The organism is Ottowia thiooxydans (genome assembly GCF_040548795.1).
GTDB lineage: Bacteria > Pseudomonadota > Gammaproteobacteria > Burkholderiales > Burkholderiaceae_C > Ottowia > Ottowia thiooxydans_A.
Window position 1 is genome coordinate 286209 of sequence record NZ_JBEPSH010000002.1, and the last position, 114272, is coordinate 400480.

Below are 114272 nucleotides of genomic sequence, written 5' to 3' on the forward strand. Positions count from 1 at the left end.
CTTCCCGTGCAGCATGTCAGGTACTTCTACGTCGCTCGCATAGGTCGCTGCGCCGGTCACCTTTTGCAGATAGTCGGCGCGCGGCTCCTCATGGAGCGGCAGATGCGTGGGAGTGTGCATGGGTGAAAGGTTCAGTGGGTCACTCTGAGAGCGTAATGTTGGCGCGTGCGATCACGTCCCTCCACATGGCGGTTTCTGCAGACTGGCGCTTGTTGACCTCCTCAGGACTGCTGGAGATGGGCTCTACACCTACGGCGTTCAGACGCTCTTTCACTTCGGCCGAGGCCATGGTCTTGGCGATCTGCGGCACCATCTTGGCCACCACGGCCTTGGGCGTTCCTGCAGGTGCATACAAAGCGAACCATGTGACTGCTTCGAAACCCGGCAATGCTGTTTCAGACAGCGTGGGCACATCAGGCAAAGCTTGCGAACGTTTGGCCGTGGTCACAGCCAGCGCTTTGAGCTTGCCCGCCTTGATCTGACCCAGTACGGCTGGGCCTTGCTCGATGGCCATCACAGTACGGCCCGCAATCAGATCTACCACCATGGGACCACTGCCCTTGTACTGCACGGCGAACACATCGACGTTCGCACGCTGTTTGAAGAGCTCCATGAACACATGTTGCGATGTGCCTATGCCGGCAGACGCATAGCCGAACTTGCCTGGATTAGCCTTGAGATAGGCAATCAATTCCCCAATGGTGTTGACTGGCAGGGTGATGGGCACGACCACATACGACGGGTTCAAGCCCAGCAGTGAAATGGGCTCCACACGTTGTGCCACGGCTTTCATCCTGTCGTTCAACTGAGGCAGGATGGAAAACATGGACGACGCGCCGATCAGCAGGTTGTAGCCATCTGCAGCTTGGCGAGAAACGAACTCCGCACCGATGATTCCGGAGGCGCCTGCCTTGTTATCCACCACCGTCGGTTGGCCCCATTCGGCCAGACCGTTGGCAACGGAGCGCGCATAGAGATCTGTGGCACCACCGGGTGGATACGGCGCCACCACGGTGATTGCTTTGCTGGGGTAGGCCTGCGCCTGCACCCCCGCTGAAGCTACGGCCAGGCTGGCACCACAGACCACCATTAAGAATTTCTTCCATTTCGACATTGCAGCAACTCCAAAAGAGGTTGAGACGTGAAAACCGGGGACATTTCGTCAGAGGGAATAGCGTTCCGTCTACGAGAATTACATTCTGTACAACGGCACGATACAATGTCAAGCAGTTTTTTCGCAATTTATTCATGCCCCAGGAACCAGAGAACGATCAGAAGCCAGGAGGAGGAGTCGCCGCTGTAGAGCGTGCGTTCGCCATACTCAATGCGTTTCGGCCGGGAGATGCTTCACTGCCTCTCAACGAGATCGCAAGACGCACGGGCATGTACAAGAGCACCATCCTTAGGCTCATCACCACATTGGTGCAGGAACACTGCATCGTGCGGCTGGGCGATGGCAGCTATCAGTTGGGGTCCATGCTGTTGCATTGGGGTGGCCTCTACCAGGCGGCCTTGCGCCTGGACGACCACGTTCCGCCCATCCTGCGCCGCTTGGTCCAGGAAACGGGCGAGGGAGCGTCCTTCTTCACCCGTGAAGGAACGCTGCGCGTGTGCCTGTTTCGCGTGGATTCCTCGCGCTCAATTCGGGATCACGTTCATACCGGCGACCTGCTTCCGTTGGACAAGGGCGCAGCTGGCCGGGTCCTCGCCAACTTCGATCGCACGCTGACAGACCCTGCCAACTTCCCTACTCAGCCGCTCATCGCGACGGTAGGTGAGCGTGAACCCGACATAGCTGCCATCGCAGCTCCGGTTTTCGGGCCGCAAGGCAGCCTGCGCGGCGCGCTGGCGATTTCCGGGCCAGCGGTGCGCTTCTCACTCGATCTGGTCCCGACCATGTCGCAAGCACTGCTGAAGGCTGCTGCAGAGTTGACGCGGCGCCTGGGCGGTGATTCGTCCATACTGGACCGCGCAGACTCACTCACAGCGCTGTCGCCACCTTAGAAGGCGAGCATTCGGCTCCGGCTGTCAGGCCTTCGGGGCCTTCCAGAGCTTGGTCCCGGAGGCTTACGTCAGGGTGAGACTTCCACACGCATCTCGGGGTGAACCACATCACCTTCACGCAGAATCTGCACGTCATCGAGCCAAAGATTGCAGCGGCGCATGGGCAGATCGAGATGGCAGGCCGTGTCGTTCGTGCCACCGAGTTCAAGATTGGGGCCCAGTGAGAACAGCACATTCCCGTAGAAAGATAGAGCGTTCATCACGTGCTCTTGCGCCAACTGGCGAGTCACGGAAAACTGGAACCAGCGTGCCTTCTCATTCAACCCCCAGCCAATGTGAGAAATAGCGTAAGCCCGCGGATCATTGAAGCTGTCGATATAGCTTTTGATCAGCTCCGCGTCTGTGCCCTCGCCCGTAATTTCCACCACCATGCCTTGACGAATCTCTAGCGTGATGGGTGACTGAACATACTGCTTGAACGCACAAAGAATATCGCCCGGCTGTAGCACCACCCGGCCTTCGACGCCGCCATCGTCTCCCTGAGTGAACGCAAAGCCCGAAGGAAAATGATCCCACCTGCCCGCCTCGTGCGTATAGCCGTACTCTGAGATCACGGGATACTGGCCCAGCTTGTAGGTCACGTCCGTGCCCGCGTCTGATGTGATCCGCATGCGGCCCGCTTTCTCCAGCAAGCCTTTGGCGTACTCGACGCGGCGAGCCAGATCTTCGGTAGGGAACATCTGCTTGAGGACGTGAAAAGGCTCCATCACGCGCAAGACACGCGCACCCGCGGCCTGGATCTCTGCTTGCTCGCGAGAAAACAGCAGGCCCACCATATCGATCACCATGCTGGCCGATTTGAGCGTATTCAATGCCAGCGTGTTGCCCACCAGGGGGTGTCGGCCCTGCACGCCAACCGCATTGGCTTGCGCGCGGCGCACATTCAAATTGAAGGTGCTGGCACCCAGTCTCTCGGCTGCCGCCATGAAGGCTTGCGCATGATCCTGCCACTCATCATCGGCCGTCAATACGACAACCGTTTCACCTGACTTCACGCGACACAACGTCAACTCTCGCGTAAAGACTTCCAGCATTTCAGCATCGATTTTCAATGGGCTCTCCTTCTTGGAACGTGTCCATGTGACACGCTCAGGCGTGGTGCTTGAGGGTTGTCTCCAGCACGCTGCTGAAGATGTCAAAATTTTCAGCTTGCATCTGGTGTCCAGCACCCGCCAGCCGGACGGCGTGAAGATCAGGCCTGAGACGCCGCATCTCTTCGACGTCCGCGTCCGAGACCACGCCACCCTCTCCCGCGCAGATCAGGGACACAGGCATCGTGGTGCGCGCCAGATCGGCGAACATATCCTGCTCATGGAAATCAGAACTCGCTGCGTAGGCCGCACGCTCGTCGCAGGTAGCGAGCCACTCGGCCCGCAAGCGCTGCAACGCTTCTGGCCAAGGCGCGGCCGTGCTCGCGCTGAGCGCCTGCGCAGCTTCGCCCTGGTGTGCCGCGCGCAGAAGCGAAAGTGTCCGTGCAAGGGGAATCGGATACGGACGTCGTCCGGGTCCGCTGGTAGGAGGGTCCAGCAAGATCAGCGCGTGAACCAGCTCAGGTGCAAGCGCAGCGGCACGCAAGGAAATGCGCGCGCCCATGGAATGCCCCATGAGCAGAGGAGCGGTCAATCCGAGCACCTGAAGAAAGGCCGCCACATCTTGCGCGCAAGCCGCCACGCCGTAATCCAGATGCGGCCCGGATTCTGAAAGCCCGCGTCCACGCACGTCCAGCACATAGCAGTCATAACGTGGCGCTAGCGACTCACCCACATGTGTCCAAAGAATAGCTGGGCTCACGATCCCTGGCACGATCACCAGCGGCCTGCCTTGGCCAGGAAAATGCAGGTAATGCTGACGGATGCCATTGGCGCGGACATGCCCGCCTCTTGCAACGCTCATGGTTCTTCCGATTCAAAAAATAGAAAGCACGACAAGAAAATCGGGCGCGCAATGCGCCGACGCGCTTCTCTAAAAGAATGGAAGATATTTTGTCTGAAAGAATGATGTTCTGTCAAACAGAATATTCATCAGCCCACCAGCAGCACCTGAGCGCAACCCGATCTCATTAGTCCGCTGTCGTGATGGCCGCCAACATTGCGTCATCACAGGATGAGGTTATTGGCAACAGCAATGCCCTGCTCCCCAATCTCGCCATGGCCACCATCCTGACAGCTTAAGCCGCCCTCTCCACATGCCCTTGCCGGGTGTAGAGAAAATCAATGACCGCCTTGCGCGCTTGCAAGTAGCGCGGGTCTTCCGCAAGCTCTACGCGCTTGCGAGGGCGCTTGATGTCGACATGCAGCACCTCGCCTATGGTAGCGGCGGGGCCATTGGTCATCATCACAATCTTGTCTGACAAGAGCACGGCTTCGTCCACGTCGTGGGTGACCATGACCACGGTGCTACGGGTGCGAGCGACGATTTCCAGCAGCTCGTCCTGCAGCTTGGCGCGTGTCAGTGCATCGAGTGCTCCGAAGGGCTCGTCCATCAACAGCACTTGGGGCTCCATGGACAAAGCACGCGCAATGCCTACGCGCTGCTTCATGCCTCCGGAAATCTCGCCAGGCCGCTTGTGCGCCGCGTGACTGAGGCCCACCATGTCCAGCGCGGCAGCTGTCCGCTCCTTCAATTTCGCCTTGGTTTCCTTGGACCCGAACACCCGCTCCACTGCAAGATAGACGTTGCCTTCGCATGTCAGCCATGGCAGCAGTGAATGGTTTTGAAACACCACTGCGCGATCAGGACCAGGGCCCCTGATTTCCTTGTTGGCGCACAGCAGGACGCCCGAGGTAGGTGTTGTCAGGCCTGCGATCAAATTCAGCAAGGTGCTCTTGCCGCAACCTGAGTGGCCGATGAGCGCCACGAACTCCCCTTTTGCAATGCAGAGGTCAATGTTGCGCAGCGCAGGGAACAAGCCCTTGGCCGTTTTGAAGGTTTGCTCCACGCCTTGGACTTCAATGAATTTGGCATCACTCATGACTTCACCTCTTCAAACGTAAATGCAGTAGCGATCTTGACCAGCGCCATTTCAAGCACTAACCCCACGATGCCAATCACGAAGATGGCGACGATGATGTTCTTCACATTCAAATTGTTCCACTCGTCCCACACCCAGAAGCCAATGCCTACACCACCGGTCAGCATCTCGGCGGCGACGATGACCAACCATGCTGTGCCTACAGCCAACCGCACGCCAGTCAACATATAGGGCAGAACTGCAGGGAACAGGACCGTGGTGGCGATCTTCCATTCGCTCAGGTTGAGCACACGGGCCACGTTCATGTAATCCTGCGGCACGCGCTGCACACCGACTGCCGTGTTGATGATCATGGGCCAGATGGAGCAGATGAAGATGGTCCAGATGGCTGCCGGGTTCGCACCTTTGAACACCAGCAAACCAATGGGCAACCAAGCAAGCGGCGACACCGGCCTGAGCAGGCTGATCAGTGGGTTGAACATTCGCGAAAGGAAGTCAAACCTGCCAATGACGAAACCGGCAGGAATGCCCACCAAGGCGGCCAATCCAAAACCTATCGCCACCCTCTGCAGTGAGGCCAGCACGTTCCAGCCCACGCCTTGGTCGTTTGGCCCATTGTGATAGAACGGATCGCGGAACACCTCCACGGCCTGCTGCCCGGTCTCCAGGGGTCCGGGTATGGTATTTCCAGTGACCGACGATACGACGGCCCACACCAGTATCAGCAATGCGAGTCCGCAAGCAGGCGCAATGATGGCCATGAGCCATCGTCCCATCATGGCACTCAAGCGCCCTCCCCCCTGCATGGATGCGCTACCGACGGCAACGACAGGCTTGGCAAGGTCTGCCGCTGCGGCACTATCGCGACTGGCGACATTGGTGGAGACTTCAGCGGCCGGGCCGGGCCTGCTCTGCGCAGGCTCATGTTTGGCTTGTTCGACAGAGCGTTTGGGTTCGTGCGATAAGGCAGGTGAGTTAGCGCCAGGAAAAGCTGAGGTGAGTTCGCTGGTGGTCATGGTCAGGCCTTTATCTTGAAACCGTCGGCGTACTTGGCAGGGTCTTTTCCGTCCCACACCACACCGTCGATAAGTTTGCTGGTGCGCATCACGTCTTTGGGGACGCTGATCTTCATGGCGCTGGCTACGGATCGGTACAGGTCCACCTGGTTCACCTGCTTGGCCACGGCCAGATAGTCAGGGTGCTGCTTGATCAAACCCCAACGCTTGTGCTGGGTAAGGAACCACATACCGTCGGACAGGAATGGGAAGTTCACCAGGCCGTCGTTGAAGAACTTCATGTGATTGGCATCGTCCCAGCTTTTGCCACGTCCGTTCTGGTAACGACCCAGGATCCGCTGGTTGATGGCGTCCACACTGGTGTTGACGTACGCCTTTCCCGCAATGGTCTCGGCCATCTTCATCTTGTTCGAAAGATTGGCATCTATCCACTGCCCGGCTTCGATCACAGCCATCATGACCGCGCGCGTAGTGTTGGGATACTTCTTCATGAAATCGGCCGTAGTGCCCAACACTTTCTCAGGGTGGTCTTTCCAGATCTCCTGCGTAGTATTGGCCGTCACACCAATGCCATCCATGATGGCGCGCTGGTTCCACGGCTCTCCCACGCAGAAACCGTCCATGTTGCCTACGCGCATGTTGGCCACCATTTGAGGCGGCGGCACGGTGATGAGCTTGGCACCTGACAAGGGGTTGATACCTGCAGCCGCCAGCCAGTAGTGCATCCACATGGCGTGGGTGCCGGTAGGGAAGGTGCCTGCGAAGGTGTATTCGCGCTTTTCCTTGGCCATGAGCGCGGCCAGCGAAGGGCCGTCTACCGCACCCTTGTCAGCCAAGGCCTTCGACAGTGTGATGGCCTGTCCGTTGTGATTGAGGCCCATGAGCACTGCCATGTCCTTCTTGGGCCCGCTCACGCCCAGGTGCACACCGTAGATCAAGCCGTAGAGCACATGCGCCATATCCAGCTCACCGTTGACCAGTTTGTCGCGCACACCGGCCCAGCTGGCTTCCTTGCTGAGAACAATCTTCACGCCGTACTTCTTGTCCAGGCCCAATACAGAGGCCATGACCACGCTCGCGCAATCGGTGAGCGGGATAAAGCCGATCTTCACCTCTTCTTTTTCGGGCTTGTCCGATCCTGCAGCCCAGGCTCCGCCACTCACGCTGAGTGCTGCGCCCGCAGCGAGGCCAATGAAATCGCGACGTTGAATCTGAGAGGGCGACATGTGAACTCCTTGGAACGTAAAAACAAAAACGGCGTCCGGCCTCTATCCGCGCGTGCAAGTAGAGGAGGACACCGTTGTCTGCTAACGCCCCTCCGCCATTGGAAGGACTTTGCTGCCAGAGGTGAGTGCATGAAGCGTGCCAGCCCGCTTTGCACACGGAACATTCGGTGCAAAAACGCCGTGTCAGAAAGCTTTTTGTCTGAGAGCCCATCACGGCTGCACAGAGTGTTGTTGCGAGATTTTTGAAAGCCCATGAGGGCTTGCGTCAGCCGGCTTTTCAGCCAAGTTTTGGTGTCACCGGAACCGCACCCCACACGCCCATCAAGACCATGGATGGGTCATGCCGCACCAGCCTGGTGCTGCAGTGCAGCAAAAAAGACTCAATGCGGTGCAGGCGGGAGCAAATCAGCCATGGCCAGCACCGCCTCCGCGACCTCTGACAACTTGCGCCCTTGGTTCATGGCCGTTTGTCGAAGCAGCTTGTGCGCGTCGCTCTCTGTAAGTTGCCGCCTGGCCATCAGCAGACCCTTGGCGCGTTCCACCAGCTTGCGTTCGTGCAGTGCCGCTCGCGTGGTTTCAAGCTCGGCCTGCATGGCTTGCAGGCGCTGCGACTGGTCCTGCACGAGTTCAAGTACCGATCGGTTCAACTGCGGCCCCAAACTTGCAGCGGGCGCGGGAGAGCTGTCGAAAAAATCGGCGTCGACATCTGCATCGGGTAGAGGCTGGCGCGCTTGCGCAATCCGGGACTCACATTGAGAGAGAACTTCCGCCGCTAGCTGGGTTTCTATGGTGTGCAATGCATCCATGCGACTTGTTGCCACATCAAACCAGGTCTGGCGCAGATCGGCGCCGGACTCGATGTTCACAGCAAGCGTACAGCCGACGCGGCGCAGGCGTTCCAAGGTAGCGTCCTCTCCCCGCCACTGGAGCAGCAAGGTGGGTGGCGCGAACTCTGAAAAAACCTGGAAGCACCTTTCTTGCGCCTCGATGAGATGTAACCAGTGCTGCTGACGTTGCTCGCCGCCCGCACCAAAGGCAGCCACTCCGGCTGCGCGCTCCTGACCGGCGAGTTCCTTGCCTTGCATGAAGTGAAACAGCGCCACCAGCAGGCGCGAAATATCAGGGTCAGCAGCACCGTCTGCGGCTTCAAACACCACGGCAAGCAAACCTGTGACCAGCTTGGTGAAAGCACCAACAGCTGCCTCAGGGGTTTTCTGCCGGGATTGAATGCGGTCTCGAAGGTCCGGCAAAGCGTCCAGTCCCTGAAGCACGTAAGCGATACGGCTGAGTAAGCGGGCCCCTTGCGTGGGAATATGCAAGTCATCAAAACCTGCTCGCGCCTTGTTGGCCAGTGGCTCGCACTCCTTGATCTGGGTTAGTAAGGCTTCGGGGTCTGCGCGGCCAGTCAAATAGACCATGCTCAACCCGCGTTCCTTTTGCAGCGCGTGGATCAACCGGCCAAGGATGTCGACAAGCGCGCTCGTGCGCTGGAGAAATTCCAGCTCGGTAATTTCGCACTGGCGAGCAAGTTGCAGGAAATGCAAAGCGGAGGTCATGCTCATTCTGTGCAATTCCCATGCCGAGGCGACTTTGCCAGGCGGCCTACAGAATGCACCAACTCTGTGCATATCGTTTGGCACGGTGATTGCTTGATACGTGGCACGGGTGTGGCGCAATGGCGCGCTGCACCAGACAAAGGCGTCTTTCATGAGCGGTGGCATCTCCACGCTCCATGAAGACGCCTTTTTGCTTTGAATCACAAGGAGTCCACGATGAAAAAACCCAGACTCGTCATGGTAGGCAACGGGATGGCTGGCGTACGCACGCTGGAAGAGTTGCTCAAGATCGCTCCCGATCTGTACGACATCACCGTATTTGGCGCAGAGCCTCACCCCAACTACAACCGGATTTTGCTGTCCCCTGTCTTGGCGGGCGAGCAGACCCTGGACGAAATTGTGCTCAACGACTGGGCATGGTATGAACAAAACGGCATCAAGCTGCACACCGGCAGCGTGGTGAGCGACGTGGATCGCAGGCAGCGCGTGGTGCACGCCGACAATGGCGTGAGCGCCGAATACGACCGATTGATCCTTGCCACCGGCTCCAACCCGTTCATGCTGCCGATTCCTGGCAAAGACCTGGAAGGCGTACTGGCTTATCGCGATATCGCAGACACGCAGGCCATGATCGATGCGGCCACAAAATACGAGAGCGCCGTAGTCATTGGCGGCGGCTTGCTCGGACTGGAGGCCGCCAACGGCTTGATGAAGCGCGGCATGAAAGTCACCGTAGTGCACGCAGGCGAGTGGCTGATGGAGCGCCAGCTGGACGATGTCGCCGGCAGAATGCTGCAAAGCTCGCTGGTAGAGCGCGGTATGCAGTTTCTGATGAGCGCGCAGACTCAGGAACTGCTTGGCGACAACGAAGGTGGCCAAGGTGGCCGTGTTCGCGCAGTCAAGTTCAAGGATGGCAGTGAGGTGGCTGCCCAGTTGGTGGTGATGGCTGTGGGCATACGCCCCAATACCGCGCTGGCCGAGAAAATGAATCTGCACGTCCATCGCGGCATCGTCGTGAGCGACACACTGCAAACAACCACCGACGCGCGCATTTACGCCGTAGGGGAATGCGCTGCGCACCGTGGCATTGCCTATGGTCTGGTCGCACCCTTGTTCGAACAGGGCAAGGTGCTGGCCAACCACCTGGCTGAGTTCGGCATCGGCCGTTATCAGGGCTCTTTGACCTCCACCAAGCTCAAGGTCACAGGCATTGATCTGTTCAGCGCAGGCAACTTTCAAGGCGGTGCCGACACAGAAGAGATCGTGCTCAGCGACCCCTTCGCAGGCGTGTACAAGAAGCTGGTGCTCAAGGACGACAAACTCGTAGGCGCCTGCCTTTACGGCGACACCGTAGACGGCGGCTGGTACTTCAAGCTCCTGCGCGAAGGCCGCGCCGTCAAGGACATTCGCGACAAGCTCATGTTTGGAGAATCCAACATCGGCGATGCCGGGCACGAAGGCCACAGTAAAGCCGCTGCCATGCAAGACAGCGATGAGGTTTGCGGCTGCAACGGCGTCACCAAGGGCGCCATCTGCAAGGCCATTCAGGAAAAAGGCCTGTTCACACTCGATGAGGTGCGCAAGCACACCAAGGCCAGCGCCAGTTGCGGTTCATGCACCGGCTTGGTCGAGCAGATCATCATGTTCACAGCGGGCGGAGACTTCTCGGCTACCCCCAAGACCAAACCTCTGTGCGGCTGCACTGACCACGGACACCAGGCCGTACGCGATGCGATCAGCAAGAACCACTTGCTCAGCATCGGGCAGGTCCAGCACTTCATGGAATGGCGCACGCCCAATGGATGTGCCACCTGCCGCCCTGCCCTTAACTATTACCTGCTGAGCACCTGGCCCAAGGAAGCTCAGGATGACCCGCAAAGCCGCCTGATCAACGAACGCAGCCACGCCAACATTCAGAAAGACGGCACGTACAGCGTGGTACCTCGCATGTGGGGCGGTGAAACCACGGCGTCGGAACTTCGGCGTATTGCCGATGCAGTGGACAAATACAAGATTCCCACAGTGAAAGTCACCGGAGGCCAGCGCATCGACCTGCTAGGTGTGAAGAAAGAAGATCTGCAGGCGGTATGGCGCGACATTGGCATGCCCAGCGGGCACGCCTACGCCAAAGCCCTGCGCACCGTGAAAACCTGCGTGGGCAGCGAGTGGTGCCGCATGGGAACGCAAGACAGCACCCAACTGGGCAAGGATCTTGAGCACGCGTTCGTCGGCATGCATGCACCCCACAAGGTGAAGTTCGCCGTCAGCGGCTGTCCGCGCAACTGCGCTGAAAGCGGCATCAAGGACGTCGGCGTGATTGGTGTCGACAGCGGCTGGGAAATGCACATTGCTGGCAACGGAGGTATCAAAACCGAGGTGGCTCAGTTTTTCGTGAAGTTAAAGACCGCTGAGGAAGTGATCGAATACACCGGTGCATTCATGCAGCTCTACCGCTTGGAGGCTTGGTACCTGGAACGCACAGTGCACTACGTGAACCGCGTCGGCCTGGCCTACGTCAAGCAGCGAATCCTCGATGACGCTGAAGGCCGCAAGGCATTGTGGGCACAACTGCAGTACGCACTGGATGGAGAGCCCGATCCCTGGTTCGAATTTGACAAGGCGGGCGTGGACCAGCGCCAGTTCGTCCCCCTCTCCGTGCCCACCGCCGCATCCATCCCAACCTCCACCGTTGCACAAGAGGCCTAGATCATGACTCAATGGATACCCATTTGCCGCTCCGATGAGATCCCTGAGTTGGGCGCACGCCGCGTCGCGCGCGAGCATGGGCTTGATGTGGCCTTGTTCCGCACCAGCGCAGGCAGCATCCACGCATTGCTTGATCGCTGCCCGCACAAAGGAGGCCCCTTGTCGCAAGGGCTTGTGTTCGGTAACAGCGTAGCGTGCCCATTGCATAACTGGACGATTCAGTTAACTGACGGACACGCCACCGCTCCTGACGAAGGCGCGACGCCGTGCTTTTCGGTAAAGGTGGAAAGCGGTGAAGTTTTCCTGGATGCCCATGAGCTCGAGAATCACGCCACCGACCTCTCCCGCCCGACGGCAGGCCCCTGCCATCACCCCTGCGACTCCTGAGCCAAGCCATGGCAGAAACGCGATCCACCTGTCCTTACTGCGGCGTCGGCTGCGGCGTGCTCATCCAGACAGAAGGCGCGCAGATCACCGGCGTTCGTGGAGACCCCGACCATCCTGCAAACTTCGGAAAGCTGTGCTCCAAGGGAAGCACGCTGCACCTGACAGCCACACAGTCAGTTGCCGAACAAACCAGACTGATGCACCCGCTGCAACGCCAGCGGCGGGACGCTGCACCCGAAGGCCTGAGCTGGGACAGCGCGCTCGGCACGGCCGCCGAGCGTTTCGCCAGCATCATCGGTCAGCACGGGCCAGACGCGGTGGGCTTTTACGTGAGTGGCCAATTGCTCACTGAGGACTACTACGTCTTCAACAAACTCGCCAAGGGCTTGATAGGCACCAATAACATCGACACCAACTCGCGCCTTTGCATGAGCAGCGCAGTAGCAGGCTACAAGCTCACACTCGGTGCCGATGCGCCCCCCGCTTGCTACGACGATGTCAACCACGCCAACTGCCTGTTCTTCGTGGGCAGCAATGCCGCATGGGCCCACCCGGTCCTGTTTCGCCGCATAGAAGAGGCTCGTGCAGCCAACCCCGCCATGAAGGTGATCGTGGCAGATCCCCGTCGCACGGACACCGCAGAAATGGCGGACTTGTTCCTCCCCCTTCAGCCCGGCACGGACACGATGCTTTTCCACGGCATGCTGCACACCATGCTGTGGGAAGGGTGGATAGACGCCGACTATATCGAGCGGCACACCACAGGGTTTGCAGAACTCAAGACTCTGGTGCGCGAGGCCACGCCCGAGCACACCGCCCAAATCTGCGGCCTGCGCAAGGAGGACATCCGCCAGGCCGCGCAATGGTTTGCACAGTCAGGCCCCACCCTCAGCCTGTATTGCCAAGGACTGAATCAGAGCGTCAACGGGACGGCCAAGAACGCCGCGCTGATTAATCTACACCTCGCCACAGGCCAGATAGGCAAGCCGGGAGCGGGCCCCTTTTCACTCACAGGCCAGCCCAATGCGATGGGTGGGCGGGAGGTCGGAGGTCTGGCCAATCTGCTCTCGGCGCACCGCGATCTGAGCAACCCAGCGCATCGAGCAGAGGTTGCCGCGTTGTGGGGCGTGGAATCCGTGCCGGCTCAGCCCGGCAAGACCGCCATAGAAATGTTCCAGGCAGCAGCGGATGGTGAAATCAAAGCCCTGTGGATTGCATGCACCAACCCAGCTCAAAGCCTGCCCAACCAGTCCACCGTGCGGCGCGCGCTGGAGCGAGCCGAGTACGTTGTGGTGCAGGAAGCTTTTGCCACCACAGCCACCTGCGCGTTCGCAGACCTGCTGCTTCCGGCCACAACCTGGGGAGAAAAGGAGGGCACCGTGACCAACAGCGAACGCCGTATCTCGCGTGTACGCCCGGCGGTCCCGCCCCCTGGCAACACCCGCCATGACTGGCAGATCGCCACGCAGTTCGCACAGTGCCTGGAGCCACTGCTGCGCCCTGGCCAGCCCACCTTGTTCCCCTACGCCAAGGCGCAAGATATCTGGAATGAGCACCGCGAAAGCACACGCGGGCGCGATCTGGACATCACCGGTCTCTCTTGGACCATGCTGGAGGACAACGGTCCTCAGCAATGGCCACTCAAAGAGGGTGCGCAGCAAGGCAAGGCGCGGCTGTACGAAGATGGCCAGTTCCCCACGCCCGATGGCCGTGCGCGCTTCAGTGCCTTGACCTGGCAACCGGTTGCGGAGCCCCGCACCGCCCGTTTCCCTTTCAGCTTGAACACGGGCCGGCTGCGTGATCAGTGGCACGGTATGAGCCGCACAGGGCAATTGGGTCGCCTGTTTGGCCATGTGCCGGAGCCTTGCCTGCAAATGCATCCGCAGGACATGGCGCGCCGCGCACTTGGCGAGGGCGATCTTGTTCACATCACCAGTCCGCGCGGAACCATCATCGCCCCTGTGCAAGCCGATGACAGCCTGGCTCTCTCGCAGCTGTTCATGGCCCTGCACTGGGGCGGCGAATACCTTTCTGGCAAGTCTTCCACCGGCGAGCGCCTGGCCGGTGTCAACACGCTCACCAATCCCGCCTTCTGCCCGCTGTCCAAGCAGCCTGAGTTCAAACACACGGCCGTCAAAGTGCTGAAGGCTGAGCTCCCCTGGACTCTGCTGGGCGTGGCATGGTTGCCGGACGCACAGGCCACGCGCGAGGCCCTGGCGGCATTGATGTCTGAGTTCGACTTCGCCTCCTGCGTACCGTTTTCCAGCCAAATGCCATTGGCTGGCGCCGCTCATGCACGCCATGGCGTGTTGCTCCGTGCCGCCTCTTATGAAGCTCCCGATGAGAGCCTGGTAAAGCGCATCGAAGCATTGCTTGGCCTCACGGGTCCGGATGTGCTTCGCTACGCCGACAAGCGCCGACAACAGAGCCGCGCCCTGCGTCTTGCGCGGCAGGCACAAGGCACTACGGTAGAGGCCCTTCTGCTGGCAGGCGACGCGCGCGCCGGCTCGTGGCTCACGACACTGCTCAAGGAAAGCCTGCCTGCACAAACGCATGGACGCTACCTGCTGATGCCCGGCAACCAGCCCCCTGCTGACGTTCCTGCGCGTGGCAAGCAAGTCTGCACGTGTTTCAACGTCGACGAACCAGCTATAGAAGCTGCACTCGTGCACATCGAAGGCGATGACAGCGCCCGTCTCCAGCAACTGCAGGCCCAACTGCGTTGCGGGACCAACTGCGGATCGTGCCTTCCTGCCGTAAAGCAACTTATAACTAAAAGCTCTAAAGAACGCGCAACAATATAGCCATTGAGCGTATCAAACCTTCCACGATTAAAGACCTCTGCCCGACACACATCATGACCAACGCATCAGGAACCTGCACTTTGGTGGGCGCCGGCCCCGGCGATCCAGAACTTCTGACGCTGAAGGCGCTCAAGGCCATTCAATCAGCCACCGTGCTCTTCGTCGACGATCTGGTGAGCGATGCCATCGTGGCTTATGCGGCACCGACTACTCGAGTGGTCTATGTGGGCAAGCGTGGCGGATGCAAGAGCACACCCCAGGCTTTCATTGAAAAACTGATGTTGCAGGCGGTTCAGGAAGGCGAACACGTGGTGCGCCTCAAAGGCGGAGATCCGTTCATATTCGGCCGCGGTGGTGAAGAGGTGGAGCACCTGCGAGCGGCAGGAGTCAAGGTTCAGGTGATCAACGGCATTACCGCAGGGCTGGCGGGCATTACTGCATTGGATGCACCACTCACCCACCGTGACCACGCGCACGGAGTGATATTCCTGACAGGCCATTCAAAGCCCGGAAGAGACAGCACCGATTGGCATCAGATCGCTCAGACCGCGCGGGATGCCAAGCTCACGTTGGTCATCTACATGGGCGTGAGCGGTGCAGAGCGCATTCAGGCCGACTTAATGCACGGCCTGCCGGCCTCTACGCCAGCGGTCATCATCCAGAATGCCAGCTTGCCACAGCAACGCCATGCCGTCACAACGCTCGGTGATCTGCACGCCACCATCGCGCGTGAGGGGCTTGCCAGCCCCTCCGTGATGGTGATTGGTGATGTGGTGCGCGGCGTGGCCGCGATGGGCCAGGAGCCTCTGCGCCTGCAAGCCTGATCGATTCAGTAGGGCCAGCCCCCTGGGAATGCCGAGCAGGCGCTCGGCGGTCCCAGCGAACTGCCTTCGCTTTCAGTAACAGGTCCGTCAATAGGTGGCCAGTGAAGGGACCTCAGACAGGGGTGAACATAGGTACCGCGGGCCCACCATCGCTGGGCTTGAACACCACCCGCACCTTGTCGCCGATGCTGATCGAATCAAGATCGCAATCCACGATGTTGCTCATCATGGTGACGCCCTCATCCAAGGTGACGTAAGCAATCGCATAGGCAATGGGTCCTGCTTTGCGCGTCACGCTCAGTGAGTAAATCGTGCCAGTTCCGGCGGAATCGCGAAACTCGGTTTTGTCGCTGCCGCAGAAGGGGCACAGAGGTCTGGGGTACCAATGGGGCTGGTTGCAGGCGGTGCAGTGCTTGACCAGGAAGCGCCCCTCATCCGCAGCGTCCCAAAACGGCTTGTTGTCCGGATACACAACTGGGGCCGCAATTTTTCGGTCTTGATAGGGGGTAGCCATGTCACTGCCTTTCGAGAATGAGTGTGGCGCTTGCGTGCCGGGAACCCAGGGAACCGCCAGTGCCTTGCGCGAGCGCCAGGGCGCAGTTCTTGACTTGCACTGCCGGGTGAGCTTCGCCGCGGAGTTGGCGAACAGCCTCAATGATCTTGGTGATGCCACCGCGGTTGGCGGGGTGGTTGTTGCACAGCCCACCACCATCTGTGTTGAAGGGGAGCTTGCCCACGCCCGAAATCAAATTGCCGTCAGCCACAAACTTCCCGCCCTCGCCCTTCTTGCAAAAACCCAGATCCTCGAGTTGCATGATCACTGTGATGGTGAAGCTGTCGTAGATGGAAGCGTATTGAATGTCGGACGGCTTCACGCCAGCCTCCGCAAAGCAGGTAGCGCCAGAGCGCGCAGCCGCAGAAAATGAAAGATCGTGCCTGCCGCCGTTCGTATTTTTAAGTGCTTCCCCGGCCCCCAATACGTTCACGATGGGGCGATTGAGTGAGCGTGCAATCTCTGGCCGAACCACCACGATGGCACCGCCACCATCAGACACCACGCAGCAATCCAGCCGGTGAAGCGGGTCAGACACCATGGGCGAATTGACCACGTCTTCCACCGTCACGACATCGCGCAACATGGCGTTAGGGTTGTGCTGCGCATGATGCGATGCCGCGACCTTGACCCACGCCAACTGCTCTGCCGTGGTGCCAAACTCATACATGTGGCGCGCGGCGACCAAGGCGTAGTTGTTCACCGTCACACTGGCATAGGGTGCCTCAAACGGCACATCGGGCAGGTTGGCGCCGTAGCTGCGCGGCTGCAGTCCGCTTGAAGCCTCAGAACGCGGACGGCCCGCCAGCGTGATGAGGGCAATATCGCATTTCCCAGCCATGATGGCCTGGGTGGCATGGGACACATGAGCCAGGTAGGAAGAGCCACCAACGTCCGTAGCATCGAAATGGCGGGGCTTCAAGCCCATATATTCAGCCATGTTCATGGGACCCAGGCCTGGTGCGTCCCCCGCGCAGAAGTAGCCGTCTACGTCCGATAGTTTCAGGCCGGCATCGGCCAATGCACCGACCGCGCTCTCAAAATGAAGTTGTGCAACGGTCTTGTCCGGCGCCTTGCGGGTGGGGTGCTCGAAAGCGCCCGCTATGCAGGCTCTACGCTTTATAGTCATCTCTACACATCCCTCGTTAAAAATGAAAGCATGCCACGGTTCGGGCCAGCAGGCTGACAACTTTGTGACCGTGAGCTGGCTGTACGGGGAGCTTTCGAAGCGATAGACCGCAACGATCTTAAGTGCCCACCTTCCACCATCCTGGAAGCAAGGCCCTCACCTCTCGCCGCCGGTAGCGATCATCAATCAAGAACACCACCCCTCGGTCTTCTTCGCTGCGAATCACCCGCCCGGCCGCCTGCACTACCTTGCGCAGGCCCGGATAAAGGTAGGTGTAGTCGTAGCCCTTACCTTGTCCAAAGTAGCGCTCCATCACGCCCTTCATCTGCTCGTTGACAGGATTGATCTGCGGCAAGCCCAGGGTAGCTACGAAGGCACCAATCAAACGCTCGCCAGGAAGATCGACCCCCTCTGAGAAGGCACCGCCCAAGACGGCAAAACCTACGCCACGTCCCTGTTCCGTGAACTTCGAAAGGAAAGCGACGCGACTGGCCTCGTCCATGGAAGGCGTCTGAAGCCAGATAGGCAATTCAGGATGCGCCAACCTCACACTTTCTGCCACCTTCTGCAGGTAGTCAAAGCTACTGAAGAAGCACAGGTAATTGCCAGGCTGGCGCACGTACTGCTCGGCCACCAGATCCGCGATAGGTTGCAGAGAGCGTTCCCTGTCGCGGTAGCGCGTGGAAATGTGGGTGGTCGCACGAACGCTCAGTTGTTCGGCTTTGAATGGGGACTCGACCTCGATCCAAGGAGTCTCTTCCGGCAAGCCCAAAGTGTCCCTGTAAAAGTCTGACGGACTGAGCGTGCCCGAGAACAGGACGCTCGCCTGAGCGGCCGCATGGCGTGTCTCAAGATACGGCGCCGGGATGACGTTGCGAATGCACAAGGTTGAAAAAGGCGTGCGGGCACGATCTGACGCGGCGGTATGTCCCGAGTGACTCAGATCGAACAACGCATGCTTGCCCATTTCCTCTGCCAGCGTCAAAAAATGCTGGGCTTCCCAGTAAAAGCCCAGAACCAGATCGCCAGGCATCATCGGCGCGTCCGACTGCGCGTCAGTTATGGCGCTTACTGTGCGCTGCAGGGCGCCCAGCAGGGCAGACGGTACGGTGTCATAGGCCTTGAACTCCTCTTCCTGGGAATTGTTCATGGCATGCCATACGCGATGCAAACGATCTAACGCGTCGCGCACCGGCTTGGACGATGGCTCGACCCCCACCGCCTTGCGCGCGTCGGCCAATGCGAACTGCGACAGCTCAGCCGTGTACATGCGTCGCGCCCGCTCCAGCAAGTTGTGAGCCTCATCCACCAGCACCCCAACTTTCCACTGCTCCGCTTGCGTCAGCGCATAAAGCATGGCTGATGTGTCATAGAAATAGTGGTAATCGGCCACCACCACATCGCTCCAGCGCACCAGCTCCTGGGCCAGGTAGTAGGGGCAGATCTGCTGCTCCAATGCCACCACGCGCACGCTCTGCGCGTCCCACGGCTGCGTTTGTGCAAGAGCCGCTGTCCGCGCTGCCGGAAGCCGGTCATAAAACCCCTTGGCCAGCGGGCAGGAATCTCCGTGGCACGCGCTCTCCGGATACTCACACACCTTATCGCGCGCCTGCACATCAAGTACCCGTAAGCGGCAAGGTGAGGCTTGCCCCTCGAGCTGGGCATTCACAGTCTTCAAAGCATCCAACGCCAGTGCATGGCCAGTTCCCTTGGCTGTGAGGAAAAACAGTTTGTCCAGCCCCTTCACTTCATTTTTTGCGGGTGCCGCCTTAAGCATGGGAAAGATGGTGCCCAGCGTCTTGCCGATGCCCGTGGACGCCTGAGCCATCAGGCATTGACCCGAAGTGTCAGCGCGCGCCGAACGGTACACCGCAACAGCCAGTTCCCTCTGACCGGTTCTAAAGCGCTCCATGGGAAAACGCAGCGCCGTCAGAGCGGTGTCACGTTGCTCACGGTGGGCAGCCTCACTATGAGCCCATGACAGAAAGCGCGCGCACTGATCATCAAAGAAGGTCTGCAAGTCCGAAGACTCCAGCATCTCACTGAATACAGTTTCTTCTCCTGTACCCACGTTCAGGTAAACAAGCGCCACACGCAGCTGAGTCAATCCCCGTTCCACGCACAACAAATGCCCGTAGACCTTGGCCTGCGCAAGATGAAGAGCGCGATGGTGCTCACGAATACCCTCGATCTTGCCGCGATAGGTCTTGATCTCCTCCAGTTGCACAAGCTGAGGATCAAATCCATCGGCGCGCCCCCGCACCTGCAGATCTTGGTATTGGCCAGACAACCTGACCTCGGTCTCGTACTCCTTGTGGCGGCGAGACTGAACGAGGACGTGACCGGCGATGCCTTCCATCGCACTGGGCGCAGGCGTGTAGCGCAAGTCCAGATCGCCCGCCTTGGCAGTGAATTCGCACAGCGCCCGAACCGCCACGGTGTAGCTCACGCCAGGTCCTCAACGGGCATACGCCAGAGAACATGGCAGACCCGCACCGGCAAGCCATGCCCGGCGCAGTAGTGCAACCAGCGAATCTGGTTGTCCTGCAGCCTGTCCCCTGGCGCTTTGACTTCAACCAGTTCATAGCGGCGCTCCGCCGGCCAAAAGCGTACCAAGTCTGGAAAACCAGAACGGTTGCTCGCCACATTCAGCAACAAGCGCTGAAAGAACAATTTCAAGTGCTCGGCCGGAATGCAATCCATCGCTAGCGTTAACAGGGACTCACTCAAGGCACCCCAAAAGACAAATGGAGATTGAAGGCCGCGCTTGTCTTCATAACGCTCTTGAATCACCTCCCGATAAGTGCCGTCGTCGAGTTGGGTCAGGCAGGCATTGAACAGGCTTTCACGGCGCTGAACGAAATCCGGAGAGTCGATATCTGCCGGGCCGCTTTGGAACGGATGGAAAAACGCGCCCGGCAAAGGCGCAAATATGGCAGGCCAGCAAAGCAGGCCAAAAAGCGAGTTGATCAGCGCGTTCTCTACATAAAAAACAGGGGCATCTTCACAATGCCAGTGGCCACGCAATACATATTCGACAGAGGTCGGTTCAGCCGGACAATCAAGCTCAATATCCATGCGCAAATGTGCAATGGCAGATCGCAGACTGCTGGCCCTGCCATCAGGCCCCCGGCCCAGAGCGCGCTGCAGACGAGGCAGCATGCGCGCTACCCGCTGGCTCTCTTCGTCGCTTTCGGGTGCAGCTTGAGACGCCAGGGCACAGGCCATAGCATCTTCATACCGGCCCATGCGTTCATACATTCGCATGCGTCTGTGGCGGGCACCAGGGTAGTCGCACAAGGCGTAGGCCTGTTCGGCGCGTGTCCAATCCTGCGCCCGCTCGCACGATTGACCAATGCGAAGCAAAAGCTTGGCGCGACGCTTCTCTATCCAGGGGTTCTCGCTGGGACGGGCCGCTACGGCCGCAAGCAACTCGTCCAATTCTTCAGCGTCCACAAGAGCCTCTCGACAGGCATGCAGGAAGAGGTAGTGATCTACATCGCTTCTGCATTGGAACGCCCTGGAGGATTTATCGAAAACCACCGTTTCGTAGCGAAACACCCCCAGATCTGCCAGCACAAACTCGGACCAGTCCTGATAAAGATTGCCAAAAAACATCAGCCGAAATCGCTCGCATAGCTCCCCCACTGTGACGCGCCATGCGGCATCGTCGGCGTGAGGGTTCCACTCGGTGTAGGTCCGGGGCGTCCCATGTACGGCTTGCAGTGCTTTGAGGATGTCAGACTTGCGCACGTCCGCACGCACCCCGAGGTCGCCAAAGATCCGCCTCAGTTCGGGCTTGGTATGCAACGAAAACAGCTCATCCAAGCCCATGGCGCTGCGTGCATCCAACCAGCCCATCGCCAGCAACGGTTGCGCAGCCAGGTGGACGTCCGGTATTTCCTCATAGGCAAGCTTGGACGCCAGGAACCACGGGCCCCGGCGCATTAACAAACGCACGATAAGGGCTTGAGAGGGCTGGTCCAGTTCTGCAAACCGGGCAAGGAACAGTTGTTCCTGCTCGTCAAGAACGTCTTCATAGCGCTCACCTATCCAGCTCAAAGCTTGCTGGAAATTGCGCAGGTAATAGAAGCGGTGCGGAGGGAGCGTTGGCCCGGACAAGGAAACACCCGAGAACTGATGTTTTATACAGCCATCATAACAAACTGTCTCCACCACCCGCCGCAGGCCCCATGCGAGCAGTTGAGGTATAAGCTCTATCATCAGTCTCCATTAGCAGACTCGCAAGATTGACGCGCTTCAATTGCCGACAAATCCGCTGACCGAAGTGAATTCCGACGCCATCCGTTATCGCATCGTTCCGCTGATCGTGGCCTGTCCCTTGTTCCTCCAGAACCTGGACACCTCAGTGATGGCCACCGCGCTCCCTTCCATCGCGGAATCGATGCAGGTACCAGTGCTGGACCTCAATCTGGCTATCGCGTCCTATGTCATCAGTCTCGCCATTTTTCTGCCCGCGAGCGCCTGGCTTTCGAATCGCTTCGGCGCGCGCCGAGTATTTTGCGCGGCAGTCATTGTCTTTTCTATTGGTTCGGCACTTTGCGGTATGGCTCAAACGCTTGCGCAGCTCATAGTGTTTCGCTTGCTGCAGGGAGCCGGAGGATCCATGATGGTGCCGGTGGGCCGGAGCATCCTTTTGCGTTGCATCCCCCCGGACCGAATGGTGAGCGCGATGGTCTGGTTCACCATACCAGGAGCTATCGGGCGCATGATGGGACCGTTCTTTGGAGGTGCCATCGTCACCGTTGCGTCCTGGCACTGGATTTTTCTCGTGAACATCCCATTCGGGATTCTGGGCGTTGTTCTTGCGATGATGTTCATTGACGCGGACGAAAAGCTTGCGCCTGAATCTGCGGGCAGCATGGATTTCCTGGGCCTCGCCATGCTCGGCACCGCGCTTCTAGGCCTGCTGGGTGGCCTGGAGCTTTCTGGCAAGCACCTGCTGCCGCCCGCACTGGTGGCCGCAATGATCGTAGTGGGCACCGTTGCCTTGTGCCTCTATGTCATTCATTGCCGTCGCCACTCCAATCCAATTCTGGACTTCTCGGTATTACGGTTTCCAATTTTTCGAGTGTCTGTTCTGGGAGGCTTGCCGGTCCGAATAGCAGTCATTGGCGCCGTGCCATTCCTGCTGCCGTTGCTGTTTCAGATTGGCCTGGGCATGTCCCCCTTGAAATCAGGCCTCATCACCATGTGCATCGCCTTAGGTAGCCTCACTACCCGGGCTGTGCTGACGTACGTGATTGGGCGCTTTGGGTTTCGAACACTTCTTATCGCAGCCTCGCTGATCATGGCATGCCTGATCGCGAGCTATGGGCTGTTCGCCGCCAGTACACCGGTATGGTTGATCTGCGGTTTGCTATTTCTGGGTGGATTGGCGACCTCCATGGTCATGGTGACGCTCAATACCGTGGCCTATTCCGATGTACCTCGTGCGCGCGCATCGCATGCGACGGCCATGGCATCCATGACCCAGCAACTTGCCATTGCGCTAGGCGTGGTGATAGGGGCATGGGCTGTAACTTTCTCCGGCCACATACGCCACCCCGCGACAGAGGGCTTGCAGGCCAGCGACTTTGCCATTGTGTTCGTTGGCGTTGCGCTGTTGAGTGCATGGTCCGCCCTGTCGTTCAGAACACTGAAAAGCGACGACGGAAGCGAACTCAGGCAGCAGCGAACGGGCACTTAGAACCCCTCATTCACTCGTCGCCATCGGAGTAGCCCAGCTTTTCAGAAAGCTGGCGGCTCACTCTGCGAACGGCTTTGGCCATCTTGCCTTTCGGTGAAGCGTCAAATCCTTGAAGTAGGCCGAGCACGGTCATAACACCGGCAAGGTGGCCGTCGCGATCAAAAACAGGCGCAGCCACGGCGCTTACCTCTGCCAGCATGCTGCCACGGGTGGTTCCGCACGCCATGCGACGAGCTTCCTCAGTCCGCACCTTGCACGCAGCCCTCTCAGCCGCCCGCTCGCTGGGCGGAAGTTGGAGCAATGCCCTTTCCACCGCCTCAGCAACAGCGACCCCCGGGCCCCAGGCGCAATAGACCTGGCCGGTAGCGGACCGCAGAAGGGGCATGACTGTTCCAAGGCGAGCGAAGACCGTAAGAGGCCGCAAGCCTTGCTCCCAACGCACAATGACGGGCCCAGCCGGCGACCAGATGCTGAAGAACGAAGCCTCGCCCGTCTCAGTACTGAGTTCATGAAGAAAAGGCGCGCTGAAGTGCTGGATCTCAAGCCGATCTACAGCCGTCAGACCCAGGCGAATAGCAAACGGTCCCAAGCCGTAACGAACTGGGTCTTCCTCCTTGTGCACGAGTCCCGTCTTCAAGAGGCTCACCAGATAGTGATGCACGCGCGCCGGTGCGAACCCACTCGCTTTCGCTATAGACGTCACGCCAAGGGGCACCTGAGCCTTGTGCAACACGTCAAGAATGGCGGCCGCGCTCTCCACCGCGGCTACGCCTCTTTGCTGAGGCTCGGCAGCAGCCAAGCTTTGCTCTCCTGAACGGCGGATCTTGGACATTTTCCAGTAATGATGCCAGACGTGCTTCCCGCTCAGAGATCAATAACCAACCTATCTGACTTCGAGCCCGAGCAACAGATCAGCATGGTCTTGTTGTCTGCCCTCTCTGCCTCACTCAGCACCAGATCTCTGTGATCCGGAATGCCGCCGAGAACATTCACCTGGCATGTCCCGCAAATACCTTCCTGGCATGAATATGGCGCGTTAACGCCAGCGTCCAGTAGAGCATCGAGAATCGTCTTACCCGTAGCAACAGAGACGATCATGCCTGATCGAGCCAGCTCCACTGTGAATCCTCCGGCCATGTCAGGTTTCTCACGAGCAGCGAAGAATTCGGTGTGGACTCTTGCGGGAGGCCTTCCTGCCGCAGCTTTTTCGAAAGCTTCAATCATTGGCACCGGGCCGCAGCAATAGAGGTGCGCTGCAGACGGTGCGACGGCGACGATTTTTACCAAGTCAAGCATGGCCCCGCCCGGTTCTTCACTAAAGCTCAAGTGAACCTTTGCTGGGTGGACATCCGAGAGCAGCCGAAGCTCCTGAAGAAAGGCTGCATTTCGCCGGGATCGGGCGGCGTAGTACAACTCCCACGACCGCCCCAGCGTCTCCAGCCGTTGAATCATGCTCCACAGCGGGGTTATTCCTATTCCCCCTGCCACCAGTACAGAATGATCGGCGTCCTCCTCAAGGGGGAAATTGTTTCTGGGGTGGCTGATGGTGATGACATCGCCGGGTCGCATCCTCTCGTGTACGTAGAGAGAGCCGCCGCGGCTATGAGGGTCCTTATTCACGCCAATCACGTAATGATGAACGCCGCCCGGCATGCTGATCAGCGAATAACTTCGGATAAGTCCGTTTGGCAGTTGAAGGTCGATATGAGCGCCAGCGCTGAACACGGGAAGTTGCATCAATGGTGGGACAGGACGAAACTCAAATAGAAGAATCCCGTCCGCTTCATGGCTGACCGACTTAACCTGAACTTGCAGTGTCTCAGCCATGGTCATGATGACGCTGCCTTGAGTGAAGCCTCGGGTTCAGTCGACATGATGAAACTAGGGAGCCAATTTCCACTTCCCGCCCTCGATCCGGACGATGTAGCGTGACCGCTTGTCAAGACCAACGTGATCAGTGGCCGTCATGTTGTAGTACCCCTGGGTTCCAGCGAACTCCTTGGTGCTTTCCAATGCGTCTCGAAGAGCAGAACGGAACTCCGGCGTGCCTGCTTTGGCTTTCTTGGCTGCGACTCGAACCGCCGAATCCAGCAAGAGATAAGGGTCGTACGCGTTCGAAATGAAGGTCGTACGGCTGCCTTCACCGTGCTTCTGTTCGTAGCGCTTGATCACGTCTCTGCCAATCTTTCCGACCTCGCTATCGGCAGGCAACTGATCGGCGACCAGAAGTGGCCCAACCGGAAGATAGGTACCTTCCGCGCTGGCTCCGGCAACACGAAGGAAGTCATTGTTGGCAACACCGTGAGTTTGATACACCACGCCTTTATAGCCGCGCTCTTTCAGACTGACCTGCGGAAGAGCAGCGGGCGAACCCGATGCAGCAATCAAGACGGCATCTGGATTGGCGCTGACGATCTTCAGAGTCTGCGCCGTCACACTGTTGTCGCCTCGGCCATAACGTTCATTCGCCACAATCTTCAATCCGTTGGCTTCGGCCTGAGATTTCAGCCGGATCCAGTAGCCTTCCCCAGTGGCATCGGCAAATCCAATGTAGCCAACGGTCTTGACGCCTTTTTTGACCATGTGCTCCACAATGGCGTCAACCATCATTCCATCGTTGTGTACAGCCTTGAAGGCCCAACGCCTGCGCACATCCATGGGTTCCACTATCGCTGCACCTGCGCCCATCGCGATCATCGGCGTACCGAATTCCGCAGCCACGTCGAGCATAGCCAGGCTGTTCGGAGTGGTTGTCGAGCCGATCAGGGCATCCACCTTATTTTCGCTGGTCAGCCTTCGGGCATTGCGCACGGCAGCTGTAGTGTCTGAGGCATCATCGAGAATGATGTACTCGACCTTCTGTCCTCCCAGCGTATCGGGTAGAAGTTGGAGAGTTCGCTTCTCCACGATTCCCAGAGAAGCTGCGGGGCCGGTCTCAGATACTGTGATGCCAATTTTTACCTGTGAAAAAACCAAAGTGGCGGTGGCCGAGAGGGTCAAGCCCAGGATAAGCTGAACCCCATACTTGAGGCATGTTTGTTTCATCGCGGTCTCCTTTTTGTCGTGGAAGGAAGGTCGAAAATCAATTGGCGCAGTCCCGGGCCTTGAGGCGCTCAAACACACGTTGATACCGAACCGGGCCGGCATCAATTTCGAGCAACATCGGCTTGACTGCCTCTTCTCCGCCAGCACGTTGAATCTCCCTCTGCTGCGCCAGCATCATGGGTTCGTCCTGCTGCTCGAATGCATAGCGGCGAAGTTCCGCAAGAGTCTGTTGAATCTGTGCCTCTTGCCCTGATGGAAAGGGCAGCGGATTTTGCCGAGCCGCAGCAAAGTGGTAGTACGTGCTGGTCCTGGTTTCCGGCGTCAGAAAGTGAGTGCCGAAAATCCCGGTGCCACTTTCCCGAGGAGCGTTAGGAGAACGTACAGAAACGTCGTTAAGAAAGTTGCCTGGCGCGTCACAGCGGATCTCATTCCACAAGTCCACGGAGGCACCGTTGCGCTGAAAAAGCATATCGAACAGCGTGGGAGGAGGAACGTTCTTGTTTTCCCGACGCACATAAATGGTGTCGCCTCGCTCTTCCACACCGATCTCGGCCGCCGCAGTATGTTCGTTACCAAGAATCCCTTTATGCAGGAACGCGGCGTGGCTCAAATCCAGGAGGTTGTTGATGATCAGGCCGAACCCCACTTCCATCTTGATGCAGTCTCGCTTGCTCACCGGCAGGGGGCTGCCTGCATCGAGCACATGGAAGTCGGGAATCAAGGACTTATCCGCTGGCTTGTCTCCCATCCATATCCAGATCAGGGAGTGCTTTTCAACCAAGGGGTAGCTCTTGACCTTCGCTTGCGAGGGAATACGACCGCTGCGATGCGGGTTATGGACGCATTGCCCCGTTTGATCGAACTGCAGTCCATGGTAGCCGCATTCGATTCGTCCACCCGCACACAGTTTTCCCATGTGCAAGGGCACGAGGCGATGAGGACAGCGGTCGAAAAGTGCTACGGGCTGGCCTTCTTCATTGCGGAAAAAAACCACCGGCTCTTCAAGGAGAACGCGGTGTTCCATGCTTTCTTGGCGGAGGTTCTCTGACCACATCGCCACATACCAAACGTTCCTTAGAAATGTCATTGTTTGTCTCCTTTGGCTCAGACACTCTCTTTGCACCAAGCCATCCATGAAGTTCTATCTCTAGTCAAGCAAGCCCGGCTCAGTTCAAGAACGGGCCGTTGCCTCAGTCATCGCATCCTTTTGCAATGCCTGACTCATCAACCAGCGAAATTGACTCAAGGCTGCGTCGGCAACTATGGCCGCCATGGTCCATTTCCCGGCCCGTTCGAGATTCCGGGCCTGGGCTTCGATCATCACCTTGTCCTCTTCAAAGGCATCCACAACGTCCTGAAAAAGCCTGTCAGTGATGGATTGGTCAGCTATCGCAAAATTTCGAGGCACTGCGAAGAAGTAGTGAGAGCTGCTCTCAGATTCAGGCGTCACTGCCTGGCAGCTTCTAAATTCCAAAGCATTCTTGATATTTCCCTCAGGTGCGCCGGTGCCGGTCGCCTGGACACCCGAATGCATCACGAGAAGACCTGGAACATGAAAATCGTAGAAGTGCCACCGGTCCACCAGGCCTGAAAAACTGGCCACTTTTGTATGAAAAGGCGCAGGAACCTCGTTCGTCAGCCATCGTTCCACACGAACTACAGCATCACCACGGGTGACCGTTGGCCGCCTTTGTGCAATGTTCTCAGTTCCTCCCAGCGTGGTGGGGTGCACATAGCCGAGGTGCGAGAAGTCCAGGAGGTTGTCGCATATGAGCATGTGGGGCGCTGCATAGCGGTAGTAACCAGGTTTATAGGGCCACTCGGGGCTCCCCAGGGACCAAGTGGGGGGAATCTGCGCGGCATCTGCTTTTGCCGGGACGCCCATCCATATCCAAATCCAGCTGTCGCGCTCAATGACCGGGTAGCTCTGAACACAGGCTTGCGGGGGTATGCGATCCTGACCCGGTATTTCCTGGCACTGGCCATTGCTGGCGAACTTCATGCCGTGGTACATACATCTGACCGAATCGCCCTCGATCCGTCCCTTGGATAAGGGAGCGCCCCGGTGAGCGCACCGATCTGCAAGCGCGACCACCTTACCAACTGAATCGCGGAAGAAACAAATCGGTTCGCCAAGCAAGGTTCTGCTAAAGAGCTGCCCAGCGACTTCGTGACTCCACGCTGCAACGTACCAGCAATTGCGCACGAACATATTTACCAATGCCATCCTTGTCACCTCTTCGGTATCCAGGAGCTAACTTTAAAAATGACAATGGAATCGCGCTAGAAGCTTTTACGCATCGTAAATAAAATAAGGGTTCTATCGGAATTCTTGAGCGGTCCTTTCGACATCGACGTCAACAGCGTCTGATACGAGCACATGCCGGCTAAACGAAATGCGACATGCAGTGCGATATCCGACTAAGCGAGCCGATCACTTGTCCGCTTCATGTACGGCACGGGCACATGCCTTCATCAGATAATCCAAGGCGCTTATCGAGTTCCGTTTCAACAACACTCTTCATGGGTATCAGAATTGAAATTGCTGATGAAGCTTTCCCATGCCCGATTCATCAAATGATTTAAATCGTTTCTGCGCCATTTATACAGCTCCAGCACGCGTTACCTCGTCTCACACAATACCTGACCATAGGGTAGTTATTTTGAGCCAGAGGCGTAGCATGTAATTTCGTGTCCGAAGCGCCCTAGCACCACGCTTTTGAATTTCCGTCATTTCTGAGCAAATGCGAGGAGAACGAAAGCAAGTATGGATATAAAGATCCTGGAGGTTATTGCCTCCGCGCCAGACACCCTAACCTTTCACGGTGATGAGCACGTTACCTTGTTCTCATCCCTGATAAGACAGGGGCTGGTCATAGGGACCGTACACGCCTCTACGGATTCAAATCCGTATGCGGTGATATGCGGTCTCACGCCGGATGGAAAAGCTCTGCTTTCCATCAACCGCTACCGAAGCGCCAGAACAGCAGCACCCACCGCGTCGCAGTTTGGTTCACCTTGACGTAGTCAGGTGACCTGCATTGTCGAAGTCAATCGGCGTTCATCTCTGGATGTGCGCGATGGTTCCCGATCAAGCGCCTAGGCGCTTCGCTACTCCCCTCCAAGTGTTCTAAGCCGCCCCTGGGGCTCAATAGTGTCAATAGCGACACCCTTTAGCCGCGCTCGCCCCGGGGACGCTGGCTTTGCTCCTGAGAGCGTGGCAACACTTGGCGTGTGTGCGAGTCTGTCTCCCTGCCGGCGGGGACGTGCGCATGCGCGCTAATTCCTGAAGAGTTGCCCTGGCCCTTCTAAGGTCTTAGAGGGCGTTCAATTGTTGCCTACACATTTGTAGGATTCCCGCCTACTTCAACCCTCGTTGAAGAAGCTCAAAGTACAAGCGCGCTACGTGTGCAACTCAGCCGGTTAGCGCTTTGATCTACCAGCGCAGTCGTATCCCTGCCCGACTGCGCTGGCGATCTGTCGCCAAATGGGAGATATGTAACAAAAATTGGAGTCAACCATGGGTCAACCAGGCTACGACGAAGTGCAATTGAAGGACTTACTGCTTCAAATGATGGAAACTGAACTGGGGGGCGAACAGGTGTACTTGACAGCCATTTCATGCGCGGTCAACAAGGACTTGAAGGAGGAATGGCGAGGCTACCTGAAGGAAACGAAAGCCCATCAAAACGTCGTTAGAACCATGTGCGAGCAGCTCGGTATCAACGCCAACGAAACCTCTCCTTCAAGATTGGTGGTCAGACACATCGGTGCATCTTTGGTCAAGGCGATGGAATTGGCCAAGTCGGTAGGCGACGCGGCTTCAGCTCAGCTCGTAGCATGCGAGTGCGTTGTGCATGCGGAGACCAAGGACCACTCCAATTGGGAGCTACTTGGAAAGGTGGCTGATGCAGCCACTGGAGACATGGAGAAATTTCTCAAGGAAGCCTACAACCGCGTAGAAAAAGATGAGGACCACCATCTTTATCACACCCAAGGTTGGTGTCGTGAGTTGGCGATTAAAGCCTTGGGAATGCCTGCAGTGATACCTCCTCCAGAAGAGGTCAAACAGGTCGAGACAGCGATCGGTGCATCACGAGCCGAACAGCAACGCGATTCCATGCTTTGATCGATGCCCCGTCCCGTTTGGTTAAAACCTACACCGGTTCCGGTGTGTTCTGAAGTATTGCTGCTCGTGGACGTCATCAATCCTCTGCAGTTTCCTAATGCAAGGCATCTGGTCAAAAGCGCAGCAAAAGCCGCGCCGCGCATAGCCACGTTGAAGTCTGCCTTGCATGCTAGAGGTGTCCCTGCCATCTATGCCAATGACAATTACGGCACCTGGCACAGTGAATTCAGCGATATCCTTGCGGCGTGCAAGGGGTTGGATGGTAATCGCGGCGAAATAGCACGACTGCTGGCGCCGGAGGCAGAAGACCTCGTGATTCTGAAGCCGCAGCATTCGGCTTTTCATTCCACGCCTTTGCTTCACTTGCTGGTGAGAATGAAAGCCAAGCGCATAGTTATTGTCGGCTTCGCAACCGATATGTGCGTCATGCTCACTGCCACTGACGCCCGCATGTCAGGCTACGAAGTCTGGACTCCAAGAGACTGCACGGCAGCTGAATCACCGCACCGCAAGCAGCAAGCCCTGCGCCATCTTGAGCGCGCGTTCAAATGTTCTGTGCGCGCAGCCAGGCCTAGAGGTACACCAAGCGAGTTTCTCAACCGTGATGGATCTTGATCTACCGATCGTCGAACTGATGGTTCGAGCAGCGGCAGTCTATCTGGTGCTGCTGTTCATGATGCGGTTAAGTGGGAAGCGTACCGTCGGTCAGTTCACGCCTTTTGATCTGCTGGTTGTCATGTTGGTCAGCGAAGCCGCAGGCCCTTCCATGACGGGGAAAGACCAATCTCTATGGGGCGGACTTGTCGTGTGCGCGGTACTTATCGCTGTCAATACCTTGATTGGCATACTCACTGCGCGCTATCGAGTGGCAGAAAAGCTGCTCGAAGGCGAAGCTATTCTCTTGGGGCGTGACGGTGAGATATTCGAATCCGTTCGCAAGAAGCATCGCATATCGCAAAACGATATTGAGAAGGCTCTGCGGGGTGCAGATTGCGAGCGCGATGAAGTGCGCTTCGTATTCCTTGAAGCGGACGGCAGCATTTGCATTCAAAAGAAAATCTCCAACGCAGTTCGTTAAGAGACAGGTGTTCACTTGTGATGGGCTAGAACGGAGTGGACGTCTACACGACACCTGCCTGAACGATGCCTTCGCGTTCTGATGCCTGTGGGCACTAGGAGCTTGTCGGACTTGGAAATCGCCGGCTGCCAATGGGCCGCGGCTGTCCATTTTCGCTTTCGGCGCTCCAAGTCCGACAGGCTCCTAGGCTCAGGTACATCCTTGCAGCCAATTTTTCTGCAAACCTATCCCACTCATGCCGTCTCTGAGCTTTCAAGCATGAGTCAGCCGCGAAAGGCACGGCAGCCTTATCTGACATGAGCAGGTTATGAACACTGACACGTCATGTCTTAAAGCATCCTGAAGATGAATTGTGGATCGATGAGCAAGTGCAGGCACGTGTCTTGCCCTTGCCACCCCGTGATACCCATTGAATTGATCGAACAGTGGTGGCTACCGGAGCCTCCAAAGACTCGTTGAACGCTAGTTCAAGCAAGGCAAATAGGTTCAATTAAATCGATCAGAACAAGACGCACCCCACTTTTCAAAGGATGACCCCATGGCTACAGCAAAAAAACCGACGTCCCGCAGCTCTGCCCCAAAAGATAGCGCGAAGGCACGTAGACGCCCCACCAGCACCGATAGTGGTCCTGCAAAGGGATTGCCGGAAAACGATGTATTCGCCATCCAAGCCGAACAGGTCAATCAGATGGCCGCTGCCGTGCCATTCAATCCGACCAAGGCCAGTGAACACGGCTTCGACAACGGCCTGCTGGTACCGCCAGGATCTACTGTGTCACCCCCTTCGCGGTTGTCTACAGGCAGTACCTTGTCTGAAGAGAACAAAAATGAAAAAGTAGGGAGTGTGGCCGTCGAGGGCGTGAACAGCACCATTGGATCACTGGACCGTGTGCGTGTCGATTCTTCCGGTCAGATGCTCACGACCAATCAGGGTGTCCCTATAGCGGATAACCAGAACTCCTTGAAGTACGGCCTAAGAGGTCCTGCGCTGTTGGAAGATTTTGTGTTGCGCGAGAAGATCACGCATTTTGATCATGAACGCATTCCAGAGCGCATCGTTCATGCTCGTGGGTCTGGTGCGCATGGCTACTTTGAATGCTATGAGCCACTGACGGACATCACCAGGGCCGCACCATTTACGGAAGCAGGAAAGATTACCCCGGTGTTCGTGCGATTTTCCACCGTCCAGGGAGAGCGCGGGTCCAAGGACACCGCTCGCGATGTGCGAGGTTTCGCGGTGAAGTTCTATACGGATGAAGGCAACTGGGACCTCGTGGGTAACAACATGCCTGTCTTCTTCATTCAGGACGCCATGAAGTTTCCCGACCTGGTGCACGCAGTGAAACCAGAACCGCACCACCAAATGCCCCAAGCGGCCAGCGCACACGACACTTTCTGGGACTTCGTTTCACTCATGCCGGAATCCACTCACATGCTGATGTGGTTGATGTCGGACCGAGCCATTCCACGCAGCTATGCCACCATGCAAGGGTTTGGCGTGCATACGTTCCGTATGGTGAATGAAGCTGGCGAATCCGTCTTCATCAAGTTCCATTGGAACCCCATTTACGGCACGCATTCATTGGCATGGGATGAAGCCGTCAAAATTTCGGGTGCGGATCCAGACTACCACCGCAGAGATCTATGGGAGCGCATAGAAGGCGGTGTGTTTCCTGAATGGGAACTGGCTCTTCAGGTCTTCACCGAAGAAGAAGCTGACGCCTTCAGCTTCGATGTACTGGACGCCACCAAGCTCGTGCCAGAGGAACTCGTGCCGCTTAGAAAAGTGGGACGAATGGTGCTCAACCGCAATCCCGACAATTTCTTTGCGGAAACAGAACAGGTTGCCTTCTGTGCGGCGCACGTCATTCCAGGTTTGGACTTCTCCAACGACCCCTTATTGGCCGGGCGTATTCACTCGTATGCGGACACGCAAATCAGTCGCCTGGGAGGACCCAACTTCCATGAATTGCCTATCAACGCTCCGCTCGCCCCCGTACACAACAACCAACGAGATGGAATGCATAGGCAAGCCATACCCCGTGGTCGCGTCAACTATGAACCCAATTCTCTGGCAGGGGGTTGCCCGTTCCAGGCCGGCGCCGCGCAGGGCTTTGTCTCAGTTCCCGCGCGTATTCAGGCCAAGGAAGAACAAGGAAAAGTGCGGGCCAAACCTGAAAAATTTGCTGACCACTATACCCAGGCAGCCCTGTTCTATGAAAGCCAGACAAAAGTAGAGCAAAACCATATTGCTGCCGCATTCCGCTTTGAACTGTCCAAGGTCACGGTGCCTGCCATCCGGGAAAGAATGGTGGCATCTCTGCGCAATGCGTCAGAAGCCCTTGCAGCGCAGGTCGCTGAGGGATTGGGTATGAAGAAGATCCCTCCCCCCTTGCCCCGGGCGCTTAAGACTGAAACCAAGCCGGAGGTACGCTACTCAGCGGCACTTTCACTGATGACCCGGCCAGGAGCCGTCTCCGTCAAAGGCCGAAAAATTGCCTTGCTGGTGGCTGATGGGATCATGGGGCAAACGGCGCTTGATCTGCACGCCGCGCTGGGCATGCAAGGCGCCACCGCCCGGTTCGTGGCGCCTCGGATTGGCCTCGTCGAGACAGCCGATGGTGTCCGCCTGGATGCCGACGCATCCATGGAAAATGAGCCAGGCTTTCTGTTCGACGCACTCGCACTGCCCGAAGGCCCTGACGGCATCAAGGTTCTCTCACTCGACGGGCACACTGCAGAGTTCATCAAGGACCAATACCGACACTGCAAGGCCATCTTGGTTCCAGACGATGCCAAAGCGCTGGTTGAAGCCGAAGGCGTCCGCGCAGTCTTGCCCAATGGTGAACCTGATCCCGGCATCATTACCGGCCAAGACATAGACGCATTCATCGAGGCCATTGGCCGGCATCGCCATCCGGAACGGGAAACGGACCCTCCAAGTGTTTGAACATCTATCCGGCGAGTTGCCCCTTGCTCCCGCCTGGATCTTGCCCAGGTCCTGCCCGCGTTCTGTTTTCTGCTGAGCTAGTCCAAGAATCCCATCAACATGGTGCGCAGCAGACCAACCGAATGGCCAAAGCTCCTCAACACCATGAAATGGTCGTCTTGCGCAGAGACCGCGTCACGGCAATCCCCAGCCGCGCGCCATGCATCGGCCATGGCCTGATTCTGTTGTTTGAAGGCCGTCGTTTCACCACCACCAACCACGAACACTGCGGCAGGCACATGATCAGGCACGCGGCGCAATGGCGACGCCGCACGTGCCGTTTCTTCGTCCAGCCTCAGATTTCTGTTAAGTGAAGTACCTATCAGGCCCGTCAAATCGTAGATGCCGCTGATCGCAAGCACTCCATCCACGGAGCCAGCCATGTCGGGACGACATGCAATCTCGACGGCGAGATGCCCGCCTGCCGAGTGACCGGCAACGATCAAAGGCTTCTGGCGAGCGCTTTTCGTTAGAGACCGGACCGCCGGTGGGAGATGGCAGACAGAAAGAATGATGTCTTGAACAGACACTTCAGGGCAAAGTGGATAGTTGGCCAGCGCGACGTTGAACCCAGCCTCATTGAGTGCTGGCACCAGGAAGCGGAACTGCGACTTGTCCCTGGATTGCCAGTAACCCGCGTGCAGGTAGATCAGAGTTCCACGTGAACTGCCCTGTGCCGCGCGGAAGTCGAAAGTCTCGCGCGGGTGCTCGCCATATTTGACGTCCCATACCCAACCGTCCAGAACCTGCGCTGCGGCACTGGCAGCGCGAAACTCTTCCAGCAGCGCGGGGAAGCTGGCTCTCATCTGTCCGGTGACATATTCGTACTCAGCGTCACCCTCAAGAGGTGCAATCGCTTGTGGCGCGTACTTCTGACCAGCCAGATTGTTCATGGAGTCAAACGACCGCCGTTAAGGTGCAACACTTGTCCTGTCATATATTTCGAACCTGCTCCCGCCAGAAAGAAGATAGGGCCTGTCACGTCAGAGGGCTCCGCCACACGGGCCAATGGAATCGTCGATACGTATTTTGCAGCCATGTCGTCAAACCAGCTTCGATCCGCCGAGGAATCCCGCCCGCGCCCGCCTCCCAGGAACTCGGTGTCCACCGCACCAGGAGCCACAACATTGGCACGCACGTGCGGAGCGCATTCCATGGCCAAGGCCTTGGTCAGGCTGACCAAGGCTCCTTTGGATGCGGCATACGCGCCCATACCCGGCATGACCTGGTACGCCAGACTGGATGCCACGGTAACAATAGCGGCCTGATCACTCTTACGGAGTAATGGCAACAGTCCCCCCGCCAGCAGATAGGCAGAGGTCAGGTTGACCTCCATCAGTTCATTCCATGCCGAGAGTGCCACCTCTGCGAGAGGCCGACGCGGCAAGATGGGGTAGCCGCAGAGAAACACGAAACTGTCCACGCAATCGGTTTTGGCGCCGATAGCCGCTACCGCTTCCGAAATGGAAGCTGCATTCCGAGCATCAAAGTCAATGTAGTCCACCCCTTGCATGTCGGGCTGAGCCGCCCTGGACTGCGCAAGGTCCAGCACCGTCACGCGCAGACCCTTGTCCACCGCCTCGCGCACGAGTTCCGCACCAATGCCACCACACCCTCCAGCAACCACCATGTGGGAGCCTGGCTTGGGGCCTAACCAATTATCTGTCATGGTTCATTGCTCCCCATCAATGCCGTACTTTCCGGGACTGATCACCGCGTTAGGGTCCAGCGCTCTCTTCAAGCTGCTGTAGACCTTCTTCAAGCTGGGTAGCATCTGGTCCATGTGAAAGTCGTAGTAGTCCGCTGGTGCGCGGCCTACCCCTACCCCACGCTTGGCGAACTCTGTACTGAGTTCCCTGTAGCACGCATCGGCGCGGCGGTTCTCATCTGCATCGTCCTTGTTCCATGAGAGTACATGCAAACCCCGTGCAAACCGCGCCGAAGCCACGTGCATGACGATGTAGTCCATGCCGTGCTTCTCATAGATACCTCGCCCAACTCGGTCAAGCTCCAACGCCTGCGCCCCTACCATGGGTGTGCCGGGCAAGAACCAGGCGTTGCCACTTCCTGGACGCCATTTCAGCATCCCCAGCTCAGACGCGCTGGGCCGGCCTGTCATCGAGTCGATCGCGACCTTCAGCGCAGAAATGTTCTGGGCTTCGTCATGACTGATGTAGCGTGCCTTTCCACTGCGTTCAAAATGCCCTCGTACGCGCTGAATCAGGGGCTCTATGGCGGCGTCTGATGCGCCATAGAACATACCGGACACTTGCCAGGCACCCAGGCCATGGCGCTTTTGCAATGCCAACCGCCCTTCTTTACTGATGGCGTTTTTCACGCCTGGGGCATATTCCGCGCTCACCTCGTCGGGTGCGATGGCGTACAGGTCGTTGGCAACACGAAAGAGCGACGGCACGAAGTTGGAGAGCTTCATTGGACGGCAGAGTTCAATGATCTCTGCGATGTCCTCGTCGTCAGGAAAGGTGAAATGAAAAGAACGGGCGGCCGGTGGACGGGGCATGAGCCAAACGCCTACCCGTGTCACGATGCCGTAGTTGGATTGTGAGAACAGCCCGTCCAGCGCTGGACCGAAGGAAAACTTCGAGACGTGCCAGTTCACCAATTCCTCTGAATCCAGGCTCCCATCGCCGGTACGGATGACATCGCCATTTCCGAGCACGACCTCCATGCCGCAAAGCATGCCGAAATGGTCAAAGTAGGGCCCATAGCCTGCCCCCCTGTCCATCGCGTTGCCCATGACCCCGCCATGCGGGGGGCCGGACGTAGCGGACAGCATGAGTTTCCCGCCGCGGCGTTCCAGCTCGTCGTGGAGCATGGTAAAGCTCACGCCCGGCTGCAACTCGGCATAGCAGGTTTCTTCGTTGACTTCGAGGATTCGGTTCATGCGGTGCCCGAGGTCCACCACCACCTGTCCTGCACGAGCAGGAGCTCTCGAGCCCAGGCCAATGTTATTGCCCGTGCTGACGGGAAACAGCGCCACGTGGTACTCGTTGGCTGCCAAAACAATTTCTTGTACTTCGGCAGTGGATGAGGGAAACACCACTGCAGACGGGGCGCGCGCTTCAGCGGGCAGGGTGTGCTCCCCGTAGCGAGCCAGAGTCTCATGCCGGGTGTCGACCCATTGCGCGCCAATTTTCTCACCGACGCTTTTCAGAAATCCTTCCAGGTCCATCATTTCAATCTCCAATCAAACTAGGGCGTGTAATCTGTAATCACCAAATGCCAACATCCGGCGCACCTTTGGCAGAGGGCTGCACAAAGGACATGACGTGTTCGTCGACAGGCGCTGCTTCAATCGCCGGTTCCAAGGCCTCCAGCTCCTGCAAGCTGACTCCGTGCAGCGCGGGTGGAACGGGACCGCCATGCGCCCAATCAAGCAACTCCACGGTATGCACAACAGGGGTGCCGCTGTACAAGCCGATTTGGGTGATGCAGCCGATGTTTCCCGCAGCAACGATCTGCGGTTCGGTGCTGGCAATATTGGCTGCCTTGCGCTGGCCGAGCTGCTCTGCGATCACAGGCTGAAAAATGTTGTATGTACCCGCAGAGCCGCAGCAAAAATGCGCTTCCGGGACGTCTTTCACAACAAACCCTGCTTCCTTCAGCAACTTCCGAGGTTCAGATGTGACGTGCTGTACGTTTCTCAGAGAACATGCGTCGTGGTAGGCCACGCGATGCCGCCTGGCTTGCGTCGGGTGCGGAAGCCGCATTTTCGTGATCCACTCCGACACGTCGAGCGCCAGCCCTGAAATCGTCGCGGCCACGTCCGCCATTTCAGGATCTTCACCCAGCAAATGGGCGTAATCCTTGACCGTCGTGCCGCAGCCCGAGGCATTGGTGACAATGGCATCCAGCCCCTCGTCAAGCAAGCGAGCCCAGGCTCTCACATTCACGCGGGCGAACGCGCGGGCAGCATCGGCCTTTCCCATGTGAAGATTGAGAGAGCCACAGCATCCGGCTTCCTCCGGCATCACCACTTCGCATCCAAACCTTGTAAGCAATCGGATGGTGGCGGCGTTGATCTGGGGCGCCATCTCCGGTTGCACGCAACCGGAAAGCAAGGCCACGCGCCAACGTCGGGTTCCTTCTGCTGGAAACACCTCTCCCAGTAACGCGTTTCCTGGTGGTGGAGATTCCTTGGGAAGCAAGTCCAATGCAGGCTTCAATCGGGCAGGCACCGGCAAACCCACTTTGGACGCCAGGCGGCCCACAGCGAGCGCGGCGCGAAACCACTGGCGGCGAGGCAGCACGAACGAAAGGACGTCCCTGGTCCATCTTTCTGCCCAAGGCCTGCGATAGTGAGACTCAATGTATTCGCGTGCCGTATCCGCCAGGTGCATATAGTCCACCTTCACAGCACAGGTCGTCATACACGACATGCAAGACAAACAGCGATCAATATGAGCCACTGTCTTCGCCGAGGGCGCTTGTCCCGACTCCAGCATGTCCTTGATCAAATCAATCCGCCCACGAGGACTATCGTTTTCGTCGTGCAAGAGCACATAGGTAGGGCATCCCGACGTACAAAATCCGAAATGCTGGCAGCTTTTGAGGATGTTGTTGGCCTCTGCGATCTGAGGATCTGCCAGTTGCGTTTCGCTGAAATTCGTCTTCATGATGGGCTGTGGGGTGACGGCTCATTCTCTGGGGTCGTACACACCGAGTCTTGGGGTTTTGCGCATCCCGATGCGGTAACTGCGCTTCACACGCGCTTTCATTGCTGGATTGAATGGCCTACAGCAACCGTACTACTGGCATTTCCCGTTTCAATCACCCATTGAAGCGAGAATTCGGTTTTGTCCACTCTGCGCCACTCTGGGTATTGCGGCATTCCATACCATTTGGCTTGAGTTCTGAATCGGACCGAGCCTTAGAATGCCGGACACTTATGTCCTACGTTCCAGCACATGGCTACCTCCTTGTCCAATTCAGAGCCTGATCAGGAGGGGTCGGCGGCCAACCGAATAGCCAGGACCCTGCGCGAACAGCTTCGCAAAGGCCGCTATGCCTCGGGCCAGCGGCTGATTGAGTCTGAACTGTGCGAAACCTTCGGCGTCAGCCGTGGGCCGGTCCGGGAGGCCCTTCGGCAACTGGTCGCGGACGGGCTGCTGACACAAGAGCACAACCGCGGCGTCCGAGTCCCCAGATTGACGCGCGCGGAAACACTAGATCTCTATAGAGTGCGTGAGGCCGTGGAATCGCTGGCGGCACGCATGGCAGCAGAGCGGATTGAACTGCCTGGCCATGCAAGGCAATTGCAGCAGCTTTCACGCGAAATGGATGAAGCGGTGGCCAAACGCGACGTTACAGCCTACGCGGGACTGAACGATCGGCTACATGCCCTGCTCGTCGAGCAGGCCGGCTCAAGTGCATTGCGCCGGATCGTTGAACAACTGAGCATTCCGGCCTTCCGCCTGCAATTTCTTCCCCTGCTCAATCCCGACCGAGCGCTTCGCTCGCACAGCGAGCATTGCCCCATCATAGAAGCGGTGCTCACCGGTCAAGCTGACGACGCTGAAGAGTCCATGCGCGCGCATATTCGCAAGTCAAGGGAAAGCCTGGAGCAGATCCCTGACGACCACTTCGGCTGACCCGCAAGCCTGACTGCACGCTCCTGTCGGCGCGCTGGTTGCGCACGATCGCTATGGCAGGACGCGTCGCCGCATTGGCATTGATCCGCTGCATCTGCAAACGTGCGTTCGCCGTCGTGGGCATCGCTTGGGTCAGACTTAGTGTCACCAATAATGTAGTACATTATTGGTGACACACCCTTTTGAAGGATGTGCGTATCGAAGTTCCCATGATCGAAATGACCTCCGCTAGAGCCCATACCCCTGCACCGGAAGCTAAAACCGCATTCCAGAAAATCTGGGATGACCACGTCGTTGAAGATCTTGGAGACGATGCTTTCCTGATTCACATCGACCGGCATTTCCTGCATGAAGTGAGTGGCGCGGTCTCGCTCAAGGAAATCGACCTTCAAGGTCGCCGAGTGCGCAACCCAGAGCTCACGTTTGGCACCGTCGACCACATGCTTGAGACCCTTCCCGGCCGGGGCATGACGACGCGCATGCCCGGCGGAAATGAATTTCTAAGGGAGTTTTCTCAACGCATCCAGCCCCATGGCATTCGATTCTTCGATCTGAAAGATCCGCGCCAGGGAATCGTGCACGTGATTGCGCCAGAGCTGGGACTGGCGCTTCCCGGGACGACATTCATCTGCGGAGACAGCCATACCTGCACCATTGGCGGCATCGGGGCATTCGCCTGGGGCGTGGGCTCCAGCGACAGCGAACACGCACTGGCGACACAGACTATCGTCACCACCAAACCGAAAACCATGCGGGTACGTTTCGAAGGCACGTTGCAGCCCGGCGTCTCGGCCAAGGACATGATTCTTCACCTCATCGGTCAATACGGAGCCAGCGGAGGCGCCGGTCACGCGATCGAGTTCGCGGGTCAGGCAGTCCGGTCGATGTCTATCGCCGGACGCATGACCTTGTGCAACATGGCCGTCGAGTTTGGAGGGCGCAGCGGCTTGATTGCGGCAGATGAAGTCACTTTCGAATATCTGAAAGGACGGGAATTCTCACCTAGAGACAAGGATTGGGATGCTGCTGTCGCGTATTGGCAAAGCCTGGCCACCGACGAGGGTGCTCAGTTCGACCGGGAATACGTGGTCGATGTCAGCAGGCTCACGCCTCAGGTCACCTGGGGAACGAGCCCCGAGCACGTCATCGGCATCCATGGGTCAGTACCGCCCACTGACGAAGTAAGGCACCCCGTCGCCCGGGACTCCAGGTTACGCGCGCTTGACTACGTCAAACTCGTGCCGGGCGAGCGGCTCGAAGGCCTCGCCATCACTGGGGCATTCATTGGATCTTGCACCAACAGCCGCCTCGAAGACTTAAGGGCGGCAGCCGAAGTATTGAAAGGACGTAAGGTCGCGCCAGGTATCACCGCCATTTGTGTTCCAGGATCTACCCAGGTCAAGCATCAAGCTGAGGCAGAAGGGCTTGATCGAATCTTCATCGATGCAGGCTTTGAATGGCGAGAGTCGGGTTGCTCCCTTTGCATGAGTGGAGCCACCGGCGGGGAGAGCTTTGCCGCAGATGCACGCGTCATCGCCTCAACGAACCGCAACTTCGAAAATCGACAAGGCCCCAACGTACGATCGCACTTGGCCAGCCCAGCCACCGTCGCCGCGTCTGCTGTCGCGGGATACATCACCGCCGCGCGGCAGTACGAGGATCTCGCCTGATGCAGCCATTCCTAGAAATCACCGGGGTTGCTGCCCCACTCCGACTGGACAACGTGGACACAGACCAGATCACGCCTGGCCGTGTAGTCACATCGGCCGTCGGAAAATCCGGATTTGGAAATGCCCTTTTCTATAACTGGCGCTACAGCGAGGATGGATCGGAAAACGCGGAGTTCGTGCTCAATCGCGAGCCCTACCGCCGTGCGAAGTTCCTGCTCGCCGGCGCTAATTTCGGCTGTGGCAGTTCGCGTGAGATTGCGGTTTGGGCCATTCGGGATTTCGGCATCAGGGCGATCATCGCCCCAAGTTTCGGTTCAATCTTTGCAAGCAACTGCTATATCAATGGCGTGCTTCCGATCACCCTAGATGCCGCTCATGTGAGCAGCCTCGCGGAAGCGATCACTGCAATCAAAGCGCAAATCAGCGTGAACCTGGAAAGACAGGAAATCAAGTCGGCTGATGGTCACGTCTATGCCTTCCATGTCCCTGCCTTGCAGCGCGAACGTTTGCTGGAAGGACTCGATGCCATAGACGCCACCCTTAAACGGAACGCGGCCATTGCAGCATTCCAGACACAGGATGCCGTGCGACGTCCTTGGGTCTACAGCCTATCCAGCCACGGACTCAACCCTTACGAGCAAGCATCTGGGAACCCTCATGCAAAAAAGTAACTTCAAGGAGCTGCTCGCAGGGCAATCCCCCCTTCTGCTTCCCGTCGCGCATGACGCCCTCTCCGCACGCCTCATTGAAAGGGCCGGGTTCAGCGCGGCAGCGATCGGCGGATTCGGATTGGTGGGCTGTCGGCTTGGTTTGCCGGACTTGGGGCTTGCCAGTTTCGGCGAGGTCAGCTGTGCGGTTCGGGATATTTCGAGCGCGGCCCGGCTACCCCTCATCGTAGATGCTGACGAAGGCTATGGCGATGTCAAGAATGTAGTTCGCACTGTAAGAACCTATGAACAAATGGGACTGTGCGCCATTGTGCTGGAAGACCAGGTCAGCCCCAAGAAGTGCGGGCACATGGCTATCGAACGAAGAGTCGTGCCGGTCATCGAAGCGGAACAGAAACTACGCGCAGCGCTGGATGCGCGTGTCGATGAACGCTTTGCCATCATCGCCCGAACGGACGCCAGGAGCATCGAAGGCCTGGAATCGGCTATTGAACGCGGACAGCGCTACGTCGCCTGTGGCGCGGACGCTCTGTTCATAGAAGCACCGACCTCCATTGAAGAACTGCGCAAAATCGGCTCAAGTTTTCAAGTGCCCCTGGTCGTCAACGCCGCAGAAGGCGGCCGCACGCCAGTCCTGACGCCTCTTGAATACAGCGAACTGGGCTTCTCCATAGTTCTGTATCCAGCGACCTTGCTGTTGCGGATGGTCGCGTCGCTGACGAATGCATTGGCCGCGCTTCGCGAAGGTCGCTTCGACGACCAGGGACGCCTGCCCGATTTTTCAATGCTCACCGACATCATGGGTACGAACACCTGGATGGAAATTGACCAGCGCTTCGGATCCAACTGAGTCGCTCGAATGTCCTGCATTACGCCATGGCTTTGGCCTACTTAGTCCCAAGACCTCTTCCTGAATGGACGATCATGAAAGAAAATTCTCTCCGCCCTGCCCGACTAATCCGCCGTGTAGGCGTCGCGGCTCTCACCATCGGCCTGGCATGCTCCTCACTCGCTTACGCAGACGCCACGACCTACCCGTCCAAGCCTGTGCGAATCCTGGTGCCTGCAGCGGCCGGGGGCGGCACAGATGCGGTCGCGCGTCTGCTAGCGGAGTTCCTGGCTTCCACCTTGAAGCAGCCCGTCACCGTTGACAACCGCCCCGGAGCCAGCGGCATCGTGGCGACAAGCATGGTGGCTCAGGCCCCAGCGGATGGCTACACACTTTTGCTGGCGCAGAACGGCCACGTGTTAAACCCAGCGCTGTTCAAGAAGTTGCCTTACAACACGAGCAAGGATTTCACTGCGATAGGCTCACTCGCTCGTACGCCTCTGGTGTTGGTCTCCTCTCATGTGACCGGCGTGAAATCACTCAGTGATCTCAAGTCTTTCGTTGCAAAGAACCCAGTCAATGGTCTGGGCGTCGGTGTGACTGAAGCAACCACCCGCATTGCGTCCGAAATGGTCCGGGTGGCAAGCGGCATTCCATTCGAGACAGTGCAGTACAAGGGCGCAGCACCTGCATTGGCCGACCTTGCCGGCGGGCACTTGAATTTTGCAGTTGCCACATATCCGTCCACACTGCCGTTCAGAGATTCGGGAAAGCTCAACTACGTGGCCGTACTTGGTCAAAAACGTGCAACGCTGGCGGCGTCGCTGCCTACTGCTTCTGAACAAGGCCTGACAGGCGTCGACGCTGCAGGCTGGTGGGGAGTGGTTGGACCGGCCAACATGCCGCAGGCCGTGGTGACAAAACTTGCAAACGCCGTTTCAGCCATGTTGGCAGATCCCCAAGTTTCAAAGAAACTGGCGGACATGTCGGCAGAGCCGTGGGAGCAAAGCCCTGAGAAATTCTCCACGTTCCTGGAGCATGAACAAACCAGCGCCGCAAAACTCGCAGCTCAAGCGGGTATCAAGCCGGAATAGCTACTCGCTACATTGAGCCCGTGCGCTTTGCTTCTCAGGCAGCGCCGCTGCTGATGCCGCGCGCCAGCAAGCTGGCCACCTCGGCCTCGGAGTAGCCTACCCCTTTCAACAATTCAGCGCTGTGCTGACCTAGACTCGGGGCCGGCATGTATCCCCCTGGCGGCGTCCCGTGCCATTCGCTCGGCACAGCGGTCTCAAATACCGGACCAACCGTCGGATGGTTTTCAGTACGGAAAAACTCGATGTCGCGAAGGTGAGGGTCTTCCAGTAGAGAATCGAATGTGTGAACCGGAAAAACGGGAATGTCGGCAGCCTTCAGCAGTGCCTGCCATTCGGCGGTGGTCTTTTGCGCCAACTCCCCTGCGACGAACTCATTCAATGAGTCTATGTTCTCCATTCGGGTTGCGATGCTGGCCAGCCGCGGATCGGTTTTCATCATCTCGCTTTTGCCGATCACCTCAAGGAATGCGGTCCAATGGTGCTCGTGGTAGATCAGGCAACATACATAGGCGTCGCGCGTGCGAAAAGGCTTTCGCGCCCGTGACAGCAGACGGGGGTAGCCTGCTTCGCCGCGGGCCGGATCGAACCGCTTGCCGTACAGATGATCACCCAAAATGGCAGGCACCATGGTCTCGAACATTGGTACGTCAATGCGTTGCCCCTGACCGGTTTGAGTTCGAGCATACAACGCGGATGCAATCACACCGAATGCATACAGGCCTACCGACCTGTCGGCGAGATTGAATGGCACGTAGCGCGGTTCTTGACCGGTGTGTGCCGCCACAATATTAGGCAGGCCCATGGCGGACTGGATCAGGTCGTCAAACGCAGGCTCTGCCGCATACCGGCCGCTTTGCGAGAACCCGAACAGGCCTACATAGATTAGACGCGGATTCACTTCAGCCAGCCGCTCATAGGTGAGCCCCAGTCGCTTCATGGCAGCGGGGCGGACGTTGTAAGTGAGGACATCTGCGCCCTCCACCAGGCGAAGCAGCGCCTCTACTCCCTCCGGCGCCTTGAGGTCGAGCACGATGCTGCGCTTGTTGCGATTCGCGCCAAGAAACAGCGGCCCTAGCAACTGCTCGCCGGCAGGGCCCGTTCTACGGGTAGAGTCCCCTTTGGGCGGTTCAACCTTGATGACGTCAGCGCCCAGGTCTGCAAGCATCTGGGTGGCCCAGGGACCCATCATGACCGCTGTGATGTCAATCACGCGCACCCCTGCGAGCGGACCAGTTGGTGCAACCATCATTGCTCTGCTATGTTGGATTTCTTCATGAACGGCACCCAGCGTGCGCGCTCGCTGCGAGCAAAAGCTTCCGCTTGCTCGGGCGTATTGCGCGGCATGATCTCACCCGCATTGCGCTCAACAAATGCCTTGACGCCAGCCGATGCCATGGCTTGATTGATGGCCGTATTGAGTCTCTGCAGAACTGCAGGTGGCATGTTGGCCGGCCCGAATATGGCATTCCACGTATAGGCCTCAAAGTCCTTCATGCCTGCCTCTTCAAAAGTAGGCACATCGGGACGGAGGGGGCTTCTTTTAGAACCAGAAATGGCAAGCAGCCGGATCTTTCCGGCCGCAGCAAGAGCGGCGCCATTGTTGAGTCCGTCGAACATCATGTCGACCCTGCCAGCCGCCACGTCCATCACCGCTGAGCCACCACCCTTGTACGGTATATGCCGCAGCTTCACTCCGGCGCTTTGTGCGAAGGCTTCACCAAGGATGTGGCTGATGGATCCATTGCCGCCTGATCCATAGGTTAGGGTGTCTGGCTCTGCTTTCGCGCGCTGGACAAATTCCGCCAATGTCTTGGCACCGTTCCCACTCACATCGAGAACCATATTGGTCTTGGCCAGCAGGGCAATCATGGTGAGGTCCTTGTCAATATTGAACGGGAGCGATTTGTAGAAGCCAACATTCATCACCAACTGCGAGCTGGTACCGAAACCGAGCAGATATCCGTCCGGAGCGGCCTGAGCCACCGCGTTGGTCGCGATCATGCCGCCAGCACCCAGACGGTTTTCAACGACAACGGGCTGACCCAAAGTCCCCGTCAACTCCTTGGCGATCTCACGAGCCAGTACGTCGTTGCCGCTGCCAACGGCAAAACTCACCAACAAGCGAATGGGCTTGTCGGGATAGACGGACTGCGCATGGGCGAGCCCACCCCACAAGAGCACTAAGCCGAGCGCGAGCGCTCTCACCACCATCGAAGAGAAGCGGACATACAAATTTCTGATCTTGGGGTGCATTGCGTCTCCTTGGGATGGCACGGGCGAGCGCCGGCGAGTCCGTGCATTGTCTGCAAGCAGGCGCACGGCGTCCAATAACGGATTCGTATTGGGTGATACGGACATTGGGATCAGGCGTCCTCCAGGGCCCAGTTGAAGCCGGGAACGCTGCAAGGATTAATATGAGGCTTTCTCTGGCTCTACCCGCATCCGCTTACATGGAAATCAATAACCGCCAGCTGACCTGGTTCATGGCTATTGCGGACACGGGCTCGTTCCGACAGGCTGCCGAGGGCCTGCACACGACCCAACCCGCTCTCAGCGTTGCCATGCAAAAACTCGAAGCCACGGTGGGAGCCCTTTTGCTGGACCGTACGCCCAAAGGCGTGGTGCTGACGCCTGCCGGCCGGATCTTGTACGAGCATGCCAGCCGTGCCCTGTCCATCATCGAGATCGGTAGACGCCAGGCGGCAGACCAAGGCGCTGGCAAACGCGGACCGCTGCGCCTGGGTTTTGTAGGGTCGGCGGCCTACTCATCGCTGCCTCGGCTGCTGTCGTATTTGACCAGCAATTGGCCAGATCTGCGGCTGGAACTTTCAGAGGGCGCGAGCTCTACCCTTCTTGACCGGTTGCGACACGAAGCACTCGACGCCTGCATTGTCCGCGAGCCCATCAAAGACGTCAGCGGCTTGACCTCCCATTGCATAGAACTAGATCGCATGGTCCTGGCGGTTCCAGCAGGCCATCCGTTGGCGCAGCACGTAAGCGTCAAGCTGGCCAAGCTTCGCGACGAGGCCTTCATTGCCTTCGCGCAAGAGAGCGTTCCCTCGCTTTCCATTCCCGTCCTTGAACTATGCTCACGTGCGGGTTTTGTTCCACGCATCGTTCAAGAAGCCATGCGCCTGCCCACCGTGGTCAGCTTGGTGGCCTGTGGGCTGGGAGTAGCACTGGTGCCAAGCGTGGCTCAGATGTACTCACATGCCCATGTTCGTTTCATTGACCTGGACGATGACGCCAGGCAAACCGAACTGCGGCTGTCGCTGGCCATCCGGCCCGATGCGCCGACTTTTGGAGTGCTTTGCCTGCTCAAAACTATAGAGGCCGTCGGAACCTTGCCCAGCACCCCGGTTATCCGCGGCAGCTGAATTTCCTCGGACGCGTCCTGATTACAGTTGCTTCACGCGCGCTGGCACAGGAGCCCAGACGACCTCGAATCAGGACAACCAACGCGCCAGGTTCTTCTGAACAAACCCGTCGTCACTCAAGTCGCCATGCTGGTGATAGACGCGATCGATCTCCTCCCGCTGGCCCTCCCCCAGCCCTTCATGCGGATCCAGGCACCATATGCCTTCAAGCAATCCCTGTCGACGCAGGACCTCATGGCAGCCGGCAATGCAGCCATGAAAATTGTTTTTCACGTCAAAGAACGCTGAATTGCAATCGGTGACGCGAGAATCGAGTGCGAGTAGTTCGTTGCTCAAACCATCGGGTCGCTCTCTTAACGCATGCTGGATCTGAGTGAACTGGTTCACGGCGCTTGCGGTCCAGACGGACCAATGCCCCAACAAGCCCCCCCGGAAACGCACGGTGACGTCACTTCCATTGCGCATGGCGGTGAATGGCATCGCGAGGTCCAGGACGATGTGGTCGTCATTGCCGGTGTACAAAAAGACGCGTTCCTCTGCACCGGCATCGACCACACCTCGCACGACATCCAGGGTGCGGTAGCGGTTGAACGGAGCCACCTTGATGGCCAGCGCGTTAGGAATGAGTGCGAACCGGCGCCAGAAATCGCTACTGACCACAGGGCCACCCACCACAGTCTGCAGGTAAAAGCCGACGATTGGCATCTCTTCGGCCACAGCTTCGCAGTGCGCAATGAGATCGTCTTCTGAGCGGTCAGCCACCGCTGCCAGGCTCAGAAGTCCAGCGTGGTAGCCCAATCCCACTGCTATGCGCGCTTCAGCCACCGCTTGTGGTGTGTCGCCACAAAGCCCCGCGACCATGACCATGGGGCGATCGGTCCACGCTTGCCGGTCTTCCGCCGCGCAACGCAGCACCGTTTCGTACAGCCCGTGTTCGCGGATGGCGAACTGGGTGGTGTGCACGCCCACTGCGAGGCCTCCCACTCCGGCGTCGACGTAATACCGTGTCAGCGCACGCTGGCGACGTCGATCGAATGCGCGGTTCTCGTCGAGCGCCAGTGGATGAGCCGGAATGACGGTGCCATTCGACAAGAGATCGAGAATAGCAGTCGGAAGGTCGGAGCGTTTTAAGGGCATGGCATCAATCCTTGAGCACGGTAGGGCGCTGAGCTGCGCGAGTCACTTGTCAGGCGAACTCAGGGCCAGCTATGGCGTGAATGAGATGGGGCTGGCCTTGCGGCAAGGTGCGTCCGGGCGGCAGCCAGGCCATCCGCGTGAAGTCGCGTTGAGGCAAAAAACCCGCTGCCTGAAGGGCCGCGGTGAACGCTGGTCCTTGTTGTGGTGCATCGATCAGTAGAGGGGTTTTCACGGCATCTACAGCCTGCTTGAGCAACTCCAGCGCATGGCCTTCATCTTCCGCAACCAGGGGACCAATGTGGTGTGCAGTGCGTCCCGCGCGAACCAGAAAAAAGCCTTGCGAGCTGTGCACAACATGCGTCGTGGGTCTATCTTGCAAGCTATTGATCAAGGCGCTCCGGCCAAAGCCCAGCACACGCCTGTCCAGCGCCACCAACGCTTGCGGGTCTGCCTGCTGATTTGCCTGTGGAGTGGGGGCGATGAAAGCCCTATCTCCGCGCGCTTCGCGTCGCCAGCGAGTGATGTGAGAGAGCGGCACGAAACCGAACTGGGTATACAGCGGCTCTCCTTGAGGAGTCGCATCCAGCATGGGCAGGTAGGCCGCCGCTTGCGCGCTGCGCAGGCAAGCTTCGAACACGCGTCGTCCCAGGCCCTGCCCCCGGACTTCAGGTAAAACAAGGATCATGCTGATCCACGCCACGCGGTGACCACTTGCATCTGCATCCATTGGTAGCACCGCGCCGCTAGCAATGATGCGGGATTGCGCGTCGCGCATGACCAGTACATGGCCACGGTCAAAGAAGAAGTACCAATCAGCCGGTACCTGGTTCCAGTGGCTCTCTATCACCAGCCGATTGAGCATTTCCAGGTCGTCTGGCCTCAACTCAGTGAGCCGCTCAACCGATTGATCGCCCGTTGGTGCGCAGGCCTCAGTATTTTCCATCGCGGGCTTCGAACTTGGTGGGCTTGCCGAACGAGCGCTGTGCCCGTGAGACCCAGTCCGCGACCCACTCGATCTGACGCTGCATTGGCACGTGAGGGTAGCCAAAAAGTCGCTCTGCCTGCCCGGTGTTCATCAGCCAGGCAGTGGGCGCTTCTTCACCCGTGATCAGGGCGGGCTTGCTGAAGCGCCGCGCAAACTCCTGCGCAAGCCAACGAATCGATGTGGTCTCAGGACCGCTCACGTTGATGGGTGAGGTGGGTACCGTGGCTGCTGCCAGGCAGCGCAGCGCCTGGGCATTCGCATCTCCTTGCCAGATTACATTGACGTGCCCCATAGTCACATCGACAGGCTCACCCTGCCAGACCTTGGTGGCCACGTCAGCCAACACGCCATAACGCAAATCGATGGCATAGCTCAGTCGGAACAAGCGGCCTGGAGTTCCATGCTGTTGGGAAAAGTAATCAAACATGCGCTCCCGCCCTACGCAGGAGTTCGCGTACTCTCCGGGCGGGTCTGGGGGCAACTGCTCGTTTGCGCCCTGACTGTTGACGGGCACAAAGGGGTAAACGCAAGCGGTGGAAAACACCACGATGCGCGATCCCGAAAATGCCTGGGCAACCAGAGCTGGAACATACGTATTCATGGCCCATGTCAGGGCGTGGTTGGCGTCGGCACCGAACTTCCGGCCAGCCATGAACACTACGTTGCGACATATTGGGAGTGTGGCGATAGCGGAGGGGTCCAGCAGATCGCAAGCAATGGTCTCAACACCTTGCGACTCCAGTGATTCACGCATTCCCGGATCACTGAACCGGGCCACCGCAATGACTCGCCTGCCTGGCATGGCATTTTTTGCCAGCCGCGCCAGAGTAGGCCCCATCTTGCCGCCTGCGCCCAGGATCATGAGGTCGCCATCCACAGCTGCCATGTCACGCACCAGGGCACGCGATGGCGTGGCGAGGTAGCTCTCCAGCGCTTCTTCATCGTCGAAGGCTTCAGGAAAGGGCATCTCGTCAAGAAAGGGGCCGGAGAACGTGGTATTCGAGTTCATGGGAAAGGATGAGAAAGCTGACGTGTTGGGATGATAGGAGTGGTGTTCATCGGTGTCAACCAAATAGTTGATTTTTGAAATCACACACATTCGGCTCAGTGAGAAGACTCTGAAGAACGCATTCGGCACTCGATAACATGGACCACACGACTTCTCCGGGAAGTCTCCTCCCATCGTGTCCGCCGTGTATGAACTGGAGGGCCAGGGGCTGCCTTGACGACTCCAAGCACAGTCAGCATGAAGGCCTCGCCTTCTCTTGAGGCAGCTCGAGGCACAGGGCGTGCATCGCGAATGCGATGACATGGCTCCTGCGCGCAGCCAGTGCTGAGCGCGTGCGCAAGGATTTGCTGAAGATGGCAGACAGCGTATGGTTGTTGGAGAAGTAAAAATAGGACAAGGCAGCAATGGAGATGTAGACCTGGATCGGGTCGCTGTGCGACCTGAACACGCCGCTGCGCACCCCCCGCTCCAATGTCTCACCAATCATGTCTATGAGTGGCGAATGCATCTTGCGAAAGCGCTTGGAAGTCTTCATGTGACTACCCATGTGGCGGTTCTCGTCGGCCAGCAGGGCGATGAATTCGGGGTGTTGCTGCAAGTGGTCAAACGAAAACCCCACCAACTTCTCCATGGCCTCCCGAGGTTCCAGCGCCTCCAACGACAAAGTACGTTCCCTTTCGCGAATCTCGGTGTACACCTTTTCCAGCGCAGCTTCGTACAGGTCCTGTTTGCTGCCGAAGTAGTGGTAGACCAGTTGCTTGTTAACCCCTGCTTCCCTGGCGATCTCATCCACGCGGGCGCCTGCGAACCCCTTGCGGGAGAACTCCGCCACCGCCGCCGTAACCAGCGCACCTCTTGCGCCCAGGTGTTCTTCGATTTTCATGGCCTCTCTCAGAAATCAACCATGCAGTTGATAATTCATTCTAGTCCCAGAACTGCTGCCATGGTGAATGCCATAACCCCGGGAAAGCCACTAGGCCCAATTTTCAACTGAATAGTTGACTTTTAAGAATCCGCCTCATAAACTGGCTTTCAGGGTCGAGGAATGAGCCTTGGTCTTCTGAGGGTGACGCGCTACCCAGCCTCTGACACGCTGAGCGAGCCGAACGGGAAAAAATCAGATGAATTGGTCATTGAAGATGGGCAAGCGGTACATGCCCACAGTGCTGATATTCGCTTTTCTGCTCTTGGCCTGGCAGCTGGTAGTGAGCGTGTTCGGCGTGCGCGAGTACATCCTCCCTAGCCCGGCTTCCGTGCTCAACGCCATCACTAACAGCGAGATTCCCTGGGGTAGCCATATGCTGGTCACGGCCACTGAGGTGGTGGGCGGCTTCCTGCTAGCGGCAGTGGTAGGTGTTCTGCTGGGCACAGCAATCGCATGGTCTGACACAGCTGCGCGCGCATTGATGCCGTTTCTTGTATTCGTCAATACGTTGCCCAAGGTGGCGATCGCCCCACTCATCCTGCTATGGTTCGGTTACGGCCTCGTGCCTAACCTCCTGATAGGTGCATTGATTGGCTTTTTCTCAGTCGTGATCAACACCGCAGCCGGCCTGAGCCAGATTGACCAGGACATGCTCGACCTGGGCCGCGTGTTCAATGCGCCCAAGTGGCGGGTGTTCGTGAAGATCCGTATTCCCAATGCCTACCCGTACATCCTGAGTGCGCTCAAGATCACCGCCACCTCCGCCGTAGTAGGCGCGATCCTTGGAGAGTTCGTGGCATCACAAGCGGGTCTGGGTTACGTGATCATCACCTCGCAAAGCACCATGAATACGCCGGTGGCCTTTGCGGCCATTGCATTTGTCTCCATCATTGGCTTGTCGCTCTTTGGCATTGTTTCCCTGTTGGCCCGCGTGCTCGCACCATGGGCGGTCGACGGCGGACGCTGAACTTCTCGTGTTCCATACCCACCCCGAAGGAGCTCTCTTGAAAGACCATGTCAAACCCCGGTTCACGATGCGTTGGCTAGCGCTAGCCCTTTCCTCCCTTTTGCCCTTGATAGGCACTTCAGTCACGGCGCAGCCGGCCAAGACACCGATCAAGCTCGCGATCAACTGGTTCCCTACCGGTGACCACGGCCCATACTATGTGGCGCAGGACAAAGGCTACTTCGACAAGAACGGCCTGGTTGTTTCCATCGAGAACTCCAAAGGCTCGGGTGACGCGGTGGCCAAAGCCGACACCGATCGAGCTGATATAGCGATCGCCGACACCTCCGTGGTGCTGGCGGCTATTGCACGCGGCGCCAAGGTGAAGATCGTAGGCATGATCTTCGATGAGACGCCACAGAACGTCTTCAGCCGCAAGGACGCACCCATGCGCGAACCGAAAGACATGGTGGGCAAATCGATTGGCGCCCCCCCTGGCGATAGCCAGCGCATGGCGTGGCCCGCATTCGCACGCAAGAACGGCATCGATCCTGCCTCGGTGACCTGGATCAATATCGAACCCACTGCCAAGGTGGCGGCATTGGCTACGAAACGCGTAGATGGAGTGGCCGATCTCATCACTGGCCAGCCAAACTTCGAGAAAGCCATGGGCGCCGGTGAAGTCGTTGAAATGCCGTGGGCAAAGTTTGGGTACAACATGTACAGCATGGCCTTCGTGGTGAGCGAGAAAACGCTGGCCGAACGACCAGAGATCATCCGAAAATTTCTGCAAGCTGCATACCAGGGTTGGAGCGATGTCATGGTCGACCGCGAACCTTCGCTGGCGATCTACAAGAAGCGCGTGCCCGAGATCGATGTAGATTTTGTCCGTCGCAACACGGCTATGGGCATCGAACTCATGCGCACCCAGCGCTATAAGGACCATGGGTTGGGCTGGATCGACGAGAAGAAAATGTGCGAATCCACCGAGACCGCCAACACCTATATGGGGCTAGCCCGTAAAGTCGATTGCACCACGGTCTACACCAACAAGCTCCTGCCCAAAGTTGCGCTGCCACTTCCCGTCAAATGAACCATACGAGCCCCCCGTCCCCCTTCATCGAGATAGATGACGTCCACATGGTCTACCAGGCTGAAAGCGGTCCTGTGGAAGCCCTGCGTGGCATCAACCTGTCGATCAACCGGGGGGAGTTTGTTTCGCTGGTGGGGCCCAGCGGGTGTGGCAAGTCCACACTTTTGCGGTGCATCGCGGGGCTGCGGCCAGTCACGGGCGGACGCATCGTCGTAGACGGCGCCCCTGTAGTCAAACCGATTCCGAAGGTCGGCATGGTGTTCCAGACCGCCATCATGTTGAAGTGGCGCACTGTGCTGGACAACGTCCTGCTGCCCACCGAGTTGTATGGCCTGAAACCGGCCGATTTCCGCGACCGCGCGCACGATCTGCTCAAACTCGTTGGCCTCGGCGACTTCGCCAAGAAGCGCCCTGGAGAGCTCTCTGGTGGCATGCAACAAAGAGCCTCGCTGTGCCGGGCCTTGATTCTGGACCCACCCATTTTGCTAATGGACGAGCCCTTTGGCGCGTTGGACGCCATGACGCGCGACGAGATGAACCTGGAGTTGCTGCGTATCTGGGGTGAGCAGCGCATCAGCGAAGGAGCGGAGCGCAAGACTGTGATCTTCGTGACGCACTCCATTCCCGAAGCATGCTTCCTGTCTGACCGGGTTGTAGTGATGTCCCCACGCCCAGGCCGTGTGGCGTCCATCAAGCCCGTACAACTGCCTCGCCCGCGCACGGTTGCCACGCGAGTCTCTCCCGAGCTGGGACGCATGACGCTCGAACTCTACAACGACTTGACCCAGAAGAACCTGGAAACCATGCCGCAAACGGTGTCGTAATGATCGGCCAGAGCGCGGTGCCGAATTCTTCAGGGCCTCAGGCCGGCGAGGGCAAATTCCACCACGTGCTTGCGGTAAGCCTCCTCGACCTCCTTGCTCGAGAGATTGCGCCCGAAATTCGAAGACAGGGTGGCGCGGTTCGAGAAAAAGAAATAGGACATTCCGGCGATGGAAATGTAGAGGTTCAAGGGATCGATCCCCCGGCGAAACTTCTGCTGGGCCACACCGCGCTTGAGCGCCTGGCGGATCAACTCGATCAACGGCGAGTTCATACCCTGAATGGTCTTGGAAGCCTGGATGTGTTGCGCGCCGATGGCGTTCTCATGGTTGAGCATGCCGATGAATTCGGGGTGCAAGGCCAGGTAGTCGAACGAAAACGACACCAGGGAGCGCATGGCCGCCTCGGGTTCCTCTTCCTCGAGATGCAGGTTTTTCTCCAGCTCACGAATGTCGCCGTACACCGCTTCCAGAGCGGCGGCGTACAGGCCTTCCTTATTGCCGAAATAGTAGTAGATCAGCTGCTTGTTGACTCCGGAACGTTCCGCAATCTCGTTGACCCGGGCGCCAGCAGCGCCCTTGCTCGAGAACTCCTGCCGCGCCGCGGCGAGGATCGCGTTCTTGGCCGACGCCGGATCGGCATCGGCCTTGCTGGAGTCGACCGTGCGCCGAGCGGACGGTTCGCGTTTGACGTTGCGTTGGGTTGCCATGCACGGCGATTATGCCGCCAGTGCCGATACAAAAAAACGTTTGGTTGAATTTTGACAAGACAACACCAAGCTCCAAGGAAACTCACATGACCACTGAAAACCGGCTGCGTGTTCACGAGGTAGAGGTACGGGAGTGGCCATACCGCCTGCGCTTGCCCTTCCGCTTCGGCAACGTCACCAAGACCCATGGCCGGCAAGTGGTGCTACGCGCCCGGGTTTCTATCGGTGGCGGGCCCAGCGCCTGGGGTTGCGCGGCCGAATGCTTGAGCGCGAAGTGGTTCGACAAGAATCCCAGCCTCTCCGATGACGACAACTACGACCAGCTGCGGTGGTCCATCGAGGCCGCGGTTCGGCACTACACCTCCCAGGACGAGAACACGGCGTTTGGCCATGCCATGGTGGCCTATGGCAACCTGATCGAGGAAGCGCATCGCCACTCGCTGGGTCCTCTGATCGCGGGTTTTGGTGCTGCGCTACTGGACCGCTGCGTGATCGACGCATTGGGTAAGTTGCGGGGGATGCCATTCAGTGCGTTGATGCAAGGCAATCTGGTGGGCATGCAGACCACGCAGTGGACGCCGGACTTACAGGGTATTGATCTCGGTCATTTTCTGGGTACTCTCTCCCCACAGCGCGAGCTTCTTCTGCGTCACACGGTGGGACTGGTTGATGCAATCACGCCCCTGGATCAAGCTCCGGGCAGCGCGGTAAACGACGGCCTTCCCGAGACCTTGGAAGAGGTGGTTGCCGTTTACCGACAGCGCTATTTCAAGATCAAGGTCGGCGGCCGACTGGGCCCAGACCTGGAGCGGCTCGAGGCCATCGCTTCGGTGCTTGACACCTTGCCTCATGCCTATCACGTGACGCTCGACGGCAACGAGCAGTTCCAAGCCGTCGAACCCTTGATGGAATTCTTGGCCACCATGTCCAAGGCACCTCGTCTGCGTCGCTTTTTCCAATCACTGCTCTGGATTGAGCAGCCGCTTGCCCGACATGTGGCCCTGCAGGCAAGTGTGAAGGCCATCGATGCGATATGCCCTGTGATCATTGACGAATCCGATGTAGATATTCAGGCGTTTCCGACGGCTATTGCATTGGGCTATCGTGGAGTCTCCAGCAAGATCTGCAAAGGACTGTACAAATCGCTCATCAATCGGGCTCGCTGTGAGGTGCGCAACGCGTCCAATCCACAAGGCAAGCTGTTCATGTCGGCCGAAGACTTGACCACACTGCCAGGCATTTCCCTGCAACAGGACCTGGCGCTGGTGAGCTTATTGGGTTTAGTCCATGTAGAGAAAAATGCCCACCACTTTGTGGACGGCATGCGTGGCCGCCCTGAAGCGGAACAACGCCGCTTCGTGCAAGCCCATCCTGATCTTTACCGGCTCGACACTTTGCCCGATGGTGAGCGCATCGCACGATTGATCCTGAATGAAGGCGGGGTACAGCTAGGCTCGCTAGACGGCCCTGGCTTTGCCTGCGCCGCCGAGCCAGATTGGGAGAGCCTCCCACCATCCCCTCCTTCTCGTTGGCCCGATATCCTGAAGGAATCCCATGTCCGATGATTTCAGTGCCATCGATGACGCCCGCATACCCTGGCTGTCTGCGACCGAACTGCTAGGCCTGTACCGCTCCCATACGCTGTCGCCCGTCGACGTGACGCGTTGTGTGTTGGCTCGCGCAGAGCGCTCACAGACCTCGCTAAATGCCTTCTGCTTGCTGGATGCGCCTGCGGCCCTAGAAGCCGCAGCAGCCTCCGAACAGCGATGGCAACGCAACGAACCCATGGGCCTGCTCGATGGCGTTCCGGTCTCCATCAAGGACATCGTGCTCACGAAACACTGGCCTACGCTGCGTGGCTCGCGCACCATATCGCCAGCCCAAGCCTGGCTGGACGACGCCCCCTCGGTCGCGCGGCTGCGCGAACATGGCGCCGTGATTTTCGGCAAGACGACCACGCCTGAGTTTGCTGTGGGCGCAGTGACGCGCAGCCCGCTGACCGGCGTAACGCGCAGCCCCTGGGGCTCAGACTACACGCCAGGTGGAAGCAGCGGCGGCGCAGGAGCGGCTGTGGCAGCCGGCATCGGCCCGCTGGCGGTGGCCACCGATGCAGGAGGCTCGATCCGGGTCCCGTCCAGCTTCTGTGGAATTTTCGGCTTCAAGCCAAGCGGAGGCCGTGTACCCGCCTACCCTCCAACACCCTACGCGAGCTTGGCCAGTATCGGCCCGATGAGCCGTACAGTGCAAGACGCCGCACTGATGTTGACTGTGATCAGTGAACCCGATCCGCGCGACTGGGGGGCATTGCCACTCGACCCGGTGCCCTACCACGCCTCGCTGGAGCGCAGCTTCGACGGGCTTAGGATCGCCTGGAGCCCGACACTGGGCTACGCTCGTGTGGACCCGGAAGTTCAGGCGCTGTGTGAGCAAGCAGCTGCAGTTTTCCGTGAGATGGGGGCGCAGGTGACCATGGTGGACGCCGTGTTTGATAACCCACTGCCCCTGATCGAACGCTTTAAGGACGGCCTGACGCATTTCGCATTCCAGTCCTTTGATGAAGATCGCCTGGCGCTGATGGACGAACGCCTCGCAAGCTCCATCCGCCACAGCCGGAAATCGGTGTCGGTGACGGATCACCTCGCGGTTGAATCGCAGCGTGCGGCTTTCGGCGCTCGAATGAACGCCTTTCACCAAACCTACGATCTGCTGCTCACGCCGACAGTGGCCGTCGCACCGTTCTCAGCCGAGCTGACCCAGCCGGCCGGATACGCCGACTCCTCCGAGTGGTACCCCTTCACGCCGCCGTTCAATTTCTCCCGGCAGCCTGCAGCCAGCGTCCCCTGTGGCTTTACCCGCTCAGGTCTGCCTGTAGGTTTGCAGATAGTGGGTCCGGCGTATGCCGACCTGCTCGTGCTGCAAGCCGCACACGGATTCGAGTGTGCACGCCCCTGGCGGCAGGTGCGCCCGGTTGCCTGGACTTCATGACTCTCGCGCTTTGCAACGAAGTGCTGGCCCACTTGTCCTTCGAGCGGCAGTGCATGCTGGCCGCCGAACTGGGCTACCAAGGGTTGGAGATCGCGCCCTTCACACTCGCGCCTGCCCCCTGAAAGCCCGACCTCCTCCCAGGATTGCCCTGTGGACAGGTTCACGCGCCTGCGGTATACCTCAATCTGGCGTAGATTGGTCAAAGGTTGATGCATCGGAGGCGTGCAGTGGAAATAGTGAAAGTCGACATGGGGGCGCTGGGCAAGCGAGAACGCCCTGATTCGTGGCGATCCATTTGCAGCAAGATGATTCACACAGTGGAGGTTTCCGGAACCGTTCTGGACTCTTTCTCTGCAGAAATGACCGTTAGAAAGCACGACATCATGTCTTGCGGCCTTTTCTGGAGCCAACCGCACCGAGTGCGCTGGGGCCGGGCCCAACTGTCAGACCCTGGTGATCCAAGCTATCTCGTCAGTTGGCAGATCGAAGGTGAAGCGCATATAGAGCATGGTAGACAGCGGCTGGTTCAATCGGCGGGCAGCGTCGCCATTGTGGATGCCCGGCAAGCGACGAGTGTGACCTTCCCCGTGGAGGTCAGGCGCATCGTGGCCAGACTGCCAGCTAGAACGCTTGAGCTAAGAATGCCGCAGTTGCTGACATCTCACCTGCAGGTTTTTCAACCTTCTGGTCCGTTCGCTCCTACCCTTTTTTCCTATCTCAGCGAGCTCTCACGGGAAGCCACCACCCTGGTTCCCTCAGACGTAGAAGCCCTTGTGGAAAACGTCTGCAATTTGCTGAAGGTAACCTTCGGCCGCACAGATGCCCCCTGCGATGCCCGGGAGCTCAGACGCCAGGCCTTGGTCCGCTATCTACGCAAACATGCTTGTGATCCGGCGATCTCTCTGGACCAGGCGGCCGCGCAGCTCAATATGTCGCGGCGCCTGGTGCAGCAGCTACTGCAGGGCATGAATACGAGCTTCACGCAGTTCATCCTTGACCAGAGGCTGAGCTCGGTCGAATCTCAGCTGGCAGGTGCAGAAGGCGTTTCGATCTCTCAAATCGCCTACAGCAACGGATTCAACGACATCTCCCACTTCAATCATCTGTTCAAGCGCAGGTTCGGAGTTGCACCGTCCGATTACCGCGAACACTCGCGCCAGCCAAAGTAACCCCACGGCCGAAACTAAAGGCTAGAGCGTCTGCGGATTCAGGACATTCTTGGGATGGCCTGCAAAAAAGTCCACCACGTTTTGAAATGCTGAGCCAAAGTAAAGCTCATAGCCTTTTTGTTCGACGTAGCCAAGATGGGGAGTCGCCACCACGTTGTCGGCCATCAAGCCCAACTCGTCGGTGCTCGCGGGTTCTGTCTCGAAGACGTCAAGGGCTGCACCACCCGGCCGGCCGGCAGCGAGGGCTCGCTGAATTGCCCCAGTCTCGAGCAATTCGGCCCGACTGGTGTTCACCAGCAAGGAGGTAGGCTTCATCAACGCGAGGTCAGCCGCGCTGACAATGCCTCTGGTGGCATCGTTCAAGCGAAGGTGCAGCGTCAACACATCCGCTTGCGCAAAGAAATGTTCCTTGGTATCAGCGGCTTGGTGGCCGTCCTGCTGGGCTTGCGCTCTGCTCGCCTCACGCCCCCAGACAAGAACATTCATGCCAAATGCTTTGCCATAGTGGGCAATCAAACGGCCGATCTTCCCGTAGCCCCAGATACCCAAGGTGTCGCCCTTGAGTGTCCGGCCAATTCCGTCGTACTGAGACTCATCGGACGAGCGCTGCCAGCGACCTGCCTTCATCTGCGCTGCGTACTGCGGAATCCGGCGGTAGGCCGCCATGATCAGGGCCCACGTCAGCTCGGCAGGAGCGGTTGGATCCCCCACACCTTCGACTATCGTGATGCCCAAGCTCGTAGCGGCGGCCACATCTATATGGCCACTGACCTTGCCTGTTTGGGAGATAAGCTTCAGATCAGGAAGTTTTCTGAGAAGCTCTGCGGAAAAACTGGTTCGCTCGCGAATAAGCACAACGGCGTCGAAGCCACGCAAGGCTTCAACGAGGGCCTCGTCGTTCAGCGATTGCGTCAGAACATGAACCTCATGACCTGCCAGCAACTGATGGCACTCCAGCCTGGAGACTGCACTTTGATAGTCGTCGAGAACCGCAATTTTCATAAATCCTCCTTAGGGAGTACTGCAAAATCCTGTGTGAGGATAAGGGAAAACGGGGGAACGTTTCCAGTGCAGCTCTCCTGTAGGACTTTATGAAGGCGCAGAGCCTGCATCGAGGCGCCGGACAGGTTCAGACGGGAATTCCGGCAAGGCATAAGGGTACCAATAGTCCGGCGGGAGTCTTTTTGACCCCGGCCCACGACGGCTGAGTTCCATGACCACCTTCAGCGGACCATCTGTTTGCACGTAGACGAAGTCGATATCCCGCTCGGTCATTCTTCCTTCCATCAGCGGAGGACAACCTCTTTTTCGGAATTCTTCCACTGCCGCATCGAAGTCGCGGCCATCGTAGTCGATGAGAACGTGATGAACTCCTTCGCCGTGTTCCTCCAGGAATTCCCGGTAGATGGACCGACCTTCCAGCGGCTGGATGATTTCCCAGCGAAAGCCTTTGGTCCACGCAATGGCCAAACGCATGCTGTAGGGCGTCTCGACCCCTCTGACCCGCATATTGCTCAAATTGTGCGGGCCGTAGGTCCATACCGCCCAGGGACCAATTCCGGACTTTTCGACAAAATTCCTGATGGTTTCATCGCAGTTCTCTACGACCATGCAGACCTGCTGAATGCCCGTGGCTAGTGGATCGATTTTCATCTTGAATGAGCTTGAATGAGCTTGAATGGATGGAAAAACCAAGTTCAACAACCCACTCATGGACTTCTACCGGCCATCACACCGCCATCAATCAGATAGCTGGCCCCAGTGATGAAGGACGCTTGGTCACTGGCCAGAAAAGTCACTAACTGAGCGACCTCGGCAGGAGAGCCATATCGCTTGAGCGGAATGCCCGAGACGTTTCTCGCCCGTATGTCTGAAGCCACGCCGGAGTTGGCTTCAATTTCCCGGATCATGGCTGTTTCTATCGTTCCCGGGTTCACGGTGTTCACGCGAATCCCGTGTCTGGCGCCTTCCAAGGCGGCACTTTTCATCAAGCCGATGACGGCATGCTTGCTCGCCACATAGGGCGACAAGCCGACACTCCCCCGCACCCCGCCAGTCGATGAGGTGATCACGATGGAACCCCCAGAACCAGCCTGCATGATGCGCATGGAATGCTTCAGGCAAACGAACACACTCCTGAGATTGACCGCCATCACCCGATCAAAAGCATCCAGGGCCTGATCCACGATGTGCGAGACCTTGCCCACAATTCCAGCGTTCAGAAACGCGGCGTCCAAGTGACCGAATCTGGTGTGAATGTCAGCAAAAGCGGCATCCAGACGATTCTCGTCTGCAATGTCGAAGGCGTAGTAGGCAGCAGGCTTGCTGAAGGCTTGCGCTTGCTTCTTCAGCCCTTGTTCATCCTGATCCATCAGGACAAGGGTGGCGCCAAGCGCATCAAACCTTTCGGCAGTCGCGTGTCCGATACCACCGACCGAGCCTGTGATCAGAACGTGTTTTCCCACGAATGAGTCAGTATTCATAAGGTTCATGTCCGTGCTCAAGACAGGTCAGTGGCGACATCAAAAACGGTATGCCGCGCGCAGATATTGAAACCGGGGTAGTTTTTCTCGGCAACTCGATCGCAGATCTCACGATAGGTACCGACACCTCCGGAATAGAGCATGAATCTTCGGGGCGACGATCCGCTTTCAGGTGACGCCATGTACCAGGAATTGGCACGCAGAAATGGCATGGTCTCGGCCAGGCTATTGGCATCATCCATCCACTTGGACTCTGCCGCTTCGTCGGGCTCTATGTAGTTATTTCCTTGCTGCCGCATGGTCTGGAGGCAAGACGTGATCCATTCGATGTGCTGCTCGATGGACACCATCATGTTGGTCAACACGGACGGGCTGCCCGGCCCGGTCACCAGAAAAAGATTGGGAAATCCCGCCACCATCAGGCCCAGATAGGTGCCAGGCCCGTTTTTCCACTTCTCCTTGAGTGTTCTTCCGTCCCGCCCCTTGATGCCAATTTTCATCAGCGAGCCCACAATCACGTCGAAGCCAATGGCAAAGACAATGCAATCCAGGTCGAACTTTCTGTTCTGCGTGGAGAGGCCATTCTCTTCAATGCCCTTGATCGGGTCATTGCGGATGTCAATGAGATCTACGTTGTCGCGATTGAACGTCTCAAAGTAACCCGTATCCACACAAATTCTTTTTGATCCCACAGGCAGCGTGGTTGCGGGCGTGAGCAGTCTACGTTTCTCAGGATCTTGCACGACTTCCGCAATCTTGGCGCGAATGAAATCACCCGCGGCCTTGTTGGCGATGGGACTGGACGAGATGTCACTGAAAGCACGTAGAAAGCCCGGGCCGCCCTTGGCCCATCGCTTTTCGAACTCGGCCGTTTGCTCCTGCGGGGGCGTCTCTTCTGCTTTCCTCTCACCAAATTCGTAGAGGGTTCCCGACGGCGCGTACCGTGCCATCTCTCGCAGCTGAGCGTAATTGGCCTTCCACGCCCGCTTTTCAGTTGCATCCAGCACGCGATTTCTCGCGGGGACACTGTAGGTGGCTGTGCGTTGCAACACTGTCAAGCTTTTCGCGGTCTTGGCAATCATGGGTATAGCCTGAATGCCAGACGAGCCAGTTCCTATGACCGCCACATGTTTCCCCGAAAAGTCATACCCGGACTTGGGCCAGTGGCCGGTATGCAGAATGTCGCCCTTGAATTTTTCCTTGCCAGGAAATTCAGGCATTCGGGCGGCAGACAGGCAGCCCGTCGCCATGATGCAAAACCGAGCCGTGATTTCACGACCTGACTGGGTTTGAATCTGCCAGGCGTTTTCATGCGCTTGGTAGGTGGCTGAGACGACTCTGGTGTTCAGCTGGACATGCCGATTCAGATCGAAGCGATCAGCCACATGTTCTATGTAACGCAGGATTTCAGGCTGCGTGGCATAGCGCTCACTCCACTCCCACTCTTGCTGCAGCTCCTCTGAAAACGAATAGGAGTACTGCATGCTTTCAACGTCGCATCTCGCGCCTGGGTAACGGTTCCAGTTCCAGACCCCCCCGATACTGTCGGAAGCCTCCAGCGCCTGCACCGTCAATCCGGCTTGCCTTAACTTGTAGATGGCCAGCAAGCCCGCAAAGCCGGCACCTATGACGATGGCATCGACATCCAGCTTTGAACCTGGGGCTGCTTCGGCAGCCTGAGACTTTTCAATCATTTCAAAAAACTTCCATCTCACTCAAATCGGCTGCATTGCTATTCAGCTTGAATGCCAGCGCCTGCGATGGTTTTGGAAATCCGCGCCCGGTCTTCCGTCATGAAAACGACCAGCTCTTTGGACGGCATAGGGTTGGGTACCGCATTTCGCTCACTGATGGCTTGCTTCATTTCCGGCTTCGCCAATAATTTGAGCACCTGCTCTTCCAGCGCAGCCAACTCCGTACGTGGCGTGTTCTTGGGTGCAAAGATCCCTTGGTAGTCGACCTCGAGGTATCCAGGCAAGACCTCCTTGATAGTGGGAACCTCCGGAAATTCCGCCAAACGACTCTCCGCGTTGACTGCCATGATTTTCAGTTTCCCGCCTCGAACCAGAGGAAGTCCGGCTGTGAACGAATTGGTCATCAGGTCCACCGTGCCCGCGATCACGTCAGTGACCGCACTGCCACCTTTGTAGGGAATGCGCAGAAGCTCGATCTTCGCTGCGCTGGTCAATGCAGTGATTCCCAAGTCACCGTAGTACACGAATGAATATTTCCCCGGAGACTTCTTGGCCAGCTCAATCAACTCACGCAAGTTGTTGGCCGGGAAATTGACAGACGCAGAGATGATGCTGGGTATGAAGCATGTTCTGGCGACAGGAGCCAAGGATTCGAGAACCTTAAATCCATTTTTCATCATGAATTCCTGGTTGATCAGCAGATTACCCTGTGAATACAAAAGGGTCCGGCCATCCGCGGGGGCTTGCGCCACATATTGCGCCCCGATAGTGCCGTTGGCACCTGCCCGGTTCTCAACTACCACCGATTCACCCAACTGGGCAGCCAGCCCTTGAGCAACGACACGTCCAATGACATCGTTGGAGCCTCCCGGCGGATAGGGAACTACCAAAGTCATCTGCCGCTTTGAGGTCTGGGCCTTTGCAATAGCGGGGAAAGCGAGAGCAGATACTCCGGACTGCTGTAGAAAAATCCTTCTGGTTGGCATCTTGTCTCCTGTTAGTTCTTGTGTGCGCAATATCTACACGGTGTCGACGCGATCTCGCCGCGAGATTGGCAGTCTAGAACCGCAAGCGCATCAGGTCCATGCCGTTTTTTGAATGGATTTGTGCGGATTTTCCGAACCGTCAGGCAGCAGCCAGGCGCCCCCCATCCGCCACAAAAACAGCGCCATTGCTGAACGATGCCCTCGAGGAGCTCAGCCAAACCACCAGTTCAGCGATTTCTTCCATCGTTCCCAGGCGATTCATGGGATTCATTCGGGCCAGGTCGGGGTTGAGGTTGGACGACTTCATGATGAGCGGCGTCAAAATGTGCCCGGGGCACACAGCATTGACGCGGATGCCACTTTCCCCATATTCGATGGCTGCACTTTTTGTGAGGCCAATCACCCCGTGCTTCGCTGCCGTGTAGGCGGCGGCATTCTTGAGGCCCTGCAGGCCACCGATCGATGCGTTGTTGACGATACTGCCGCCCTTCTCCCCCATCGCAAGAATTTCGTATTTCATGCACAGGAAGACACCCGTCAGATTGACATCGATCATTCGTTGCCAGTCCGCAAGCTCCAGTTGCGCGAGCGACTTGCCGCGGCTGTTGGACTCTACTGTCCCTATCCCCGCATTGTTGAAATAGCAATCCACTCGCCCGAACTCGTCCATGGCTTCAGAAATCATGGCCTTGACTTCTTGCTCCACAGCCACGTCCGCCCTGACGGCGTGGGCCCGACCGCCCAGGCGACGTATTTCCTCTGCCGTCTCCTGCGCGGCTTCGATATGTCTATCCACTGCGCAGACAGCAGCCCCCTCACGCGCCAATGCCAGTGCGCTCGCGCGGCCAATGCCGGAGCCTGCACCGGTCACCAGGGAAGTCTTTTCTTCAAGAAGTTTGCTCACAAAGCTTTTCTCCATGTCAGGGGCATATTCATAAGGTCCTTCACCAGCTTTCCACTCGCCGTTCACGGCCCCGCGGCTATGAAAGTCTGCTCAGACCGAAGCTGTTTGAACCAGTGTATTTATCCCGCGTCGTATGGTCCACGCTGATTTTCCGATCAATGTATGCTGCTTATCCGATCTATCGGACTTTTTTGCATTCATAACCCCTTCCCGGGGTAGAATTTTTCATGAGCACCGTACCGGTTGATCTAATGCAGCTTCGCACTTTTGTGGTGGTAGCGGAGGAGCGTCATTTGACAAGAGGCGCGGAACGACTGCATATGAGCCAGTCGTCGGCCAGTGCGCATGTCAAGGCGATTGAAGAGCGGCTCGATACACAACTCTTCATCCGCGCCAATCGCCGCCTTGAATTGACCGAGTCAGGCCAGCACCTTTTCCCCAAGGCGAAGGCTCTTTTGAACGAAGCTGCCGTATTCACCGCCTTTGCCCGAGAATTGCGGGGTGAAGTCAAAGGCAGTCTGTCGATCGGCGTCAGCGGAGATCCCTCGTCCACCCGAATCGCGGAAATTGCGGCAAGGCTGCGCCGAGACCATGCGTTGATAGACCTGCATCTGGATGCCAGGCCCTCTTCCGGGGTCCAACAAGGTCTGGAAAACGGAGAGCTGGATGTAGGCGTATGTCTGGCACAGCCCACCAACCCGGATTTTCACTACCACCTGCTGCAGGACGTTCGCTTCAGGATCGCTGGTCCTATAGCCTGGAAAGACGTGATTGAGGGGGCATCAGACCTGGCCGAGCTGGCTGACTTGCCTTGGATCGCGCCCTCCAGCAGCGACATGTCGGGCGCGATTATTCAGGATCGCATCTTTGCCGCACGTGGGCTGAAGATCAACGCCGTGATTCATTTCAATAACGCAACGCTCGCCCACGCCATGATGCGTGAAGGGGTGGGTCTCATGCTCATGCGCGAAGAGTTCGCCCTGCAGGGAAAGGCCGAGGGTTACCTGGCCCTGTCTTCCATCGAACCAGATCAGATGCCGCTGACGCTCGCTCACCTGTCAAGCCGCAGCGGTGACCCACTCATCCTTGCATTTCTGAATGCGGCGCAGCATGTTTGGCCGGACATGAACTCTGTTCAGCTTAACGCTTTGAGTGCAAGCTAATAGAGCTTTCATCCAATCATTTCCAAACTATTTCAAGGCTCCTCTTCACCACCATTCAAACGCTAACCACCAACCGAAAGCCGCGCGCAGCGTAGTACGACTGAACTCCGTTGTGATAGATGAAGACGCGCCCGTAACGGAAGTCACCGAAAAGCGCTCCACCCTTCTTGCGCAGTTCCGCCGGAGTCGCCAGCCAACTTGAAGTCTTCAAGTCGAACTCTCCAAACTGCTGGAGCTCATGGTAGTCCTCCTCAGTCAATAGAGAGGCTCCGATCGACTCGGCCATCTCCACGGCACTGCCTGCTGGCTTGTTTTCCTTGCGAGCAGCCAGTGCGCTTGCGTCATAACAGAGGCTTCTGCGGCCTGAGGGGCTTTCAGTCGCGCAATCAAAGAACCGATAGCTGCCATCTTGCGCTGCGCCGCCCACGACATCTGGCTCACCGCCCGACTGCTCCATCTCCCAAAGCGTCTTTAGACTGGCGGGTCGCGATTTGAGACGGTTCAGGACACTGTCCCATTTCACCTTTAGATGGCGCTGAGAATGGGCCTCAAAACGACGTTTCAGAATGTCGAGAAGTTGTTCATTTTTTTCCATATGCGTAGTTCGATTCCTTGGTTGGCGCGCTCCCCATTCCATGAAACTCGCACTTCAGGCTTGCGACTTGGGAAAACAGCACCTTTCCCAGTCTGCTCACCACGTTCTGACGTTACATCCGGAGCGTGCAGCCTGGAGAATAAACCACGTTGAACCTTTGGAGAAGTGAGGCAGAGCCCACTCTATTTCAGTTGATCGCTGCACGAGCAAGAGCAGCGTCCTCGTCTGGGGTTCCACCCGACACGCCCAGCCCGCCGGTCAACGCGCCGTCCTCTCCAAACAGCGGTATTCCACCGCCCATCAACAACAGACCGCCCGAGTGAATGTGGTCGAAATGAGCGAGCGATTGTCCGATCTGCAACGGTGAGTTCAGCGATTCGCTAGGCAACTGAAACATCACCGATGCGCGAGCCTTCGCGATGGCCAGCTCATTGGAGGCCAGCCACGCCCCGTCCATTCTCGAAAAGGCCACAAGGTTGGCTCCTGTGTCGAGGATCGCGAAGACGGCTTTAAGGCCGGCCCTTTCTGCGGCCTCGCGCCCCTGGGCCACGATTCGGTGGGCATTGTCTAACAAGATGTTAGGCATTTTGCGACCACTCCGTGGCTTGCCATTGCTTGGCGGCATCGATCGTTGCGAGAGGACGCATAGTGCGGTAGAGGTGATCTGCAGCGGGAATGATCTCCACCATAGCGTCGATCATTTCCTGCGGGTCCGCTTGGTCGACCAGGCTCCCGCTGAAGTCCGGCATGGGTACGATCGCAGTGGCTGCGTTGTACCACTGCACGTAGCTCTCGGCTCCGGTGTCGTTGAATCCAGTGCCGAAGACGCCTGGGTTGACGGTGGCGACCTTCACACCAAAGGGGGCAAGCTCGGCCTTCATGGAGCCTGCGATAGCTTCAATGGCGTGCTTTGTCGCGCAGTACGCGCCGAGAAATGGCACCACCAGAATACCGCCCATCGAAGAAGTCCACACAATCTTGCCGGCCTTGCGAGCCACCATCTTGGGCACGATGGCTTGAACCAGCTCCAGATGACCGAACACATTGATGTCAAACGACTCACGCACACGTTGCATGGGAATGTCGACGACAGAGCCGCCTTCCATAACACCGGCATTGAGCACCAGTACGTCCGGGTCGAAAGACCCCGCGCGGGCAATGTCGATCTTGTCGAGCAGGTTCAGTTTGATCACCTCCAACGAGACGCCTGCAGCAGCAGCGTCGGCACGGAGACTACGAACTTGCGGCCAGGTTTCGGCAGTCGCCACCACCTCGTGGCCAAGGCGCGCAAGCTCAATAGCCGCGCCGCGGCCAAAGCCAGAGCTGGCGCCGGTGATCAAAATTTTCTGTGACATGGTCAGTCTTTAAGTTGCTGTTCTGGCGAGTCTATATATCGCCTAATATCAAAACAATCCCATCAATTTTTTATATAAAAATGAAAGACGCTCATCAATCCAAAGCCGGTGACTTCCTAGCGCTGAGCGTCTTTCTGTCCGTTGCAGCGCATCGCAGCTTTCGGGCGGCGGCCATCGAGCTAGACGTCACACCGTCCGCGGTCAGCCATTCGATCAAGGTCCTGGAGCAACGCCTGGCAGTCAGATTGTTCAATCGAACCACGCGCAGCGTGTCACTGACGGATGCCGGCGAGCGTCTTGCCATCAAGCTGCGTCCCGCCATGACCTCCATCTCTGAGGCAATGCGCGAGGTAGACGAATTCAGAGAAACGCCGAGCGGCACGGTTCGGATCAACGCAAGTGAGGGCGCGATCCGTTGGGTTATATGGCCTGCGCTGATGCGTTTTCTGCGTGAACACCCCTTGGTGCATCTGGACATTGTGTCTGACGGAAAGCTCAGCGACATTGTGGCCGGCGGTTTCGACGCGGGTATACGCCTCGGCGAGGCAGTCCCTCAGGACATGGTCGCTATCCGCTTGACGGGCGACGTTCGGTTTGCAGCCGTGGCGACACCGGCCTACTTCAATGCGCATGGCCGGCCCGTCGTTCCGCAGGATCTCCATGCGCACGACTGTATCCGTTTCCGATTCGACAGCGGCACCATCTATCGCTGGGAGTTCGAGCGTCGCGGCACTGCGGAATCTATCAACGTGAATGGCCGAATGACACTCAGCGATCAGCCGCTCATGGTCGATGCAGCGATTGAAGGCGTGGGCATTGCCTTCGTTCCGGAGCACCTTGCCGAGGCTGCGCTAAGCGATGGACGGCTGGAACGCGTGCTGACGGACTGGTGCCCAGCGTATCCTGGCTTGCATCTGTACTATCCCGGACATCGACACGTCTCGAGCGGCCTGCGGGCGCTGATTGCAGCGCTTCGTATAGGCGAGTAAAGCCCAGCCTCAGTCGTCTGAGTTCCTCCTTGGCACTTTGGCCCGCTCTTGAGAGGAACGCCTCAGTGGAGAAAAACTATAGAGTAAGTGCCAAATTTATGCATTGTTCAAGCCCAGACATGTGCCCATAGTCAAGGGCATTGCGACATCAGACCCTAACAGGTTCAAAGGCGCATTGGGAGCATAAGATTCAGAAGTCGGATACCTCAAAGGCATTCGCCTCATCGTTCACGCATCAAGGTCTAAACCAAACAATGTCCATCTTCAGATCCATCACTTTCGCAGCCCTCTTAATTGGCACTCTCGTTGGATGCGCTAGCGTGCGTCAGCAGGATTTAGATGCTTGGGTGGGGGCGCCCGTTGAAGCATTGGATACACACCCGCTGTTTCTCACAATGCCCATGTACCGCACAAGAACCGAAAGCGGCATCGAAACTCGCAACTACGTCAACGGCAAAGAAGTTGAACAATGTTTCACTCGTTTCGACGCCCGTCGTAACGACAACAAGTATGTGGGCCACAGCGCCTTTACCACATGTTCTGAAAACCGCATTGTCTGCAACAACCTGTTCTACATCCAGGGCTCCAAGGTCCTTCGCTATGCGCCTACGGGCGATTGCTTCACCAATGACAGTGTGAAGCCGCAATGGGACTACCTTCCGCCAAAACCGGTGGGACGTTGAACGATCCTGGATGCATCGTCTTTCTCTGGGCGGCACGTGCACTGCTAGCGAAGATGGGTAGATCTTTAGATCGAATGGCCAAAGGACTCAGTGACACCACAGGAAAATCCCAACATGATCGAGACATATTTCAACGCTGAACGAGCCGAAGGCCTGTTGTTTGCATTCATCGGCGCGGCAGCCATTGTTATTGCGATCTGGGGGTGGCGCCAAGGGGCGTTCTGGCGCGGTGCGGCTTGGCCGCTCGTGGTGGTCGCGCTGATTCAGATTTCCGTCGGCGTCTCCGTGGGATTGCGCAGCGCGAAAGACAGCCAGCGCGTGCAGCATATCGTCGAGCAGGAACCAGCTCGCATCGCTAGCGAAGAAATCCCGCGCATGCAGGCTGTGATGAAAAGCTTCGCGACCAATCGCTGGATTGAGATCGGATTCCTGATCATTGGCTTGCTCGTGGCGATGTTCGCATCGCGAGGTGGAACCATGCAGGGCGCAGGAGCCGGTTTGGCTGTGCAGGCGGGCTTGGTCTTGCTGTTGGATCTATTTGCTGAGCGGCGTGGTCACACGTATTTGGAGTGGCTGCGTACGCTTTGAATATGTGACAACGGCTCTAGGCCCCATCTCCAAAGTTCACAGCGCAAGAGTGGGACCCAAAGCTCAGACCAGTGCCTCAAGCGCTATGCCTGGGAATAGCTGCTTGCCGGATGACATCGGAGGTCTGTGATCGGACCGCAATGACCGCGTGCGTCTCCATGCAAAGGCGTATTGGTGTCTCGACAAAAGCGGGGCATCGATCCCTATAGATTTTCTCAACAGAACATCGATGGAATCTGCATTGTGAAGCGAACGGCCCTTCCTTATTCTTTGGGCGTGTCTCACTTAACAGGCCCTAGGTTCAAAAATGTACCAAGAACAGTCTCCCATCCACAATTTCCGAGCACGCACTTATCCTCTGAAAATTTACTCAGGCTCTGACGCGTTGGCAGCATTGCCCAATGAACTACAAAGCCGCAGAATTTCTCGCGCGTTGATCGTTTGTGGGCGCAGTGTGCATGAGCGAACCAATCTGACGCAACGAATCGAATCGTTGGCCAGCGGCAATATCGTAGGTATCTTTGCTGGAATCTCTGAAGGCGCCCCCGCACAATGTATTGAAGCCGCAGCAGCAATGGCTCGCGATACCCGTGCAGACGCGCTTATTGCGGTAGGAGCGGGCAGCGTGATCAAGGGAGTGAGGGTGGTGGCGATGCTGCTTGGCGAGAATCGGACGCTTACCGAGATGGCGACCGTGCATCGCGATGGCAAGCCGCCCGAAAGCCAACGCCTGCTTACACCGAAGATACCGATCTTCAACGTATTGACTTCGCCCACGTCCGCGCAGAATCGCGGTGGCTCAGCGGTGCGTTACACCGGATCTGCTCATCACCTGGAATTCTTCGATCCAAAGACTCGCCCTCAGGCTGTCTTCTGGGATTGCGAAGCACTCGAGACGGCACCACTGTCACTGGCACGTTCTACGAGCTTCGAGATCTATTGGTGGTCTTTAATGTGCATGGGCGCGATGAAGGCTGTGAACCCGCTTGTGAAGGGAAGCCGCTTTCAGGCTTGGCAACTTGCCCGCGCGGCCTATCCAAGGTTGAGCACGCACACCGACGCTGCAGACCTGATTGATCTATGTGCCGCCGGCCTGCTGCAGAACCGGGACGAGGAGGATGGCGGTCGGCCTTGGTCGTGCCAGTTGTTGGCGCGTGCAGCCTACGCGTGCGCAGTCGCTGTTTTCAACCATTATGACGGTGTGACCCAGTCCCGTGGTTATGCGGCTTTTGCGCCCGCCATGATTCGAGGACTCGGCGCGTCCGTTCCCGAAGTAACCGTTGCGCTGGGCGAGGCTCTGGGCATTAATCTGTCAGGCACAGAACCAAACCTTTCCGAAATGGTTGCCCTCGAGGTGGAACGCGATTTCCAGGCACTCGGCTGGAGAACAGATCTGCACGATTGCGGCATTCCTGTAGGCGACGCCACAAGGATCCTCGAACTGGCGCTCCGAAACTACAACGCCAACCATGATCGCTTGCTCGATCAACACCGCGAAGCGATTCTGGCGGGCATTGTCCGCACCATCGCGCCGCACTGAGCGTCAATTCGGTAGCCGACTCACTTCTTGTCTCACCCACTGTAAAAAGGACTGGAAGGCAGGTGTACGGCTGCGCGAGCTTGACCAAACCAAATGGTAGCCATTCTCACCGTGCGCGATCAGATCGAAAGGTGCTACCAATGAACCGATCTTCAACGGCTCCTTGACGTATTCACACTGAACCATCGCAACGCCAAGCCCATCAATGGCCGCCTGGATGGCCAGCGAGGAGTTCTCGAACGACAAGCTGCGTTGTGGTCGCAATTGTGGCTCACCAGCCAGGCTCAGCCAACGCTGCCAGTCATCCATGCGTCTCACAGAGTGAAGCAGCGTCGCCCCGGCCAAGTCAGCCGGTACAGTCAGCTGACAGGTTTCGCGCAAAAATGCGGGGCTGCACACGGGCTGAAAGGCGTCATCGAACAGCCTCAAACCCTCGAGGCCATCGGGCAAATCCTTACCCATAAAGGACGCCATATCCACGTCCTCCGCCTCAAAACGTATCTCGCGAAAGCTGGTCATGAGCTGAATGTCCAGGTGCGAGTGCGAGCCATGAAAACGGGACAGACGCGGCATCAACCATTTTTCAGCGAGGGTTGGAAGCAGACAGAGCTTCAACGTGTCGTGACGAGGGCCGCGTGCAATGACATTCAGTGTCAGTTCAATGGTTTGAAAGGCTTGCGTCAGCGCGGGGCATAGTACCTGCCCGGCATCTGTCAGTTCAACGGAGCGCCCCTTCCTCCTCAGTAGTGGCACGCCGACCAGGTCCTCAAGCAATTTCACCTGCTGGCTGACTGCTCCTGGTGTGACACACAGTTCTGCGGCAGCGTTGGAAACACTGAGATGGCGTGCTGTGGCTTCGAACGCCCGCAATCCAAGCAAGGGGAGACGCCTGTGGTTCATTGATTTAGATCCACTAAAACATCTTGGACAAAAAACTGCCTTGTTTTCATAGAGAGTCTCTCCATACACTGGACTCCAGCCAATCTAACACATTGAGGCAATCTATGGATATCAACAAGTACCCTGGTACGCACTTTCAGGCCGATGCAACCGGCTTCATGCTTATGGGCGCACGAGACTCCGTTTCGGGCGAAATGCGGTTTCCTCCGCCTGAGTTTCTTCACGGCGGACAAGCTGCTGAGCCCAGCCCGATGGGTGCGAGCGGCAGGCTCTACACCTTCACCACCGTGCATCCAGGCAAGGCGCCTTCGTACTCGCTTGGTATGGTGGATTTCGAGAACGGGTTGAGAGTTTTCGGTCGACTGGTTTGGCCTGACGATGTGACGCCAGTGATTGGCGACGTCGTTAGAGCGGTTGCCTTCACCTTGGCGGACGGCACTGCTGACTATGCCTTTGAACCTGTGCAAGGAGTTTCAAAATGAAAGAAGCGCTGATCGCAGGCATAGGAATTTCCGATTTCGGGCGCTTTCCCGATCTCACCGAAGAGGCGCTTGCCCAATCGGCCATCCTCGCTGCCCTCAAGGATGCAGACGTTACCCTCCGCGACGTACAGGCGTTCTACTGCGGCAATGCACTGGGCGGTCATCTGCCCGGTCAACGCGCCCTGCGCGAATTAGGAACGGGAGGCGAGGCGGTCTACAACATCGATAACGCCTGCTCAAGCGGCGCGACGGCCTTTCATCTGGCGCTACAGGCCCTTCGGGCCGGCCAGTACGACACTGTGCTGGTCTTCGGCATGGACCACCTGAGCGGCCTCGGCGGTGGCGCCCTGCCCTTGAACGAAAAAGATTGGAACAACCGCCGCGGGATGATCATGCCTGCTCTGTATGCGATGCGCGCGAAACGCTACATGCATGAGCATGGCATCTCTGCCGACGTACTGGCCGATGTGTCCGTAAAGAACAGGCGACATGGCATGCTCAATCCGATCGCAAAGTTCTGCCGAGAAGTCACCCGTGAAGAAGTCCTGGCGTCCCGAATGGTGGCCGACCCTTTGACCTTGTTGCAATGTTGCCCAGGGGTGGTGGACGGCGCCGCAGCACTTGTTCTCACCACACGCGCCAGTCAGGGTGTTGCCAAGCCGGTCCGCGTATTGGCCTCGGTGGTCCAGTCTGGGCTTTTCGAAGTGCACCAGGTTGACATGACCGAAGCCGAAATTACTGGGCGTGCGGCACGTCTGGCCTATGAACAGGCGGGGCTCGGCGCGAACGATCTGGATCTTATCGAGCTGCACGACGCCTTCACGATTTCGGAGTTGCTGTATTACGAAGCGCTGGGCCTCTGTGGGCGCGGCGAAGCGGCCAAGTTGTTGGCCAGCGGCGCGACAACCCTGGGCGGACGCATTCCCGTCAACGCCAGCGGCGGTCTTATCGCCAAAGGCCACCCCCCTGGCGCCACCGGCGTCGCTCAGATTGTTGAGCTGTGCGAACAGCTGCAACAACGTGCTGGCAAGCGTCAGGTTTCCGGAGCCCGTGTCGGCTTGAGCCAGGTCACAGGTGGCGGAATCTGGGGTGTGGACCACGCAGCGTGCTCCATTCATATCCTCGCAGCTTGAAGGAGAACCTGACTATGACCGAATACTCCACGCCTACAGAGCTGGCGGGCCTTACAGCGATAGTGACTGGAGGTGCCAAAGGGATTGGCCTGGGCATTGCGCACGGGCTGGCGGCAGCAGGTTGTCGAATCGTTTTGTGGGATGTTGATAAGCAAGCGTTGCAGGCTGCCGAGTCAGAGCTTCGCGGAAGCGGTGCTGACGTTTCGACTCGTCAAGTTAGCGTCATCTCGATGGAAGACGTGCAAGCGGCGACTGCGGATACTCTTGCGCGCAATGGCCGAATCGACGTGCTGGTCAACAATGCCGGTATTGGCGGAGACAAGCTTGTCGTGAAGATGGAGCTGGATTTCTGGCAGCGGGTCATAGAAACAAACCTCACGTCCCAGTTCATCTGCTGCAAGGCGGTGGTGCCAGCGATGCTGGAACAGAAGTTCGGCCGAATCATCAACATCTCTTCGCGCGCCTGGCTCGGTAATCGCGGGCAGGCCAGCTACTCTGCATCCAAGGGAGGCGTGGTCAGCCTGACCCGGAGTCTGGCACTGGAGTTCGCGCGCAATGGCATCACTGCCAATGCCATCGCCCCGGGGATCGTTGAAACGCCCCTGTTTGAAACGCTGACTGAATCCACGAAGCAAGGTCTCAAACAAAGCGTACCTATGCAGCGCATCGGGCAGGCTGAAGACATCGCCAATGCCGTGCGCTTCTTCGCGTCACCTGCCTCCAGCTATGTGACCGGGCAGGTCATGTACGTGTGCGGTGGACGCAGCTTGAGCAGTGCCTCTGTCTGATCCCAACTATTCAGGAGACAAATAATGAAAAGAAGAGAATTCTCGATCGCGGCTGCGGCAGCCATGTTGGCGCCACTCACTCCGGCTCTCGCTGATAGCTACCCTGCGCGGCCAGTGCGGGTCATCGTTCCATATCCTCCAGGCGGCGGAACCGACACCGTCGCGCGTGCGGTGTTCGAGCGAGTCGCCTCTTTGATGGGACAGCCCTTCGTGATCGATAACAAGGCAGGGGCAGGTACGACCATTGGCCTTGCCGAGCTGGCGCGTTCGCGCCCCGATGGCTACACCGTCGGAGTGGGTGGAAGCAGCGACCCCACACTACCATTGCTCTACGAAAAGCTCCCATTCAATCCAAGCACAGACCTATCTTTTGTCGCGACACTTGCGACAGTTCCGATCGTGTTGGCCGCCGGTCCGAGCCTGCCGGCCAAGACGATGCGCGAGTTGCTTGCCGCCGCCCAAACCAAGGGCGCCGCGCCGATGAACTATGCATCGCCTGGGACAGCGTCACCACATCATCTGGCGGGCATCTACCTGGCAGAGAAGACCGGACTCTCACTGGTGCATGTCCCCTACAAAGGCACATCCCAAGCACTGACCGATCTGGTCGGTGGCCATGTACCGCTGGCCATACTCGGCTTGCCATCTGCGCTGACTTTCGCTCGGCAGGGCAAACTGAAAATACTCGGTGTCGCCAGTGCCCAGCGCTCTGCGCTTGCGCCGGAGATCCCAACCCTCAGCGAGAGCGGCGTACCTGGCTTCAGCGCCGGCTATTGGTGGCATGTCACCGTGCCGACGGGAACGCCACAACCGATCATTGATCAGCTGCGCGTTGCGATTGACAAGGCGCTGCGAACGCCAGCGCTGACAGAATCTTTTCTCAAGAGCGGGTTCGAGCCTCTGCTTTTGTCGCCAGCAGAAGCGCAGCGGGCTTTAACGGAAGACACCGCAAAGTGGACCAAAGTGATCCGCGAGAACAATCTGCGCGGCGGTTGAAGGAAGCAACAACATGCTTGGCAACTCTCTTTCGGGAATGCGCGTCGTCGACTTCACGCAGGTCGCGGCTGGACCACTTTGCACTCAGACGCTGGCTGACCTCGGTGCCGATGTCGTCAAGATCGAAGCGCCCCAAGGGGAGCTGTGCCGCGCGCTGGCTCCCTTCGTGGAAGGGCAGAGCTTGGGCTTTATGGCACTCAACGGAAACAAGCGCAGCATCGCCCTTGACCTGAAGGACCCGCAGCACCGCGCAGCAGCCCTTCAGCTTGCCGCTGATGCGGACATTGTGGTTGAAAGTTTTCGCCCGGGTGTGATGCAACGGCTCGGGCTTGGCTACGAAGACGTTCGTCAACGCAACGCCGGAGTCATCTATTGTTCTATCTCTGCTTACGGTCAAGAGGGTGCGTGGAAGCACAAGCCTGGCGTTGACGGCGTGTTGCAGGCCGTCTCCGGACTGATGAGTGTGACTGGCCTGCCAGGCTCGGCGCCTTGCAAGGTCCAGGTTCCTATCGTGGACATGGTGACCGGCTACATCGCCAGCATTGGCGTGCTTGGCGCACTGGCGCGACGCAATCTCGATGGTACTGGACAATGGATCGACGTCGGCATGTTCGCCTCCGCCGTAGCTATGCAGCAGATGGCATTTGCCAGCTATTTTGCCGATGGCGTTGCGCCAGAACGCATAGGAAGCGCCGCACCCTACGCCGCGCCAAATGAAGCGGTACGTTGTGAGGACGGCTGGGTCATGCTCGCTGCCTATCACCCGTCACGATGGGAAGCGCTCTGCAATGTGCTTGAGCGCACCGAGCTTCTTGGCGACCCCCGATTCAAGGATCTTTCCGGACGAATCGCGCATCGCCAGGAGTTGGTCGCGTTGCTGGAAGAGCGCATGACCCGCCGTCCACGAAACGAGTGGCTGGCCCTCTTCGAGGCCGCAGACATCATTTGCGCTCCGATCAACGACTATTCAGAAGTCGTCACTTCGCCGGCCTTCATCAGCGCAAATCTCCGAGAGACGGTACGACATCCGGAGGCGGGAGACCTGATGTTTGCTCGAACGCCCTTGAGGGCCGTGGGAGAAAAGACCCCTGCGCGTAGACCAGCACCCTTGGTGGGAGAGCACACCCAGGAGGTACTGCAGGAAGCCGGAATTTCATGGGATCACATTCGTGACGAATCACAGTCTGCGGCCCGAGAGGAGAAATGACATGCCGGTCAACATCGAAATAAGTGATTTCATCGCAACCGTCACGCTGAACCGCCCTGAAGCCATGAACTCCATCGATCCGGAGTCTGCTCAGCAATTGCACGATGCGTGGCGTGAAATCTCGGAACGCAAGGACGTGAGGGTGGGCATCCTCACGGGGGCGGGAGAGCGAGCGTTCTGCACAGGCGCCGATCTCAAGAAAACCATGCCCCCGGCAGAGAGTTTCGCTGAACTGCACTTTGGCTCTCAGACGGGCGCCCCAGTCGTCTCGACACTCCAGACACAAAAACCAATGATCGCTGCTGTCAATGGCTTTGCGCTCGGGGGCGGACTCGAACTGGCCATGCTCTGTGACATTCGGATCGCCTCGCGCAACGCAGTCTTCGGTTTGCCGGAAGTGTGCATTGGCAGCATTCCCGGTGGTGGCGGTACGCAACGTATCGTCCGCGCGATCGGTCAGTCCGACGCCATGTGGATGCTGCTGACCGGCGAGCGCATGGATGCATCAGAGGCGCTTCGCGTCGGCTTGGTAAGCAAAATCGTTGACCCTCAAGACCTGCTGAAAGTGGCGCGATCGATGGCGAGCAAGATTGCCGAGAACGCACCGCTCGCTGTCGTAGCAGTGAAGAAGCTGGCACAGGTGGGTGGAGAGTTGCCACTTACCGCAGGGCTCGAACTCGAACAACAGACCTTCGGCATCCTGCGCAACTCCGAGGACCGGATCGAAGGGCGCCGCGCGTTTGCCGAGAAACGCAAACCGCGTTTTGAAGGACGCTGAACGCTCGCTCCCGGCCAAACCGAACGGCAGCTGCCATCCATAAGCGCACGGGGCGGCGGGGTGTCCTGAAGCTTGCGGGAATGTCGAGGGAGGGGTCGCTTTATGCCCACAGGGCTGGATATTTCCCCCCTTTAATCCACCGCCTAGCCAAAAAGCTATCGGCAAAAGGCTTGACCCCGCCCCGCGCTGACTCGGGAAATCTCCCTGGGGATTCAGTGTCGAGACAAGTTCTTTCCAGTTCGGAATTGCGGTAGCTCGGGTCTGTCTGAAATTTCGGCAGGAGCTAAAGCCGTGCTGTGCCAACGCCGTCTCCACCAATTTGAGCTCAAACGCCTGACTACCAAGCGCAAACGTCGCCCCCTCATCCCATAAGCCCGATTGGCCACTCTCCGAGCAGAGTTAGGTGACTTGGCAGATGGAATGTCGCTCACCTAACCGACCGCAGTGTTGAGGGATAGCTCTGTTGACATTTTTGATATCTCTCGTTGATTTCCCCCATTTTAGAAAAATTAAAACTTAGCATTCAAATTATTGCATTGCCTAGTACTTCAAGCAGCTCTAAAGTTGAGCCGAAATTCAGACCAAGGATAGATTTAAAAATAGATTTTCTGATGTCGGCAAGCACGCGATCCAGAGGTTCATGCACCCACCCGAAAATTCAAAATAACTGCCAACGGTAATACAAAATTCACCATGACAACCAAAGGACCTGAAATCGACCTATTACGGGTTTCTGATATTACCGTTCGATTCGGTGGAATCGTCGCACTTGACGGCGTGGCGTTTAACGTGCCTCAAGGAAAAATCGTGGGATTAATAGGACCCAATGGCGCTGGGAAGACCACCCTATTCAATTGTTTAAGTCGGATATATCAGCCGTCTTCTGGAACGATTGAATTCGATGGAAAATCTATTATGTCACTCCCAGCGCATAAAATTGCATCGCTAGGAATCGGACGGACTTTTCAAAATCTCGCACTTTTCAATACCGCTACAGTACTCGAGAACATTCGAATTGGAAGCCACCCTAGAACGTCAAGCGACTTGACTTCCGATATATTCTCCCTCCCGGGCAGTCGACGAGTAAATAAAGAAGCTACGCAGATAGCAGATCATTTAATCTCATATCTGGATCTGAATAAAGTTGCATACAAAAATGTGTCAGACCTTCCCTTTGGGACCAAAAAGCGAGTAGAACTGGCGCGAGCTCTCGCTTTGAGTCCGAGACTTCTCCTTTTGGATGAACCTGCTTGCGGCCTGAATCACGAAGAGGTCAAGGAATTGGGAGAAACCATTTGCCGCGCCCGCAAAGATTTTGACTTGACGATTCTCCTGGTTGAACACCATATGGGGCTAGTCATGGGAATCTCTGACCGGATCGTAGCTTTCAACTTTGGTCGGCGCATTGCTGCCGGCACTCCCCGAGAAATCCAAAGCGACCCACAGGTGATTTCGGCATACTTAGGAGAGCGGAAATGAGCCGTTTGCTGGACCTAGTCAATCTGAGCGCCGCGTATGGCGCTACCAAGGTACTGCATGGAATTGATCTAACGGTTAGTCAAGGCACTATCGTTTCACTGCTCGGAGCCAACGGCGCCGGCAAAACAAGCACTCTTCGCGCCATCTGCGGAATGCTGACCCGTCAAGGCTCCATTAATTTCAACGACAAAGACATATCCCAAACAAGAACTGAAAAAATCGCAAGACTCGGTATTGGTCACGTGCCAGACGGACGTGGCACCTTTACCCTATTAAGCGTAGAGGAAAATCTAAAAGTTGGAGCAATATTTCGAAAGAGCAACGCTGATATTTCCGCTGACGTCGATAGGATTTATGGCTATTTTCCGATTCTTAAGAAACGACACAGACAACAGGCAGGCACTCTATCAGGAGGCGAGCAACAGATGTTGGCGGTTGGTCGGGTTCTGATGGCAAAGCCTAAGCTATTGCTTCTTGATGAACCCTCCTTTGGTCTCGCACCACAAATCGTTGCGGAGATTTTCGAGATTTTTCGTTTATTGAATCAACGGGAGAAATTGAGCATCCTGGTGGTCGAGCAAAATGCAAACCTAGCTTTAGATATTGCTGATCACGCATACCTCATAGAAACGGGTCGGATCGTTTTCTCTGGATCCAGCCTAATGGTCCGAGAAAATGAACAGATTCAGCGGGCATATTTGGGAGGCTGACTATGGAATTGATTATTCAACAAATTGTAGCTGGAGTGGCAACCGGCTCAATCTATTCTTGTGTTGCGCTCGCGATCGTAATGATTTATCGCTCGATTGGACACATCAATTTCGCTCAAGGCGAAATGGCAATGATGTCAACATTCGTCGCATGGCAATTAATTCAGTTTGGCGTTCCGTATTGGGCGGCATTTGCATTAACGGTAATTATTTCCTTCTTCGGTGGCGTGCTCATCCAGCGCTTGCTAATGCAGAGATTACAGCAAGCGGCCGAGCTCAATCAGATCATTGTTTTCATTGGACTACTGTTGATTTTCAATAGTGTGGCTGGATTCATATGGGATTTCACAGTAAAGCCATTTCCCTCGCCCTTTGGGGTAACCCCGTTTCTTGGAAGTTCCTTGATCAGTTCTCATCAGGCAGGCGTCGTTATGGTGGTTGTCCTGGTGTTGTTGCTGTTCTTTCTGTTTTTTCGGTTCACACGCACGGGACTCGCCATGCGTGCCGCAGTAAATAACAGCAGTTCCGCCAGCCTCCTCGGGATTCGGGTGAAGGCGCTTGAGGCTCTTGGCTGGGGTCTCGCTGCAAGCGTCGGGGCGGTTGCAGGCATGTTGGTCGCACCGGTTGTTTTTCTGGAGCCCAACATGATGGCTGGCATCGTGATCTACGGATTCGCCGGTGCGATTCTGGGCGGACTCAACAGCCTCCCTGGGGCACTGATCGGGGGACTGTTGATTGGCATTCTGGAGAACCTCGTCAGCGCCTTCGTCCCGGTCATCGGCGGTGAATTGAAATCCACCATCGCCCTGGCAACGATTGTGATGGTACTGCTCGTTCGTCCGCAAGGGCTCCTGGGAAAAAGAATCTCGCAACGCGTATGACTCCAAACACTGCTCCCAACCGCGCATACCTCAAATGGCTCATCGCGGGAATCATCCTGACGGCTGCTGTCTTGCTCCCAGTACTTGCCAAGGACTTTCTAGTTTTTCAACTTACGTTACTGCTGATCTATGCGATCGCCATCATCGGGTTGAACGTCCTCGTAGGCCTGAACGGCCAGCTTTCGCTCGGTCACGGGGCCTTCTACGCAGTGGGCGCCTATGTCGTCGCCATCCTCATTGATCACTATGCTCTGCCGTACGGGTGGGCCCTTTTGGCCGCGGCCGCGATAACCTTCGCGGTAGGTTTCGCATTCGGACTCCCTTCGCTACGGCTGGATGGGATCTATCTTGCACTGGCCACGTTCACTCTCGCCATTGCTTTGCCTCAAATCCTGAAGCTCTCCATATTGAGCAGCTGGACGGGTGGGGTACAGGGAATCTCCCTGATGAAACCGGCAGCTCCATTTGGGCTGCCGCTGAGCGATGACCAATGGTTGTACTACCTGGCGCTTGCTGTGACCTGCCTTGTGTACTGGCTTGCAAGCAATCTAGTGAGAAGCAGAACAGGCCGCGCCTTCTTGGCCATCAAGGACAACGTCATAGCCGCCAAATCAATGGGGGTCAATGTGGCGCTCTACAAGACTTTGGCGTTCTCAATCAGTGCCGCCTTCACCGGAACCGCCGGCGCTCTCAGCGCCATCGTTGTTCAGTACGTCTCCCCCGACAGCTTCACGTTCTTTCTGTCGGTGGCACTTCTTGTGGGCTTGGTCGTTGGGGGCGTCGGTTCACTTCCAGGGGCATTTCTCGGTGCGGCCTTCATCCTGTTCGTACCCAATTTTTCAGAAGGTATCTCGAAGGGTCTATCTGGGGCGGTGTACGGCGCCTTGCTAATTGCACTCATTGTCCTGCGACCCAACTCTACATCCGGATTCAAAGGAGTCTTGGACAAGGTTCGAAAGCAACTCAGCCGAAACCGAACTTGATTCACACACACGATTTTTCATAAGTAGAACTGGAGATAGAAAGATGGAAAGACGGTCTATGTTTTTGGTTGCAGCAAGCTTTGCCGCAATGCTGTCCACACCGGGCTTCGCGCAGAAAAAGTATGGGCCCGGGGTCACGGACACCGAAATAAAAATTGGGACGACCAGTCCCTACAGCGGTCCCGGATCCGCTTACGGCGCCATCGCAAAAGCGGAGGCCGCCTATTTCAAAATGATCAACGAAAAGGGTGGCGTGAATGGGAGAAAAATCAATTTCATTTCATACGACGACGCATTGAGTCCACCAAAAACCGTTGAACAAACCCGCCGGTTGGTGGAGCAAGATCAGGTTCTCGCTGTGTTCAACGCAGTGGGAACGGCGGCCAACCTGTCGGTCCAAAAGTACCTGAACGGTAAAAAAGTGCCTCAGCTCCTCGTGGGCGCCGGATCGACACGCTTGATCGATCCAGTCAAGTACCCATGGACGATTGGATGGCAGCCTGTCTATCACAGCGAGGGCGCGATCTACGGGAAGTACATTCTTGCCAATCTGCCGCAAGCCCGCATTGCAATCCTCTCTCAGAACGATGATTTCGGGAGGGACTACGTAGAAGGCGTGAAGGCTGCGCTGGGCGAAAAAGGCCGCAGTCTCATCGTGTCGGAAACGACTTACGAACCTACAGACGCCACAGTCGATTCGCAGATTCTGAAGATGAAGGCGTCCAACGCCAACGTCCTCATCAACATCACAACACCGAAGTTTGCGGCCCAGAGTATCAAGAAAGTCTCGGAGCTTGGGTGGAAGCCTACCCACTTTCTCACCAGCATCTCCATATCTATGGGCGCAGTGATGAGACCTGCAGGACTGGAAAATGGGCAAGGGATCATCAGTTCGGCCTATCTGATGGATGCAACGGACGATCGTTGGCGCGATCACCCCGAGATGAAGGAGTGGAATGCCTTTATGGACAAGTACCTACCGGATGCCAACAAGGCCGACTGGATGAACGTGTTTGGCTACGTCGCCGCTCAAGCTCTAGTTCAGGTGCTGCAACAAAGTGGCAACGACCTGACCCGAGAGAACGTCATGAAATCCGCAGCCAGCCTCAAGGATTTCAAGCCCAAGCTGATGCTGCCTGGCATTCAGGCCAACAGCTCGCCAACGAATTTTTTCCCGATTCGACAGCTACAAATGATGCGTCTGAAAGGGGATAAGTGGGATCTATTCGGCCCCGTCATAAGCAGTGGTGAATGACCTGATCAGTGAAGGAAGAAATCATGCAGAACTATCAAATGCTCATCGACGGCCAGTGGGTCGACTCCTGTTCGACGGCGACGCTCGAATCCATCAACCCATACACCGGTCAAGTGTGGGCCAAAATTCCGCGTGCACAGATCGAGGACGCCGACGCAGCAGTGCGTGCGGCACATCAGGCTTTGAAGCGAGGCCCATGGGGCCGTCTGACCGCCGGCGCACGGTCCATGCACCTGCGCAAACTTGGAGACTTGATCACCTCGAACGCTGAGACGCTGGCTCGCACGGAGGTTCAAGACAACGGTAAGCTGTACGCTGAGATGCGGGCGCAAGTCAATGCGGTCGCTCAAATGGCCTACTTCTTCGCTGGCCTCGCGGACAAGATCGAAGGCTCAGTTCCTCCACCCGACCGCGCAGGGATGCTCACCTACACGAGGCGTGAGCCAGTAGGCGTAGTTGTCTGTATCGTTCCTTGGAACTCTCCGCTCGCGCTGCTGGCTTCCAAAGCATTTCCAGCCCTGGCCGCCGGGTGCACATTAGTCGTTAAGCCGTCTGAACACGCCTCTGCTTCCTCTTTAGAGTTCGGACGACTGCTGGAACTGGCGGGCTTTCCGCCCGGCGTGGTCAACATCGTCACAGGACTGGGTGCAGAGATCGGAGAAGCGCTGGTCAGCCATCCCCTGGTGGCGAAGATTGCGTTCACCGGCGGTGAATCCTCTGGCCAGCGCGTCAATGAGCTCGCTGCACGGGACTTCAAAGGCGTGACCATGGAGCTGGGTGGCAAGTCGCCAAACATCGTCTTCGACGATGCCTCACTGGAGGATGCGGTTAATGGCGCTGTAGCCGGTATTTTTGGAGCCGCCGGACAGACCTGCATTGCCGGCTCTCGCTTGCTGGTCCAGGCTAACATTCATGACGAACTGGTGGCGCGATTGATTGCCGTTGCGAAGGTTGCAAGGATGGGAGACCCCAATCTTGCTGAAACTCAGATCGGACCGATCGCCACCAAACCACAGTATCAAAAGATACTGGAATACATCCAGATTGCGAAAGACGAAGGCGCTAACTGCGTTCTGGGAGGGCGCGCATCGAAGGAACTAGGCGGGTTATTCATCGAACCCACCATCTTCACGGGCATTAACAACGACATGCGAATCGCCCGAGAGGAGGTCTTCGGCCCGGTGCTGTCCATTATTAAGTTCCGCGACGAGGCAGAAGCGCTGTCGATCGCCAACGACACAGTCTACGGCCTGGCGGCTGGTGTCTGGACGCAAAACATGGGCCGAGCATTTCGTGTCGTGAACGCGCTCGAAGCTGGCACCGTCTGGGTCAACACCTACCGTGCACTTGGAGTCCACATGCCGTTTGGTGGAGTCAAGAGAAGCGGGTTAGGACGAGAAAACGGAATCGAAGCGATCGAAGGCTATTTGCACACAAAAAGCGTCTGGCTGAACTACGACGCACCAACGGCTAACCCGTTCGTTATGCGCATCTGAAGTGCCGGACTTCACTTGCAGAACAGTTCTTCAGACCTTCAGACGAGAAAATTCATGACCCCAACAGAAGAATACGACTACATCGTCGTAGGAGCCGGCTCGGCTGGGTGCGTCCTCGCAAACCGACTCTCTGCGGATGCATCCAAATCGGTTCTCTTGCTAGAAGCAGGACCAGAAGACAGCAGCATGTGGATGAAGATCCCCGCCGGCACTACAAAGGTCTTTGGACCGAGCGCCGTGAACTGGGGTTACTTCACGGAGCCCGAACCGCACCTAAAAGATCGAAAGATCTACTGGCCACGAGGAAGGACTCTGGGAGGTTCCAGCTCTATCAATGGCATGGTGTACTTGCGGGGTCATCCCGAAGACTACGATCAGTGGGAACGTTTGGGAAATCCCGGCTGGGGATGGAAAGACGTCATTCCTCACTTCAAACGCAGTGAGGATCAGGAACGCGGGGAAAGCGCACTCCATGGCGTGGGGGGCGGCTTGTCAGTGACGGACCTATCCATTGATGACAAGGCCGGGCGATTGTTCATCGAAGCGGCACAGAACGCGGGGCTGCCGCTGCGCAAAGATTTCAACGATGGCGTACAAGAGGGAGTCGGCCGCGCCCAAGTAACTGTCAAAGACGGCAGGCGGAGCTCCACTTCGGTAGCTTTCCTGCATCCCGTGCGGGGTCGCCGCAACCTCCGGATCGAGGTGAATGCTTTGGCAGAGAGAATCCTTTTTGAGGGTAGGCGCGCAACTGGTATTCGCTACACGCAAGGAGGTATTCAGAAGATCGCGAAGGCTCGATTGGAAGTCGTGCTCGCTGGTGGGGTCATTAACTCGCCCCAGTTGCTCATGCTGTCCGGCGTCGGTCCCGCAGGCCATCTGCAGGAGATGGGTATTGACGTCGTACTCAATCTTCCCGGTGTGGGCCAGAACCTGCAGGACCACCTGTATGTGTACTACGTGGCCAAGTGCGAGAAGGAAATCTCTCTCAATCATCAGTTGTCGGGACCCAACCTCTACCTTCACGCGATGCGTTATTTCGTCAATCGCTCCGGATACCTGAACATTGGCGTCGTACAGGCTACAGCTTTCCCGCGCGTCACACCGGACGCCAACAGACCGAACGTTGAAATCAGCTTCAGGCCCATGAGCCTAAACATCAGCAAGAAGGGAACCATCGCATTGGACAAGTTTCCAGGGATTAACGCTTCATGCAGCCTGCTCAGGCCCAAGGCTCGTGGTCAAATTCGCCTCGCTAGTTCGAATCCGCGTGACTATCCGCTGATCCAGGCTAACTACCTGAACAATACCGAAGACCTGCACGTCATGCGTGAAGGTCTGCGATGGATTCGCAAGACGTTCGAGACCGAACCACTCTCCCAGTTCATCACAGCTGAGCATGCGCCTGGGAATGCGGTTCAATCAGACTCCGAATGGGAAGGCTTCATCCGGGACGCGGCTCAATCGGTGTATCACCCAGTCGGCACATGTGCGATGGGAATCGACTCCATGGCTGTGGTCGATCATGAGTTGCGCGTCAGGGGCATCGACGGCCTCAGGGTAGTCGATGCCTCCGTGATGCCGCGGATCACCTCGTCCAATACCAATGCACCAACGATCATGATTGGAGAAAAAGGTGCGGACATGATTCGCGCCGCTGCGCGCAAATAGTGCTTCATAGGCTTTCGACGCCCCATCACCACTCCTGCGGGAGATCCCCGCCATACGGAATTACTTCTTTTCGAAAGAGTAGCGATACACCTGGTTGGCATAGCCGCTTGAGGTATGACCCGGCAGCGGCACCAAGCGCACGTTCGGGATGATTTCTCATATACCAATCGTGCGGCTATGACTGGCCGGTGGCGCGCTGCACCGTCAAGCACCGTGCTCTAGCGAAATGGGGCGTGTTTCCCCAGTTTCTACAAGCGTACGACTCGCATTCATCGACCCATAAATCCACAGGATCTTCATTGGGTTTGTCGATGACGCATTCCGAAATCTGTGAGGGACATTCGGCGGAATGAAGGTCACATCACCTTGCTTGACAGGAATTGACTGGCCGTCAATGTCAAAGATGGCATCACCTGCGATGAGAACCACACTTTCTTCTGTATTGTGGTGGTGAAAAGGGATCTCCGCGCCTCCGTTGAACTCTGTGTACCCGGTGATGAACGCCGTAGCACCGATGGCTTTTCCAACCAAGGGGGTCGTTCTTGCGCCACCTCCACGGTCGTGAGATTTGATGGTGTCAGGTTGCAGAAGAACAGAATTTGAACTAGTAGTAATCATGGGTGGGTGCTCCTATTGAAGGTCGTTTTTGAAATAGTCACTGCTGAGCAGGGCCTATCCAAAGTGTTTTGATATTGGTGAACTCTCGTATCCCAAACTCCCCCAGTTCCCGTCCGTAGCCGGATTGCTTCACGCCCCCAAAAGGAAGCCGCGGATCCGAGGCCACGAGGCCGTTGACAAACACTGCTCCGGCTTCTATTTGCTTAGCGAGGTTCACACCATATTCAAGGTTTGAAGTCCAGATGGAAGCCCCCAACCCAAACTCTGTGTTGTTGGCCAGAGAAACTGCTTCTTCCGCTGTACGAACTCGCATGACTGCGGCGACAGGTCCGAAAGTTTCTTCGGTAGCGGCGACCATGGAGTCCGAGACATGGTCCAGCACGGTCGGTTCATAGAAGAAGCCAGGCCCGTCGATGAAATGACCTCCCTGGGCCAGGACCGCGCCAGCGTCAAGAGTGCGCAGCACCTGGCCATGCAATTCCTCTCTCAAGTTTGCTCGAGCCATGGGACCGACCGTTGTCTCCCTGTGCAGAGGATCTCCCACTTTGAGCTTGCGAACGCCTTCGCAGAAAAGTTCTACAAAGCGATCTGCCACGTCTTCTTGCACGATAAAGCGCTTCGACGATATACAGCTTTGGCCTGTATTGGAAAAGCGAGCCTTCACGGCGGCCTCTGCCGCCGCGTCTATGTCGGCGTCTGACAGCACAATGAATGGATCGGACCCGCCTAGTTCCAACACCTGCTTCTTCATGAGGCTTGCTGCTTGCGAAGCTACTAACTTGCCCACAGCCGTCGAACCGGTCAAAGTGACCGCTGCTACGCGGTTATCGGACAAGACAGAGCTGACTGTTGAGGCGTCTATGAGAAGCGTGCTCACCAAGCCGGCAGCGGCGCCGGCCTCGCGGAAAACAGCCTCCAACGCCAGGGCGCACTGAGGCACGTTATTCGCGTGCTTCAGCAAGGTGGCATTTCCAGCCGCAAGTGCCGGCGCGGCAAAGCGAATGAACTGCCAGAAGGGGTAGTTCCAGGGCATGATGGCGAGAACGACACCCAGCGGAGAGAAAACCACCCTGCTGTCGCTTGCATTGCTTTTGACGGGCATGTCGGCCAAATAGCCTTCGGCAGCTCCGGCGTAGAAATCGCAGGTCCAGGCGGACTTCTCGATTTCAGCTTCAGCCTCGACGATGGGTTTGCCCATCTCTTGCGTAATCAGTTTGGCAAAGTGATCCTTGTTCTTCCGAAGCGCAGCTGCCACCTTTGTCAGCAGCCGCACACGTTGCTCAATGGGAACTTTGGCCCAACTCCGTTGCGCTAGAAATGCGGCGGAAAGCGTTGCTTCCAGCGACTCTGGCGTTTGCACAAGGTGCTCGCCTAGTGTCTGACCAGTTGCAGGGTTTAAGGTAGTGATCATTTTTCAGGGGGCAGGTAGCACGTAGGCGCGAGAGTGAATTGAATTTCGAGACAGCACGGTCTAGTCGATTGAAACCACCTTCTGCCGAATCAATTCCCCCAGAATATTCGAGTCCTTCTTGAGCCGCGCCGTAAAAACTTCCGGCGTGCTGTTGACGACGTCAAACGCGTTCTCAGAGAAACGTTTCACAATATCCGGATCTCGCAAGACTTCCTGCGTCGCCTTGATAATCTTGCTGCGCACGTCAGACGGCATCCCTATTGGCGCCGCCAGTCCAACCCATGTTGGGTACTCAAGTCCTGGAATGAATTCGCTCAAAGTGGGAATATCTGGCAGGAGAGCCGAACGCTTGGAAGAGCCAACGGCTATAGCCCGAACTTTCCCTGATTGGATATGCTGCAGGAGTACTGACACGCCGGCAAAGGCGAAGTCAATATGCCCGCCCAACAAGTCGACGATCATGGGTGCCGCCCCTTTGTAGGGGACATGCGTGGTTTTCAGTTGGCGCGCCAATGCCATCTGCGCGCTGTTGACATGACCTGCAGAAGCGATTCCAGAGGTTCCGTATGTGGCTCCAGGATGAGCCTTGAGATACGCGATGAGGCCCTCAAAATTCTTCACAGGGAGGTCGTGACGCACCACCAGAATCTGTGGCGTCGTCACAAGCAAATTCAAGTAATCGAAGGACTTGAACGTGTCGTATCGCAGCCCTTTGATCGTCTGATGGTTGCCGGCCTGGGTATCCAATGCCAGCATTAACGTGGTGCCATCCGGCTTTGCGCGCACCAGTTCGGCCGCAGCAAGTGACCCACCGGCCCCGGGTCTGTTTTCGACCACAATGGGTTGTCCCAGCTTTTCGCCTAGAGCATTGCTAATGATGCGCGCCGTCTGATCAACGGCACCTCCCGGAGCAAAAGGAACCAGCAGTCTGACCGGCATCGATTGCGCGTAAATCGTGTTCGTGACACCTATGCAGGAAGCGATAGAAAGAGCACCAAAAGTGCGGCGGTTAAGTTTCATTTTTGTCTCCAACGATTTCAATTTTTTCCACACCCACCTCGTCTGTCGACTCGGTGGCGATCACTTCGGGGCAGTGCCCACGTCAGGGCGTGCTGGCGATCAGTCCCCCGTCGACAACGATTTCGGTGCCCGTCACATAGCGGCTTTCGTCGGACGCCAGAAAAAGGGCAGCATGCGCCGTGTCCCAGGCGTCGCCCATGTATTTCATGGGGATTTGGTTGTTGCGCCGGGCTAGGAATCCTTCAGGATCGCCCTTCGCGTATTTCGCAACCAGTGTTTCCAGCAAGGGGGTATGCATCAGACCTGGCACCACGCAATTCAGGCGAATTCCATCGGCGGCATGAATGACGGCGCTCGTTTTAGTGAACTGAATCAAGGCAGCCTTGGCAGCGGCATAGGCAACCTGAGGCTTACCAACATAGCGCAGGCCTGCCACCGAAGACACACTGATGATCGAGCCTGAGCGGTTTTTTTGCATGATGGGAATGACATGCTTGCAAGCGAGAAATGCTCCCTTGAGGTTCACTTGCATCTGTGCATCCCAAACCTCTTCTGGCATATCAACCGGGCCACCGGGTTGCGACAGGCCGACGTTGTTCACAAGGATGTCGATGCGACCATGGACTTCCATGCAGGCTTGAACGGCACGCTGCACATCATCAGCTTTGGTTGAATCGCATTGAACAACGTCAATCTGAAAGCCCTCCTCGTGCATTCTTTTTCGAGTGTCATCTGCATTCTCCAAACGCAGATCTGTACCAAAAACGGAGGCCCCCTGGCGAGCCATGAGCACCGCCATCGTTCGTCCGTTTCCCCAGCCTGGTGCTACTGACCCGCATCCCATGATGAGCGCTACTTTATTCGTGAGCTTGAACAATCGTCTCTCCTTGTTGTAGGGGTCTTTCTCGACGACCCGTGTCTTGATTGATGGGGAGAATGTATGCGGGCACAATTGATTGGTGAAATTCTTTTTTTTCATCCATTAATAGAGGTAGTGCATGAATGTCACTCCACGCCAGTTGCGCATCTTTCTCGCACTTGCCGAGTCGTTGAACTTCAGTCGAACCGCGGAGAAGTTCTTCGTTACGCAGCCGTCTCTGAGCAAAGCCGTGAAGGATCTGGAGGATGAACTCGGAATCACGCTTTTCGAGAGATCAACTCGCTCGGTACGCCTGACTGCGGCAGGTGGGAGGCTCACGGCCATCGCCCGACGGGTGGTTGGAGAGTTCGACAGCGGAATCGAAAGGCTCCATAGCCAGGCTGAGCATGAATTCCATCAAGTTGCCATTGCGGCTTTGCCCTCAGTCGCCAATAGCCTGCTCCCCGCAGTTTGCGCGCGACTCGAAGAGAAATTTGGTAACCCGAAGTTCACTATTTACGATGGAACGAATGCCTCCACCATCCAGCGACTGCTGACGTACCAGGTGGACTTTGCATTGGCTTCGGCGGCGCCTTCACACGCTGAACTTGAGTATGAAGAAATCTTGCGGGACCGCTTTGTCCTCTTGGCTCCTGAAACGTGGAAACACGTCAAAGCGAAGACCCGTATGGAGGACCTCGTCAACCTGCCGCTCATTAGCGGAACAGACGCGAGCACGGCCAAAGAGTACGTGAAAGCGGCCATGCTTCAACGCGGGGTGGTGTTCGAGCCCAAACTCGCGTTGGATCAGGTCGGGACCGCTGCAGGCTTCGTGCGTGAAGGCTTGGGAATCATTGTCCAGCCGTATCTCGGAATACTTCCCTTATTGGGACTCAAGGGCATGCGAATGTGCCGAATCATCGATGGTCCCATCCGCTCTGTCGGAATCGTCCGCAGAAAGGCATCATCGCTGTCAGCTATCGCCGAACAGGGGGTTGTAGAGGCCCGAGAAGCTGCGCAAAAGTTAATTCGGCAGTTTCCTGCCTGGATTCTTTCCCCCTGACATTGCGCCTTCAAGAGAGCTAGGGAAAAGGCTACGCCCTCAAATGTATTGAGGCAACTCGCGTGTAACCTTCTCTAGAAACTGAAATTCGCTGTCGGCCATCTGCAGCGGCTCGAAGTCGAAGTGGCAGAAGGTCCCCAGCAATTCACCCCCCGTTTTCATCAACGGCAGTCCCACATAGGCATTCACTACCCCTTTGTAGGGATGCCCCACGAGACGCGGGTCGTAGGAACCATCGACGGTAAAAACGCCGTCGCGCAGAACGAACTGACAGAAGCTACTGCCGAGCGGCACAGCGAGAAGCTGCTCTGGCACGACTTCGCCCAGTTTGTCAACGATAGCGACGTTTCGGAGCGTGTCGCCGTCCAGGCGGTAAACCGCCGTGAACCGATGACGAACTCGCTGGTTGAGCTGATCCAGACCAGCGGTCAGTCCTCCGCTAGTCAGGGCGTCACGTAGGCTTTGAAGGTCGTTTTCCATGATTGGATGATACGCGGCTACCAACGTTCCTTGGGGTGACAGCTAACGAGGTTTTTGGAATGAATTTCGGCGTTTCCCGGGTCCTCGAAGCCCATTGCATGTGAGCAAACGCCGCAAAGACGGATTCTATATCCGCCAGCCGCGTCCGTCTAAACGGAAATTCTGCCCTGAAGGCATCAACCTCTCTCCGCAAACGTGTAGCGGTACACGTGGTCGGGGTGATCCTTGGTGTCACCCGCGGTGACGCGCTCCAGTCGGCCCACATTAGGTGCAGGAAAATGCGCAGGCATCAGCAGTGTTCCCTCATTCGCGCAGCGTTCCATGATCGCCTCTCGAGTGGATCGGGACTGCTCCGGTGCGAGGCAGAAACGGGTGTTCCAGTGCGGATAGCAACACTGCAGCGGATGGTGAAACAGATCCCCTGTAAGAAAGACATCCTTGAGCTTGCCTTCGACTGCGATGCCAACGTGCCCCGGTGTATGACCCGGCAGCGGCACCAGGCGCACGCCGGGGGCGATTTCGTGATCCATTGGAACGAGATCGGCTACTCCGGCATGGAACAGCGGCCAGACCGAGTCTCCTATGTAATCACCCGAGCGAACGAGCGCCGGGTGCCCTTCGTTGTTTTTCCAGTATTCCCATTCGGGGTAAGTAAACAGGTAGCGGGCGTTCGGGAAAGTCGGTACCCAGCGATCGCCTTCAAGACGGGTGTGCCAACCTACATGGTCCACATGGAGGTGTGTGGACACCGCTATATCGATCTGTTCAGGTGAGATGCCAGCATTGCGTAGTCCGTCCAGCCAGTTCCAGCGCTGCTGGTGAAAATCGGGGCGTGCACGATCCTTGCAATCACCGACACAGGTATCGACCAGAATCCGCCGACCCTCAGCCTCCAGCAGAAACGACTGAATGCTGATGATCAATCGATCGGTCTGTGCGTCGTAGAAACGGGGTACCAGCCAGTCGAGATTGGCCTTGATGATTTCCGGGGTCGAATCGGGGAAGATCTCTGCAGGGAGCAGCAGCGGCCCCTCGGATTCCACCAGACGGGTGATCCGCACGCCCCCTAAGTCAATAACGCAATGGTCCATGTCGCGGATCCTCCGGGGCTCACTCGAGGGTGACATTGGACTTCTGAATGAGCGCCTTCCACTCCGTGGCCTCCTTGGCCATGAGGGAGCTGAACTCCTTCGGCGAGCTCGCCACGGCAGTCGTCCCCAGCTTGGCGAACTGTTCTATGACCTCCGGTCGCGCCATGACTTCTTTGATTGCAGCGACCATCTTGTTGATGATCGCTGGGTCTGTGCCGGCCGGTGCCGACAAGCCCCACCAGTTACCGGCCACCAGGCCGGGCAGTCCGGCCTCAGCTGTTGTGGGCACGTCAGGCAGCGCCGCTAAACGTGCGGTACCAGCCACGGCCAGGGCGCGCAGACGCCCGGACAGCACATGGCCCGAGGTGGAGTCAGTGGTAACGAACATGGCCTGGATTTCACCCCCCAACAGGGCCTGTACGGCTGGCGCGGCGCCTCGGTAGGCCACATGGGTAAGCGGCGCACCGCTCAATTCGTTGTAGCGCAGCCCACCCAGGTGGGGTGCTGTGCCAGGGCCGGGCGAGCCGAAGTTAGCCTTGCCCGGGTTCCGTTTGGCGTAGGCCGATAACTCACCGAGCGTCTTGGCAGGCAAGCCAGGATTGACCATTACCACCAGCGGCGAATTCACAATCAACGACACGGGCACCAGATCCTTGAGGGGATCGAACGTCATCTTGAACAGGAACTGGTTCATGACATAGTTGTTCGTCGCCCCAAGCAGGAATGTGTACCCGTCGGGAGCCGAGCGCGCGACGTCCGTAGCGCCAATGTTGCCTGAGGCACCGCTCTTGTTGTCGATGTAGATCGATCCGCCTAGAGTCTTCTCCAGATGCTTCTGGATCGAGCGGATGGCCACGTCCCCTGAGCCGCCTACTGCATAGGGCACGACGATGCGAATGGGCTTATTACCCGGCCACGAAGCCGCCTGTGTCGACATGCCCAAGCCTGCTGCCAAGCTGGCGGTCAAACTCCACAGCACGAGACGACGGCGTGAAAGTGCTCTCGAGTTCGACGTTTTTTCATGACGCATAGACTTCCCTTGATTTAGACGACTTGGTGTAGCTGAACAACTGAGATTCATGATGCTTTAGTCCCGGATTTGGTCGCTTGAAGCGGCAGTGCAACGGACGCATTCACGAAAGTCTCCAGCAGGACATGCGCACAAGTCTATGCAGCACTTCTACTCTTGAATAATGAAATATTGGCTTTCAAATATAGAGATGAGTAATACTTGACCGCTGCCATGCAGCATTGAGGCCCTCCAAGAATTCAGTGGTAAACGAACCAACCAACAGCGTGAAATTTGCTGTATTGAAATTCGTGTCGCTGATGCTGGCGGCTGCCACAGCGGCGCAAGCTGAACAGACCCAGGACGACTACATCGACAAAGATTGCCGGAAATGGATGCGTAGGGGCTGTTGCGCAACCGCACCACGTCTGCGCAGGCTGAACCAGGGGCATGGATCCGCCTCTCCCTGGCGAGGTGTCGCATCCTCTCAGCCGAAGGCATCAGAGAGAGGGAAGCGGCGAAGCGGCGCCTGGGGTGAGGGTGTTTGCGTTCACTCCCCGGTGATCTTGCCCAGCAACCGGATCAGTTCAGCAGTCTCGGCATCGGAGAGCGCGCCACGCAGCGCCGCTTCGTGTTCTCGCACGATGCGCGAGGCGCGGCTCCAGCACTTGCGCCCTTCTGGCGTTAATTTTAGACACACCATGCGGCGGTCGTGCTCCTGGCGGGTGCGGTCGATCAGGCCGCGCTCGGCAAGCTTGTCCGCCAGCGGCACCATGGATGGATTGGTCAGCCCTACGCCGCGCGCCAACTGACCCTGCGCCAACTCCTCGTTGCAACTCAACAACTCGAGCACGCCATACATGGCCGTCGTCAGCTGCAGCTTGCCCAGCGCAAGATCCAGCCGGCGCAGGGCTTGATTGTGGGCTTTTCGGAGGTGGTACCCAACGTAGGAGTCGAGGGCGGGAGAGGAAGGAGGGGTGCAATCTGCCATGGGTAGCCGCCAGGATATCACGCCACTACCCAAATGATTTCCCATCAATTAGTTTGACATCAAACTATTTGATAACTACACTTCGGCGCAACATCATTCGGGAGACCACATGTTCGTCGTCGACAACCACATTCACCTGGGCCAGCCCGGTGTTCACGTCTCGCAGCACATCTACAACGAGCTGCGCAAGAACTGGAGCGATCGCGGCTTTCGCTACCACAGCAGCGAGGTGAAGTCCGAACGTCGTGACGGCGAAATGCTTGTCCAAGTCATGGACGATGTCGGCATCGACGTGTGCTGCGTGCTGGCCGGCAACTGGAACCGCGTGCTCCCGCCCGAACAACGCCCCTATAACGTACCCAACGAGTTCGTGGCCCAACAGGTCAAGGCCTCCAATGGCCGCCTCATCGGCATCTGCAGCGCCGACCCCATCATCGACCCATGGGGCGCGGCCGACGAACTGGAGCGCTGCGTGCGTGACCACGACTTCCGGGGCATCAAGCTCTATCCCACCTACGCACACTTCGACCCACGCGATAAGACCTGCGAACCGCTGTACGAAGCAGCCACCGCGCTAGGCGTGCCGGTGCACTTCCACATGGGGTTCACCCCCGTCTGCGGCGCCGACATGAAACTGCAGCAACCTTGGCTGCTCGACGAAGTGGGCCAGCGCTTTCCCAAGATGAAGGTCGTCATCTGTCACCTGGGCTACCCTTACGCGGCTGAGGCCATGGGCGTCGTGGCGCGCAACCCCAACTTCCACGCCGACCTCAGTGCACTGGGTTTTTACCATCCGCGCACCGTCTACCAGCTGATCCACGACTTTGGGTGCGTCAACCCCTGGGAGCGCCTGCTCTACGGCTCGGAAAATCCATTCATGTGGACTTTCCACAAGACCGTGCAGAACATCAACGAACATGCTCGCGCGCTGGACATGCCCGAGATTCCCGACCACGCACTGGAACTCATTCTCGGCGGCAACGCCACGCGCCTCTACCGTATTGACCAGAGCAAGCAGCATCGCCCCGCGAAGCTCGCCAAGTCCGCCGCCTGAGCATCCCGACGCACCCACAAAGTCCGGAGACAAAACACCATGAAAATCGCCCGCCGTTCCCTGCTGGCTGCCGCCCTGACGCCGGCCCTGAGCACCCTCGCCCCGCTGACCAACGCCCAAGGTACGTTCCCCTCGCGCCGCATCTCCGTCGTTGTGCCCTTCCCGGCCGGCGGCCCGGCTGACATGGTGGCGCGCGTCATGCAGCCGCTGATGCAGAAGGCCCTGGGCGAAACCATGATCGTCGAAAACTTCGCGGGCGTCGGCGGAGCCATTGGCGTGAGCAAGGTGCTGGCCGCGCCGGCCGACGGCCACACCATACTGCTGACCACGGTGGCCGAGCCCATCCTGCCGCCGCTGACCATGCCCAGCGTGCGCTACAAACCCGACGACCTTCTGCTCGTCTCCCAGCTCTCGTACACCCACATCGCGCTCGTCGTGCGTCCCAACTTGCAGATCCGTACGGCGCAAGCGCTGCTGGACTACCTGAAGAACCCGGCCAGCAAGCCCCTGACCTACGCCACGCCAGGCAGCGGCACGCTCTACCACCTCATGGGTGAGCACTTCAAGTCGCTGACAGGTGCACAACTGATCCATGTGCCCTATAAAGGCCTGGCACCGGCCGTCAACGACCTGATCGGTGGTCAGGTCGATATAGCTTTCCTGCCCATGGCCGGCAGCACCGCAAAGCAGATCGAAGCCGGCACGCTGCGCGCCCTGGCTCACACCGCCGACACGCCCGTAGCCGGCCTGCCGCGCCTGAACGAATTCAGCGGTCTCAAGGATTTCGTCTACACCGTGTGGACTGGCGTGTTCCTGCCTCGCCAGACGCCCGCCGAGGTGGTGACGGCCGTGCACAAAGCCATCGACACCGCTCTGCAAGGGCCTGAGTTCGGCGCCTACACGCGCGAAGCGGGCGGCACGGCCCTCACGCGAGCCATGCCATTGAAGCAGGCGCAGACCTTCTACAACGCAGAAGCGCAGCGGCTTCAGCGAGTGTTTCAAGCGGTCAAGCTGAAGGCGGACTGAGCGCGCCAGCGACTACCGTAAAAGGGCCTTGATGGGGCTCTTATTTTTTGCCTGTCCGCAGCGGTATAAATGAGAACGAAGTCCTGCAGTGCCAGCGAACCGGTCATGGTGGAGATTCAAAGGCCGCGGGGAGATGCGGGGCTCGCAATGAACACTGCGCTGCTTAGTTCAGCTCAATTTTGGCGCCCTGGTTGACAAGGTTTTGCAACCGGGTCGCTTCTTGGCTCAGGAATTGCCCAAAGGCCTCTGACGAGGTGATTCCAATACTCGCTCCGGTTTTCACCATCTGCGCCTTTACCTCTTCGTCTTGCAAGGCGAGTTGCATGTCGGCATTGATCTTGGCGACAACGGCGTCTGGCGTTCCTGCGGGCGCTAGCATGCCGAACCAAGAGCCCGCGACAAAATCGACACCCAGTTCCTTGAATGTCGGGATCTCCGGCGCGTCGGGATGCCGCTGCGGTGCCGCAATGGCCACGGCGCCTACATAGCCCCTCTTAACGTGCGAATACGACGACATGCCATCGAACATGGCATCCACTACACCCGCGGTCAGATCGACCATGGCCGGGCCTTGGCCTTTGTAGGGGACGTGCGTGTAGTTAGCGCCGGTCAGCTTGGAGAAGAACTCGGCCGCGATGTGCGGGCTGGAGCCCAAACCGGATGAACTGATCGAGAGCCCACCAGACTGCGTCTTGGAATCCGCGATCAGCTCTTTCAGCGACTTTTTCTTCAAGCGGTTGGTCACCATCAGGACGTTGTATCCGGTAGCCACTCGTGCCACAGGGCGAAATGCGTCGCTGGCATATGGCAGGTTCTTGCGCAGCACCGAATTGGCCGTGAATCCATAGGAGGTGAATAACAAGGTGTAGCCATCGGCTGGGGCCTTGCTAACTACTTGCGTGCCAATGATGGTTCCACCGCCGGCGCGGTTCTCTATCACGACAGCCTGTCCCCAAATTTTGGACAACTTGAGACCCAACACCCTTGCCAGGTGGTCGGTGGCCCCGCTGGCCGCGAAAGGAACCACGAAGGTCACCGTGCGCTTGGGAAAGGTTTCTTGAGCTTGCAGGCAAGTGGTAGAGAGTACCGCAGCGGCGGCGACACAGAGGGCTTTGGCGATAGTCATGGTGTTCCTTGGGTGAGTAATAGAGATTGCGAGATTCTTTTCCTAGATCACACCCGCTTCGCGTAATCCCTGCAGGTCCTGCTCAGCCAGTCCAAGCTCGCCATACACCTCTACGTTGTGTTGACCAGTGTCAGGCCCGACGGAAAGGCGCCCCAACTCGCGTCCCACGAACCGCGGAACGGGTGCCGGCGCAGGTATGGCGCCCAAGTGCGGGTCAACCAGGTCTATGAACGCGCCGCGCGACAGCATTTGCGGGTCGCGGAGACTGTCCTCGATCGAATACACCTTGCTGTGCGGTACATCGTTGCGGTCGAGCAGAACCTCAAGTTCCGCAAACGGCAAACCTTTGCACCAGGCTGCGATGAGTGCATCCAGATCCTCCAGGTGCTGCATGCGTTGTTCGTTGGTGGCGAAGCGCGGATCCGCGGCCAGCTCGGCACAGCCCATGGCGCGACAAATGCGGGCGAACATCAAATCACCGGTACCGACGAGCGTGCACCAGATGCCATCCGCCGTTTGGTACACGTTCGACGGCGATGTGTAGGTTGCGCGCGACCCTGCTCGCTCCCGGACGACGCCACCGATCCGGTACTCGGCAGCGAGCGGATCGAGCAGGCGCATCATGGCCTCGGTGGCGGACAGGTCTATCTCGACACCCACGCGCTTAGCAGGAATTTGGGCGTTGCACTCCGCCAATGCGGCGCAGATGGAGAAAGCGCCGAACAGCCCCGCGGTGACATCTCCCAAGGGGTAGTTCATGTGCTGCGGTGGGCCACCAGGCTCGCCGGTCAAATGAGTGAAGCCGCTCATGGCCTCGAAGATTCGTGCAAACCCTGGTCGGCGAGCGTAGGGGCCGGTCTGTCCGAAACCCGTGAGCCGCAACACGATGAGCCCCGGATTGTGGGCATGCAAGGTTTCAATACCGAGGCCCCATTGGTCCATCGTGCCGGTGCGAAAATTCTCCACCAGCACGTCAAAGCCACCGATCAACTTCAGAAACAGCTCGCGCCCTTCAGGTTTTCGAACGTCCAGTGAGATGCCTTTCTTTCCCCGGTTGGTGGTTTTCCAGAAAAGGGCGTGTCCTTCATGCACAGGCGCCAGGCTTCGAAGGGGGTCATTGCCCATCGGAAGCTCAAGCTTCACGACTTCGGCGCCCATGTCCCCGCACAGCGTGGCAGCGAACGGCGCGGCAATGACTGTTGCCATGTCCAGGATTCGAACGCCCTTCAACGGGTAGCCCGCAGCGTTCATGGGCGCACCTGTGGGAGCTCGCGCAGCGTGAGCTTCGCGATGTTGAGCTGGTGGACCTGGCTGGTGCCTTCGTACAACCGGAACAGCCGAACGTCGCGGTAGTAGCGCTCGATGGAACTGAAATCGGCGATATAGCCCGAGCCACCAAACATCTGCACGCAGCGGTCGGCCACGCGGCCGCACATCTCGGAGGCAAAGTACTTGCACATGGACGCAGTGAGCGCCACGTCCTCGCCTCGGTCCCGGCTGCGGGCCGCTTCCAGGATCATGGATCGCGCTGCGAAGATTTCTGTTCGGCAGTCCGCGATCATGGCCTGCACCAGCTGAAAATTCGCCACGGGTTGTCCGAATTGGCTGCGAGCACGCGTATGGCTCAAGGCGAGATCCAGCATGCGGATGGCCGGGCCGGTGCACAGGGCGGCCAGGTGCAGACGTTGCTTGTTCAACACCTTCATGACCGTTTGGAAGCCAACGCCCTCGCGCTCGCCAATGATGTGGGCCGCGGGTACGCGGCAATTCTCCATGATCACATCAGACACCGGAGAGCCCGCCTGGCCCATCTTGCGGTAAGGCTCCCCGGTACGGAGGCCGGCAGTGCCGCGCTCCACCACAAAGGCGGTGAGGCCGGTACTGCCGCGCGAGCCCTCTTCGGTGCGCGCGATCACAGTAAAGACATCTGCTAGCGGCGCATTGGTAATGAAGCGCTTGATGCCGTTGAGCACATAGTCATCGCCATCTCGGCGGGCCGTGGTCTGGATGTTGGTGGCGTCGGAGCCCGCATCGGGCTCGGTGAGAGCCAGGCACGCCGTGAGTTCCCCTGTTGCCATTCGAGGAAGCCAACGAGCCTTTTGAGCCTCCGTACCGTCAGCCACGAGCGCCTCTGACCCTATGCCTGTGTTGGTTCCTACGCGGGCGCGCAACGCCACCGAAGCTTGCGACAACTCCATCGCACACAGCACGAGTTCTTCTGCAGTCAGACCGAGGCCACCATAGGCCTCCGGAATGCTCCAGCCAAAGTAGCCCTCCCGACGAAGCCGTTCAACGACCTCGTTGGGAATGGAGGAAGTGCGATCAACTTCGTCTTCCAGCGGATGCCAGCACTCGCGCACAAAGAGGCGTATCTCGTCAATCAGGTTTTCCAAGCGTGCGGGGTTTCGAATCATGTGCGCACTCTATTCGGCACCTCTTAAATTACTCGAACAAAGTTTCAACTATTGGAACGACGTTTTGCCCGTACCACTGCACTGGGTTCAGAATGGCGCATGCCAAAACACCGAGCCCTGCACCAGATCAAATCCCAGGCGGACCTGCAAAAGGTGCGCGACGACGACCCCTACTTTTCGGGCACGCTGGCGAAGGGGCTCATGATCTTGCAGTGCTTTGTGCAAGATCCACGCGCACACGCCAACAGCGAGCTGTCGGAACGCCTGGGTCTGCCGCGGCCCACGGTCAGTCGCCTCTGCCGGAGTCTGCAAACGCTGGGCTTTCTGGACCATGACGACCGCCTGGACCGCTACTTCATCGGTCCCGCCGCCTTGACATTGGGTTACCCCTATGTCGTCAACATGCCTTTCATCACGCAACTGAGGCCCGCCATGCAGTCCATGGCAGACCGCTTCGAGGGCGCGGTATCCGTCGGCGTGGCGATGGACCTCGACGTCGTCTACGTAGAGTCCTGCGCGTATGCGCGTGGAACTCTGATGCGCCCCGCCGTCGGCGCCATGCGGGGAATCGTGGAGACGGCGATGGGACGCAGTTGGTTGTCGCAGCACACGGCAACGCAACGTACCGAGTTTCTCGCGCGCGCGAAGCAGGCGCGACCAGATGAATTCAATCGTTCCTCCGAAGGTCTCAAGGACAGTGTCTCTCAATATGCCAAGCGAGGTTTTGCGATCAACCTTGGAGATGCAGGCATGGGGATACTGGCGGCGGGCGTTGCGTCAAAAATTCATTATGGCCCGAGGAACTTGCTGTTCAACTGCGCCGTGCCGGGATACCGAGCGAATAAGACGGATGTCTTGAAGACCATCGGGCCAGCGCTGGTGCAACTTGTGAATATGGCGAACCGCCAAGTCAACCAAAGGTAAATGCGTGCCCATGGGATGACGGCTCGAGTTGGCTCCTGCGCATCAACAAAAGTCGTCGTCCAAGTGTTCTAACGCCGCAGCCAAAGAAAAACGGGTTGCGGCATTTCTGCTGCAACCCGTTAATTTTATTGGCGGAGCGGACGGGGCTCGAACCCGCGACCCCCGGCGTGACAGGCCGGTATTCTAACCAACTGAACTACCACTCCGCGTTGGTAGCCGCTTTGTGACTCTTTCGAGTCCAAGTGCAGCCAAACTTGGCGACCCTACGGGGATTCGAACCCCGGTACTCACCGTGAAAGGGTGATGTCCTAGGCCTCTAGACGATAGGGTCATCAATCAAAAAAACACTCTTAGCCCAATTTCTTGGGATAAGAAATGCCCTGCTGCTATTTTAAGCAACAGGGCATGTAAGTTGGCGGAGCGGACGGGACTCGAACCCGCGACCCCCGGCGTGACAGGCCGGTATTCTAACCAACTGAACTACCGCTCCGCGCTGTTAGCTGCCATACAACTCTTGCGAGTTAAATTGCTGCCAAACTTGGCGACCCTACGGGGATTCGAACCCCGGTACTCACCGTGAAAGGGTGATGTCCTAGGCCTCTAGACGATAGGGTCAAAACCTTGGAACTAACCAATCGACACTTATGGTGGAGGTAAGCGGGATCGAACCGCTGACCTCTTGCATGCCATGCAAGCGCTCTCCCAGCTGAGCTATACCCCCGTCCGGTGTCGAGCCTCGAAGTATACGACGAAAATTAGCCCTTACGCAAATTGCCTAAAACTTTTTTGGAATCTTGCAGTGCCAGCACAGCATCGACTGACGGCGTCTGCGGCGTGCCCATGGTGAGGACACGCACTGGCATAGCCAACTGCGGCATTTTCATGCTGTGCGTGGTCAGCGTCTGCTTGATGGCAGCGGCTATGGAAGCTTTGTCCCAGGTGGGGGCTTTTTCCAGAAGATCGGCCAGCGTGGACAGTGCAGGCTTGATAGCCTCGGTGACATGTGTGGCCAGATCTTCCTGACTGGGCTGCACTTCTGTGTAAAAGGCCTTGGCCCAGTTGGCCAGAGCGACGGTGGTTTCGCAGCGGTCTTTGAACAGGCCGCAGATAGCAGGCAAGCGTTCGTCCGCAGTAATACCTTGCTGCTGCAGATGTGCAGCAACCAAGCCCGCCAGAGCGGCATCGTCCATGGCTTTCAGGTGTTGGGCATTGACCCAGCGAAGCTTGGCTTCGTCAAATTGCGCAGCGCTCCTGCCCAGATGGTCGAGGTTGAACCAATCCAGAAACTGCTGACGGCTGAAGATTTCGTCGTCGCCGTGGCTCCACCCCAGGCGCGCCAGGTAGTTCACCATGGCATCTGCCAGGAAGCCTTCATCACGGTATTGAGTCACAGGCTTGGCGCCATTGCGCTTGCTCATTTTTTCGCCCTGCTCATTCAGCACGGTGGGCAAATGCGCATAGATCGGAACTTCATGGCCTAGTGCCTGGAAGATATTGATCTGTCTTGGGGTGTTATTGACGTGGTCGTCGCCGCGAATCACATGGGTGATACGCATGTCGATGTCGTCCACCACGACGCAAAAATTGTAGGTGGGCGTTCCGTCAGGGCGCGCAATGACCAGGTCGTCCAATTCAGCATTGGCGATCTCGATGCGGCCTTTGACCTTGTCTTCCCAGGCCACCACGCCATCCAGCGGGTTGCGAAAGCGCAGCACCGGCTTGACGCCTTCCGGCACCGGCGGCAAGGTCTTGCCAGGTTCAGGGCGCCAAGTGCCGTCATATCGGGGCTTTTGCTTGGCAGCCATCTGGCGCTCGCGCAGGGCATCCAGCTCCGCCACGCTCGTATAGCACGGGTAGACATGGCCGGCGGCCTGTAATTGGGCCAACACTTCCTTGTAGCGATCAATGCGCTGCATCTGGTAGAACGGGCCTTCGTCATGGTCCAGCCCGAGCCAGGCCATGCCCTCGACGATGACATCAACCGCCGCCTGAGTCGAACGTTCCAGATCCGTATCTTCAATGCGAAGAATGAAATCACCACCCTGCGAACGCGCAAATGCCCACGGATACAAGGCCGAGCGAATATTGCCCAAATGAATGAAACCCGTTGGCGATGGGGCGAAACGAGTACGAACGCGTTGGGCGGTGGAAGACTGGTTATCTGACATGTTCAATTATTTGGGTCGCCTGAGCAACTGGCGATCACGGTAGGGTTTCTCAGACGATGGAGGTGCAGCTATCGAGTCCGCGCAGGAGATCGGTCTGAATGTCGGGGACGTGTTCCAGGCCCACAGCAAGCCGGATCAGACCCTGCACGACGCCTGCAGCCTGACGCTGCTCTTCCGTCAGGCGACCATGCGATGTACTTGCGGGATGGCTGATCAGGGTTTTGACGTCGCCCAGGTTGGTGGCGATGCTGCAGACACGCGCGCTGTCAATGACGTGAAATGCGCGCGCGCGCGTTTGCTCTGGCGAATCGCCGCGCACACTGAACGCAATGACGGCCCCGCCGGTTCCGGACTGTTGCGCCATCGCCAGCGCATGCTGAGGGTGCGAAGGCAGGCCAGGGTAGAAGACGCGCTCGATGGCGGGATGGGTCTCCAGCCATCGAGCGATCTGCAGGGCATTAGCGCTTTGCGCCTTGACGCGAAGCGATAAGGTTTCAAGCCCCTTGGTGACCACCCAGGCGTTGAACGGTGAAAGCACCATGCCTGCGGACCTGATCAAGGGCGCAAATATTTGATCGACATATTTGCTCGCCCCACAGATCGCGCCGGCCATCACGCGGCCTTGACCATCCAGGAATTTGGTGCCGGAATGGATCACCAGATCAGCGCCCAGGGAAATCGGGCGCTGTAGCACCGGGGTGGCAAAACAGTTGTCCACGGCCAGCACTGCACCCGCCTCATGAGCGATGGCCGCCAAGGCGGCGATGTCACACACTTCCGTCAAGGGGTTGGTCGGCGTTTCTGCAAAGAGAAGACGGGTGTTGGGCTTGACGGCTGCCTGCCAGGCGGCTGCATCAGTTTGCGAAACAAACGAGGTTTCCACACCGAACTTGGCGAAATCGGTGCCAAACATCTTGATGGTTGAACCAAACATCGATTGCGAACAAACCACGTGGTCGCCGGCCTTGAGCAAGCCCATACCCATCAGGAGGATGGCTGACATGCCGCTGGCAGTGGCAACGGCGCTCTCAGCGCCTTCAAGTGCGGCCAATCGGCGCTCGAAAGCGGTGACCGAAGGGTTGCCCGTACGCGTGTAGGTGTAGCCCTCTTCCTGGCTGGCAAACCGGCGCGCCGAGGTTTCGGAATCAGGCTGCACAAAACAGCTGGTGACGTACATGGCCTCTGAGTGCTCGCCATATTGGCTTCGAGGCACGGTCACACGCACCGCCAGAGTATCCGGGTGCAGGCCCTCGGGTAGATCAGGAGAGGGTTTGGGAACGGAGTTCATCGAATGGGACTTCCAGAGGCTTTTTTCAGGCCGAGGTGGCATTGGGCAGGGAAAGGCGGGACGTGTCCTCCTCGCCCTCTTGCTGCGGAGTCACTCGTTTTTCGTTCAAACGGGCGATGTCGCCATCTGTGATGTCGCCGGTCACATAGATGCCGTCAAAGCATGAGGAGTCGAAGCCGGCGATATTCGAGTTGAGCGAACCCACAGCCGACTTCATGGCCTCGACGTCCTGATAGATCAAGGCGTCCGCACCGATGAGTTGCCGCACTTCTTCCTGTGTACGCCCATGGGCCACCAACTCTTCCTTGGTAGGCATATCGATGCCGTAAACGTTGGGAAAGCGAACCGGTGGCGCTGCACTGGCCAGGTAAACCTTGAGTGCGCCAGCCTCGCGTGCCATTTGCACAATCTCTCTGGAGGTGGTGCCTCGGACGATGGAATCGTCTACCAGGAGAACGTTGCGGCCTTCAAATTCGCTGGAAATGGCGTTGAGCTTCTGGCGCACGGAGCGCGCACGAACCGACTGTCCGGGCATGATGAACGTGCGACCCACATAGCGATTCTTCACGAATCCTTCACGGTAGGGCTTGCCCAGAAGATGTGCCAGTTCGGTGGCGCTGGGGCGGCTGGACTCCGGGATGGGAATCACTACATCGATCTCGTTGGGCGGCACCATGGATATGACGCGCTTGGCCAGAGTCTGACCCAGGTTCAGACGGGCCTGGTAGACAGAGATACCGTCGAGTACGGAGTCCGGGCGAGCCAGGTAGACGAATTCGAAGATGCAGGGCGACAACTGCGTGTGACCAGCCGACTTTTGTGAATGCAGCGAGCCATCGAGCGTGACAAACACAGCTTCACCAGGAGCGACGTCGCGCTCGAAGACATAGCCAGTTCCTTCAAGGGCAACCGATTCGCTGGCCACCATGAAGCTTCCGTCGCTGCTGCGTCCAATGCACAAGGGGCGAATGCCATAGGGGTCACGGAACGCGAGCAGGCCATGACCCGCGATATGCGCAATCACTGCGTAGGATCCGCGAACCCTGCGGTGGACTCCGGCCACGGCTGTGAAGACCTCAGCTGCGCTCAAGCGGGTGCCGCGTGTAGCTTTTTCAAGTTCGTGGGCCAGCACATTCAATAGCACCTCAGAATCGCTGTCGGTGTTGGTGTGCCTGTGGTCCGTATTGAAAAGCTCGGCTTTCTGCGCATGGGCATTGGTCAAATTGCCGTTATGCACCATCACGATGCCGAAGGGCGCATTCACGTAGAACGGCTGCGCCTCTTCCTCGCTCGCGGCATTGCCCGCGGTGGGGTAGCGCACCTGCCCCAACCCCGAGTTGCCAGGAAGCGCTCGCATGTTGCGGGTACGAAATACGTCACGCACCATGCCTTTGGCCTTGTGCATGAAGAACTTGCGCTCATGCTGTGTGACGATGCCTGCGGCATCTTGTCCGCGATGCTGCAACAGCAACAAGGCGTCGTAAATAAGCTGATTGACTGGTGCGTTGCTGACAACGCCGACGATGCCGCACATGATGGGTGCTGCTCCTAGGGTGAAAAAGTCGAAGTTCCGATTGTCAGGCCGAAGCCGTATTCAAGCGGTCGTGTTCTTTAAAAAATGGCGCTTCGCAAAGGTTATTTCAAGCTCGCGGGCAAGCTGCATGGCATGGCCTGCAAGCGCATGCGGCAGTCAGCCAGCATCCTTCCAGAGACGAAAAACCTGAACCAAAGCCTGACCGACCAGCTTTTTGCGGTCCGAAACCCGGCACACAGCCCTGGATTTTCCCCGCAGCGAGCCAATGCCAGCGTTCATGTCTGGAAATATTTTCCGACCGGTTCCGGCAGCATGGGGTGCAGCGCTGTCAGCGCGTCACCCAGCCATTGGGCGCTGATGGACTCCTTCCACCAAACGGCATCCCGCGCCGGGCTCATGCCTATGACTGCCGCCCCCACTAACAGCAGCACCAGGCCCCGAGCGGCACCGAAGACGGCACCAAACACCCGATCCACCGGGCGCATGCCCAGCGCCGAAGCGCCGCGCCGCGCTGCCCAGGCGATCATTCCGCCCAGAAAAGCGGCGAATATGAACACAAGCGCAAAGCCGGCAGCATAGCGAACACCTTCTGAGGAATCACCCATGGGTAGCCATTCTCCAACCACCGGAGCCGCCCAGCGCGCCGCAAAAAAGGCGAATACCCAGCTTCCTAGTGCCAGCACCTCATACAGAAAGCCACGCCAGGCGCCCAGAAGCAGTGAGGCCACTGCCACCGTGAGGCAAATCCAGTCTACGCCGCTCAAAGCGAAAGAATGGAAGCCGGCAAGCCGGATTTTTTGATCGCCGCAGCGGCTTTGTCAGCTTCTTCGCGGTTGGCATAGGGCCCGACCCTGACGCGGATTCGCTTGCCCTGGGGCGTATCAACTTCCTGCGTGTAAGTCTTGACACCCGCGCGTTCGGCCTTGCTGCGGGCCTCGCGTGCGGAGTTGGCATCTGCAAATGCACCGACCTGAACGATGAAACGTCCGCCTGCAGGTGCAACCGCAGGCTTGGCCTCAGGTTTGGCAGCTGCCCTTTCAGGACTGCGACCCTCTAGCAACGCGCGGGCGCGGGCAGCCTCGTCCGAGCGAACCCGCGATTCGGCTGTATTGCGTTCCGCGCTTTCGCGGGAAGGCGCTTCACTGGCACGAGCGGGAGCAGGAGTGGGAGCTGGCTTGCGTTCAGCGGGCTTTTCAGCCGGTTTCTCTGCTGGCTTCTCTGCTGGCTTCTCTGTTGGCTTTTCCGCGGGTTTGTCTGCGGGCTTTTCCACCGGCTTCACGGCCGGCTTGTCCGCCGGCTTATCCGCAGGTTTTTCTGACGCAGGCTCGGCGGGCCGCTCAACGCGAGGCGGCACAAGCGCAGGTTGTTGACGCGGTGCGCTGCTTTCTGCCACCACTTCCTCGCGTGCGTCCAGGCTGGATGAAGCCGTGACCTGACCGCCGTGCGCAGGGGTAGATGGTGTCCCGAGAGGCGCTACACGGTCGCGGTCTGGAATCGTGATGGGGACATCCATCGCCACGGGGCGAGGCTGGGTATCGAACAGTATGGGAAAGGTGATGACGGCAATGCCAACCAGCACAGCCGCGCCTATGAGCCGGTAACGAGCCCGACGCCGCAGGGTCTCCACGGTCTCCGTTGGTGCAGCCCCCGCTTTGGAGGGCCTGCGCCCTGTAGGTGGGAGGGAATCAGTGGGCTGCCCACGCAGCCGGAACTTGAAAAACGCCATGTATTAGTCGCCAGCTCGGCCAGCATGAAGGCGGGGCACGCCGTGCCTCAGCACATCTCCCACCGTGAAGAACGAACCGAATACGACGATTCTATCAGCGGGGGTGGCTGCCGCCGCCGCGGCCTCCAATGCACTCTGTGGATCTGTGTAAACACTGGCATCCACGTCTTTGCGGCGCGTGGCCCGTTGCCAGGCCTCCTGCAGCGCGGCACCTGTGGCCGCGCGAGGAGTCGGCAGGTCTGTAAAGTACCAGCGGTCAACCAGGGGATCCATGCGCGCAAGCATGGGCGCAAGGTCTTTGTCTGCCATTGCACCGAATACCGCGTGCGTCGTAGGCGCAAAGCCCATGGCATCCAGGTTAAGGGCCAGCGCCGCCACGGAGTGCGGGTTGTGGGCAACATCCAGCACCAAGGTGGGCTGGCCCGGAACCACTTGAAAACGCCCCGGCAATTGCACCAGAGCCAGTCCGCTGCGCACGGCCTGGGCGGTCACCGGCAACCGCGAACGCATGGCTTCAAGTGCCGCCAGCACCCCAGACGCGTTGATAAGCTGATTGGCACCCCGCAGAGCCGGGTAAGCCAGCCCGGCGTAACGCCGTCCACGCCCGGCCCAGCCCCATTGCTGAGGATCTCCGTTGTAATTGAAATCCCGGCCCAAGAGCCAGGTATCCGCGCCGATCTCGCGGGCGCGGTCGATCACACTTTGTGGAGGAACCGGGTCGCTGATGATGGCAGGCCGGCCGGTACGCAAAATGCCTGCCTTTTCAAAGCCAATCTTCTCGCGGGTATCGCCCAACAATTCAGCGTGGTCGATGTCGATGCTGGTGATGATGGCGCAATCGGTATCGATAATGTTCACTGCATCCAGGCGTCCGCCCAGACCGACCTCCAGGATCACAGCGTCAAGCCCGGCGTTGGCCAAGGCATGGAGAATCGCCAACGTTGTGAATTCAAAGTAACTAAGGGTAATGTCCCCTCGGGCCGACTCCACTTGTTCAAAAGAGCCGATCAGCTTTTCAGCCTTGATGGGCTCGCCGTGCAGGCGGCAACGCTCTTCGAAATGAACCAGGTGCGGAGATGTAAAGACGCCGGTTCGCCAGCCCGCGCGCTCGAGCACGGATTCAAGCATGGCGCAGGTGGACCCCTTGCCGTTGGTGCCCGCCACGGTAAATACAGGGCAGGAGAAGCCAAGCGCCATTCGCTCGGCCACGGCGCGCACCCTGTCCAGGCCCATGTCTATGGCCTTGGGATGCAGCTGCTCAGCATGTGCGAGCCAGTCTTCTAGAGTATTCATATAAGGGGATTTTCGCCGACGCATGGCATCATCGCCGCCATGACCGCTTCCTTGACCCTTTTCGGCATCCCTAATTGCGACACCGTGAAAAAATCACGCTCATGGTTGACCGCCCACGGCATCGACTATCACTTCCACGATTTCAAGAAGGAAGGGGTCCCCCCTGCCCACTTGGAACGGTGGATTCAAGCCGTTGGATGGGAGAAGGTTCTCAACCGACAGGGCACGACCTGGCGCCGGCTTGATCCTGCGGCGCAAGCTGCTGTCGTGGACGGTCAAAGTGCCGCCGCCCTGATGCTGGAGCAACCCAGTGTCATCAAACGCCCAGTCGTTGAATGGTCGAACACGCCAGGCGACGTCACTGTGGGTTTCAATGCCGATCTGTGGCAAGACCGGCTTAAACCCTGATATTTTCACTCCAGGAAATTGAGCATGTCCGAATGGGCAATCGTTGATAAAACCTGGTCGTACTGGCTCGGATGGGCCTGGACCATCTCCAGCCTGGTACTGACAACCTGGATCGTCATGCAACGCCGTGCGCCGGTTTCTACCCTTGCATGGATCATCACGCTCAACCTCCTGCCTGTCATTGGGTTGGCGGTCTACGCGTACTTCGGCCCTCAGCGAGTCAAGCGGCAACGCCTCAAGCGCTGGCACAAGCGCGCCGCCTTGATGTCGCAGGAGGACTTAAAAACCCTGCTCAAAGACCGCCCAGAGCCGCCCTTATGGGCAACCCAGCATTCAGAGTTGATTGAGCGCAGTTGCGGGCTTCAGCTGGCGAGTTGCGAGGAGGTCACGCTACTGCCCAGCGGCGGGGCGACCCTGGACACGCTTTTGAAAGAGATTGCTGCAGCGCGCAAGCACATCCACCTTGAATACTACATATTCGAGCCGGACACGACGGGCCTGGCTGTCCTGAACGCCCTGGTCGACAAGGCGAAAGAAGGCGTGCGGGTGCGCCTTTTGGTAGATGCCATTGGGTCGCCTGTGCTGTGCTCTCGCAAAGGTCAGCGATTTCTGGCCGACTATCTGGACGCAGGGGGGAAGTTCTCCGTCTTCCATCCCCGCAAGCTTGACCTGCTGCGGCCGCTGGTCAACCTTCGCACCCACCGCAAGATCGCCATCATCGATGGCCGCGTAGGTCTGCTGGGCGGGATCAACATCACGGACGAGGAAAATGAGCGCGTGCGTCCCAAGGAAGCCTACCGTGACACACACCTCCTCCTAAGGGGCGGAGCCGTCAGGTGGCTGCAGTACTTGTTTCTGCAAGATTGGGGTTATGCAGGAGGTGGCCAGGTCACCGACGAGGACATGCTGCCCGACTACGCACCTGGGCCGGTGCCGGTGCAGATCGTCGCCTCTGGGCCGGACAACGACAGCGAGGCCATCCACCGAGCCATGATCGATGCCATTCACATGGCTCGGGAGAGAATCTGGCTTGCCACCCCTTACTTTGTGCCCACGGAATCAGCACTGATGGCGCTCACCAATGCCGCGTTGCGTGGAGTTTCTGTCAAGTTGATGGTGCCTGAGAAAAGTGATTCCCGCGTGGTGACGGCCGCCGCACGCTCGTATTTTGAGGAACTGCAGAATGCAGGTGCCCTGGTGTTCGAGTACACCGGACGCATGTTCCACGCCAAAACGCTTTTGATCGACCAGCACTACGGTATGGTGGGCTCAGCCAACTTCGACAATCGAAGTTTCAGACTCAACTTTGAAGTGGCTGCCGTAGTTTTCAGTGGCACTTTCAACGAGCAACTGGCAGCGATGTTTGAACGCGATCTTTCGGAATGCAAACGAGTGCACGCCAACCGCCGTTCGCCAGCACCCCAACGCCTCTTCGAGGCCGTAGCCAGGCTGGCCTCCCCCTTGCTTTAGCCAAGAACGTGCTGACTCCCACTTGAGCAGACGCGCCAACCTAGACACCTACCTACAATTTACACAGAACACATTCGGAGACCTCATGGACACCAGAGCCAACCCCCTCACCCTTCTCAAGGACCCCACCCTTCTCAAGACCGATGGATTTGTCAACGGAAAATGGATCAAGGGAAAAAAGCGTTTCGACGTCACTGACCCCGCGACTGGCCAAACCATAGCGGATGTAGCTGATCTGGATCCCAGAGATGTCAAAAATGCCATCACTGCTGCCAACGCTGCGTGGCCGGCCTGGCGCTCTCTGACAGGCAAGCAACGCCACGCCATCATGATGAAGTGGTTCCAGCTGCTCATGGACAACCAGGACGACCTGGGCCGGATCATGACTGCAGAGCAAGGCAAACCGCTTGCGGAAGCAAAGGGTGAGGTCTCGTACGGCGCAAGCTTCGTGGAATGGTTTGCCGAAGAAGCCAAGCGGGTGGGCGGAGAAACGCTGGCAACATCCGACCCCACAAAACGATTGACCGTGCTGCGCCAGCCCATCGGTGTTTGTGCGGCCATCACACCGTGGAACTTCCCGCTGGCCATGATTACCCGCAAAGTAGCCCCCGCTCTCGCAGCGGGCTGCCCGGTTGTGATCAAACCCGCGGAACTGACACCCCTCACCGCTCTGGCCGCAGCTGAGCTGGGCTTGCGCGCCGGCATCCCTGCTGGTGTGTTGAATGTGATTACCGGCACAGACAGCGCGGCCTATGGCAAGGTACTTTGCGAAAGCGATGTCGTTCGCCACCTTTCGTTCACCGGATCTACCGAGGTTGGCCGCATCCTGGCCGCCCAATGCGCGCCCACGGTGAAGAAACTGGGGCTTGAGCTGGGCGGCAACGCACCGTTTATCGTCTTCGATGACGCCGATCTCGACGCTGCCGTGGATGGTGCCATTGCCAGCAAGTACCGCAATGCCGGCCAGACTTGTGTCTGCGCCAACCGACTCTACGTCCAAGACGGCGTTTACGACCAATTCGTGAAAAAGCTGGCTGCCAAAGTGGGCAAGATGAAAGTCGGCAATGGTTTCGACGAGGGCGTCACCATCGGGCCGCTGATCGAAGATGCGGCCGTCAAAAAGGTGGCCAGACATGTGGCCGATGCCGTCAAGAAAGGCGGCAAGATTGTCACAGGCGGCCAGAAGCTGAGCGGTCAGTTCTATGCCCCAACGGTGATTTCCAACGCCACATCGAAGATGCTGGTGGCTGGCGAAGAGACCTTTGGGCCTCTGGCCCCCGTGTTCCGCTTCAAGACCGAGCAGGAAGCCATTGACGCAGCCAATGCCACGATCTTTGGGCTGGCCAGCTATTTCTATGCGCGCGATATTGGCCGCATCACGCGCGTTTCCGAAGCGCTGGAATACGGCATTGTGGGCATCAATGCTGGCATCATTTCTGTGGAACAGGCGCCCTTTGGCGGCGTCAAACAGTCTGGCCTGGGCCGCGAAGGTTCGCGCCACGGAATTGACGAGTACCTGGAAATGAAGTACCTGTGCATTGGCATAGCCTAGCACCTTCAAAATAATACATAAGAATCCATTTCACGCCAACGTGGCGTGCACGCTGCGCCGCTGACTGGCGCCCGCTTTCCCGCCGAATTTCGCCCCTGCCTCCAGCAGGCTCTCGGGGCAATTCGGCCGGCTCTTTCCTCACCCAACCCCATACAAAAGTGATCGCCAGCCAGGGAGTGGTGCGATTTCTTGCGCGCGCGTGCACTCGTTGGCGGTCAACCTAAAAGCTTACAGGGGTTTCTCCAGTTCACATTTGCACTCCGAATAAGCTAATATAGGAGTGCAACTAAAGAACTACTTTCATTCATCTGAGGAGCCAAACAGCTATGAAACGAAATTTTTGGACCTTGCCGGTCATGGCGGCATGCGCAATCTTGGTCGCTTGCGGTGGTGGTGGCACCGAATCTCCTGGTAACCCTGCGGGTATCAAGACTGTCAAGGTCATGGGCGATAGCCTCGCCGATAACGGAACTTTCGCGGGTCTGCCTGGCATGTCGCGCACCTTCACTGTTCAAGGCAGCAGCAGCGAGCCTAATGTTCTCTGGACTGAGCGCGTAGCAGCCAACGTGGGCGCCTCTCCCATGTGCGCTTACTACCGCTACAACGGCAGCGGCTTCAGTGTGGCCGCAGGGTGCACCAGCTATGCCATCGGCGGCGGCCGCATCAATGCATTTACCCAGCCGGGAGGCCAGCAAAGCCCGCTGTCGGTCGTCAAGCAGATCACGGACGCCGCCAAGGTCGGTTTCGATAAAAGCGATCTGTTGCTGATAGATGGCGGCGGCAATGATGCGGCA

At 57.9% G+C, this 114272-nt stretch carries 104 protein-coding genes and 5 tRNA genes (2 of these 109 cut by a window edge); 49 read left to right on the forward strand and 60 right to left on the reverse strand.

Annotated elements, in window-relative coordinates:
• Together ABIE13_RS04935 and ABIE13_RS04940 are read right to left on the reverse strand one after the other, a co-directional pair.
• Positions 1 to 120: the start of a xanthine dehydrogenase family protein molybdopterin-binding subunit gene (locus ABIE13_RS04935; RefSeq protein ID WP_354441692.1), read on the reverse strand. The gene continues 2178 nt to the left of window position 1, outside the view; only the first 120 of its 2298 coding nucleotides appear in the window; it begins with the start codon at positions 118 to 120; its stop codon lies off the left edge, out of view.
• 19 nt (positions 121 to 139) lie between these two features.
• On the reverse strand, positions 140 to 1114 hold the full coding sequence (locus ABIE13_RS04940; protein ID WP_354441693.1) for a Bug family tripartite tricarboxylate transporter substrate binding protein: 975 nt from the start codon (positions 1112 to 1114) through the stop codon (positions 140 to 142).
• Positions 1115 to 1248: 134 nt separating this feature from the next.
• Here ABIE13_RS04940 and ABIE13_RS04945 point away from each other — a divergent pair, with 134 nt between their 5' ends.
• The gene (locus ABIE13_RS04945; protein ID WP_354441694.1) at positions 1249 to 2004 is read left to right on the forward strand and encodes an IclR family transcriptional regulator; all 756 of its coding nucleotides are present in this window, start codon (positions 1249 to 1251) and stop codon (positions 2002 to 2004) included.
• Positions 2005 to 2072: 68 nt separating this feature from the next.
• Here ABIE13_RS04945 and ABIE13_RS04950 read toward each other — a convergent pair whose 3' ends face one another.
• The 6 genes from ABIE13_RS04950 to ABIE13_RS04975 all read right to left on the reverse strand — a co-directional run bounded on the left by ABIE13_RS04950 (position 2073) and on the right by ABIE13_RS04975 (position 8833).
• Entirely contained in the window at positions 2073 to 3116 is a 1044-nt protein-coding gene (locus tag ABIE13_RS04950; RefSeq protein ID WP_354441695.1) for a leucyl aminopeptidase, read from the reverse strand.
• A gap of 37 nt (positions 3117 to 3153) precedes the next feature.
• The gene (locus tag ABIE13_RS04955; protein ID WP_354441696.1) at positions 3154 to 3957 is read right to left on the reverse strand and encodes an alpha/beta fold hydrolase; all 804 of its coding nucleotides are present in this window, start codon (positions 3955 to 3957) and stop codon (positions 3154 to 3156) included.
• Positions 3958 to 4231: 274 nt separating this feature from the next.
• The gene (locus ABIE13_RS04960) at positions 4232 to 5035 is read right to left on the reverse strand and encodes an ABC transporter ATP-binding protein (RefSeq protein ID WP_354441698.1); all 804 of its coding nucleotides are present in this window, start codon (positions 5033 to 5035) and stop codon (positions 4232 to 4234) included.
• Positions 5032 to 5796 carry a nitrate ABC transporter permease gene (ntrB, locus tag ABIE13_RS04965; RefSeq protein ID WP_436278379.1) on the reverse strand — a complete coding sequence of 255 codons (765 nt, stop codon included), beginning with the start codon at positions 5794 to 5796 and terminating at the stop codon, positions 5032 to 5034. The genes ABIE13_RS04960 and ntrB overlap by 4 nt, the downstream gene beginning before the upstream one ends.
• Before the next feature lie 257 nt (positions 5797 to 6053).
• The gene (locus ABIE13_RS04970) at positions 6054 to 7277 is read right to left on the reverse strand and encodes a CmpA/NrtA family ABC transporter substrate-binding protein (RefSeq protein WP_354441701.1); all 1224 of its coding nucleotides are present in this window, start codon (positions 7275 to 7277) and stop codon (positions 6054 to 6056) included.
• Between the two features lie 380 nt (positions 7278 to 7657).
• Positions 7658 to 8833: a nitrate- and nitrite sensing domain-containing protein gene (locus tag ABIE13_RS04975; RefSeq protein WP_354441703.1), complete on the reverse strand. Its 1176-nt coding sequence runs from the start codon at positions 8831 to 8833 to the stop codon at positions 7658 to 7660.
• 216 nt (positions 8834 to 9049) lie between these two features.
• On the opposite strand from ABIE13_RS04975, the gene nirB reads away from it, so the two are divergent.
• Genes nirB through cobA form a run of 4 tightly spaced genes read left to right on the forward strand, consistent with a single transcriptional unit; the run spans position 9050 to position 15554 of the window.
• Positions 9050 to 11539: a nitrite reductase large subunit NirB gene (nirB, locus tag ABIE13_RS04980; protein WP_354441705.1), complete on the forward strand. Its 2490-nt coding sequence runs from the start codon at positions 9050 to 9052 to the stop codon at positions 11537 to 11539.
• 3 nt (positions 11540 to 11542) lie between these two features.
• Positions 11543 to 11926: a nitrite reductase small subunit NirD gene (gene nirD / locus ABIE13_RS04985; protein WP_354441706.1), complete on the forward strand. Its 384-nt coding sequence runs from the start codon at positions 11543 to 11545 to the stop codon at positions 11924 to 11926.
• A gap of 8 nt (positions 11927 to 11934) precedes the next feature.
• Positions 11935 to 14730 carry a nitrate reductase gene (locus ABIE13_RS04990; protein ID WP_354441708.1) on the forward strand — a complete coding sequence of 932 codons (2796 nt, stop codon included), beginning with the start codon at positions 11935 to 11937 and terminating at the stop codon, positions 14728 to 14730.
• 53 nt (positions 14731 to 14783) lie between these two features.
• Positions 14784 to 15554: a uroporphyrinogen-III C-methyltransferase gene (gene cobA / locus ABIE13_RS04995; protein ID WP_354441710.1), complete on the forward strand. Its 771-nt coding sequence runs from the start codon at positions 14784 to 14786 to the stop codon at positions 15552 to 15554.
• Between the two features lie 112 nt (positions 15555 to 15666).
• On the opposite strand, the gene ABIE13_RS05000 is transcribed toward cobA, so the two are convergent.
• From ABIE13_RS05000 to ABIE13_RS05015, 4 genes are all read right to left on the reverse strand, one after another.
• A complete protein-coding gene (locus ABIE13_RS05000) occupies positions 15667 to 16068 on the reverse strand; it encodes a Zn-ribbon domain-containing OB-fold protein (RefSeq protein ID WP_354441711.1) in 402 nt (133 codons plus the stop codon).
• Position 16069: 1 nt separating this feature from the next.
• The gene (locus ABIE13_RS05005; RefSeq protein ID WP_354441712.1) at positions 16070 to 17236 is read right to left on the reverse strand and encodes a thiolase domain-containing protein; all 1167 of its coding nucleotides are present in this window, start codon (positions 17234 to 17236) and stop codon (positions 16070 to 16072) included.
• A gap of 118 nt (positions 17237 to 17354) precedes the next feature.
• Entirely contained in the window at positions 17355 to 19685 is a 2331-nt protein-coding gene (locus ABIE13_RS05010; protein WP_354441714.1) for a helicase C-terminal domain-containing protein, read from the reverse strand.
• A complete protein-coding gene (locus ABIE13_RS05015; protein WP_354441715.1) occupies positions 19682 to 21358 on the reverse strand; it encodes a VRR-NUC domain-containing protein in 1677 nt (558 codons plus the stop codon). Before ABIE13_RS05015 ends, ABIE13_RS05010 begins: the two co-directional genes overlap by 4 nt.
• A gap of 166 nt (positions 21359 to 21524) precedes the next feature.
• Here ABIE13_RS05015 and ABIE13_RS05020 point away from each other — a divergent pair, with 166 nt between their 5' ends.
• On the forward strand, positions 21525 to 22946 hold the full coding sequence (locus ABIE13_RS05020) for an MFS transporter (protein ID WP_354441716.1): 1422 nt from the start codon (positions 21525 to 21527) through the stop codon (positions 22944 to 22946).
• 10 nt (positions 22947 to 22956) lie between these two features.
• On the opposite strand, the gene ABIE13_RS05025 is transcribed toward ABIE13_RS05020, so the two are convergent.
• The 5 genes from ABIE13_RS05025 to ABIE13_RS05045 all read right to left on the reverse strand — a co-directional run bounded on the left by ABIE13_RS05025 (position 22957) and on the right by ABIE13_RS05045 (position 28218).
• Positions 22957 to 23778: an IclR family transcriptional regulator gene (locus tag ABIE13_RS05025; RefSeq protein ID WP_354441717.1), complete on the reverse strand. Its 822-nt coding sequence runs from the start codon at positions 23776 to 23778 to the stop codon at positions 22957 to 22959.
• A gap of 32 nt (positions 23779 to 23810) precedes the next feature.
• A complete protein-coding gene (locus ABIE13_RS05030; RefSeq protein ID WP_354441719.1) occupies positions 23811 to 24779 on the reverse strand; it encodes a PDR/VanB family oxidoreductase in 969 nt (322 codons plus the stop codon).
• A 48-nt stretch (positions 24780 to 24827) separates the two neighbouring features.
• Positions 24828 to 25991: an ABC transporter substrate-binding protein gene (locus ABIE13_RS05035; protein ID WP_354441721.1), complete on the reverse strand. Its 1164-nt coding sequence runs from the start codon at positions 25989 to 25991 to the stop codon at positions 24828 to 24830.
• Positions 25992 to 26028: 37 nt separating this feature from the next.
• The gene (locus ABIE13_RS05040) at positions 26029 to 27078 is read right to left on the reverse strand and encodes an aromatic ring-hydroxylating dioxygenase subunit alpha (RefSeq protein WP_354441723.1); all 1050 of its coding nucleotides are present in this window, start codon (positions 27076 to 27078) and stop codon (positions 26029 to 26031) included.
• 84 nt (positions 27079 to 27162) lie between these two features.
• Positions 27163 to 28218, reverse strand: a complete 1056-nt coding sequence (locus ABIE13_RS05045; RefSeq protein ID WP_354441724.1) for an aromatic ring-hydroxylating dioxygenase subunit alpha — start codon at positions 28216 to 28218, stop codon at positions 27163 to 27165.
• A 1293-nt stretch (positions 28219 to 29511) separates the two neighbouring features.
• Here ABIE13_RS05045 and ABIE13_RS05050 point away from each other — a divergent pair.
• From ABIE13_RS05050 to ABIE13_RS05065, 4 genes are all read left to right on the forward strand, one after another.
• A complete protein-coding gene (locus ABIE13_RS05050; RefSeq protein WP_354441726.1) occupies positions 29512 to 30120 on the forward strand; it encodes a hypothetical protein in 609 nt (202 codons plus the stop codon).
• Positions 30121 to 30123: 3 nt separating this feature from the next.
• Complete coding sequence (locus ABIE13_RS05055) at positions 30124 to 30735, forward strand: cysteine hydrolase family protein (RefSeq protein ID WP_354441727.1); 612 nt, start codon at positions 30124 to 30126, stop codon at positions 30733 to 30735.
• A complete protein-coding gene (locus tag ABIE13_RS05060) occupies positions 30722 to 31198 on the forward strand; it encodes a DUF421 domain-containing protein (RefSeq protein ID WP_354441729.1) in 477 nt (158 codons plus the stop codon). Before ABIE13_RS05055 ends, ABIE13_RS05060 begins: the two co-directional genes overlap by 14 nt.
• Positions 31199 to 31736: 538 nt before the next feature.
• Entirely contained in the window at positions 31737 to 34148 is a 2412-nt protein-coding gene (locus tag ABIE13_RS05065; RefSeq protein ID WP_354441731.1) for a catalase, read from the forward strand.
• A gap of 77 nt (positions 34149 to 34225) precedes the next feature.
• Here the strand turns inward: ABIE13_RS05065 and ABIE13_RS05070 are convergent, their stop codons facing one another.
• The 4 genes from ABIE13_RS05070 to glcF are packed head-to-tail and all read right to left on the reverse strand — an operon-like array spanning position 34226 to position 38824.
• Complete coding sequence (locus tag ABIE13_RS05070; protein ID WP_354441733.1) at positions 34226 to 35080, reverse strand: alpha/beta hydrolase; 855 nt, start codon at positions 35078 to 35080, stop codon at positions 34226 to 34228.
• Positions 35077 to 35856 (reverse strand): SDR family NAD(P)-dependent oxidoreductase, encoded by a 780-nt coding sequence (locus ABIE13_RS05075; protein ID WP_354441734.1) that lies wholly within the window; start codon positions 35854 to 35856, stop codon positions 35077 to 35079. Before ABIE13_RS05075 ends, ABIE13_RS05070 begins: the two co-directional genes overlap by 4 nt.
• A 3-nt stretch (positions 35857 to 35859) precedes the next feature.
• Positions 35860 to 37383 carry an FAD-binding oxidoreductase gene (locus ABIE13_RS05080; protein ID WP_354441736.1) on the reverse strand — a complete coding sequence of 508 codons (1524 nt, stop codon included), beginning with the start codon at positions 37381 to 37383 and terminating at the stop codon, positions 35860 to 35862.
• Between the two features lie 37 nt (positions 37384 to 37420).
• Positions 37421 to 38824, reverse strand: coding sequence for a glycolate oxidase subunit GlcF (gene glcF, locus ABIE13_RS05085; protein ID WP_354441738.1), 1404 nt, complete (start codon positions 38822 to 38824; stop codon positions 37421 to 37423).
• 291 nt (positions 38825 to 39115) lie between these two features.
• Between glcF and ABIE13_RS05090 the strand changes: the two genes are divergently transcribed.
• From ABIE13_RS05090 to ABIE13_RS05110, 5 genes are all read left to right on the forward strand, one after another.
• Positions 39116 to 39799: a GntR family transcriptional regulator gene (locus ABIE13_RS05090; RefSeq protein WP_354441740.1), complete on the forward strand. Its 684-nt coding sequence runs from the start codon at positions 39116 to 39118 to the stop codon at positions 39797 to 39799.
• Positions 39800 to 40017: 218 nt separating this feature from the next.
• The gene (gene leuC, locus ABIE13_RS05095; protein ID WP_354441742.1) at positions 40018 to 41469 is read left to right on the forward strand and encodes a 3-isopropylmalate dehydratase large subunit; all 1452 of its coding nucleotides are present in this window, start codon (positions 40018 to 40020) and stop codon (positions 41467 to 41469) included.
• Positions 41469 to 42140 (forward strand): 3-isopropylmalate dehydratase small subunit, encoded by a 672-nt coding sequence (gene leuD / locus ABIE13_RS05100; protein ID WP_354441743.1) that lies wholly within the window; start codon positions 41469 to 41471, stop codon positions 42138 to 42140. The genes leuC and leuD overlap by 1 nt, the downstream gene beginning before the upstream one ends.
• A complete protein-coding gene (locus tag ABIE13_RS05105; protein ID WP_354441745.1) occupies positions 42127 to 42987 on the forward strand; it encodes an isocitrate lyase/PEP mutase family protein in 861 nt (286 codons plus the stop codon). The genes leuD and ABIE13_RS05105 overlap by 14 nt, the downstream gene beginning before the upstream one ends.
• A gap of 74 nt (positions 42988 to 43061) precedes the next feature.
• Positions 43062 to 44060, forward strand: a complete 999-nt coding sequence (locus ABIE13_RS05110; protein WP_354441747.1) for a Bug family tripartite tricarboxylate transporter substrate binding protein — start codon at positions 43062 to 43064, stop codon at positions 44058 to 44060.
• A gap of 34 nt (positions 44061 to 44094) precedes the next feature.
• Here the strand turns inward: ABIE13_RS05110 and ABIE13_RS05115 are convergent, their stop codons facing one another.
• Entirely contained in the window at positions 44095 to 45306 is a 1212-nt protein-coding gene (locus ABIE13_RS05115) for a CaiB/BaiF CoA transferase family protein (protein ID WP_354442347.1), read from the reverse strand.
• A complete protein-coding gene (locus ABIE13_RS05120; protein WP_354441749.1) occupies positions 45306 to 46313 on the reverse strand; it encodes a Bug family tripartite tricarboxylate transporter substrate binding protein in 1008 nt (335 codons plus the stop codon). Before ABIE13_RS05120 ends, ABIE13_RS05115 begins: the two co-directional genes overlap by 1 nt.
• 197 nt (positions 46314 to 46510) lie before the next feature.
• Between ABIE13_RS05120 and ABIE13_RS05125 the strand changes: the two genes are divergently transcribed.
• The gene (locus tag ABIE13_RS05125) at positions 46511 to 47437 is read left to right on the forward strand and encodes a LysR family transcriptional regulator (protein ID WP_354441751.1); all 927 of its coding nucleotides are present in this window, start codon (positions 46511 to 46513) and stop codon (positions 47435 to 47437) included.
• 69 nt (positions 47438 to 47506) lie between these two features.
• Here the strand turns inward: ABIE13_RS05125 and ABIE13_RS05130 are convergent, their stop codons facing one another.
• From ABIE13_RS05130 to ABIE13_RS05145, 4 genes are all read right to left on the reverse strand, one after another.
• Positions 47507 to 48574, reverse strand: a complete 1068-nt coding sequence (locus tag ABIE13_RS05130; protein WP_354441753.1) for a dihydrodipicolinate synthase family protein — start codon at positions 48572 to 48574, stop codon at positions 47507 to 47509.
• 49 nt (positions 48575 to 48623) lie between these two features.
• The gene (locus tag ABIE13_RS05135; protein ID WP_354441755.1) at positions 48624 to 49517 is read right to left on the reverse strand and encodes a GNAT family N-acetyltransferase; all 894 of its coding nucleotides are present in this window, start codon (positions 49515 to 49517) and stop codon (positions 48624 to 48626) included.
• On the reverse strand, positions 49504 to 50568 hold the full coding sequence (locus ABIE13_RS05140; RefSeq protein WP_354441756.1) for an NAD-dependent epimerase/dehydratase family protein: 1065 nt from the start codon (positions 50566 to 50568) through the stop codon (positions 49504 to 49506). Before ABIE13_RS05140 ends, ABIE13_RS05135 begins: the two co-directional genes overlap by 14 nt.
• A 232-nt stretch (positions 50569 to 50800) precedes the next feature.
• Positions 50801 to 51451 (reverse strand): TetR/AcrR family transcriptional regulator, encoded by a 651-nt coding sequence (locus tag ABIE13_RS05145; protein WP_354441758.1) that lies wholly within the window; start codon positions 51449 to 51451, stop codon positions 50801 to 50803.
• 238 nt (positions 51452 to 51689) lie between these two features.
• Here ABIE13_RS05145 and ABIE13_RS05150 point away from each other — a divergent pair, with 238 nt between their 5' ends.
• Genes ABIE13_RS05150 through ABIE13_RS05160 form a run of 3 tightly spaced genes read left to right on the forward strand, consistent with a single transcriptional unit; the run spans position 51690 to position 54356 of the window.
• On the forward strand, positions 51690 to 52460 hold the full coding sequence (locus tag ABIE13_RS05150) for an ABC transporter permease (protein WP_354441759.1): 771 nt from the start codon (positions 51690 to 51692) through the stop codon (positions 52458 to 52460).
• A 37-nt stretch (positions 52461 to 52497) separates the two neighbouring features.
• On the forward strand, positions 52498 to 53532 hold the full coding sequence (locus ABIE13_RS05155) for an ABC transporter substrate-binding protein (RefSeq protein WP_354441761.1): 1035 nt from the start codon (positions 52498 to 52500) through the stop codon (positions 53530 to 53532).
• On the forward strand, positions 53529 to 54356 hold the full coding sequence (locus tag ABIE13_RS05160) for an ABC transporter ATP-binding protein (RefSeq protein WP_354441763.1): 828 nt from the start codon (positions 53529 to 53531) through the stop codon (positions 54354 to 54356). The genes ABIE13_RS05155 and ABIE13_RS05160 overlap by 4 nt, the downstream gene beginning before the upstream one ends.
• A 29-nt stretch (positions 54357 to 54385) precedes the next feature.
• Here the strand turns inward: ABIE13_RS05160 and ABIE13_RS05165 are convergent, their stop codons facing one another.
• Positions 54386 to 55063 carry a TetR/AcrR family transcriptional regulator gene (locus ABIE13_RS05165; protein WP_354441764.1) on the reverse strand — a complete coding sequence of 226 codons (678 nt, stop codon included), beginning with the start codon at positions 55061 to 55063 and terminating at the stop codon, positions 54386 to 54388.
• Positions 55064 to 55149: 86 nt separating this feature from the next.
• Between ABIE13_RS05165 and ABIE13_RS05170 the strand changes: the two genes are divergently transcribed.
• The 4 genes from ABIE13_RS05170 (at position 55150) to ABIE13_RS05185 (ending at position 59217) form a co-directional block, all read left to right on the forward strand.
• Positions 55150 to 56628 (forward strand): enolase C-terminal domain-like protein, encoded by a 1479-nt coding sequence (locus ABIE13_RS05170; protein WP_354441765.1) that lies wholly within the window; start codon positions 55150 to 55152, stop codon positions 56626 to 56628.
• Entirely contained in the window at positions 56618 to 58048 is a 1431-nt protein-coding gene (locus tag ABIE13_RS05175) for an amidase (protein WP_354441766.1), read from the forward strand. Before ABIE13_RS05170 ends, ABIE13_RS05175 begins: the two co-directional genes overlap by 11 nt.
• Positions 58045 to 58170 carry a hypothetical protein gene (locus tag ABIE13_RS05180; RefSeq protein WP_354441767.1) on the forward strand — a complete coding sequence of 42 codons (126 nt, stop codon included), beginning with the start codon at positions 58045 to 58047 and terminating at the stop codon, positions 58168 to 58170. The genes ABIE13_RS05175 and ABIE13_RS05180 overlap by 4 nt, the downstream gene beginning before the upstream one ends.
• Positions 58171 to 58275: 105 nt before the next feature.
• Positions 58276 to 59217, forward strand: a complete 942-nt coding sequence (locus ABIE13_RS05185) for an AraC family transcriptional regulator (protein ID WP_354441768.1) — start codon at positions 58276 to 58278, stop codon at positions 59215 to 59217.
• 21 nt (positions 59218 to 59238) lie between these two features.
• On the opposite strand, the gene ABIE13_RS05190 is transcribed toward ABIE13_RS05185, so the two are convergent.
• The 6 genes from ABIE13_RS05190 to ABIE13_RS05215 form a co-directional block, all read right to left on the reverse strand.
• Positions 59239 to 60219 (reverse strand): D-2-hydroxyacid dehydrogenase family protein, encoded by a 981-nt coding sequence (locus tag ABIE13_RS05190; protein ID WP_354441770.1) that lies wholly within the window; start codon positions 60217 to 60219, stop codon positions 59239 to 59241.
• Between the two features lie 87 nt (positions 60220 to 60306).
• A complete protein-coding gene (locus tag ABIE13_RS05195) occupies positions 60307 to 60870 on the reverse strand; it encodes a VOC family protein (RefSeq protein ID WP_354441772.1) in 564 nt (187 codons plus the stop codon).
• A gap of 56 nt (positions 60871 to 60926) precedes the next feature.
• On the reverse strand, positions 60927 to 61700 hold the full coding sequence (locus ABIE13_RS05200) for an SDR family NAD(P)-dependent oxidoreductase (protein ID WP_354441773.1): 774 nt from the start codon (positions 61698 to 61700) through the stop codon (positions 60927 to 60929).
• Between the two features lie 17 nt (positions 61701 to 61717).
• Entirely contained in the window at positions 61718 to 63394 is a 1677-nt protein-coding gene (locus tag ABIE13_RS05205; protein WP_354441774.1) for a flavin-containing monooxygenase, read from the reverse strand.
• A gap of 38 nt (positions 63395 to 63432) precedes the next feature.
• Entirely contained in the window at positions 63433 to 64290 is an 858-nt protein-coding gene (locus ABIE13_RS05210) for a tripartite tricarboxylate transporter substrate binding protein (protein WP_354441775.1), read from the reverse strand.
• 229 nt (positions 64291 to 64519) lie between these two features.
• Entirely contained in the window at positions 64520 to 65284 is a 765-nt protein-coding gene (locus ABIE13_RS05215) for an SDR family NAD(P)-dependent oxidoreductase (protein ID WP_354441776.1), read from the reverse strand.
• 227 nt (positions 65285 to 65511) lie between these two features.
• On the opposite strand from ABIE13_RS05215, the gene ABIE13_RS05220 reads away from it, so the two are divergent.
• Positions 65512 to 66447, forward strand: coding sequence for a LysR family transcriptional regulator (locus ABIE13_RS05220; protein WP_354441778.1), 936 nt, complete (start codon positions 65512 to 65514; stop codon positions 66445 to 66447).
• Between the two features lie 55 nt (positions 66448 to 66502).
• Here the strand turns inward: ABIE13_RS05220 and ABIE13_RS05225 are convergent, their stop codons facing one another.
• The 3 genes from ABIE13_RS05225 to ABIE13_RS05235 all read right to left on the reverse strand — a co-directional run bounded on the left by ABIE13_RS05225 (position 66503) and on the right by ABIE13_RS05235 (position 68397).
• A complete protein-coding gene (locus tag ABIE13_RS05225) occupies positions 66503 to 67042 on the reverse strand; it encodes a DUF4256 domain-containing protein (protein WP_354441780.1) in 540 nt (179 codons plus the stop codon).
• A 187-nt stretch (positions 67043 to 67229) separates the two neighbouring features.
• Positions 67230 to 67628, reverse strand: a complete 399-nt coding sequence (locus tag ABIE13_RS05230; RefSeq protein WP_354441782.1) for a GlcG/HbpS family heme-binding protein — start codon at positions 67626 to 67628, stop codon at positions 67230 to 67232.
• Positions 67621 to 68397: an SDR family oxidoreductase gene (locus ABIE13_RS05235; protein WP_354441783.1), complete on the reverse strand. Its 777-nt coding sequence runs from the start codon at positions 68395 to 68397 to the stop codon at positions 67621 to 67623. The genes ABIE13_RS05230 and ABIE13_RS05235 overlap by 8 nt, the downstream gene beginning before the upstream one ends.
• Before the next feature lie 80 nt (positions 68398 to 68477).
• Between ABIE13_RS05235 and ABIE13_RS05240 the strand changes: the two genes are divergently transcribed.
• The 4 genes from ABIE13_RS05240 to ABIE13_RS05255 all read left to right on the forward strand — a co-directional run bounded on the left by ABIE13_RS05240 (position 68478) and on the right by ABIE13_RS05255 (position 72197).
• Positions 68478 to 69386, forward strand: coding sequence for a LysR family transcriptional regulator (locus ABIE13_RS05240; protein WP_354441785.1), 909 nt, complete (start codon positions 68478 to 68480; stop codon positions 69384 to 69386).
• Between the two features lie 254 nt (positions 69387 to 69640).
• Positions 69641 to 70069, forward strand: a complete 429-nt coding sequence (locus tag ABIE13_RS05245) for a hypothetical protein (protein ID WP_354441787.1) — start codon at positions 69641 to 69643, stop codon at positions 70067 to 70069.
• 114 nt (positions 70070 to 70183) lie between these two features.
• Positions 70184 to 70657, forward strand: a complete 474-nt coding sequence (locus ABIE13_RS05250) for a hypothetical protein (protein ID WP_354441789.1) — start codon at positions 70184 to 70186, stop codon at positions 70655 to 70657.
• A 307-nt stretch (positions 70658 to 70964) separates the two neighbouring features.
• Positions 70965 to 72197: an iron-containing alcohol dehydrogenase gene (locus ABIE13_RS05255; protein WP_354441790.1), complete on the forward strand. Its 1233-nt coding sequence runs from the start codon at positions 70965 to 70967 to the stop codon at positions 72195 to 72197.
• 3 nt (positions 72198 to 72200) lie between these two features.
• Here the strand turns inward: ABIE13_RS05255 and ABIE13_RS05260 are convergent, their stop codons facing one another.
• A complete protein-coding gene (locus ABIE13_RS05260) occupies positions 72201 to 73097 on the reverse strand; it encodes a LysR substrate-binding domain-containing protein (protein WP_354441792.1) in 897 nt (298 codons plus the stop codon).
• 104 nt (positions 73098 to 73201) lie between these two features.
• Between ABIE13_RS05260 and ABIE13_RS05265 the strand changes: the two genes are divergently transcribed.
• The 13 genes from ABIE13_RS05265 to ABIE13_RS05325 all read left to right on the forward strand — a co-directional run bounded on the left by ABIE13_RS05265 (position 73202) and on the right by ABIE13_RS05325 (position 86953).
• The gene (locus ABIE13_RS05265; RefSeq protein ID WP_354441793.1) at positions 73202 to 73579 is read left to right on the forward strand and encodes a Zn-ribbon domain-containing OB-fold protein; all 378 of its coding nucleotides are present in this window, start codon (positions 73202 to 73204) and stop codon (positions 73577 to 73579) included.
• A complete protein-coding gene (locus ABIE13_RS05270; RefSeq protein ID WP_354441794.1) occupies positions 73576 to 74712 on the forward strand; it encodes a thiolase family protein in 1137 nt (378 codons plus the stop codon). Before ABIE13_RS05265 ends, ABIE13_RS05270 begins: the two co-directional genes overlap by 4 nt.
• A 14-nt stretch (positions 74713 to 74726) precedes the next feature.
• Positions 74727 to 75500 (forward strand): SDR family NAD(P)-dependent oxidoreductase, encoded by a 774-nt coding sequence (locus ABIE13_RS05275; protein WP_354441796.1) that lies wholly within the window; start codon positions 74727 to 74729, stop codon positions 75498 to 75500.
• Positions 75501 to 75524: 24 nt separating this feature from the next.
• Complete coding sequence (locus ABIE13_RS05280) at positions 75525 to 76496, forward strand: Bug family tripartite tricarboxylate transporter substrate binding protein (protein ID WP_354441797.1); 972 nt, start codon at positions 75525 to 75527, stop codon at positions 76494 to 76496.
• Between the two features lie 13 nt (positions 76497 to 76509).
• Positions 76510 to 77703 carry a CaiB/BaiF CoA transferase family protein gene (locus tag ABIE13_RS05285; protein WP_354441799.1) on the forward strand — a complete coding sequence of 398 codons (1194 nt, stop codon included), beginning with the start codon at positions 76510 to 76512 and terminating at the stop codon, positions 77701 to 77703.
• A 1-nt stretch (position 77704) separates the two neighbouring features.
• The gene (locus tag ABIE13_RS05290) at positions 77705 to 78481 is read left to right on the forward strand and encodes an enoyl-CoA hydratase/isomerase family protein (RefSeq protein WP_354441801.1); all 777 of its coding nucleotides are present in this window, start codon (positions 77705 to 77707) and stop codon (positions 78479 to 78481) included.
• Between the two features lie 693 nt (positions 78482 to 79174).
• Positions 79175 to 79960, forward strand: coding sequence for an ABC transporter ATP-binding protein (locus ABIE13_RS05295; protein ID WP_354441802.1), 786 nt, complete (start codon positions 79175 to 79177; stop codon positions 79958 to 79960).
• Positions 79957 to 80670 (forward strand): ABC transporter ATP-binding protein, encoded by a 714-nt coding sequence (locus ABIE13_RS05300; RefSeq protein ID WP_354441804.1) that lies wholly within the window; start codon positions 79957 to 79959, stop codon positions 80668 to 80670. The genes ABIE13_RS05295 and ABIE13_RS05300 overlap by 4 nt, the downstream gene beginning before the upstream one ends.
• Positions 80671 to 80672: 2 nt before the next feature.
• Complete coding sequence (locus ABIE13_RS05305; RefSeq protein WP_354441805.1) at positions 80673 to 81551, forward strand: branched-chain amino acid ABC transporter permease; 879 nt, start codon at positions 80673 to 80675, stop codon at positions 81549 to 81551.
• Positions 81548 to 82534: a branched-chain amino acid ABC transporter permease gene (locus tag ABIE13_RS05310; protein WP_354441807.1), complete on the forward strand. Its 987-nt coding sequence runs from the start codon at positions 81548 to 81550 to the stop codon at positions 82532 to 82534. Before ABIE13_RS05305 ends, ABIE13_RS05310 begins: the two co-directional genes overlap by 4 nt.
• A 43-nt stretch (positions 82535 to 82577) precedes the next feature.
• On the forward strand, positions 82578 to 83789 hold the full coding sequence (locus tag ABIE13_RS05315) for an ABC transporter substrate-binding protein (protein WP_354441808.1): 1212 nt from the start codon (positions 82578 to 82580) through the stop codon (positions 83787 to 83789).
• A gap of 23 nt (positions 83790 to 83812) precedes the next feature.
• Positions 83813 to 85285 carry an aldehyde dehydrogenase gene (locus ABIE13_RS05320; RefSeq protein ID WP_354441809.1) on the forward strand — a complete coding sequence of 491 codons (1473 nt, stop codon included), beginning with the start codon at positions 83813 to 83815 and terminating at the stop codon, positions 85283 to 85285.
• Between the two features lie 54 nt (positions 85286 to 85339).
• Positions 85340 to 86953, forward strand: a complete 1614-nt coding sequence (locus ABIE13_RS05325; protein ID WP_354441811.1) for a GMC family oxidoreductase — start codon at positions 85340 to 85342, stop codon at positions 86951 to 86953.
• A 204-nt stretch (positions 86954 to 87157) separates the two neighbouring features.
• Here ABIE13_RS05325 and ABIE13_RS05330 read toward each other — a convergent pair whose 3' ends face one another.
• The 4 genes from ABIE13_RS05330 to ABIE13_RS05345 are packed head-to-tail and all read right to left on the reverse strand — an operon-like array spanning position 87158 to position 90879.
• On the reverse strand, positions 87158 to 87571 hold the full coding sequence (locus tag ABIE13_RS05330) for a cupin domain-containing protein (RefSeq protein WP_354441812.1): 414 nt from the start codon (positions 87569 to 87571) through the stop codon (positions 87158 to 87160).
• Positions 87572 to 87608: 37 nt separating this feature from the next.
• A complete protein-coding gene (locus ABIE13_RS05335) occupies positions 87609 to 88982 on the reverse strand; it encodes an NAD-dependent succinate-semialdehyde dehydrogenase (RefSeq protein ID WP_354441813.1) in 1374 nt (457 codons plus the stop codon).
• A 60-nt stretch (positions 88983 to 89042) separates the two neighbouring features.
• A complete protein-coding gene (locus ABIE13_RS05340; protein ID WP_354441814.1) occupies positions 89043 to 90035 on the reverse strand; it encodes a Bug family tripartite tricarboxylate transporter substrate binding protein in 993 nt (330 codons plus the stop codon).
• Positions 90036 to 90084: 49 nt separating this feature from the next.
• The gene (locus ABIE13_RS05345) at positions 90085 to 90879 is read right to left on the reverse strand and encodes an SDR family NAD(P)-dependent oxidoreductase (RefSeq protein WP_354441816.1); all 795 of its coding nucleotides are present in this window, start codon (positions 90877 to 90879) and stop codon (positions 90085 to 90087) included.
• 121 nt (positions 90880 to 91000) lie between these two features.
• On the opposite strand from ABIE13_RS05345, the gene ABIE13_RS05350 reads away from it, so the two are divergent.
• A complete protein-coding gene (locus ABIE13_RS05350) occupies positions 91001 to 91924 on the forward strand; it encodes a LysR family transcriptional regulator (protein WP_354441818.1) in 924 nt (307 codons plus the stop codon).
• A 39-nt stretch (positions 91925 to 91963) separates the two neighbouring features.
• Here the strand turns inward: ABIE13_RS05350 and ABIE13_RS05355 are convergent, their stop codons facing one another.
• From ABIE13_RS05355 to ABIE13_RS05370, 4 genes are all read right to left on the reverse strand, one after another.
• Complete coding sequence (locus tag ABIE13_RS05355; protein ID WP_354441820.1) at positions 91964 to 92404, reverse strand: GAF domain-containing protein; 441 nt, start codon at positions 92402 to 92404, stop codon at positions 91964 to 91966.
• 176 nt (positions 92405 to 92580) lie between these two features.
• Positions 92581 to 93495 carry an MBL fold metallo-hydrolase gene (locus tag ABIE13_RS05360; protein WP_354441822.1) on the reverse strand — a complete coding sequence of 305 codons (915 nt, stop codon included), beginning with the start codon at positions 93493 to 93495 and terminating at the stop codon, positions 92581 to 92583.
• 19 nt (positions 93496 to 93514) lie between these two features.
• A complete protein-coding gene (locus tag ABIE13_RS05365; RefSeq protein ID WP_354441824.1) occupies positions 93515 to 94525 on the reverse strand; it encodes a Bug family tripartite tricarboxylate transporter substrate binding protein in 1011 nt (336 codons plus the stop codon).
• A gap of 529 nt (positions 94526 to 95054) precedes the next feature.
• Entirely contained in the window at positions 95055 to 95495 is a 441-nt protein-coding gene (locus ABIE13_RS05370; protein WP_354441825.1) for a MarR family winged helix-turn-helix transcriptional regulator, read from the reverse strand.
• 109 nt (positions 95496 to 95604) lie between these two features.
• Between ABIE13_RS05370 and ABIE13_RS05375 the strand changes: the two genes are divergently transcribed.
• Both ABIE13_RS05375 and ABIE13_RS05380 read left to right on the forward strand, forming a co-directional pair.
• A complete protein-coding gene (locus tag ABIE13_RS05375) occupies positions 95605 to 96549 on the forward strand; it encodes an amidohydrolase family protein (protein WP_354441827.1) in 945 nt (314 codons plus the stop codon).
• Positions 96550 to 96588: 39 nt separating this feature from the next.
• Positions 96589 to 97575, forward strand: a complete 987-nt coding sequence (locus tag ABIE13_RS05380) for a Bug family tripartite tricarboxylate transporter substrate binding protein (RefSeq protein ID WP_354441828.1) — start codon at positions 96589 to 96591, stop codon at positions 97573 to 97575.
• Positions 97576 to 97738: 163 nt separating this feature from the next.
• Here the strand turns inward: ABIE13_RS05380 and ABIE13_RS05385 are convergent, their stop codons facing one another.
• From ABIE13_RS05385 to ABIE13_RS05395, 3 genes are read right to left on the reverse strand one after another with little or no spacing between them, the layout of a single operon-like run.
• Complete coding sequence (locus tag ABIE13_RS05385; RefSeq protein ID WP_354441830.1) at positions 97739 to 98701, reverse strand: tripartite tricarboxylate transporter substrate binding protein; 963 nt, start codon at positions 98699 to 98701, stop codon at positions 97739 to 97741.
• A 42-nt stretch (positions 98702 to 98743) separates the two neighbouring features.
• Positions 98744 to 99952, reverse strand: a complete 1209-nt coding sequence (locus ABIE13_RS05390; protein ID WP_354441831.1) for a CaiB/BaiF CoA transferase family protein — start codon at positions 99950 to 99952, stop codon at positions 98744 to 98746.
• Positions 99949 to 101115, reverse strand: a complete 1167-nt coding sequence (locus ABIE13_RS05395; RefSeq protein ID WP_354441833.1) for an acyl-CoA dehydrogenase family protein — start codon at positions 101113 to 101115, stop codon at positions 99949 to 99951. The genes ABIE13_RS05390 and ABIE13_RS05395 overlap by 4 nt, the downstream gene beginning before the upstream one ends.
• Before the next feature lie 99 nt (positions 101116 to 101214).
• Here ABIE13_RS05395 and ABIE13_RS05400 point away from each other — a divergent pair, with 99 nt between their 5' ends.
• Positions 101215 to 102039: an IclR family transcriptional regulator gene (locus tag ABIE13_RS05400; protein ID WP_354441834.1), complete on the forward strand. Its 825-nt coding sequence runs from the start codon at positions 101215 to 101217 to the stop codon at positions 102037 to 102039.
• Positions 102040 to 102168: 129 nt separating this feature from the next.
• Here the strand turns inward: ABIE13_RS05400 and ABIE13_RS05405 are convergent.
• The 11 genes from ABIE13_RS05405 to folC all read right to left on the reverse strand — a co-directional run bounded on the left by ABIE13_RS05405 (position 102169) and on the right by folC (position 110048).
• Positions 102169 to 102245: transfer RNA gene (locus tag ABIE13_RS05405), tRNA-Asp, on the reverse strand.
• A gap of 49 nt (positions 102246 to 102294) precedes the next feature.
• Positions 102295 to 102370: transfer RNA gene (locus ABIE13_RS05410), tRNA-Glu, on the reverse strand.
• 82 nt (positions 102371 to 102452) lie between these two features.
• Positions 102453 to 102529, reverse strand: a tRNA-Asp gene (locus ABIE13_RS05415).
• Positions 102530 to 102578: 49 nt separating this feature from the next.
• A tRNA-Glu gene (locus ABIE13_RS05420) sits at positions 102579 to 102654 on the reverse strand.
• Positions 102655 to 102684: 30 nt separating this feature from the next.
• Positions 102685 to 102760, reverse strand: a tRNA-Ala gene (locus ABIE13_RS05425).
• 34 nt (positions 102761 to 102794) lie between these two features.
• On the reverse strand, positions 102795 to 104207 hold the full coding sequence (gltX, locus tag ABIE13_RS05430; RefSeq protein WP_354441835.1) for a glutamate--tRNA ligase: 1413 nt from the start codon (positions 104205 to 104207) through the stop codon (positions 102795 to 102797).
• 49 nt (positions 104208 to 104256) lie between these two features.
• Complete coding sequence (locus tag ABIE13_RS05435) at positions 104257 to 105495, reverse strand: O-succinylhomoserine sulfhydrylase (protein ID WP_354441837.1); 1239 nt, start codon at positions 105493 to 105495, stop codon at positions 104257 to 104259.
• Between the two features lie 25 nt (positions 105496 to 105520).
• Positions 105521 to 107029, reverse strand: a complete 1509-nt coding sequence (purF, locus tag ABIE13_RS05440; RefSeq protein WP_354441839.1) for an amidophosphoribosyltransferase — start codon at positions 107027 to 107029, stop codon at positions 105521 to 105523.
• A 275-nt stretch (positions 107030 to 107304) separates the two neighbouring features.
• Complete coding sequence (locus ABIE13_RS05445; protein WP_354441841.1) at positions 107305 to 107793, reverse strand: CvpA family protein; 489 nt, start codon at positions 107791 to 107793, stop codon at positions 107305 to 107307.
• Positions 107790 to 108755, reverse strand: coding sequence for an SPOR domain-containing protein (locus ABIE13_RS05450; protein ID WP_354441842.1), 966 nt, complete (start codon positions 108753 to 108755; stop codon positions 107790 to 107792). The genes ABIE13_RS05445 and ABIE13_RS05450 overlap by 4 nt, the downstream gene beginning before the upstream one ends.
• Positions 108756 to 108758: 3 nt before the next feature.
• Complete coding sequence (gene folC, locus ABIE13_RS05455) at positions 108759 to 110048, reverse strand: bifunctional tetrahydrofolate synthase/dihydrofolate synthase (protein ID WP_354441844.1); 1290 nt, start codon at positions 110046 to 110048, stop codon at positions 108759 to 108761.
• A 39-nt stretch (positions 110049 to 110087) separates the two neighbouring features.
• On the opposite strand from folC, the gene ABIE13_RS05460 reads away from it, so the two are divergent.
• The 4 genes from ABIE13_RS05460 to ABIE13_RS05475 all read left to right on the forward strand — a co-directional run.
• The gene (locus tag ABIE13_RS05460; protein WP_354441845.1) at positions 110088 to 110456 is read left to right on the forward strand and encodes an ArsC family reductase; all 369 of its coding nucleotides are present in this window, start codon (positions 110088 to 110090) and stop codon (positions 110454 to 110456) included.
• A gap of 24 nt (positions 110457 to 110480) precedes the next feature.
• Entirely contained in the window at positions 110481 to 111926 is a 1446-nt protein-coding gene (cls, locus tag ABIE13_RS05465; protein ID WP_354441847.1) for a cardiolipin synthase, read from the forward strand.
• Positions 111927 to 112011: 85 nt separating this feature from the next.
• Complete coding sequence (locus ABIE13_RS05470) at positions 112012 to 113478, forward strand: NAD-dependent succinate-semialdehyde dehydrogenase (RefSeq protein WP_354441849.1); 1467 nt, start codon at positions 112012 to 112014, stop codon at positions 113476 to 113478.
• 326 nt (positions 113479 to 113804) lie between these two features.
• Positions 113805 to 114272 carry the start of an SGNH/GDSL hydrolase family protein gene (locus ABIE13_RS05475; protein WP_354441851.1) on the forward strand. 693 nt of this gene lie beyond the right edge of the window, so 468 of the gene's 1161 nt are visible here — the first part of the coding sequence; it begins with the start codon at positions 113805 to 113807; its stop codon lies beyond the right edge, outside the window.

What these genes read in the sequence shown, in the direction of transcription:
- ABIE13_RS04940 (WP_354441693.1), bottom strand. Translation starts at nt 1,114, where the DNA reads ATGTCGAAATGGAAGAAATTCTTAATGGTGGTCTGTGGTGCCAGCCTG.
- ABIE13_RS04945 (WP_354441694.1), top strand. Translation starts at nt 1,249, where the DNA reads ATGCCCCAGGAACCAGAGAACGATCAGAAGCCAGGAGGAGGAGTCGCC.
- ABIE13_RS04955 (WP_354441696.1), bottom strand. Translation starts at nt 3,957, where the DNA reads ATGAGCGTTGCAAGAGGCGGGCATGTCCGCGCCAATGGCATCCGTCAG.
- ABIE13_RS04960 (WP_354441698.1), bottom strand. Translation starts at nt 5,035, where the DNA reads ATGAGTGATGCCAAATTCATTGAAGTCCAAGGCGTGGAGCAAACCTTC.
- ntrB (WP_436278379.1), bottom strand. Translation starts at nt 5,796, where the DNA reads ATGGCCATCATTGCGCCTGCTTGCGGACTCGCATTGCTGATACTGGTG.
- ABIE13_RS04970 (WP_354441701.1), bottom strand. Translation starts at nt 7,277, where the DNA reads ATGTCGCCCTCTCAGATTCAACGTCGCGATTTCATTGGCCTCGCTGCG.
- ABIE13_RS04975 (WP_354441703.1), bottom strand. Translation starts at nt 8,833, where the DNA reads ATGACCTCCGCTTTGCATTTCCTGCAACTTGCTCGCCAGTGCGAAATT.
- nirB (WP_354441705.1), top strand. Translation starts at nt 9,050, where the DNA reads ATGAAAAAACCCAGACTCGTCATGGTAGGCAACGGGATGGCTGGCGTA.
- nirD (WP_354441706.1), top strand. Translation starts at nt 11,543, where the DNA reads ATGACTCAATGGATACCCATTTGCCGCTCCGATGAGATCCCTGAGTTG.
- ABIE13_RS04990 (WP_354441708.1), top strand. Translation starts at nt 11,935, where the DNA reads ATGGCAGAAACGCGATCCACCTGTCCTTACTGCGGCGTCGGCTGCGGC.
- cobA (WP_354441710.1), top strand. Translation starts at nt 14,784, where the DNA reads ATGACCAACGCATCAGGAACCTGCACTTTGGTGGGCGCCGGCCCCGGC.
- ABIE13_RS05000 (WP_354441711.1), bottom strand. Translation starts at nt 16,068, where the DNA reads ATGGCTACCCCCTATCAAGACCGAAAAATTGCGGCCCCAGTTGTGTAT.
- ABIE13_RS05005 (WP_354441712.1), bottom strand. Translation starts at nt 17,236, where the DNA reads ATGACTATAAAGCGTAGAGCCTGCATAGCGGGCGCTTTCGAGCACCCC.
- ABIE13_RS05025 (WP_354441717.1), bottom strand. Translation starts at nt 23,778, where the DNA reads ATGTCCAAGATCCGCCGTTCAGGAGAGCAAAGCTTGGCTGCTGCCGAG.
- ABIE13_RS05030 (WP_354441719.1), bottom strand. Translation starts at nt 24,779, where the DNA reads ATGACCATGGCTGAGACACTGCAAGTTCAGGTTAAGTCGGTCAGCCAT.
- ABIE13_RS05035 (WP_354441721.1), bottom strand. Translation starts at nt 25,991, where the DNA reads ATGAAACAAACATGCCTCAAGTATGGGGTTCAGCTTATCCTGGGCTTG.
- ABIE13_RS05040 (WP_354441723.1), bottom strand. Translation starts at nt 27,078, where the DNA reads ATGACATTTCTAAGGAACGTTTGGTATGTGGCGATGTGGTCAGAGAAC.
- ABIE13_RS05045 (WP_354441724.1), bottom strand. Translation starts at nt 28,218, where the DNA reads ATGGCATTGGTAAATATGTTCGTGCGCAATTGCTGGTACGTTGCAGCG.
- ABIE13_RS05050 (WP_354441726.1), top strand. Translation starts at nt 29,512, where the DNA reads ATGGGTCAACCAGGCTACGACGAAGTGCAATTGAAGGACTTACTGCTT.
- ABIE13_RS05055 (WP_354441727.1), top strand. Translation starts at nt 30,124, where the DNA reads ATGCCCCGTCCCGTTTGGTTAAAACCTACACCGGTTCCGGTGTGTTCT.
- ABIE13_RS05065 (WP_354441731.1), top strand. Translation starts at nt 31,737, where the DNA reads ATGGCTACAGCAAAAAAACCGACGTCCCGCAGCTCTGCCCCAAAAGAT.
- ABIE13_RS05070 (WP_354441733.1), bottom strand. Translation starts at nt 35,080, where the DNA reads ATGAACAATCTGGCTGGTCAGAAGTACGCGCCACAAGCGATTGCACCT.
- ABIE13_RS05075 (WP_354441734.1), bottom strand. Translation starts at nt 35,856, where the DNA reads ATGACAGATAATTGGTTAGGCCCCAAGCCAGGCTCCCACATGGTGGTT.
- ABIE13_RS05080 (WP_354441736.1), bottom strand. Translation starts at nt 37,383, where the DNA reads ATGATGGACCTGGAAGGATTTCTGAAAAGCGTCGGTGAGAAAATTGGC.
- glcF (WP_354441738.1), bottom strand. Translation starts at nt 38,824, where the DNA reads ATGAAGACGAATTTCAGCGAAACGCAACTGGCAGATCCTCAGATCGCA.
- ABIE13_RS05090 (WP_354441740.1), top strand. Translation starts at nt 39,116, where the DNA reads ATGGCTACCTCCTTGTCCAATTCAGAGCCTGATCAGGAGGGGTCGGCG.
- leuC (WP_354441742.1), top strand. Translation starts at nt 40,018, where the DNA reads ATGACCTCCGCTAGAGCCCATACCCCTGCACCGGAAGCTAAAACCGCA.
- leuD (WP_354441743.1), top strand. Translation starts at nt 41,469, where the DNA reads ATGCAGCCATTCCTAGAAATCACCGGGGTTGCTGCCCCACTCCGACTG.
- ABIE13_RS05105 (WP_354441745.1), top strand. Translation starts at nt 42,127, where the DNA reads ATGCAAAAAAGTAACTTCAAGGAGCTGCTCGCAGGGCAATCCCCCCTT.
- ABIE13_RS05110 (WP_354441747.1), top strand. Translation starts at nt 43,062, where the DNA reads ATGAAAGAAAATTCTCTCCGCCCTGCCCGACTAATCCGCCGTGTAGGC.
- ABIE13_RS05115 (WP_354442347.1), bottom strand. Translation starts at nt 45,306, where the DNA reads ATGGTTGCACCAACTGGTCCGCTCGCAGGGGTGCGCGTGATTGACATC.
- ABIE13_RS05120 (WP_354441749.1), bottom strand. Translation starts at nt 46,313, where the DNA reads ATGCACCCCAAGATCAGAAATTTGTATGTCCGCTTCTCTTCGATGGTG.
- ABIE13_RS05125 (WP_354441751.1), top strand. Translation starts at nt 46,511, where the DNA reads ATGGAAATCAATAACCGCCAGCTGACCTGGTTCATGGCTATTGCGGAC.
- ABIE13_RS05130 (WP_354441753.1), bottom strand. Translation starts at nt 48,574, where the DNA reads ATGCCCTTAAAACGCTCCGACCTTCCGACTGCTATTCTCGATCTCTTG.
- ABIE13_RS05135 (WP_354441755.1), bottom strand. Translation starts at nt 49,517, where the DNA reads ATGGAAAATACTGAGGCCTGCGCACCAACGGGCGATCAATCGGTTGAG.
- ABIE13_RS05140 (WP_354441756.1), bottom strand. Translation starts at nt 50,568, where the DNA reads ATGAACTCGAATACCACGTTCTCCGGCCCCTTTCTTGACGAGATGCCC.
- ABIE13_RS05145 (WP_354441758.1), bottom strand. Translation starts at nt 51,451, where the DNA reads ATGAAAATCGAAGAACACCTGGGCGCAAGAGGTGCGCTGGTTACGGCG.
- ABIE13_RS05150 (WP_354441759.1), top strand. Translation starts at nt 51,690, where the DNA reads ATGAATTGGTCATTGAAGATGGGCAAGCGGTACATGCCCACAGTGCTG.
- ABIE13_RS05160 (WP_354441763.1), top strand. Translation starts at nt 53,529, where the DNA reads ATGAACCATACGAGCCCCCCGTCCCCCTTCATCGAGATAGATGACGTC.
- ABIE13_RS05165 (WP_354441764.1), bottom strand. Translation starts at nt 55,063, where the DNA reads ATGGCAACCCAACGCAACGTCAAACGCGAACCGTCCGCTCGGCGCACG.
- ABIE13_RS05170 (WP_354441765.1), top strand. Translation starts at nt 55,150, where the DNA reads ATGACCACTGAAAACCGGCTGCGTGTTCACGAGGTAGAGGTACGGGAG.
- ABIE13_RS05175 (WP_354441766.1), top strand. Translation starts at nt 56,618, where the DNA reads ATGTCCGATGATTTCAGTGCCATCGATGACGCCCGCATACCCTGGCTG.
- ABIE13_RS05180 (WP_354441767.1), top strand. Translation starts at nt 58,045, where the DNA reads ATGACTCTCGCGCTTTGCAACGAAGTGCTGGCCCACTTGTCCTTCGAG.
- ABIE13_RS05190 (WP_354441770.1), bottom strand. Translation starts at nt 60,219, where the DNA reads ATGAAAATTGCGGTTCTCGACGACTATCAAAGTGCAGTCTCCAGGCTG.
- ABIE13_RS05195 (WP_354441772.1), bottom strand. Translation starts at nt 60,870, where the DNA reads ATGAAAATCGATCCACTAGCCACGGGCATTCAGCAGGTCTGCATGGTC.
- ABIE13_RS05200 (WP_354441773.1), bottom strand. Translation starts at nt 61,700, where the DNA reads ATGAATACTGACTCATTCGTGGGAAAACACGTTCTGATCACAGGCTCG.
- ABIE13_RS05205 (WP_354441774.1), bottom strand. Translation starts at nt 63,394, where the DNA reads ATGATTGAAAAGTCTCAGGCTGCCGAAGCAGCCCCAGGTTCAAAGCTG.
- ABIE13_RS05210 (WP_354441775.1), bottom strand. Translation starts at nt 64,290, where the DNA reads ATGACTTTGGTAGTTCCCTATCCGCCGGGAGGCTCCAACGATGTCATT.
- ABIE13_RS05220 (WP_354441778.1), top strand. Translation starts at nt 65,512, where the DNA reads ATGAGCACCGTACCGGTTGATCTAATGCAGCTTCGCACTTTTGTGGTG.
- ABIE13_RS05225 (WP_354441780.1), bottom strand. Translation starts at nt 67,042, where the DNA reads ATGGAAAAAAATGAACAACTTCTCGACATTCTGAAACGTCGTTTTGAG.
- ABIE13_RS05230 (WP_354441782.1), bottom strand. Translation starts at nt 67,628, where the DNA reads ATGCCTAACATCTTGTTAGACAATGCCCACCGAATCGTGGCCCAGGGG.
- ABIE13_RS05235 (WP_354441783.1), bottom strand. Translation starts at nt 68,397, where the DNA reads ATGTCACAGAAAATTTTGATCACCGGCGCCAGCTCTGGCTTTGGCCGC.
- ABIE13_RS05240 (WP_354441785.1), top strand. Translation starts at nt 68,478, where the DNA reads ATGAAAGACGCTCATCAATCCAAAGCCGGTGACTTCCTAGCGCTGAGC.
- ABIE13_RS05245 (WP_354441787.1), top strand. Translation starts at nt 69,641, where the DNA reads ATGTCCATCTTCAGATCCATCACTTTCGCAGCCCTCTTAATTGGCACT.
- ABIE13_RS05250 (WP_354441789.1), top strand. Translation starts at nt 70,184, where the DNA reads ATGATCGAGACATATTTCAACGCTGAACGAGCCGAAGGCCTGTTGTTT.
- ABIE13_RS05255 (WP_354441790.1), top strand. Translation starts at nt 70,965, where the DNA reads ATGTACCAAGAACAGTCTCCCATCCACAATTTCCGAGCACGCACTTAT.
- ABIE13_RS05260 (WP_354441792.1), bottom strand. Translation starts at nt 73,097, where the DNA reads ATGAACCACAGGCGTCTCCCCTTGCTTGGATTGCGGGCGTTCGAAGCC.
- ABIE13_RS05265 (WP_354441793.1), top strand. Translation starts at nt 73,202, where the DNA reads ATGGATATCAACAAGTACCCTGGTACGCACTTTCAGGCCGATGCAACC.
- ABIE13_RS05270 (WP_354441794.1), top strand. Translation starts at nt 73,576, where the DNA reads ATGAAAGAAGCGCTGATCGCAGGCATAGGAATTTCCGATTTCGGGCGC.
- ABIE13_RS05275 (WP_354441796.1), top strand. Translation starts at nt 74,727, where the DNA reads ATGACCGAATACTCCACGCCTACAGAGCTGGCGGGCCTTACAGCGATA.
- ABIE13_RS05280 (WP_354441797.1), top strand. Translation starts at nt 75,525, where the DNA reads ATGAAAAGAAGAGAATTCTCGATCGCGGCTGCGGCAGCCATGTTGGCG.
- ABIE13_RS05285 (WP_354441799.1), top strand. Translation starts at nt 76,510, where the DNA reads ATGCTTGGCAACTCTCTTTCGGGAATGCGCGTCGTCGACTTCACGCAG.
- ABIE13_RS05290 (WP_354441801.1), top strand. Translation starts at nt 77,705, where the DNA reads ATGCCGGTCAACATCGAAATAAGTGATTTCATCGCAACCGTCACGCTG.
- ABIE13_RS05295 (WP_354441802.1), top strand. Translation starts at nt 79,175, where the DNA reads ATGACAACCAAAGGACCTGAAATCGACCTATTACGGGTTTCTGATATT.
- ABIE13_RS05300 (WP_354441804.1), top strand. Translation starts at nt 79,957, where the DNA reads ATGAGCCGTTTGCTGGACCTAGTCAATCTGAGCGCCGCGTATGGCGCT.
- ABIE13_RS05305 (WP_354441805.1), top strand. Translation starts at nt 80,673, where the DNA reads ATGGAATTGATTATTCAACAAATTGTAGCTGGAGTGGCAACCGGCTCA.
- ABIE13_RS05310 (WP_354441807.1), top strand. Translation starts at nt 81,548, where the DNA reads ATGACTCCAAACACTGCTCCCAACCGCGCATACCTCAAATGGCTCATC.
- ABIE13_RS05315 (WP_354441808.1), top strand. Translation starts at nt 82,578, where the DNA reads ATGGAAAGACGGTCTATGTTTTTGGTTGCAGCAAGCTTTGCCGCAATG.
- ABIE13_RS05320 (WP_354441809.1), top strand. Translation starts at nt 83,813, where the DNA reads ATGCAGAACTATCAAATGCTCATCGACGGCCAGTGGGTCGACTCCTGT.
- ABIE13_RS05325 (WP_354441811.1), top strand. Translation starts at nt 85,340, where the DNA reads ATGACCCCAACAGAAGAATACGACTACATCGTCGTAGGAGCCGGCTCG.
- ABIE13_RS05330 (WP_354441812.1), bottom strand. Translation starts at nt 87,571, where the DNA reads ATGATTACTACTAGTTCAAATTCTGTTCTTCTGCAACCTGACACCATC.
- ABIE13_RS05335 (WP_354441813.1), bottom strand. Translation starts at nt 88,982, where the DNA reads ATGATCACTACCTTAAACCCTGCAACTGGTCAGACACTAGGCGAGCAC.
- ABIE13_RS05350 (WP_354441818.1), top strand. Translation starts at nt 91,001, where the DNA reads ATGAATGTCACTCCACGCCAGTTGCGCATCTTTCTCGCACTTGCCGAG.
- ABIE13_RS05355 (WP_354441820.1), bottom strand. Translation starts at nt 92,404, where the DNA reads ATGGAAAACGACCTTCAAAGCCTACGTGACGCCCTGACTAGCGGAGGA.
- ABIE13_RS05360 (WP_354441822.1), bottom strand. Translation starts at nt 93,495, where the DNA reads ATGGACCATTGCGTTATTGACTTAGGGGGCGTGCGGATCACCCGTCTG.
- ABIE13_RS05365 (WP_354441824.1), bottom strand. Translation starts at nt 94,525, where the DNA reads ATGCGTCATGAAAAAACGTCGAACTCGAGAGCACTTTCACGCCGTCGT.
- ABIE13_RS05370 (WP_354441825.1), bottom strand. Translation starts at nt 95,495, where the DNA reads ATGGCAGATTGCACCCCTCCTTCCTCTCCCGCCCTCGACTCCTACGTT.
- ABIE13_RS05375 (WP_354441827.1), top strand. Translation starts at nt 95,605, where the DNA reads ATGTTCGTCGTCGACAACCACATTCACCTGGGCCAGCCCGGTGTTCAC.
- ABIE13_RS05380 (WP_354441828.1), top strand. Translation starts at nt 96,589, where the DNA reads ATGAAAATCGCCCGCCGTTCCCTGCTGGCTGCCGCCCTGACGCCGGCC.
- ABIE13_RS05385 (WP_354441830.1), bottom strand. Translation starts at nt 98,701, where the DNA reads ATGACTATCGCCAAAGCCCTCTGTGTCGCCGCCGCTGCGGTACTCTCT.
- ABIE13_RS05390 (WP_354441831.1), bottom strand. Translation starts at nt 99,952, where the DNA reads ATGAACGCTGCGGGCTACCCGTTGAAGGGCGTTCGAATCCTGGACATG.
- ABIE13_RS05395 (WP_354441833.1), bottom strand. Translation starts at nt 101,115, where the DNA reads ATGATTCGAAACCCCGCACGCTTGGAAAACCTGATTGACGAGATACGC.
- ABIE13_RS05400 (WP_354441834.1), top strand. Translation starts at nt 101,215, where the DNA reads ATGCCAAAACACCGAGCCCTGCACCAGATCAAATCCCAGGCGGACCTG.
- gltX (WP_354441835.1), bottom strand. Translation starts at nt 104,207, where the DNA reads ATGTCAGATAACCAGTCTTCCACCGCCCAACGCGTTCGTACTCGTTTC.
- ABIE13_RS05435 (WP_354441837.1), bottom strand. Translation starts at nt 105,495, where the DNA reads ATGAACTCCGTTCCCAAACCCTCTCCTGATCTACCCGAGGGCCTGCAC.
- purF (WP_354441839.1), bottom strand. Translation starts at nt 107,029, where the DNA reads ATGTGCGGCATCGTCGGCGTTGTCAGCAACGCACCAGTCAATCAGCTT.
- ABIE13_RS05450 (WP_354441842.1), bottom strand. Translation starts at nt 108,755, where the DNA reads ATGGCGTTTTTCAAGTTCCGGCTGCGTGGGCAGCCCACTGATTCCCTC.
- folC (WP_354441844.1), bottom strand. Translation starts at nt 110,048, where the DNA reads ATGAATACTCTAGAAGACTGGCTCGCACATGCTGAGCAGCTGCATCCC.
- ABIE13_RS05460 (WP_354441845.1), top strand. Translation starts at nt 110,088, where the DNA reads ATGACCGCTTCCTTGACCCTTTTCGGCATCCCTAATTGCGACACCGTG.
- cls (WP_354441847.1), top strand. Translation starts at nt 110,481, where the DNA reads ATGTCCGAATGGGCAATCGTTGATAAAACCTGGTCGTACTGGCTCGGA.
- ABIE13_RS05470 (WP_354441849.1), top strand. Translation starts at nt 112,012, where the DNA reads ATGGACACCAGAGCCAACCCCCTCACCCTTCTCAAGGACCCCACCCTT.